Annotated in this window: 104 protein-coding genes (2 of these 104 cut by a window edge); 49 read left to right on the forward strand and 55 right to left on the reverse strand. The window is 65.9% G+C overall.

Going from position 1 to position 112944, the window contains the following annotated elements:
- Positions 1-147, forward strand: partial view of a ribose 1,5-bisphosphokinase gene (gene phnN, locus A5892_RS07735; protein WP_064122318.1) — the 3' end only. 453 nt of this gene lie to the left of the window's left edge; 147 of the gene's 600 nt are visible here — the last part of the coding sequence; its start codon lies beyond the left edge, outside the window; it ends in the stop codon at positions 145-147.
- Positions 131-886, forward strand: a complete 756-nt coding sequence (gene phnP, locus A5892_RS07740; RefSeq protein ID WP_064122319.1) for a phosphonate metabolism protein PhnP — start codon at positions 131-133, stop codon at positions 884-886. Before phnN ends, phnP begins: the two co-directional genes overlap by 17 nt.
- 40 nt (positions 887-926) lie before the next feature.
- On the opposite strand, the gene A5892_RS07745 is transcribed toward phnP, so the two are convergent.
- A complete protein-coding gene (locus A5892_RS07745) occupies positions 927-1712 on the reverse strand; it encodes an aldolase (RefSeq protein WP_064122320.1) in 786 nt (261 codons plus the stop codon).
- A gap of 253 nt (positions 1713-1965) precedes the next feature.
- Here A5892_RS07745 and A5892_RS07750 point away from each other — a divergent pair, with 253 nt between their 5' ends.
- Positions 1966-3156, forward strand: coding sequence for a serine hydrolase (locus A5892_RS07750; RefSeq protein ID WP_064124369.1), 1191 nt, complete (start codon positions 1966-1968; stop codon positions 3154-3156).
- 127 nt (positions 3157-3283) lie between these two features.
- Here A5892_RS07750 and A5892_RS07755 read toward each other — a convergent pair whose 3' ends face one another.
- The 8 genes from A5892_RS07755 to rsgA all read right to left on the reverse strand — a co-directional run bounded on the left by A5892_RS07755 (position 3284) and on the right by rsgA (position 11976).
- Entirely contained in the window at positions 3284-3967 is a 684-nt protein-coding gene (locus A5892_RS07755) for a glycosyltransferase (protein ID WP_064122321.1), read from the reverse strand.
- Positions 3968-3995: 28 nt separating this feature from the next.
- The gene (locus A5892_RS07760; protein WP_064122322.1) at positions 3996-4580 is read right to left on the reverse strand and encodes a class I SAM-dependent methyltransferase; all 585 of its coding nucleotides are present in this window, start codon (positions 4578-4580) and stop codon (positions 3996-3998) included.
- Positions 4577-5335, reverse strand: a complete 759-nt coding sequence (locus A5892_RS07765) for a PIG-L deacetylase family protein (protein WP_064122323.1) — start codon at positions 5333-5335, stop codon at positions 4577-4579. Before A5892_RS07765 ends, A5892_RS07760 begins: the two co-directional genes overlap by 4 nt.
- On the reverse strand, positions 5323-6369 hold the full coding sequence (locus A5892_RS07770; protein WP_064122324.1) for an acyl-CoA dehydrogenase family protein: 1047 nt from the start codon (positions 6367-6369) through the stop codon (positions 5323-5325). The genes A5892_RS07765 and A5892_RS07770 overlap by 13 nt, the downstream gene beginning before the upstream one ends.
- Positions 6370-6622: 253 nt before the next feature.
- On the reverse strand, positions 6623-7951 hold the full coding sequence (locus A5892_RS07775) for an IS110 family transposase (RefSeq protein ID WP_064121411.1): 1329 nt from the start codon (positions 7949-7951) through the stop codon (positions 6623-6625).
- A 517-nt stretch (positions 7952-8468) separates the two neighbouring features.
- Entirely contained in the window at positions 8469-9812 is a 1344-nt protein-coding gene (locus A5892_RS07780; RefSeq protein ID WP_064122325.1) for an MFS transporter, read from the reverse strand.
- 294 nt (positions 9813-10106) lie between these two features.
- Positions 10107-10838 (reverse strand): ABC transporter substrate-binding protein, encoded by a 732-nt coding sequence (locus A5892_RS07785; protein ID WP_064122326.1) that lies wholly within the window; start codon positions 10836-10838, stop codon positions 10107-10109.
- 130 nt (positions 10839-10968) lie between these two features.
- Positions 10969-11976, reverse strand: a complete 1008-nt coding sequence (gene rsgA / locus A5892_RS07790) for a small ribosomal subunit biogenesis GTPase RsgA (protein WP_064122327.1) — start codon at positions 11974-11976, stop codon at positions 10969-10971.
- Positions 11977-12117: 141 nt separating this feature from the next.
- Between rsgA and orn the strand changes: the two genes are divergently transcribed.
- Positions 12118-12684, forward strand: coding sequence for an oligoribonuclease (gene orn, locus A5892_RS07795; RefSeq protein WP_064122328.1), 567 nt, complete (start codon positions 12118-12120; stop codon positions 12682-12684).
- 9 nt (positions 12685-12693) lie between these two features.
- On the opposite strand, the gene A5892_RS07800 is transcribed toward orn, so the two are convergent.
- Complete coding sequence (locus A5892_RS07800; protein WP_064122329.1) at positions 12694-13101, reverse strand: hypothetical protein; 408 nt, start codon at positions 13099-13101, stop codon at positions 12694-12696.
- A complete protein-coding gene (locus A5892_RS07805; protein WP_064124370.1) occupies positions 13098-13925 on the reverse strand; it encodes an inositol monophosphatase family protein in 828 nt (275 codons plus the stop codon). The genes A5892_RS07800 and A5892_RS07805 overlap by 4 nt, the downstream gene beginning before the upstream one ends.
- Before the next feature lie 288 nt (positions 13926-14213).
- On the opposite strand from A5892_RS07805, the gene A5892_RS07810 reads away from it, so the two are divergent.
- The 7 genes from A5892_RS07810 to A5892_RS07840 all read left to right on the forward strand — a co-directional run bounded on the left by A5892_RS07810 (position 14214) and on the right by A5892_RS07840 (position 20184).
- Complete coding sequence (locus A5892_RS07810; protein ID WP_064122330.1) at positions 14214-14897, forward strand: RraA family protein; 684 nt, start codon at positions 14214-14216, stop codon at positions 14895-14897.
- Entirely contained in the window at positions 14897-16102 is a 1206-nt protein-coding gene (locus A5892_RS07815) for an aminotransferase class I/II-fold pyridoxal phosphate-dependent enzyme (RefSeq protein WP_064122331.1), read from the forward strand. The genes A5892_RS07810 and A5892_RS07815 overlap by 1 nt, the downstream gene beginning before the upstream one ends.
- 28 nt (positions 16103-16130) lie before the next feature.
- Positions 16131-16955 (forward strand): ABC transporter substrate-binding protein, encoded by an 825-nt coding sequence (locus A5892_RS07820; RefSeq protein ID WP_064122332.1) that lies wholly within the window; start codon positions 16131-16133, stop codon positions 16953-16955.
- A 97-nt stretch (positions 16956-17052) separates the two neighbouring features.
- Entirely contained in the window at positions 17053-17739 is a 687-nt protein-coding gene (locus A5892_RS07825) for an amino acid ABC transporter permease (RefSeq protein WP_064122333.1), read from the forward strand.
- A complete protein-coding gene (locus A5892_RS07830; RefSeq protein ID WP_064122334.1) occupies positions 17732-18421 on the forward strand; it encodes an amino acid ABC transporter permease in 690 nt (229 codons plus the stop codon). Before A5892_RS07825 ends, A5892_RS07830 begins: the two co-directional genes overlap by 8 nt.
- 19 nt (positions 18422-18440) lie before the next feature.
- Entirely contained in the window at positions 18441-19169 is a 729-nt protein-coding gene (locus A5892_RS07835; RefSeq protein ID WP_064122335.1) for an amino acid ABC transporter ATP-binding protein, read from the forward strand.
- 91 nt (positions 19170-19260) lie between these two features.
- On the forward strand, positions 19261-20184 hold the full coding sequence (locus tag A5892_RS07840; protein WP_223302824.1) for a LysR family transcriptional regulator: 924 nt from the start codon (positions 19261-19263) through the stop codon (positions 20182-20184).
- Between the two features lie 100 nt (positions 20185-20284).
- On the opposite strand, the gene A5892_RS07845 is transcribed toward A5892_RS07840, so the two are convergent.
- The 10 genes from A5892_RS07845 to A5892_RS07890 form a co-directional block, all read right to left on the reverse strand.
- Positions 20285-20629, reverse strand: coding sequence for a RidA family protein (locus tag A5892_RS07845; RefSeq protein WP_064122337.1), 345 nt, complete (start codon positions 20627-20629; stop codon positions 20285-20287).
- 142 nt (positions 20630-20771) lie between these two features.
- A complete protein-coding gene (locus A5892_RS07850) occupies positions 20772-22205 on the reverse strand; it encodes an NAD(P)/FAD-dependent oxidoreductase (RefSeq protein ID WP_064122338.1) in 1434 nt (477 codons plus the stop codon).
- On the reverse strand, positions 22202-22501 hold the full coding sequence (locus A5892_RS07855) for a (2Fe-2S)-binding protein (RefSeq protein WP_064122339.1): 300 nt from the start codon (positions 22499-22501) through the stop codon (positions 22202-22204). The genes A5892_RS07850 and A5892_RS07855 overlap by 4 nt, the downstream gene beginning before the upstream one ends.
- Entirely contained in the window at positions 22476-23597 is a 1122-nt protein-coding gene (locus tag A5892_RS07860) for an NAD(P)/FAD-dependent oxidoreductase (RefSeq protein WP_064122340.1), read from the reverse strand. Before A5892_RS07860 ends, A5892_RS07855 begins: the two co-directional genes overlap by 26 nt.
- Before the next feature lie 3 nt (positions 23598-23600).
- Positions 23601-24407 (reverse strand): ABC transporter permease, encoded by an 807-nt coding sequence (locus A5892_RS07865; protein ID WP_064122341.1) that lies wholly within the window; start codon positions 24405-24407, stop codon positions 23601-23603.
- Between the two features lies 1 nt (position 24408).
- Complete coding sequence (locus A5892_RS07870; RefSeq protein WP_064122342.1) at positions 24409-25314, reverse strand: ABC transporter permease; 906 nt, start codon at positions 25312-25314, stop codon at positions 24409-24411.
- Complete coding sequence (locus A5892_RS07875) at positions 25307-26404, reverse strand: ABC transporter ATP-binding protein (protein ID WP_064122343.1); 1098 nt, start codon at positions 26402-26404, stop codon at positions 25307-25309. Before A5892_RS07875 ends, A5892_RS07870 begins: the two co-directional genes overlap by 8 nt.
- 71 nt (positions 26405-26475) lie before the next feature.
- On the reverse strand, positions 26476-27513 hold the full coding sequence (locus A5892_RS07880; RefSeq protein WP_064122344.1) for an ABC transporter substrate-binding protein: 1038 nt from the start codon (positions 27511-27513) through the stop codon (positions 26476-26478).
- A 184-nt stretch (positions 27514-27697) separates the two neighbouring features.
- Complete coding sequence (locus tag A5892_RS07885) at positions 27698-28621, reverse strand: LysR substrate-binding domain-containing protein (RefSeq protein ID WP_082890330.1); 924 nt, start codon at positions 28619-28621, stop codon at positions 27698-27700.
- Between the two features lie 38 nt (positions 28622-28659).
- Positions 28660-29577: a LysR substrate-binding domain-containing protein gene (locus A5892_RS07890; protein WP_150123510.1), complete on the reverse strand. Its 918-nt coding sequence runs from the start codon at positions 29575-29577 to the stop codon at positions 28660-28662.
- Positions 29578-29680: 103 nt separating this feature from the next.
- Here A5892_RS07890 and A5892_RS07895 point away from each other — a divergent pair, with 103 nt between their 5' ends.
- The 3 genes from A5892_RS07895 (at position 29681) to A5892_RS07905 (ending at position 32879) form a co-directional block, all read left to right on the forward strand.
- Positions 29681-30814 (forward strand): NAD(P)/FAD-dependent oxidoreductase, encoded by a 1134-nt coding sequence (locus tag A5892_RS07895; protein ID WP_064122346.1) that lies wholly within the window; start codon positions 29681-29683, stop codon positions 30812-30814.
- A 119-nt stretch (positions 30815-30933) separates the two neighbouring features.
- Complete coding sequence (locus tag A5892_RS07900; RefSeq protein ID WP_064124372.1) at positions 30934-31704, forward strand: transporter substrate-binding domain-containing protein; 771 nt, start codon at positions 30934-30936, stop codon at positions 31702-31704.
- Between the two features lie 179 nt (positions 31705-31883).
- Positions 31884-32879 (forward strand): aldo/keto reductase, encoded by a 996-nt coding sequence (locus A5892_RS07905; RefSeq protein ID WP_064122347.1) that lies wholly within the window; start codon positions 31884-31886, stop codon positions 32877-32879.
- On the opposite strand, the gene A5892_RS07910 is transcribed toward A5892_RS07905, so the two are convergent.
- The 3 genes from A5892_RS07910 to A5892_RS07920 form a co-directional block, all read right to left on the reverse strand.
- Entirely contained in the window at positions 32880-33893 is a 1014-nt protein-coding gene (locus tag A5892_RS07910) for an NAD(P)H-quinone oxidoreductase (RefSeq protein WP_064122348.1), read from the reverse strand. It lies immediately after the preceding gene.
- 122 nt (positions 33894-34015) lie between these two features.
- The gene (locus A5892_RS07915) at positions 34016-35374 is read right to left on the reverse strand and encodes a PepSY-associated TM helix domain-containing protein (RefSeq protein ID WP_064122349.1); all 1359 of its coding nucleotides are present in this window, start codon (positions 35372-35374) and stop codon (positions 34016-34018) included.
- Between the two features lie 83 nt (positions 35375-35457).
- Positions 35458-35889: a DUF2946 family protein gene (locus A5892_RS07920; protein WP_064122350.1), complete on the reverse strand. Its 432-nt coding sequence runs from the start codon at positions 35887-35889 to the stop codon at positions 35458-35460.
- A 300-nt stretch (positions 35890-36189) separates the two neighbouring features.
- Here A5892_RS07920 and A5892_RS07925 point away from each other — a divergent pair, with 300 nt between their 5' ends.
- The 4 genes from A5892_RS07925 to cobF are packed head-to-tail and all read left to right on the forward strand — an operon-like array spanning position 36190 to position 39810.
- Positions 36190-37236, forward strand: coding sequence for an ABC transporter substrate-binding protein (locus A5892_RS07925; protein WP_064122351.1), 1047 nt, complete (start codon positions 36190-36192; stop codon positions 37234-37236).
- Complete coding sequence (locus A5892_RS07930) at positions 37233-38273, forward strand: FecCD family ABC transporter permease (protein WP_082890332.1); 1041 nt, start codon at positions 37233-37235, stop codon at positions 38271-38273. The genes A5892_RS07925 and A5892_RS07930 overlap by 4 nt, the downstream gene beginning before the upstream one ends.
- Entirely contained in the window at positions 38270-39079 is an 810-nt protein-coding gene (locus A5892_RS07935) for an ABC transporter ATP-binding protein (RefSeq protein WP_064122352.1), read from the forward strand. Before A5892_RS07930 ends, A5892_RS07935 begins: the two co-directional genes overlap by 4 nt.
- On the forward strand, positions 39061-39810 hold the full coding sequence (cobF, locus tag A5892_RS07940) for a precorrin-6A synthase (deacetylating) (RefSeq protein ID WP_064122353.1): 750 nt from the start codon (positions 39061-39063) through the stop codon (positions 39808-39810). Before A5892_RS07935 ends, cobF begins: the two co-directional genes overlap by 19 nt.
- Positions 39811-40369: 559 nt before the next feature.
- Here cobF and queG read toward each other — a convergent pair.
- On the reverse strand, positions 40370-41470 hold the full coding sequence (gene queG / locus A5892_RS07945; protein ID WP_064122354.1) for a tRNA epoxyqueuosine(34) reductase QueG: 1101 nt from the start codon (positions 41468-41470) through the stop codon (positions 40370-40372).
- Between the two features lie 128 nt (positions 41471-41598).
- Here queG and A5892_RS07950 point away from each other — a divergent pair, with 128 nt between their 5' ends.
- The 11 genes from A5892_RS07950 (at position 41599) to A5892_RS08000 (ending at position 55556) form a co-directional block, all read left to right on the forward strand.
- Positions 41599-43128: a bifunctional ADP-dependent NAD(P)H-hydrate dehydratase/NAD(P)H-hydrate epimerase gene (locus A5892_RS07950; RefSeq protein ID WP_064122355.1), complete on the forward strand. Its 1530-nt coding sequence runs from the start codon at positions 41599-41601 to the stop codon at positions 43126-43128.
- Positions 43129-43146: 18 nt separating this feature from the next.
- Entirely contained in the window at positions 43147-43650 is a 504-nt protein-coding gene (tsaE, locus tag A5892_RS07955; RefSeq protein ID WP_064122356.1) for a tRNA (adenosine(37)-N6)-threonylcarbamoyltransferase complex ATPase subunit type 1 TsaE, read from the forward strand.
- Positions 43647-45158: an N-acetylmuramoyl-L-alanine amidase gene (locus A5892_RS07960; RefSeq protein ID WP_223302825.1), complete on the forward strand. Its 1512-nt coding sequence runs from the start codon at positions 43647-43649 to the stop codon at positions 45156-45158. The genes tsaE and A5892_RS07960 overlap by 4 nt, the downstream gene beginning before the upstream one ends.
- Positions 45159-45171: 13 nt before the next feature.
- Positions 45172-47169, forward strand: a complete 1998-nt coding sequence (gene mutL / locus A5892_RS07965; RefSeq protein WP_064122357.1) for a DNA mismatch repair endonuclease MutL — start codon at positions 45172-45174, stop codon at positions 47167-47169.
- A gap of 104 nt (positions 47170-47273) precedes the next feature.
- Positions 47274-48236 carry a tRNA (adenosine(37)-N6)-dimethylallyltransferase MiaA gene (gene miaA, locus A5892_RS07970; RefSeq protein WP_223302826.1) on the forward strand — a complete coding sequence of 321 codons (963 nt, stop codon included), beginning with the start codon at positions 47274-47276 and terminating at the stop codon, positions 48234-48236.
- Positions 48237-48482: 246 nt separating this feature from the next.
- A complete protein-coding gene (gene hfq, locus A5892_RS07975) occupies positions 48483-48734 on the forward strand; it encodes an RNA chaperone Hfq (protein ID WP_064122359.1) in 252 nt (83 codons plus the stop codon).
- Between the two features lie 17 nt (positions 48735-48751).
- Positions 48752-50059, forward strand: coding sequence for a ribosome rescue GTPase HflX (hflX, locus tag A5892_RS07980; protein WP_064122360.1), 1308 nt, complete (start codon positions 48752-48754; stop codon positions 50057-50059).
- 376 nt (positions 50060-50435) lie between these two features.
- Positions 50436-51863, forward strand: a complete 1428-nt coding sequence (hflK, locus tag A5892_RS07985) for an FtsH protease activity modulator HflK (protein ID WP_064122361.1) — start codon at positions 50436-50438, stop codon at positions 51861-51863.
- On the forward strand, positions 51860-52744 hold the full coding sequence (gene hflC, locus A5892_RS07990) for a protease modulator HflC (RefSeq protein ID WP_064122362.1): 885 nt from the start codon (positions 51860-51862) through the stop codon (positions 52742-52744). The genes hflK and hflC overlap by 4 nt, the downstream gene beginning before the upstream one ends.
- A gap of 271 nt (positions 52745-53015) precedes the next feature.
- Positions 53016-54200 (forward strand): ATP phosphoribosyltransferase regulatory subunit, encoded by a 1185-nt coding sequence (locus tag A5892_RS07995; RefSeq protein ID WP_064122363.1) that lies wholly within the window; start codon positions 53016-53018, stop codon positions 54198-54200.
- A 60-nt stretch (positions 54201-54260) separates the two neighbouring features.
- Positions 54261-55556: an adenylosuccinate synthase gene (locus A5892_RS08000; RefSeq protein WP_064122364.1), complete on the forward strand. Its 1296-nt coding sequence runs from the start codon at positions 54261-54263 to the stop codon at positions 55554-55556.
- A 95-nt stretch (positions 55557-55651) separates the two neighbouring features.
- Here the strand turns inward: A5892_RS08000 and A5892_RS08005 are convergent, their stop codons facing one another.
- The 6 genes from A5892_RS08005 to A5892_RS08030 all read right to left on the reverse strand — a co-directional run bounded on the left by A5892_RS08005 (position 55652) and on the right by A5892_RS08030 (position 65188).
- Positions 55652-56467, reverse strand: a complete 816-nt coding sequence (locus A5892_RS08005) for a 2,3-dihydro-2,3-dihydroxybenzoate dehydrogenase (protein ID WP_082890333.1) — start codon at positions 56465-56467, stop codon at positions 55652-55654.
- Positions 56464-57336: an isochorismatase family protein gene (locus tag A5892_RS08010; protein WP_150123511.1), complete on the reverse strand. Its 873-nt coding sequence runs from the start codon at positions 57334-57336 to the stop codon at positions 56464-56466. The genes A5892_RS08005 and A5892_RS08010 overlap by 4 nt, the downstream gene beginning before the upstream one ends.
- Before the next feature lie 64 nt (positions 57337-57400).
- The gene (locus tag A5892_RS08015) at positions 57401-59068 is read right to left on the reverse strand and encodes a (2,3-dihydroxybenzoyl)adenylate synthase (protein ID WP_082890334.1); all 1668 of its coding nucleotides are present in this window, start codon (positions 59066-59068) and stop codon (positions 57401-57403) included.
- On the reverse strand, positions 59065-60303 hold the full coding sequence (locus A5892_RS08020) for an isochorismate synthase (protein WP_223302827.1): 1239 nt from the start codon (positions 60301-60303) through the stop codon (positions 59065-59067). The genes A5892_RS08015 and A5892_RS08020 overlap by 4 nt, the downstream gene beginning before the upstream one ends.
- Positions 60304-60461: 158 nt before the next feature.
- Positions 60462-61250 (reverse strand): hypothetical protein, encoded by a 789-nt coding sequence (locus tag A5892_RS08025; protein WP_064122365.1) that lies wholly within the window; start codon positions 61248-61250, stop codon positions 60462-60464.
- Positions 61235-65188, reverse strand: a complete 3954-nt coding sequence (locus A5892_RS08030) for a non-ribosomal peptide synthetase (RefSeq protein WP_064122366.1) — start codon at positions 65186-65188, stop codon at positions 61235-61237. The genes A5892_RS08025 and A5892_RS08030 overlap by 16 nt, the downstream gene beginning before the upstream one ends.
- Positions 65189-65455: 267 nt before the next feature.
- Here A5892_RS08030 and A5892_RS08035 point away from each other — a divergent pair, with 267 nt between their 5' ends.
- The 6 genes from A5892_RS08035 (at position 65456) to A5892_RS08060 (ending at position 72521) form a co-directional block, all read left to right on the forward strand.
- Positions 65456-65947 (forward strand): sigma-70 family RNA polymerase sigma factor, encoded by a 492-nt coding sequence (locus A5892_RS08035; RefSeq protein ID WP_064122367.1) that lies wholly within the window; start codon positions 65456-65458, stop codon positions 65945-65947.
- Entirely contained in the window at positions 65944-66906 is a 963-nt protein-coding gene (locus tag A5892_RS08040) for a FecR domain-containing protein (RefSeq protein WP_064122368.1), read from the forward strand. The genes A5892_RS08035 and A5892_RS08040 overlap by 4 nt, the downstream gene beginning before the upstream one ends.
- Positions 66907-67058: 152 nt before the next feature.
- Positions 67059-69515 (forward strand): TonB-dependent receptor, encoded by a 2457-nt coding sequence (locus A5892_RS08045; protein WP_064122369.1) that lies wholly within the window; start codon positions 67059-67061, stop codon positions 69513-69515.
- Positions 69516-69584: 69 nt separating this feature from the next.
- Positions 69585-70712 (forward strand): YncE family protein, encoded by a 1128-nt coding sequence (locus A5892_RS08050; protein ID WP_064122370.1) that lies wholly within the window; start codon positions 69585-69587, stop codon positions 70710-70712.
- 90 nt (positions 70713-70802) lie between these two features.
- Positions 70803-71351 (forward strand): cytochrome b, encoded by a 549-nt coding sequence (locus tag A5892_RS08055; protein WP_064122371.1) that lies wholly within the window; start codon positions 70803-70805, stop codon positions 71349-71351.
- A gap of 120 nt (positions 71352-71471) precedes the next feature.
- Complete coding sequence (locus tag A5892_RS08060) at positions 71472-72521, forward strand: hypothetical protein (protein WP_064122372.1); 1050 nt, start codon at positions 71472-71474, stop codon at positions 72519-72521.
- A 37-nt stretch (positions 72522-72558) separates the two neighbouring features.
- Here A5892_RS08060 and A5892_RS08065 read toward each other — a convergent pair whose 3' ends face one another.
- The 4 genes from A5892_RS08065 to A5892_RS08080 are packed head-to-tail and all read right to left on the reverse strand — an operon-like array spanning position 72559 to position 76493.
- Complete coding sequence (locus tag A5892_RS08065; RefSeq protein WP_064122373.1) at positions 72559-73401, reverse strand: glycine betaine ABC transporter substrate-binding protein; 843 nt, start codon at positions 73399-73401, stop codon at positions 72559-72561.
- Positions 73402-73432: 31 nt separating this feature from the next.
- Positions 73433-74383, reverse strand: coding sequence for a choline ABC transporter substrate-binding protein (choX, locus tag A5892_RS08070; protein ID WP_064122374.1), 951 nt, complete (start codon positions 74381-74383; stop codon positions 73433-73435).
- Positions 74383-75288 carry an ABC transporter permease gene (locus tag A5892_RS08075; RefSeq protein WP_064122375.1) on the reverse strand — a complete coding sequence of 302 codons (906 nt, stop codon included), beginning with the start codon at positions 75286-75288 and terminating at the stop codon, positions 74383-74385. Before A5892_RS08075 ends, choX begins: the two co-directional genes overlap by 1 nt.
- Positions 75285-76493 carry a quaternary amine ABC transporter ATP-binding protein gene (locus A5892_RS08080; RefSeq protein ID WP_064122376.1) on the reverse strand — a complete coding sequence of 403 codons (1209 nt, stop codon included), beginning with the start codon at positions 76491-76493 and terminating at the stop codon, positions 75285-75287. The genes A5892_RS08075 and A5892_RS08080 overlap by 4 nt, the downstream gene beginning before the upstream one ends.
- A gap of 489 nt (positions 76494-76982) precedes the next feature.
- Here A5892_RS08080 and A5892_RS08085 point away from each other — a divergent pair, with 489 nt between their 5' ends.
- On the forward strand, positions 76983-78083 hold the full coding sequence (locus A5892_RS08085; protein ID WP_064122377.1) for a GlxA family transcriptional regulator: 1101 nt from the start codon (positions 76983-76985) through the stop codon (positions 78081-78083).
- A 41-nt stretch (positions 78084-78124) separates the two neighbouring features.
- Here the strand turns inward: A5892_RS08085 and A5892_RS08090 are convergent, their stop codons facing one another.
- The 6 genes from A5892_RS08090 to A5892_RS08115 all read right to left on the reverse strand — a co-directional run bounded on the left by A5892_RS08090 (position 78125) and on the right by A5892_RS08115 (position 86836).
- On the reverse strand, positions 78125-78850 hold the full coding sequence (locus A5892_RS08090; protein ID WP_064122378.1) for a GNAT family N-acyltransferase: 726 nt from the start codon (positions 78848-78850) through the stop codon (positions 78125-78127).
- A gap of 182 nt (positions 78851-79032) precedes the next feature.
- Entirely contained in the window at positions 79033-81879 is a 2847-nt protein-coding gene (locus A5892_RS08095; protein WP_064122379.1) for a bifunctional diguanylate cyclase/phosphodiesterase, read from the reverse strand.
- Between the two features lie 68 nt (positions 81880-81947).
- On the reverse strand, positions 81948-83144 hold the full coding sequence (locus A5892_RS08100; RefSeq protein WP_223302828.1) for a hypothetical protein: 1197 nt from the start codon (positions 83142-83144) through the stop codon (positions 81948-81950).
- A complete protein-coding gene (locus A5892_RS08105) occupies positions 83113-83523 on the reverse strand; it encodes a hypothetical protein (protein ID WP_064124380.1) in 411 nt (136 codons plus the stop codon). Before A5892_RS08105 ends, A5892_RS08100 begins: the two co-directional genes overlap by 32 nt.
- A 627-nt stretch (positions 83524-84150) precedes the next feature.
- On the reverse strand, positions 84151-85293 hold the full coding sequence (locus A5892_RS08110) for a porin (protein WP_064122380.1): 1143 nt from the start codon (positions 85291-85293) through the stop codon (positions 84151-84153).
- A 253-nt stretch (positions 85294-85546) separates the two neighbouring features.
- Entirely contained in the window at positions 85547-86836 is a 1290-nt protein-coding gene (locus tag A5892_RS08115; protein ID WP_064122381.1) for an aromatic ring-hydroxylating oxygenase subunit alpha, read from the reverse strand.
- A 272-nt stretch (positions 86837-87108) separates the two neighbouring features.
- On the opposite strand from A5892_RS08115, the gene A5892_RS08120 reads away from it, so the two are divergent.
- Positions 87109-88236: a hybrid-cluster NAD(P)-dependent oxidoreductase gene (locus tag A5892_RS08120; protein ID WP_064122382.1), complete on the forward strand. Its 1128-nt coding sequence runs from the start codon at positions 87109-87111 to the stop codon at positions 88234-88236.
- A 49-nt stretch (positions 88237-88285) separates the two neighbouring features.
- On the opposite strand, the gene arfA is transcribed toward A5892_RS08120, so the two are convergent.
- Positions 88286-88438: an alternative ribosome rescue factor ArfA gene (arfA, locus tag A5892_RS19810; RefSeq protein WP_082890598.1), complete on the reverse strand. Its 153-nt coding sequence runs from the start codon at positions 88436-88438 to the stop codon at positions 88286-88288.
- A gap of 368 nt (positions 88439-88806) precedes the next feature.
- Between arfA and A5892_RS08130 the strand changes: the two genes are divergently transcribed.
- Positions 88807-89673 (forward strand): formyltetrahydrofolate deformylase, encoded by an 867-nt coding sequence (locus A5892_RS08130; protein WP_064122384.1) that lies wholly within the window; start codon positions 88807-88809, stop codon positions 89671-89673.
- Between the two features lie 60 nt (positions 89674-89733).
- Here A5892_RS08130 and A5892_RS08135 read toward each other — a convergent pair whose 3' ends face one another.
- Both A5892_RS08135 and dauA read right to left on the reverse strand, forming a co-directional pair.
- Entirely contained in the window at positions 89734-90903 is a 1170-nt protein-coding gene (locus A5892_RS08135; protein WP_064122385.1) for an iron-containing alcohol dehydrogenase, read from the reverse strand.
- Between the two features lie 84 nt (positions 90904-90987).
- Positions 90988-92712 carry a C4-dicarboxylic acid transporter DauA gene (gene dauA / locus A5892_RS08140; protein ID WP_064122386.1) on the reverse strand — a complete coding sequence of 575 codons (1725 nt, stop codon included), beginning with the start codon at positions 92710-92712 and terminating at the stop codon, positions 90988-90990.
- A 285-nt stretch (positions 92713-92997) separates the two neighbouring features.
- Here dauA and A5892_RS08145 point away from each other — a divergent pair, with 285 nt between their 5' ends.
- From A5892_RS08145 to A5892_RS08175, 7 genes are all read left to right on the forward strand, one after another.
- Complete coding sequence (locus A5892_RS08145) at positions 92998-93501, forward strand: SUF system Fe-S cluster assembly regulator (protein WP_064122387.1); 504 nt, start codon at positions 92998-93000, stop codon at positions 93499-93501.
- A gap of 89 nt (positions 93502-93590) precedes the next feature.
- Positions 93591-95033: a Fe-S cluster assembly protein SufB gene (gene sufB, locus A5892_RS08150; RefSeq protein WP_064122388.1), complete on the forward strand. Its 1443-nt coding sequence runs from the start codon at positions 93591-93593 to the stop codon at positions 95031-95033.
- Between the two features lie 78 nt (positions 95034-95111).
- Entirely contained in the window at positions 95112-95864 is a 753-nt protein-coding gene (sufC, locus tag A5892_RS08155; protein ID WP_064122389.1) for a Fe-S cluster assembly ATPase SufC, read from the forward strand.
- Positions 95861-97216, forward strand: coding sequence for a Fe-S cluster assembly protein SufD (sufD, locus tag A5892_RS08160; protein WP_064122390.1), 1356 nt, complete (start codon positions 95861-95863; stop codon positions 97214-97216). Before sufC ends, sufD begins: the two co-directional genes overlap by 4 nt.
- A gap of 64 nt (positions 97217-97280) precedes the next feature.
- Positions 97281-98540, forward strand: a complete 1260-nt coding sequence (locus tag A5892_RS08165) for an aminotransferase class V-fold PLP-dependent enzyme (RefSeq protein ID WP_064122391.1) — start codon at positions 97281-97283, stop codon at positions 98538-98540.
- A 1-nt stretch (position 98541) separates the two neighbouring features.
- Complete coding sequence (gene sufT, locus A5892_RS08170) at positions 98542-99108, forward strand: putative Fe-S cluster assembly protein SufT (RefSeq protein ID WP_027351223.1); 567 nt, start codon at positions 98542-98544, stop codon at positions 99106-99108.
- A 59-nt stretch (positions 99109-99167) separates the two neighbouring features.
- A complete protein-coding gene (locus tag A5892_RS08175; RefSeq protein WP_223302829.1) occupies positions 99168-99845 on the forward strand; it encodes a SanA/YdcF family protein in 678 nt (225 codons plus the stop codon).
- Positions 99846-99882: 37 nt separating this feature from the next.
- On the opposite strand, the gene A5892_RS08180 is transcribed toward A5892_RS08175, so the two are convergent.
- The 4 genes from A5892_RS08180 to A5892_RS08195 form a co-directional block, all read right to left on the reverse strand.
- Positions 99883-100383: a hypothetical protein gene (locus A5892_RS08180; RefSeq protein ID WP_064122392.1), complete on the reverse strand. Its 501-nt coding sequence runs from the start codon at positions 100381-100383 to the stop codon at positions 99883-99885.
- A 75-nt stretch (positions 100384-100458) separates the two neighbouring features.
- Positions 100459-101367 carry a 30S ribosomal protein S6--L-glutamate ligase gene (gene rimK / locus A5892_RS08185; RefSeq protein ID WP_064122393.1) on the reverse strand — a complete coding sequence of 303 codons (909 nt, stop codon included), beginning with the start codon at positions 101365-101367 and terminating at the stop codon, positions 100459-100461.
- Positions 101368-101449: 82 nt separating this feature from the next.
- Complete coding sequence (locus A5892_RS08190) at positions 101450-101887, reverse strand: ATP-dependent zinc protease family protein (protein WP_027351227.1); 438 nt, start codon at positions 101885-101887, stop codon at positions 101450-101452.
- A gap of 39 nt (positions 101888-101926) precedes the next feature.
- Positions 101927-102928 (reverse strand): DUF3549 family protein, encoded by a 1002-nt coding sequence (locus A5892_RS08195; protein ID WP_064122394.1) that lies wholly within the window; start codon positions 102926-102928, stop codon positions 101927-101929.
- A 311-nt stretch (positions 102929-103239) separates the two neighbouring features.
- Between A5892_RS08195 and A5892_RS08200 the strand changes: the two genes are divergently transcribed.
- Entirely contained in the window at positions 103240-103587 is a 348-nt protein-coding gene (locus A5892_RS08200) for a YqcC family protein (RefSeq protein WP_064122395.1), read from the forward strand.
- A gap of 122 nt (positions 103588-103709) precedes the next feature.
- Here the strand turns inward: A5892_RS08200 and A5892_RS08205 are convergent, their stop codons facing one another.
- The 3 genes from A5892_RS08205 to A5892_RS19815 all read right to left on the reverse strand — a co-directional run bounded on the left by A5892_RS08205 (position 103710) and on the right by A5892_RS19815 (position 105865).
- Positions 103710-104366, reverse strand: coding sequence for an OmpW/AlkL family protein (locus A5892_RS08205; RefSeq protein ID WP_064122396.1), 657 nt, complete (start codon positions 104364-104366; stop codon positions 103710-103712).
- A gap of 541 nt (positions 104367-104907) precedes the next feature.
- The gene (locus tag A5892_RS08210) at positions 104908-105312 is read right to left on the reverse strand and encodes a histone-like nucleoid-structuring protein, MvaT/MvaU family (protein WP_064122397.1); all 405 of its coding nucleotides are present in this window, start codon (positions 105310-105312) and stop codon (positions 104908-104910) included.
- A 349-nt stretch (positions 105313-105661) separates the two neighbouring features.
- Positions 105662-105865 (reverse strand): hypothetical protein, encoded by a 204-nt coding sequence (locus tag A5892_RS19815; RefSeq protein ID WP_317627715.1) that lies wholly within the window; start codon positions 105863-105865, stop codon positions 105662-105664.
- A gap of 279 nt (positions 105866-106144) precedes the next feature.
- Between A5892_RS19815 and A5892_RS20900 the strand changes: the two genes are divergently transcribed.
- Both A5892_RS20900 and A5892_RS08215 read left to right on the forward strand, forming a co-directional pair.
- Positions 106145-106276, forward strand: a complete 132-nt coding sequence (locus A5892_RS20900) for a hypothetical protein (protein WP_263281421.1) — start codon at positions 106145-106147, stop codon at positions 106274-106276.
- A complete protein-coding gene (locus tag A5892_RS08215) occupies positions 106273-109671 on the forward strand; it encodes a pyruvate carboxylase (protein WP_223302830.1) in 3399 nt (1132 codons plus the stop codon). Before A5892_RS20900 ends, A5892_RS08215 begins: the two co-directional genes overlap by 4 nt.
- Before the next feature lie 68 nt (positions 109672-109739).
- Here A5892_RS08215 and A5892_RS08220 read toward each other — a convergent pair whose 3' ends face one another.
- Positions 109740-110828, reverse strand: coding sequence for an NADH:flavin oxidoreductase/NADH oxidase (locus tag A5892_RS08220; RefSeq protein WP_064122398.1), 1089 nt, complete (start codon positions 110826-110828; stop codon positions 109740-109742).
- A 114-nt stretch (positions 110829-110942) separates the two neighbouring features.
- Between A5892_RS08220 and A5892_RS08225 the strand changes: the two genes are divergently transcribed.
- The gene (locus A5892_RS08225) at positions 110943-111251 is read left to right on the forward strand and encodes an ArsR/SmtB family transcription factor (protein WP_064124383.1); all 309 of its coding nucleotides are present in this window, start codon (positions 110943-110945) and stop codon (positions 111249-111251) included.
- A 110-nt stretch (positions 111252-111361) separates the two neighbouring features.
- On the opposite strand, the gene A5892_RS08230 is transcribed toward A5892_RS08225, so the two are convergent.
- From A5892_RS08230 to A5892_RS08240, 3 genes are all read right to left on the reverse strand, one after another.
- The gene (locus A5892_RS08230; RefSeq protein WP_064122399.1) at positions 111362-111610 is read right to left on the reverse strand and encodes a GlsB/YeaQ/YmgE family stress response membrane protein; all 249 of its coding nucleotides are present in this window, start codon (positions 111608-111610) and stop codon (positions 111362-111364) included.
- Between the two features lie 78 nt (positions 111611-111688).
- Complete coding sequence (locus A5892_RS08235) at positions 111689-112561, reverse strand: phosphogluconate dehydrogenase C-terminal domain-containing protein (RefSeq protein ID WP_064122400.1); 873 nt, start codon at positions 112559-112561, stop codon at positions 111689-111691.
- 19 nt (positions 112562-112580) lie between these two features.
- Positions 112581-112944 carry the final stretch of a sugar phosphate isomerase/epimerase family protein gene (locus A5892_RS08240; RefSeq protein WP_064122401.1) on the reverse strand. It continues 446 nt past the right edge of the window, so 364 of the gene's 810 nt are visible here — the last part of the coding sequence; its start codon lies off the right edge, out of view — the gene reads right to left on this strand; it ends in the stop codon at positions 112581-112583.

The raw sequence follows: 112944 nt of genomic DNA on the forward strand, positions 1-112944 counted from the left end.
GACGATGCCATTCAGGTTGGCAACGATGGGAGTCTCGAACAGGGAGTCGACGCGCTCGAACGGGCGCTCGAGCGGCTCGGCGCGCTCGGGCCCGCGCACGGGTTCGAGCGTAGCGGAGGAGGGCCGGGCGATGCTTTTTCGCTGTAGTGGCAGCGGTGACGTCGCCGGCGTGCCTGTATTCGGCTGCAACTGTCCCGCTTGCGCCCGCGCTCGTCGCGACCCGCGCCATTGCCGCGGTCCCGCCAGCGCCGAGATCGATAGCGACCATGGCCGCTATCTGATCGACGCCGGCCGTCACGACCTGATCCAATCCTGCGAGCAGCGTCGCCCCCGCGCGATCCTGCTCACCCACTACCACGCCGATCACGTCCAGGGCCTGCTAACGCTGCGCTGGGGCGTGGGCGAGTCTATCCCGGTATTCGGCCCGCGCGATGAGCGCGGTTTCGATGACCTTTACAAGCACCCCGGCATCCTCGATTTCCGCCCGCCGCTGCGCGCCTTCGAGCCCTGCGATATCGGCGGGCTCACCGTCATGCCGGTGCCCCTGGCGCACAGCCGTCCGACCTTCGGCTACTGTCTGCAAGGTGTCCGGCGGCGGGTCGCCTATCTCACCGATACCGTGGGCCTACCGGCGGAGACCGAGCGCTTCCTGCGTGCCTTCCGCCCCGACCTTGCGCTGATCGATGCCACCTACCTCGATGGCCAGGACGCAGGCTCCAACCACAATCACCTCGGCCAGGCCCTGGCGCTGCTCGCTGCGATCGGCACCAGGCAAGGCGTATTGACCCACCTCGGCCATCGGCTCGATTGCGCCGCGCTCGAGGGCAGGCTCGAGCTGCCACAGGGGCGCTGGCTGGCGGAGGATGGCCAGACGTGGGAAATCTAGCCTGGGGCATATGGCGAAAGATATGTGGCGATGCTGGTATCTACAGGGCGTAGTCCGGCGCCGATCTCGCCAGCCGACGCTTGATGCTCTCGAGATGCAGCCTCGCGCTCTCCGGGTCGCCTTCGCGCATCTGCTCGTAGCAGCGCTGGGCGATCTCGTCCGGCACCCTGATCAGCGCCCGGCCGCTGGTCATCGCCTTCAACTGCACCTCCGCCGCGCGCTCCAGGTAGTAAAGATCGTCCCACGCCTCGGCGATGTTGGGCGCGGTCACCATCACCCCGTGGTTGCGCAGGAACAGCACGTCGGCGTCGCCGAGCGCCCGGGCGATGCGGTCCCCCTCGCTCGAATCCAGCGCCAGGCCGTTGAAGTGATCGTCGACCGCGGTGCGGCCGTAGAACTTCAGCGCGGTCTGGCCGGCCCATTGCAAAGGCTCCCCCTCGGTCATGCACAGCGCGGTCGCGTTCGGCATATGGGTGTGGAAGGCCACCTTGGCCCGCGGGTTGAGCGCATGCAGGCGGGCATGGATGAAGAACGCGGTGGCCTCCGGGCGGCCTTCGCCCGCCACCACCCGGCCATCGAAATCGCAGATCAGCAGGTCCGAGGCGCGAATCTCATCGAACGACATCCCATATGGATTGACCAGGAACAGATCATCGTGGCCCGGCACCACCGCGGAGAAGTGGTTGCAGATACCCTCTTCGAGGCCAAGGTGGGCGGCCATGCGGAAGCAGGCGGCGAGGTCGATGCGGGCCTTGAGGATCTCGGGCGCATCGAGCGCCTGCCTCGGGGAGTGATCGACGGTGGCTGGGGTGAAGGCGTGTGCCATGGCGGTGGCTCCTTGTTATTGGCGGTGTGAGCGATCGGTCGTGCGTCGGGGCACGTGCAGGCCAGCATGCCTGCGTTCCGGCACGTTGTGTAGCGCCGCCGGCGCCTGCCGCGCCCCCAGGTTCGACCCGCGGACCGAGACCGGCGACAAGGGAAATTCAGCCAAGGCCGCTGAGCGCTGCGTTACTCTGGGCGCCCTCTCAATTCGTCCCGGTTCGATGCTGAACTCGGGCTACGGTATGGAAGCCACCTCGATGCGCTCGATTCGCCTGCTCCCCATTCTGGCCTCGCTTTGCGCAGCCTGCCTGCTGGTGCCCGCCCATGCCGAGGTGGCGCCGACCCCCGCCGCCGCGATCGAGGCGCTGTTCAACGGGCGCGCCAGCGAGCCGCAGCGCTATGCCAGTGCCTTTCGCGAGCAGGTTTCACCGCAGCAGGTCGCCGAAATCGTCGCGGGGATGGAGCGCCGGCTTGGCGGACTCAAGAGCATCGATACCCGACGCAGCGGCGCGCTGCTGCACTTCGAGCGCGGCCGCGTACCCGCGCGTATCGCCCTCGACGCCGAAGGCAGGATCAGCCAGCTATGGTTCGGCGTCGCTGAGCTCGATGACGATATCGATACCTTGGCCGGCCTGATCCAGGCGCTGCCCGGCGACACCGCGCTGCTGGTGGTTGCCGATGGCGAGCCTTTGGTGTCCCACAACGCGCAGGCACCGCTGGCGGTCGGCTCCGCCGCCAAGCTCTCGGTGCTGCGCGCCTTGGCGCTCGCGATCGAAGAGCAGCGCCTGGCCTGGGACCAGGTCGTCACCCTCGATCCAGGCTGGCGATCGCTGCCCAGCGGCCAGCTGCAGGAGTGGCCGGCTGGCACCCCGGTGACTGTGGCGACGCTTGCCCATCTGATGATCGCGATCAGCGACAACACCGCCACCGACGCGCTGATCCATCTCGTCGGCCGCGACGCCGTCGAAGCGATCTCCCCGCGCAACGTCCCTTTCCTCACCACCCGCGAGCTGTTCAGCCTCAAGGCCGATGACGCCGCGGGGCTGCGCGAACGGTGGCGCGAGGGCGACATCGACGCACGCCGCGAGATCCTGGCGAGTCTGCGCGATGCGCCGCTGCCCGCGGTCGATTCACTCAGCCCTGATGTCACTCACGAGATCGAGTGGTTCATCAGCGCCGAGGAGCTATGCGAACTGCTCGATGCCACGCACGGCTCGCCGAGCCTATCGATCAACCCCGGCCTCGCCGACCCCGCCCAATGGCAGCAGGTCGCCTACAAAGGCGGGTCGGAGCCGGGCGTGCTGAACCTCTCCACCCGCCTGGTCGCTGCCGATGGCCGAAGCCACTGCGTCATCGCCAGCTGGAACGATGACGCAGCGCTCGATCAGCAGGCGCTGTTCGATCCCTACCGCGGCATCATCGAGCGGTTGAAAGGTGAGTTGAAGTGATCAAGGAGATGCCTGCGGGTGCGGCACACCCAGGCCGATCAGCTGAATGTCGTGCCACCGGCCGCTGTGCGCACGGGGTGATGCGATCGGCTCGTGAGGCTGCGATGAGTCGGCAGGCCGGCACGGGCTAGCTCGCATGCTTGTCGATGGTGCCGATGGCGTGACGCAGGCATCCGGCGAATCCGTCGGCGATGCGCGACTTGAGCCTTGCGCTGGTCGCCACTCGGGGCTGCGCGCTCCAGGCGATCTTGAACTTCTTTGAAGACTGCAGCGCATCGACCAGCGCCTGGTCCTCGCTGCACGTCAGCGCGGAGAACCCGCCCACCGCTGCGTACGCTCGGGCATCGATACCGAAGTTGGCGCCATGGACGTGGCGGTGCCCTTCGCGATCCTGGTAGTTGTGCTCGAAGTCCGCGCGCAGGGCGTCGGCCCACTCGCCACAGATCGACCAATCCTCGATCGAGATGGTGCCGCACACCGCGTCGGCTTTGAGCGATAGCTGGTCGACCAGCCAGCGCTCGGAGACGCGGGTGTCCGCGTCGGTGAAGGCCAGCCAGCGGGCGCCGAGGGCGAGCAGGTGGTTGGCACCCGCGGCGCGCGCGGCGCCGACGTTGCAGGCGTCGATGCTCAGGCATTCGACGGGATGGCGCGCCGCGACCAACGGCGTGCGGTCGCGGCAATGATCGAGGACGACGACGATGGTCACGGGCTCACCTCCGAGCCCTGGGTGGCGCGCGGCGGCAAGCGCCGATAGCAGGCAAGCGTCGAGCCAGTCCTGCTCATCGTTGGCGGGAATGCAGATACCGATCATCGCATACTCCTTATGCGTTTCCGGGCGATCAGAGAGAGGCCGACCTCTGCCACACGCCCAGTTGGAAATCCGTTTCGATATGGTGGATCGTCGCCGACAGCGCCTTGGCTCGATCGAACCTGCGGTACATCGACTCGACGTCGTGACGTCGGTCGTCGAATGGATGGCGCCAATGGCAGAGCACCAGGTCGCCCGCGGGGTTCAGCGAGTCCACGCAGTGCGAGATGAAGCACGCCAGATCGGCATCATCGAGGTAATAGGCCAGCTCGCTGACCAGGATCAGGTCGAACTGTGCCGCTCCCGGCGCCGGCCACTGCTCCGGTAGATGCAGCCGTTCGACCTGGACATGGGGGGATGTCGCCAGGGTCTCGCGTGCGATCGCTACGGCCTCGGCGGAGAAATCGGCCGCGAGCAGGGTGTCGCAGCGCTGTGCCAGCTGCCGGGTCATTGCGCCGTTGCCGCAGCCGGGCTCGAAGGCGTGGCGATAGCGCTCACGGGGCAGCGCGGCGAGCACCAGCGCGCGCTTGCGCCGCTCGTACCAGGAGGCCTCGACCTGCCAGGGGTCGGCGTCATCGCGGTAGAGGCGATCGAAGTGCTCGATTCGCTCGCTCATCTGAACAGCACCTCGAAGTCGCGCAGCAGCCGAGCGAGTACGTTAGGCGGAAGGATCGGCGCTTGCCCGGTCGAGTCGTCGGGCTGCAGCTGGCTGGTAAAGAGGGCGACGGCCTGGCGCTTGCGCTCGAGCTGCTCCTCGCTCAGGTCGATCGCGCATGCCCGCGCCCAGGGCACGCGGGGGTCGTCGACGCTGGCCCAATGCCAGGTCCAGATCGGTACCTCGTAGAGCGTGCAGCCTTGCGCCTCGCAGACCGCCGCAACGGCATCGCCGGTGGCCTCGTGGTCGGGGTGCCCATCCTTGCGCCAGGTGGTGAACACCACGTCGCCAGGTTGCAGGTGAGCGCGCAATCGGTCGCGCAGTTCATCCGCCTGGGCGGTGACCTCGCCGTCGTCGAGCCCCAGGCGGTGCACCTCGGCGTCGACGCCGAGCGCCAGCAGCGCCCGGCGGGTCTCCTCGCGTCGCGCCTCACGCAGCGCGGGCGGCGACCAGCGTGTCGAGCCCGGGTGGCTCGCCCCGCCATCGGTGACAGCGACCAGCGAGATGTCTCGCCCTAGCCGAGCCAGCTGGATCAGCATGCCGGCGAACCCGAGCACCTCGTCGTCCGGGTGTGGCGCGACCACGACCGCACGCTGCCCAGGAGCGACCAGCGAGGAGAGCCGTTCGCGCGGCAGTGCGGCCAGCGCCGGCCATGCCTGCCAGTCGCGCTCTGGCGTGCCGAGCCCGATGATTGCGCGATCGTTCACAGTGTCCATTGTGGCTCCTCTAGCGTGGCGACTCGCTGGCCATGCGCGGCCTGGTCGCGTTCGGCGTGGCTCTGGCGGATGAATACCGGCAGGTCGGCCATCAGTCGGGCGAAACCTGCATCACGGCAAAGCGGCGCGGCGCCGAGCGCTCGTGATGCCCGAACCAGGATCTCCTCGGCAGCGCCCTCCACCGCGAGCCTGGCGCGAGCGACCTCGAGCGCGCAGCCATCGGCGGGCGAGGCGTCTATCGCCTTGGCCGCATCGATGAGCATCGCGCGTGCCTGGCTCAGTGCGACGTCCATGGCGCCCAGGTGCGCAAGCCGGTGAGGGTCTGCCTTGCCTGCAAGCGCGCCGCGGGTGAAGTCGACGATTCTCGCTGTCGCGCCGTACCAGCAGGCAGCGACGCCCGCCGCGCCGTGAAGGAAGCCCGAACGCTCGACGTAGCCGCCGGGGGCGCCGACCAACCGGCCCTCTGCGTGGGAGAAGAGCACGTCGACGCTGGCGGCGCTTTGCATCCCGACCGCCGCCCAGCCACGGTCGGTCACGGTGATGCCGGGCTGGTCGAGTGCTACTGCCACCAGCCAGGAGCGATTGTCCGCAGTGCGTGCACTGACCAGCGCATGAGTGAGGGTCGCGGCGCCGGAGCACCACGCCTTGCTGCCATCGAGCGATACGCAATCGGCGCTGGTACCGGTGGACACCATCAGGTCGTGCCCGGGTGCCTGTGCGCACCACACGCCCCAGCGTGAGTGGCGTGGCAGTTCGTTCGAGCCGAGCTCGGCGTGAATCGCCAGCGCATCCTCATGCGCCTCGAACAGCTTGACCAGCCCCAGATCGCAGGCCGCGACCTGGGCCAGCGCACGCCAGCGCGCCAGGGTCGCGCCGCCGCCGGGCAGCGGCAGGCGATCGAGTCCCTCGCTGACCAGTCGTTGCAGCCAGCGGTTTGGATCAGGCGCGGCCTGCGCTTCGCCGAGCAGTGTGGCGAGTCGCTGCTCGGACGGCGTCGGTATGGGTGGCGTCACTTCCTTGTCGCGGATGTCCATCGATGCCCCTTCCGTAGGAGTGCTGTAAAGAGTCTAGGCGTGGTTTGCCGGGGCTGCGAGGGACATGCGCGGCGCAATCGTGGGGACGGGCCTCGGCGACGCGGCCGTGGTTCGACTCGGGCTTCCACGGCGTCTCGCGAGCTGGCCGGGTCGGCGAAGGCCCGGCTTTCCATGAACCCCCTCCGAGTTCTCCTCGACAGGGGGATGATCAGGGGGGAGATTGGGCGGTCGTCATATCGTTCTTCCTCAACTTTCAGGCAGAAGCATTTTGAGCTTCAGTCTGGATAGGCGTCACGGAGAACCCGAGCTGCTTGGCGAGTCGACGCATGGAACGTTGTTTGGTTTCCAGCGCCTGTGCCTCGTAGTACTGGAGTCCGTGTTCGACATAGTCCAATCCTTTGACCATGACGCGCCAGAACAGCGCCGCGAGTTTGCGCGCCAGGGCGATATTGGCGATCAATCCACCTCGGCGACCCGCCATCCGACGGTAAAAACCGCCCAGCGCAATGTGTTTGCTGCGAGCGAGGCTGCGGGCCATGACGCAAAACAGGCGCCCAGCACGATTACGCCTGCGCTTGGCCGAGCGTTGGCGCTTACCGCTCTGATGACTCCCGGGGGCCAGCCCGGCCCAAGCGGTGAAGTGTTTCTCGGTCGGCCACTGGGTCAGGTCGGTTCCCACTTCACCTATGAGTTGCAGGACGCTGTAGTCCGTATGGGCGGGAAGCACGGTGAGATCATTGCCTCCACACAGAGCCACCAGCATCGGATGCAGGTCATCGATCTGGGGTGCATTGGCACCGCCTCGCTTGTGCGCCTTGGACGGCGGCGACGTCGGAGGATCGACGTCGATCGAACGGAGCACCGCTTCGATCTGTTGGTCGCAAGCCCTGATCAAACGCTGGTAGTGCTCCCAGCTTTCCAGCGCCTGGCGCAACGCGAACAGATGCTCCTCGGCCCAGGTCCCTTGCAGAGAGGCTTTGATCCGTTCGGCCTTCTGCTGGCGGATCTGCACGTCGCACAAAGCCAGCAGTCGCTCAGGATCGCGTTCACCCTCGAGCATCGACCGGATCACCGCCATGCCGCTGCGGCCCACCAGGTTGCTGATGACATCGTGCAATTTGATGTTCATCCGCTCCAAGGCCTTCTGCAGATGCTGCACATGCCCTGCGGCCAGCGTGATGTGGTCCTGACGCAATCGCAGGTAATCCTGCAAGCGCCGGATCTCGGCTGGGGGCACGAAGCCTGCCCGCAAGAGTCCGTGCGCGTGCAACGTCGCTCCCCACTGGCAATCCTTCATATCCGTCTTGCGACCCGGCAGATTGCGGGTGTGCTTACCGTTGACCATCAGCACCTGTAGCTTCGCGGCTTCCAGCACGCTGTACAGAGGCAGCCAGTAGATCCCCGTGGCCTCCATGGCCACCGACTTCACCTTCTGCGACAACAGCCAGTCACGTAGCTCATGCAGCTGTGCCGTGAACGTGCCGAAGACCTTCGGCTCCCCCCCGGCAATCGACACATACATCTGCTCGCTGCCGACATCCACGAAGGCTGCCAATGGATCCAATACCGGTAAGTGGGCCATCTCATAGCTCCTGGGAACGGGTCGATGGAGAAAGGGTTACCGCAAGCCCGGTCGTGTTCTGGGAAGACAAATCTTTCCAACGGGAAGCCAGGCTCACCATAATGCGCAGCAGCCCACGACCAGAGCCATTCTCACCACCGGGCACCCGGCACCAAAAGACATGCGGCCACGCTGCTTGCGGCAACACAGCCATGCTACTCGGGTTCAAGGTCCATGCGCAGTGCCATCGCGATGGCACAGGAGGCTCACCACGAACGGCAGAGGGCGGGCTCGCCCGTATCTCCCAGCCGATCGTTCCGAGTGGATCGAGTGACGTCGAAGGATCGAGCGGCGGCGACGCGGCCGTGGTTCGACTCGGGCTTCCACGGCGTCTCGCGAGCTGGCCGGGTCGGCGAAGGCCCGGCTCACCACGAACGGCAGAGGTGGGCTCGCCCGTATCTCCCAGCCGATCGTTCCGAGTGGATCGAGTGACGTCGAAGGATCGAGCAGTGGAGGCGGTGATCGACGTTCCCCGTGGTCAGGATTTCGATGAGGCGTAGGCCGGTGTCCGGCTGGGCTTGCGCTCACGCAGGCCTTCGCGCTCCGCTGCCAGCGCCGCCCTGGAGCTGCGCTTGAGTTCGCCCTCGTCGAGCTCGATGTAGCAGGTCAGCACCGCGGCGATCAGATAGAGCACGGTATAGGTCCAGATCACCCCGGCTGGGCCGCCGTACGGCAGGACCATTAGTGCGATCGCCGGGCCGAAGAAGTTGGAAAGCCCGGCGGCGAGGTTGTGCGCCGAGATCGCCGCGCCCTTGTGCTCGGGCGCAAGCGACGGGAACAGCGCCGACATCGGCACGAAGGCGGCGATCGAGGTGCCGAGCATGATCGCGGCGACCAGCGCGATGCCGAAGTTGTGGCCGAAGTAGAGCGGCAGGTAGTAGAACGCCAGGCACGAGATCGCGCAGCCGACCGCGCCGAACCAGCGTACCAGCCGCAGCCAGCCGATCTTGTCACCGACCACGCCCCAGAGCACGTTGGTGAAGATGGTGGTGATGAACACCGCGCCCCATATCCGCAGCCATTCGGACATCGAGAAGCCCAGCTGATGGGTGAAGAATACGGGCATGAAGACGACGAAGCCGAACAGCGCCAGTTGGTTGATCGAGCGCACCACGCAGGCGATGGCGACATTGCGGTTCTCGGCGAGGATCGTCACCCCACGGGCGAGCTCGCGAATCTTCTCCTGGCGCGAGCTGACGGCGCGCTTGGTCGAGCTCGCCTTGTCCTTGATCAGGAACAGGCCCATGAAGCCCGCCACCGCGACCCAGGCGGTCGCCATCCACAGCGTACCGGCGAAGCCGAGCACCGGGATGGTGAAGCTCGGCAGGTAGGTGCCGATGAAGCCGACGCCGACCGAGTACATCGCCCAGAACCAGCCCATCGCCGAGGCCAGACGGTGGGAGGGCGCGACCTGGGCGATCCAGACGATGAACGAGTAGATGAACAGCGGATAGCCGATGCCCCTGATCCCGTAGAGCAGGGTGATCATCGCCAGGTTCTCCTGTTCGATGCCGAAAATCATGAACAGTACGTGGAAGGCGAGCCAGATCACCGCGCCCCATTTCATCGCGTTGCGGGGGCCGATCATCTCGGCGAAGACCCCTGAGAACCACGAGGCGATGGCGACGATCAGCCCGTAGACGGTAAAGACCATCGCTGCGTCGCCCTGGCTGAAACCGATTTCAATCAGATACGAAGAAAGAAACGCCTGCTCGATACCGTCGCCGGTCATGAAGATGGCGATGGCGAGGTAGCCCCACATCAGGATGATCGGCAGGCCGAGAAACTGCTTTCCTGACGAAGATGACTGCTTGGTCGTCATGAAACGGATCCTTTTCTTAGGCGCGATTCACAGGCGCGAGAGCGTACGCGAGCGAGAGGGGGCGTCTCGCCCCGGATCTCCCTCGTCGGTGGTTCGCCCCTGGCAGGGCGCGCGCTGGTGAATCGAGAATCAATGGTTATCGTTTTTGTCTTAAATCAGAACTAAAAATTATGGCATAGCGAAATTGAAGACACAAACTCGAACAATCCGCAATCAGGCCAAAGCGCGGGTGTCGATCGCGGGCACCGCGGGGGAGTCATGTTTCCCATCTCACCTTGGGTAGCGAGAATCCGGCTAGGGCGCCACGGTGACTTCGCTTCTGCCGCTGTCGATCAGCGCCTGGCGGACGAAGCCGGTGCGCTTCATCTCCTCGACGAAGGCGTGCACGTACTCGGCGGCCTCGGTGTTCGCCTTGGGGACGCCGACGGCCTGGCGGATCGCGGTGAAGCGGCCGTCGAGCACGCGTAGCCCAGGATGCTTCGAGGCGGCTTTTTCGAGCGGCTGGCGCACGCCCGCGGCTGCATCGCCAAGGCCTTTGACGAAGGCGTCGACCGCGGCCTGGGAGCTGGCCTCGCGCAGCAGTTCGGCATGCTCGAGGGTGCGGGAAAGGTAGAGGTCATAGGCGGCGCCTCGACCGACCACGATGCGGTTGCCGGGGCGATCGAGCTGCTCGACCGCGGTGAAGGGGCCATCGTCGCGGACGAGATAGGTCCCCTCGATCAGCGCGTAGGGTTCGCTGAAGGCGATCTTCTCCGCGCGCACCGGTTCGATGGCGAGGAAGGCGAGGGTCCACTGCTGCTGATCGGTCGCGCCGAATACCTGTCCGGCGGTATCGAACACCCGCGTCACCAGGGCGACGCCCAAGCGCTCGGCGAGCGCGCGGGCGAGGGCGACCGACACGCCCTGGGGAGTACCGTCGTCGGCATGGGGGAAGGCGAGTACCGGGTTGCCGAAGTTGATCGCGGCGACCAGCCTGCCCTCGGGCGCGAGCTGGTCGAGTACGGCGGTCGGGGCGGATGAGGTCATGTCGAACTCCGGCTCGGGGATGAACCCCGATCCTAGGTCGCCGCGGGCATCGCCGACATCATCCGAAAGGCGAAAGAGGCACTTTGGTTGGCAAGTCTGGGTTGGCAGGTCGGGTTTGGCGGGCCCGCGCTCAGGTTTCAAGCTCGGCGACGATACGCCGGAAGCTGTCGAAGCGGCTGGCCTGGATCTCGTCGCGTTCGACCGCTTCGAGCAGCGCGCAGCCGGGTTCGGACAGATGGCGGCAGTTGCGGAAGCGGCAGCGGCCGAGAAAGGGGTGGAACTCGATGAAGCCTTCGGCGATCGCCTGTTCGTCGAGATGGCCGAGGCCGAACTCGCGGATGCCGGGGGAGTCGATCAGTTCGCCACCGGCGGGAAAGTGATAGAGCCGCGCGGTGGTGGTGGTGTGGGTACCCTTGCGCGACTCCTCGGAGAGCGCTCCGACCTTGAGCGCTTCATTGGGCAACAGGGTCTGGATCAGCGACGACTTGCCGACCCCGGACTGGCCGACGAACACCGAGGTGTGGTCGGTCAGCGCCGTGCGCAGCGCCTCGAGGCCGTGGTGATCATTCACCGAGGCTTCGACCACTTCGTAGCCGAGACGCTGGTAGCGGGTGAGCAACTCGCGCAGCGGCCCGCCCTCGCTGGGCAGCAGGTCGACCTTGTTGAGTACCAGCGCAGGGGTGATCCCGGTGGTCTCGGCGGCGACCAGGTAACGGTCGATCAGGTTGGGGTGCGGCTCGGGCTCGGCGGCGAACACGATCATGATCCGGTCGAGGTTGGCCGCCACCGGCTTGAGCTGCCCCTGGGCGTTGGGTCGCTCGAGGGTCGAGTCGCGCGGCAGCCGCGCGACCACCACACCGCTTGCATCGCTCGCCTCGCGCCAGCTGACCCGATCGCCGGTGACCAGGCTCTCGAGGTTGGCGCGCAGATGACAGCGATGGGAGACGCCGTCCTCGCCTTCGACCTCGAGGGTGCGCCCGAAGTGGGCGATCACCCGGCCCGGCTGCTCGGGGCCGTACTCGCCGGCCTCGAGCAGCTTGGCGTCGTGCACGTCGCGGGCACTGGCGCGCTGGTTGCGCTCCGCCTGGATCTTGTCGATGCGCCAGCGCTGCTGTCGTGAGAGTTTGCGTCCGCTCATCGTTCCTCGAGGGCTTGATCAGTGCACCGGGAAAGCCGGCTTGACGTGCCATTCTACAGGTTTAGTCTTGATCGGTTGCCGCCCAGTCGGGCCTTTTACAATTCTTTTTCCAGTTCATCATTTCAGTGGAGCAAACCGCTCATGACCCAAACAGTGGGCAGTATCGACCCGGCCAGCGACCGGCTCGTATGGATCGATCTCGAGATGACCGGGCTCGATCCGAGCTACGAGCGCATCATCGAGGTGGCGACCATCGTCACCGATGGCAACCTCAATGTGATCGAGGAGGGGCCGGTGATCGCGGTCCACCAGGATGATGCGGTGCTCGACGCTATGGACGAGTGGAACACCCGCACCCACGGCAAGTCCGGGCTGATCGCTCGGGTGCGCGAGAGCCGTATCGATACCTTGGAAGCCGAGCGGCTGACGCTCGAGTTTCTCTCCCGCCACGTCGCGCCGGGCGTTTCGCCGATGTGTGGCAACAGCGTCCACCAGGACCGCCGCTTCCTGGTCAGCGAGATGCCGGGCCTCGCCGGGTTCTTCCACTATCGCAACCTCGATGTCTCGACCCTCAAGGAACTCGCACGGCGCTGGAAGCCGTCGATCCTCGCCGGACTGACCAAGCGCGGCAGCCACCAGGCGCTCGACGATATCCGTGAGTCGATCGAGGAAATGGCCTATTACCGCGAGCACCTGCTCGCGCTGTGAAGCGATCGCTCAGCGTCGGTAGTCGTCCAGCAGCGCGGGTTGATCGGGCGGGTAGGGGTAAGGCGGTGGGCGATAGGGCGAGATCACGGCGGGGCCGTCGCCGCGATAGCTGCCGACCCCGAGCGACAGCCTGCTGCTGCCGCGATCGACGTCCACTCGTGTGCTTCCGAACTGCCCGCTGCCGCCGCGCGATCCCGAACTGACACCGGCGGCCACGCTGCCGTGCACCCGCACACTCGAGCGTGGCGCGGAGCTTACCATCGGTGCATCGTCCGTCACCGCTGGCGAGGCGCCGGCGGAGCGCGCCTCGTCGGCGAAGTTCGGTCCGGGCACGCTGAGGTCGAGCGGGGCGGCGAGCACGCCGAGCGGCGTCAGCGAGAGCCAGGCCACCAGCGCGGCGCGAAGGGCCGGATTCATGGCTCGAGCAGCGCTTCTCGCAGCGCGTTCCAGCTTGCCTCGTCCGGGGCGCAGATCAGCCCGCCGCCGGTCGCGCTGGGCAGGTAGGGCGTGCCATCGAACTGGGCGGAGTAGCCACCGGCCTCGCGGTGCAAGAGCCAGCCCGCCGCATGGTCCCAAGGCATCAGCTTGTTGTAGAACAGCGCGTGGCTATGGCCTTCGGCGACCAGCCGGTAGTCGTGGGCCGCACAGCGCAGCATGCTGACCGCGCCGAGGCGCGAAAGGCGGGAATTGACCCGGCTGCGCAGCGGCTCCTCCAGGTACCCGCTGGAGACGTGCGCCTCCATCTCGCTGAGCCCTACCGGCGCCGCCACCCGCAGCGGATGGCGCTGGCCGTCGCCTCCCTCCCGCCAGGCGCCGCCGTCGCGCAGCGCGCAGTAGCGTTGCTCGGTGATCGGATCGAGGATCACCCCAGCGACCACCTCACCGCGCGCGATCACCGCCGCCATCACCCCGAAAAGCGGTGTGCCAGAGGCATAGTTGCGGGTGCCGTCGATCGGGTCGAGAACGATGGCAAGCTCGGCGCTCCCGAGCGCCTCCAGCCCGGTATGGCCTTGCGCCACCGCCTCCTCGCCGATCACCTTCGCACTGGGGAAGGCCTGCGCCAGCGCGCTGGTGATCCAGCGCTCGGCGGCCTCGTCCGCCTCGGTGACCAGGTCGAAAGGCCCGCTCTTTTGCTGGACCTGCGCCGCCGACAGGCGGCCGAAGCGAGGCAAGATCTCCAAACGCGCGGCCTGGAGGAGAATTTCGCCCAGGTGTCCAAGCTTTTGATCGTCGAACGACATGACGGCCTCCATCGAGAGTGTCAGCGCCAGCATAGCACTCTCGCTGACATGCTCTTGAGCGATGGACCGGGCCGATTCGTTTTCGCTCGCCTTACCACATTGAGATGAGCCGGCTAATGCACAAAGTTGATGCATGAAGCGGAAAAAAAAGCCCGTTTCGGGCTTTCCGTGCGCTGACTTGGTGCTAGGAATTTTTTTCCTGGTAATCGTCGAATTTATATCGTTTTGAGCGAATCGGAGCTGCATCTCTAATAGCGATTATTCCACTTCAACAAAAGACCGCCTCCTATGGGAAAAATCGGTTTCCGCATTCAACAGCATCCTGGCCGATCCATCGATGCCGAGACGCTGGTGCAGTACAGCACTGTGGGCAGTGCGCAGATCAGTGACTGCATGGGGCGCCTCTATGGTGCGGTCGGTCTCAAGCCGTTCCACCGCCCCGGCAGTGCGCGTCTGGTGGGAACAGCCGTCACCGTCAAAGTGCGTCCTGGAGACAACTTGATGATTCACAAAGCGATCGCTCTGGCAGGGGCGGGCGACGTCATCGTGGTGGACGGTGGGGGGGAGCAGACCAACGCATTGGTCGGGGAGCTGATGTACATGCAGGCGCTCGGTCGCGGCATTGCCGGTTTCGTGATCGATGGCGCCATCCGCGACGCCGACACCTTCTTCCAGAACGACTTTCCTTGCTTTGGCCGCGGTATCTCGCATCGTGGGCCCTACAAGGAGGGGCCTGGAGAAATAAATGTGCCCGTGTGCATAGGCGGTCAGGTCGTCAACGCTGGCGATGTCGTCGTGGGCGATGCCGATGGCGTCGTGTTCATCGCTGCCGCCGATGCGCAGCATGTGCTAGCGCAGGCTCTGAAGAAAGAGTCCGTCGAAGTCGAGACCAAGAAGAAGATCCTCAGCGGTGGCAGCAACGACAAACCCTGGATCGACGCGGTCATCGCGCAAAAAGGGGAAGCGCTCTAATGGATGTCATCGCTGACCGGATCAAACGCATCAAACCCTCGCCCAGCGGCGCTGCTCGCACGATCATTGCGAAATTGCGCGAGGAGGGGCGCGTCGTCATCGACCTGACCGTGGGTGAGCCCGATTTCCCTACGCCATCCCACATTCTCCAGGCGGCAGCGGCCGCTGCGAATCGCGGCGAGACTCGTTATACCCACGTGCAGGGTATGCCCACCTTGCGGGAGGCCATCCGCGAGCAGTTCCTCAACGACTTCGGCCTGGACTATCCGGTGGCCGATATCATCGTTTCCACCGGTGCCAAGCAGGTGATCTTCAATGGCTTGGCCGCCACTGTGAACGATGGCGATGAGGTCATCATCCCAGCCCCCTATTGGGTGTCGTATCCGGACATGGTGTTGCTCAACGGAGGCAAACCGGTACCCGTGTCAGCCTATCCGGAAACGCACTACAAGTTGACGCCTGGAGCGCTCGAACGGGCCATTACATCGCGCACGAAATGGCTCTTGCTCAATTCGCCGTGCAACCCGACCGGTGCCTTGTATAGCCGGGCCGAACTGGCTGCATTGATGAATGTGCTCAGACGCCATCCCCATGTATGGCTGATGACAGATGATATCTATGCCCATCTGAATTTCACCGCTGAGCGCACCGTTCATCCATTGGAAGTTGCGCCGGATTTGAAAACGCGCACGTTGATCGTCAATGGCGTATCCAAGGCGTATGCCATGACCGGCTGGCGTATTGGCTATGGGGCGGGGCCTGTTGCGCTCATCAAGGCGATGGCGACACTTCAGTCCCAATCCACCTCGGGCACCTCCTCGGTCAGCCAGGCTGCTGCGCTCGAAGCCTTGTCTGGCCCGCAGGAATGCGTGGCGGCGTTTCGCGATATTTTCAAAGCGCGACGCGATGCCGCGGTAGCAGGCTTGTCGAGGGTGCCAGGGCTGGAAGTCGTCCAGCCCGAAGGGGCGTTCTACGTGTATCCCAGCTGTACGCAGTTGTTGGGCAGGAGAACACCGGAAGGAAAACTCATTGATACCGACGCTGATTTGGTCGCGTACTTCTTACGTCATGCCGGTGTGGCGTTGATCGATGGTACTGCCTATGGCGTACCCGGGACCTTTCGAGTGTCGTACGCAAATTCGTTGGACAATATCGAACGGGCTTGCGTCAACATGCAGCTGGCGGCAAAACGGCTGCTTGCTTAATCTTTCCTACTCAGAGGTGAAAATAATAATGTCATATACCTTCGTATGCCGCTTCTCGATGGCGCTGTTCCTGCTTGGATCGATTCCGGCCGTCCATGCCGACCAGCTCGATGATGTGAAGTCTTCTGGTATGCTGAACTGCGGCACGTTGGGTACGTCTCAGCCTTTCAGCTTCCAGGATAACGATACTCGTCAGCTCGTCGGCTTCGATGTCGATATATGCAAGCTGGTGGCCGATAAGCTGGGTGTCGACGTTCGATTCAAGATGATGTCGGTGGCGGCCCGCGTGCCTGAATTGAACGAAAAGCGAGTCGATATCATCGCCGCTAATTTGGGCTATACCCCGGCGCGGGCCGAGCAAATCGCGTTCAGTCACCAATACTTTGCCAGTCGGCAGATGCTGATGGTCCGCCAGGAATCGAACATCGAGTCGATCGAGCAGCTCGATGGGCGGCGCGTTGGCGCGGTGAAAGGCTCCAGTTCCGAGCGTGACATCAAAAATCGCCTGCCCAATTCCACCGTCACCGGCTATGCCGATGGTTCGGCCACTTATCTTGCTCTGCAGCAGAAGAAGATCGATGCCCAATATGGATCGGAAGCTGGTCTGATGCGGTTCGTTCAACAGGCGCCTGCCAATAGTCCGCTGATGCTGATCGAGACCGCGGTCTTCGTCGAACCTTGGGGCCTGGGCATTCGCAAGAATGAACCTGAATTTCTGGCGGCGGTGAATCAGATTCTGGTCGAGGCCGATGCGTCCGGAGAGATGACCGAGATTTTCAACAAGTGGTTTGGGGCAGACACTCCCTACGCTATGCAGCGTGCCTACGAGGTCGAACCGATTACCAGCCTGTAAGTGCCAGCGTTTCGTCTGCGAGAGCGAGCAAGTCAAGGCCTCGCAGACGCGCTGGAAGGTAGAGGGTATTTCAGTCGACCAAGGGAATCGAAGGCATATGTACTTACTGGAAGCGCAATACCTGTACCAGATGCTGGGCGGTATGGTGACTACCATCCAGCTTTTTATCGTGTCATGGGTGCTGGCCTTTTCGGTCGCATTGACATTGGTGGTTATCCGCGCAACCGAGTTATCGGTCGCGCGCTGGATAGTTGACGCCTATGTGGAATATCACCGTAACGTGCCTCTTTTGGTGCATGTCTTGTTCTGGTACTTCGGAATGCCAGAGCTGCTACCTGAAAGTGTTCGTAGTTGGCTCTATCAGCACAATGCGGAGATGTCTTTGGCGGCGATCGCGCTGGGTTTGGGGGCTGCTGCTTACATTGCCGAAGATATTCGCAGTGGGCTGCGTGCCATTCCTGAAACGCAGTTCGAAGCGGCCCGGGCGATGGGCGCGAACTACTTGCAGGGTATGCGCTATGTCATCATTCCACAGGCGCTACGCCATGCTGTGCCAGCGTTGATCGGTCGTGCGCTACTGTTGTTCAAGAACACCAGTGTGACGATGGCCATCGGCGTAGCCGAGCTCACTTACCAGGCGCGTGAAATCGAGAACGATACCTACCGTACCTTTGCCACTTATGGTGCTGCAACGGCGATGTATCTAGCCGGCGCCTTCCTGATCATGTTCATTGGTGCGCGCATCCACGCGTATTATGCGATAAGCGGAGGGCGCAATGCTTGAGATCGTCCGTGAGTACTGGCCAATGCTCTTGGTTGGGCAATACCCGAATGGCCCGCTGGGCGGGCTGGCGCTGACATTGATCGTCGCTGTCCTGGGGCTGGCATTTTCTCTTCCGCTTTCGCTTCTGATTGCACTGGCTCGAATCAGTCCGGTGAAATGGTTGTCGTTCGTGACCGCTCAGTTCGTGAGGGTCATACGCGGCATCCCGCTTCTGATGCTGATCTTCTGGGCGTATTTCGTGGTGCCCAAGTTGATTGGCAGCTCGGTCAGCGGGTTCACTACGTTGGTGTGCGCATTAGTGGTCTATCAGGCCGCCTATCTGGCTGAGGTCATCCGCGCTGGCATTGAGGCCATTCCATCCGGGCAGATCGAAGCATCACGCTCGATGGGGTCGAGCTATATATTGACGATGCGAAAGGTCATTCTTCCCCAGGCCTTGCTCAACGTGCTGCCGAGTATGACCAACCAGTTCGTTTCGACCATCAAGGAAACCTCGCTGGGGTATGTCATCAGTGTCAATGAGCTCACTTTTTCCGCCAATCAGGTGAATAATTTGGTGCTCACGCAACCTCTGCAGGTCTTCGGTGTGTTGGCGGTGGTGTATTTCATTGTGTGCTTTAGCCTCAGTCGTAGCTTGAGGTGGCTGGATATACGCATACGCCGCTCTCGTGCCATGGCCTGAATGGAAAAGGGAAACGATAATGATAAAGATGAAAAAAGTGAGTAAATGGTTCGGCCAACACCAGGTGCTGAATGATATCGACCTGTCCTTGAGCAAGGGAGAGGTGGTGGTGATATGTGGGCCATCAGGCTCGGGTAAATCGACGCTGATACGTACGATAAATCGTTTGGAAAGTATCCAGGGTGGAAGGATAGAAGTTGATGGAGACGATATCTATGCCAGCCATCTGAATGTGAATTCGTTACGCCAAAAGATAGGCTTCGTTTTTCAGCAGTTCAATTTGTTTCCACACATGACCGTGTTGGACAATGTAATGTTTGGGTTGGTAAACATACAAAAACGTTCGAAAAAAGAGTCTATGGAAAGAGCTAGGTCATTGTTGGATAGGGTGGGGTTGCTTGAAAAAATAAATGCATACCCTGGCGCACTTTCTGGTGGTCAACAACAGCGTGTGGCGATTGCGCGTGCACTGGCACAGCAGCCACCGGTCATGCTCTTCGATGAGCCCACCAGTGCGCTGGACCCTGAAATGGTGGGCGAAGTACTTCAAGTCATGAAAGGTTTGGCGAAGGAAGGGATGACGATGGTATGCGTGACCCACGAGATGGGATTTGCCCGTGAGGTGGCCGATCGGGTGGTGTTCATGGATGCCGGGCAGATTCAGGAAATCGCCGATCCTGAAACTTTCTTCACCTCGCCGCAGCACCCGCGCGCGCAGCGCTTCCTGAGCGACGTGCACATACGGTGACTCTACTGGGCCGGAGGCTGGCTCACTGGCGAGCCCGACAGTGGATGCGGTATCGTCATGCTTTGGGCGAAATCCCGCGCCGACCCGGAAGATGATGTATACGCTCAAGCAAATCGAGGCTTTCTACTGGAGCTGCCTGCTGGGCAGTTTCAGTGCATCTTCCAAGAAGTTGCATGCTACCCAATCCGCGGTCGCCAAGCGTGTGGCCGAGTTGGAGTCCTTTGTCGGCAGACCACTTCTTGAGCGCTCGACTCCCTTCACGTTGACGCCTGCTGGGCAGCAACTGTTTTCCTTCGCCCAGGAAATGCTGGAACTGAATAGTCGAATCATAGACCGCATGGCCGACCCGAGCGGTCTCGAGGGGATAGTGCAGCTTGGGGCGACCGAGTTGATTGGTCTGACCTGGTTGGCGACATTGATTCATGAGGTGCGCAGCCGCTATCCCAAGCTGCAACTGCTGCCTGAGTTGGATGGTGGCATTACGCTTTACGAGCGGCTGCGGCGCAATGAGATCGATGTTGCCATTCTTCCTGGCCCGTTCTGGAGCTATGAGTTCGACTCGATCTACCTCGGGGCGGTGCAGAAGGCCTGGATGGTAAGTCCTTCACTGGGGATCGATGCTGCCGCGACGTTGTCGCCGAGTGATCTCACCCACTATCCGATCATCTCTCAACCCGCCTCATCCGCTGCGGCACACATGTATGACGCCTGGTATGCCAAGGCTGGCTTGGCTTTCGAGCGGGTGATCACTTGCAATAATCTGGGCATGATCGCCAAGTTGACCATGATGGGGCTGGGTATCAGCCATCTTCAACAGACGTACTTCCAACCATTGGTGGAGGCCGGACTGCTGCAGCAGCTCGACGTGCGACCACCCCTGCCAGAAGTCTGCTATTACGCGGTGTTCCGAAAGCGTTCGATCAACCCGGTCACTACCAAGTTGATCGAACTGATGCAGGAGGTCTGCGACTTCGAGGTTGCCGGCTCATTTCTGCCGCAGGTAGTCACGCGCTAGCATTGAGCATCTTCAACGGCAATTCGTGCACTGCCCGCTGACGAGCTGACCGGGCCCTTCCGAGCGCCGGTGGAGGAAAGCCGCCTAGCCGTATGCTGGGCTAGGCCTCTGCCGTGGCTACCAGCTCGAGCAGCGTGCCTTCGCCGAGATCGCTCACGCCCAGGGTGGCGCGCGCCGGGAGGAACTCGGCGCCGAACCACTGGGTCCAGACTTCGTTCATCGCCTTCTTCTGGCCAAGATCAGTGACGTAGAGCGTGGCCGCTACCACCTTGCTCTTGTCGCTGCCGAGCTCGGCGAGGTAGCGCTCGAGCTTGGCGAGCACCTGCTGGGTTTGGCCGGCCATGTCGGCGCTCGAGTCGTCGGCGGTGATGCCGCCGAAGAAGATCAGCCCGTTGGCGCGTACCGCGCGATGCATGATGGGGGTGGGAATGTGACGTTCGATCATCGTACTTCCTTGGTTTGGTGGGTGGCGTGGTCAGGCGGCGGCCCGGACGTCGAGATCGGCGCCGGGTGCCGCGGTTGCTCGGTGACGCGGGTGATCGCGAGAGGTGCGATCGGCAGTCGTGGCTGGGGTTCGCCGAGCCACTTCAATCGACTTCGGTCTTCGATGCGCGGGGCTCGGGGATTTCGAGCTCCGCCAGCTGGCCGAGGGTGATCGGCTTGATCGGCGAGCGCAGCCGGTAGTAGCCCACCTCGGCGGTCGGTCGGCCCTGGGTTTCGCCGATCAGCTCGGCAACGGTGAGCCCGCACATCCGCCCCTGGCAGGGCCCCATGCCGCAGCGCAGGAATGCCTTGAGCTGGTTGGGGCCGCTGCAGCCCGCGCGGACCGCGGCGCGTACCTGGCCTGCGTCGATCTCTTCGCAGCGGCACACCACGGTCTCGTCGCTGGGCCGGCGCCAGGCTTCATTGGGGCGGTAGAGGGCGTCGAGGAATGGTCGTATACGCAGCTCGCGAGCGAGCGCGCGGCGCAGCGGGCGGGCGATCTCGTCTCGCCGGGCTGCGGTGATCGCGCCGAGTCGGGCCGCGACCTGGAGCGCGCTGAGCCTGCCCTGCAGCTTCGACGCCTCGGCGCCGACGATGCCGCCGCCGTCGCCGGCGAAGAAGATGTCCTGCGCATCGCTTTCGCCCCAAGGGTCGAGCTCCGGCACCCAGCAGAGCTGGTCTTCGCGCCAGCGGTGGCGGCAGCTCAGCGCGCGGCTGAGCTGCACGTTGGGTACCACCCCCTGATGCAGCAGCAGGGTCTTGGCGATGATCTCTTGCCATTGGCCCTGGCGCTTGAAACCGACCCGCTCGAGCTGGCCGTCGCCCTCGGCGCGCAGCGCCTCGACCCCGCGCACGATGTTCACCCCGTGGCGTCGCAGCTCACGGATCAGCTTGATCCCCTTGAGCAGGTAGTCCGGTGCGCCAAGCGCCGTAGCCAAATACGGCGCGGCGCGGCGCAAGGCGTCTTTCGGCGAGGTGTCGAGCAGCGCGGCCACGGGTACGCCGGCGCGCAGGTACTGGGCCGCCACCAGCAGCAGCAGCGGCCCGCAGCCCGCCAGTACCAGCGGTTGATCCAGCGCCACCCCTGAGCTCTTCAGCAGCACCTGGGCGGCGCCCGCGCCCATTACGCCCGGCAGGGTCCAGCCGGGAACCGGGAACGGCCGCTCCTGGGCGCCGCTGGCGACGATCACCTGGCTTGCCTGGGCCAAGGCGGCCCGGCCGCGGGCGAGGGTGCCCAGCTCCCGCTCGCGGTTGAGCTGCCAAAGCGTATGTTCGGGACGATAGTCGATCAGCCCCGCCTCGATGCCGTGGCGCAGTGATTCGATCAGCTCGCCGCCGCGCCAATAGTCCGCACCGAGCAGGCTACGCTCGCGCAGCGGCGTGGATTCTAGCGCGCGATAGATCTGCCCGCCGGGAGCGCCCTGCTCATCGAACAGCCGGCATGGCACTCCGTGGCTTGCCGCCTCGACCGCGGCCGAGAGCCCGGCCGGCCCGGCGCCGATGATCGCAAGTCCGGGGGGTTGATGGTCGGCGCTCATGGGGTGATCTCCGCCGCGCCGAGCTGACGCTCGATGCGCATGCCGTCGCGGACCTGCACCTGGCAGCCCTGCTGGTTGGGCACGCCGTCCACCACCAGCAGGCAGTCGAAGCATACCCCCATCATGCAGTAGGGCCCCCGCGGCGTAGCGCTGACCGGGGTGGTCCTGAAGCGCTTGATTCCCGCCGCGAGCAGTGCGCTGGCGACGCTGTCGCCCTGGCGTGCACTGATCTCGCGCTGCTCGAAGTGCAGGGTGAGGGTGGGTCGTGAATCAGGCGACGACAGTCGTGTGGGCATCGAATCTCTCCGCGGACATTGAGGCGATCTGGTCGGGAACGGGGCCACCTGCGATCCAGTCGGCCAACGGGCCTGCGTGCATCGCGGCCAGCGTCACGCCGCTGTGGCAGCAGGCGATGAAGGCCCCGGGATGGGAGCGCGAGGCTTGGTAGATCGGCAGCCCATCGGGCGGCATCACCCGAAGCGCCCCCCAGGCACGCACCATGCGTACGCTCGCCAGGCGTGGAAACAGGCGCAGGTTGCGCCGCACGATGGCCTTCAGCACGTCGACCCGGGTGCCATCGTCGAAGCCGACGTCCTCATGGGAGTCACCGAGCTGCAGGGTGCCGTCCCCGGTCTGGCGCAGGTTGTGGGTCGGTATGTCGAGCAGCGGCGCCACCCGCTCGGTGATGATCACCTCGCCGCGATTGGGCTTGAGCGGCGCATGCAGCCCAAGCTGGGGCGCAAGCTGGACGTTACCGAGGCCGGCGGCGAGGACGATGCGCGCCGCGAGGTGGATTTCACCGTCGGCGCGCTCGATCCGGTAGCCGTCGCCGTTGCGACCCACCCGTACCACCTTGGCGCCGGGCAGGTAGCGTCCCCCTTGGCGTTTCAGGCCGAGATGCAGCGCCCTGAGCAGATAGAGCGGATTGGCATGGCCATCGTGGTCGCTCCAGGAGGCGCCCGCGACCTCCGGGCCGATCGCCGGGACCCGTTCGGCCAGCGCCTGGTGATCGAGCATCTTGAACTCGAAGTGGCCGCCGCTCTGTGTCCGCAGTCGCTCGAGCAGCGCGCGGCGCTGCTCGAACTCCTGCTGGTCGGCGCAGATGTACACGCCACCGGGCTGGCGCAGCTCGACGTCGATGTCGGTCAGCGCGTGGAGCTCCGCGGCGAGGGACGACCAGCGCTCGGAGGAGCGCAGGCTCCATTCGATGTAGTTGGGATGGTTCAGGCCCTTGCCCTGCACCCAGACCAGCCCGAAGTTGCCGCGCGAGGCGCGATAGGCGATGTCGCCTTCATCGAGCACGGCGACGTCGAGGCCTTGATTCGTGAGACCGAAAGCGATCGCGGCGCCTACCAGGCCGCCACCGATCACGGCGATATCGTGAGTTGCCATTCTTCAGCCTTTACCGGTAAGCACCTTGTCGAGCCCGAACAGCCGGTCGATGAGGAGCATGAAAGCGATGGTGATCAGGATGATCACAGCCGATACCGATGCGATCAGCGGATCCACCGACTGGTCGATGTAGTTGTACATCTGCACCGGCAGGGTGGTGTTGCCGGGCGAGGCGACGAACACGGTCATGGTCAGTTCGTCGAAGCTCATGATCAGCGCGAGCATCCATCCGCCGGTGACGCCGGGCAGGATCATCGGCAGGGTGACGCGGCGAAAGCTGGTCCACGGAGAGGCGCCGAGCGAAATCGCCGCGCGTTCGGCCTCACGGTCGAGCCCTACCACCGACGCCAGCACCAGGCGCAGGGTGTAGGGCACCACCACCACCACGTGCGCGGCGACCAGCGAGGCGAAGGTGCCGGAGACGCCGAGCTGGGTGAAAAAGCGCAGGAAAGCCACCCCGAGCACGATCTGGGGAATCATCAGCGGCGACAGGAACAGGGTGGTCAGCGCATCGCGCCCTTTGAAGCGATAGCGAGCGACGGCCAGGGCGGCGGGTACCGCGATCAGCGTCGCCAGGCTCGCCGAGAGCACCGCGAGCACCGCGCTGTTGTAGAAGGCGTCGATGAACTGGGGATTGTCGAGGATCGCCCGGAACCAGCGCAGCGAAACGCCGTTGGTGGGGTAGGAGAGATATCCCTCCGGGGTCAGCGAGACCAGGATCACCACCACCAGCGGGGCGAGCAGGAAGAGCAGGAACAGGGCGTTGAAGACCAGCGCCAGCGGACCGTTGCGGTCGAGGTTGCGATACATCTCAGGCCTCCCCCAGCGTCTTGCGGTAGCGGCGTTCCACCAGCCGGTTGTAGGCGAAGATCACCAGGGCGTTGAGCACCAGCAGGATCATCGCCAGGGCTGCGCCGAGCGGCCAGTTCGAGGTGCTCAGGTACTCGTCGTAGATCGCTGTGGCGGCCACTTTCAGCCGTCGTTCGCCGATGATCGCGGGGGTGGCGAAGGCGCTGGCGGTGAGCGCGAAGACGATCAGGCTGCCGGAGAGAATCCCGGGCAGCACCTGGGGCAGCACCACCCGGCGCAGCATGGTGAACTTCGACGCACCGAGCGACAGCGCCGCCTGCTCGGTGGCGGGGTCGACCTTTTTCAGCGCCGCCCAGACCGAGATCACCATGAAGGGAACGAAGACGTGGACCAGCGCGATCACCATCCCGGTATGGGTGTACATCAGGCTGCGATCGGTCAATCCGACGAACCGCAGCGCCTCGGTGACCAGGCCGTGGTTGCCGAGCAGCAGCACCCAGCCGAGCGTGCGCACGATCACCGAGACCAGCAGAGGCCCGAGCGCGGCGAGCAGGCAGATCGTCCGCCAGGGTGGGCGCAGCTTGGAGATCACATAGGCCTCCGGCGCGCCGAGCACTACGCAGATCAGCGTGACCCCGACGCCCAGGGCATAGGTACGCAGGAAGATCTCGTGAAAGTAGGGATCGACCAGCGCCTCACGGTAGCTGGCCAGCGTCCGGGTCTCGATCAGCCCCTCGGTGTAGCTGAAACCGTAGAGGCTGAGCACCACGGTCATCACCAGCGGAACGCCCAGCATCACCAGGAAGAACACCCCACCAGGGCCGCAGAGCAGCCACGGACGAGCGTCCCAGCGCAGCCGTGGAGCGTGGTTCACCGAGGGCTTGTGGAGCGAGCTCACTTCAGCCATGGTCGGGCGCCCCCACTGCGTTCGCTGGACCGAGCGGGCGTGGTTCGGTGTCGAGCAGATGCATCGCCGCAAGCGGCCAGTCGACGTCGACCCGCTCACCGCTGGCGTGGCTGGGCGTACCGAGGTTGGGTGCGTTCACCATCAGCTCGCCCAGCCCGGTTTCGACCCGATAGTGCCAAGTGGCGCCGGCGAACTGGCGGCCCACCACGCGCGCCGACAGGCGCCCTTGGCCGGTCGGCACCAGGCGCAGCTTCTCCGGGCGCAGCGAGACCGAGACCGGCTCGGTGCGCGAAGCCGCATCGATCTCGAGCCGCAGCTCGCCGAGGTGAAGCATCGTCCGGCCCTCTTGGTCCGCGACCAGCCGGCCTTCGAGCAGGTTGGTCTTGCCGACGAAGCCCGAGACGAAAGCGTCGGCCGGGGACTCGTAGGTTTTTAGTGGATCGGCGACCTGGACCATCCGCCCATCGCGCATCACCACCACGCGGTCGCTCATCGACAGGGCCTCGCTCTGGTCGTGGGTGACCATGATCGTGGTGGTGCCGACCCGCTGCTGGATCTGGCGCAGCTCCGACTGCATCTCCTCGCGCAGCTTGGCATCGAGGTTGGAAAGCGGTTCGTCGAGCAGCAGCAGCGGTGGCCGGATCACCAGCGCCCTGGCCAGCGCCACACGCTGGCGCTGGCCACCGGAGAGCTCGCGTGGATAGCGCTTGGCGAAGCCGCCCATGCGCACCAGTTCAAGCGCATCGACCACGCGCTGGGTGCATTCGGCGCCCTTGACCCGGCGCATATCGAGACCGAAGCGGACGTTCTCGCTCACGGTCATGTGGGGAAACAGCGCATAGCTCTGGAACACGATGCCGATGCCGCGCTTGTTCGCGGGGACCCGGCTGAGCTCGGTTCCCGCCATCTCGATCCGACCGCTGGTCGGGGTGGTGAAGCCCGCGATCATCGAAAGCGTGGTGGTCTTGCCGCAGCCCGAGGGGCCGAGCAGCGAGACGAACTCGCCCTGTTCGATGTCGAGGGTGAAATCCTCCACTGCGGTGAAATCACCGTAGCGCTTGCTCAGGCCGGCCAGTCTCAGGTAACTCATGGCGCTCTCCTCTCGTTCACCGGTCGTTGACGCTGGATCGGAGCCGAAGATCGGCTCCGTGCGGCTGAAAACTAGCGTTCCACTTGCCGGTTCCAGCGCTGGGTCCACTCCATGCGCTGCTGGTTGACCTGGTTCCAGTCGAGGGTGACGAGATGGTCGACCTTGTCGCCGTAGGGCACTTCTTCGGCCGTCTCGGCGTCGAGCTCGACATTCTTGTTGGCCGGGCCCTGAGCGCGCTCCTGGGCCATCAGTACCTGGATCTCGGGGCGCAGCATCCAGTCGATGAAGGCGCGTGCGAGCTCGGCGCGGGGGGAGCCTTCACTCACGCAGGTTCCTTGCACCAGCGCGACCGCGCCTTCCTTGGGATAGGCGAAGGCGATCGGGAAGCCCGAGTCGGCGAGCGCCTTCACGCGTCCGCTGCCCCATACCGACATCACGATCTCTCTGCTCTGGTAGAGCTCGGAGGCCTGCCCCGGAGAAGGGGTGAAGGAGAGCACGCTGTCGCTGATCCCACCGGTCATTGCGTCGAAGCCTGGCTCGATGTCGCTCTCGTCGCCGCCGTTCGCTCGCGCCAGCATCACCAGTGCATAGACGCCGTAGCTGTTGCTGATCGAGGGGATGTTGAGCAGGCCCTTGTAGCGGGGGTCGGCGAGGTCGGTCCAAGATTCCGGTGGCGCCCAGCCCTGCTCCTCGAAGTAGGCCTGGTTATAGGCAAGGCCTCCGGCGACGATCGAGGTGCCGATCGCCTTGTCATCGGGGAAGCGGGCGAAATCGTAGACCTGGTCGAGCGCTGGCATGCCCTCCAGCGACTGGCACAGCCCATAGTTGATCGCTTGGTAGGTCGGGCCGTCGTCCATGATCGAGACATCGATCTGGGGGCTATTGCGGCTCGCCAGCAGCTTGGCCAGGGTGTCGGTCGAGTTGCCGGCGACGTAGACCACGTCGGCGCCGGTCTCCTCACTGAATCCAGGAATCACCTTCTGCTGCATGATGTCCTGGAAGTCGCCGCCGTAGCCCGCGACGTAGAGCGTTTCCGCCCGTGCTTCGAGGTGGTAGGCGAAGAGCAATGGGCATAACGATAGCGCAAGGGTTCGCTGCGTGATTCTCATGGCATTCACCGTTGTTCGTTATTGTAGGAATGATTCAGGCAATCGAGATGCGGATGGGGCCGCTCGCGCCTTGCCAGTCAGCGCAGCGTTGGCCCCAGGGCCGTGTTAGACGCTAAACGAAATGAAAAAGCGCGCCCAATGCCGCTTTTTGGCAATGTCATCCGCAAATGTTATGGCCTGGGTCTCAAGGCTTGGGCAGAGCCTGAGTCGGTGACTGTTCGATCAGCGCGGTGAGGGTCTGGCGCAGATCGTCGATCAGCTCCAGGGCGAGCCGCGAGGTGGGGCGCAGGCTCGGCAGCAGCAGGTGGTAGGTGTAGGGGAAGCCCGGTGACAGCGGTCGAATGACCAGCCCGCGATGCTGGTAGAACCTCGCGCTGGCCGGATCGATCAAGGTGATCCCGGCGCCGCACAGCACCAGTTCGCAAGCCGCCGAAGAGAGCTGGGTCTCGATCCGTGTCTGGCAGTCGATGCCGTGCTCGCGCAGGTAGCGGTCGATCCCCGGTCGCGCGCCGCCGAGCTGGCCGACCGAGATCAGCTGCTGGCCCGCGAGCTCTTCGATCGCCACTCGGGGACGGGCGGCGAAAGGATGATCCGGCGGCATCACCAGCATCATGTCGGCGCTTGCCAGTACGCTGCTCTCGGTGCCCGGCTCGTCGAGCGCAATCCCGGTCAGCCCTATGTCGCACTGCTGGGTGGCGACCCATCTACTGATCCGCTGGGAGCTGTGCACCTGGAGCGAGATGCTGATGCCCGGGTGCTTGTCGAGGAACCGGCGCAGTACCGGGGGCAGCACCGAGAGCGCCATCGCCGGCATCGCTGAGATCAGCAGCTTGCCGGTGCGGAACTGGCGGATCTCCTTGGCCGCTTCGGCCATGTTCTCGAGCCCGACGTAGGAACGCTCGACCTCTTCGAAGAAGGCCTGGGCCTCGGGGGTCGGCACCAGCCTGCCGCGGCCGCGGACGAACAGCTGGAAGCCGACCTGGTCCTCGAGGTCACTGATCAGCCGGCTCACCGCGGGTTGGGAGACGAACATCATCTCCGCCGCCCGGGTGACGGTCTTGTACATCATCACATGGCGAAAGGCGTTGATCTGTCTCAGGTTGAGCACGGGGAAACTCCGTTGGAAGTGTCGCGACACCGCAGGTCTCAGCCGGCGTGGCCGATCACGGTGGCGTAGCGTTGCTCGAACATCGCCACGAAATCCCGGGCGAGCCGGGACATCGGTTGGTCACGGGAGCTGAGCAGGGCGAATTCCAAGCCTAGATCCTCGGCCAATGGGCGTGTGATCACTTCGGGATGGGGGGAGAGCGCTGCGTTGATCGGATCGACCAGGGCGATGCCGTGGCCTTGGCTCACCAGGCGGATCGCCTGCAGCGTCAGCGACACCTCCAGCCGCGCTGGGGGGCTGGGTTCGGCCGCGTCCCGCAGGCGATCGAGGCGCCTTTGCAGGGGATCGTTGCGCTCGAAGGTGATCAGGTTCTCCTCCGCCAGCGCCGCGAGCGGCACTTCGGCCAGCGCCGCCAGGCGGTGTCCGGCGGGCATCATGCACAGGCAGGGCAGCGTGAAGCGACGCAGCTCGCAGCGTTCCTCCCGCTGCTCGAGGATCGCGAAGCCGAGATCGCAGCGCTGGGTGAGCACTTCCTCGATGACCTGGGCGGAGCGGTAGTTGCCGAGCTGCAGGCTGGCGCGCGGATGGAGATCGAGAAACGCGCCGGCCAGATCGGGCAGGAAGGTCAGGCCGAGCATCGGCATGGCGCAGATCCTCAGTGCGCCCAGCTCGCGGTCGCGGATCCTGGTCGCGGTGGTGCGCAGCTGCTCGAGCCCGATCCAGGCACGCTCCACCTCCCGGTGGAAGATGCGCGCCTCCGGCGTAGGGTGCAGCCTCCCGCGCACTCGTTCGAACAGCTCGAAGCCTAGATCCTCCTCGAGCTGGCGCAGCAACCGGGTCACCCCGGGCTGCACCGTATTCATGCGCTGCGCCGCCTTGGAGACGGTGCCGCACTCCATCACATGCTTGAAGGCGAGGATCTGCCGATCGCTCAGCCTGGGGGAACGTGTCGTCACGGTTATCACTTGTTGTTATCGATTAGGCGACAACCATTATTCGTTTCGCTGATCGGTCGATGCAATCCTGGCTTTCGAATCACCATACGGCGCTTCTCTCACCATGAGTCACTCAAGCCCCTGCCCATGGCTGATCGTCGGCGCCGGACTGGTCGGGCTTTCGCTCGCCTACGGCCTCGCCCGGCGAGGCGCTCGCGTCACCCTGCTCGACGCAGGCGAAGGCGAGCCGCGCGCCGCCCAGGGCAACTTCGGGCTGGTTTGGGGGCAGGGCAAGGGGCTTGGGATGTCGGCCTATGCCGATCTGAGCCTCGATGCCTGCGCCGACTGGCGCCCGTTCGCCGAGGAGCTTTGCGCGCGCAGCGGCGTCGACGTGGGCTATCGGGGCGGGGGAGGGGTCGATCTCTGCCTCGATCACGCCGAGGCCGAGACCCGGCGCGAGGAGTATGCAGTCGCCACGCGGGCCAGGCCCGACTATGCCGCCCGGCTCGGGGTCGAGTTTCTCGATAACCGCCAGCTGGCCGAGTGCCTGCCCGGCATCGGCGGCGAGATCCCGCTGGGCAGCTGGTCGCCCCATGATGGCGCTTGCGATCCGCTGGCGCTGGTCCAGGCGCTGCATCTCGCCTGCCTGTCGCTCGGCGTCGAGTACCGCCCGGGGTGGCGTGCCTCGCGGATCGATGCGCTGGCGAGCGGTTTCGAGGCACGCAGTGTGGAGGGGTGGCGCGCCCGCGGCGAGCGGCTGCTGCTCGCCGCCGGACTCGACACCGCGAGGCTCGGCGCGCCGCTGGGGCTAGGTGCACCGCTGAGCGCGGTCCGCGGTCAGCTGATGGTCACCGAGCGGATCGCGCTCGCTCCGCGCTTGCCCACGCCCCAGGTCCGGCAGACCCGGCACGGCGGGTTCCTGTGCGGTGAAACCCACGAGCGGGTCGGGCGCAATCTCGACACCACGCCGTCGATGCTCACCGCGATCGCTCGCGACAGCCTCAGGATCTATCCGTTCCTGAGCGCGGCGAGGGTGGTGCGCGCCTGGGCGGCTTTGAGGGTGATGACCCCGGACGGTTGCCCGGTCTATCACGCCTCGGCTCGGTATCCCGGCGCCTACGCGGTCAGCTGCCACAGCGGGGTGACGCTCGCCTCGGTACATGCCGGGCGCCTCGCTGGGGCGCTGCTGGATGACCGCCTGGAGACCGACTTCGCTGCCTTTTCCGCTACGCGCTTCGCGCTTGCGGTGACGGCCTGATTGACCCGCTGCCGGCCTGGCCTGCCGGTGAGGCGAGTTCCACGGCCCGGCTCGCGATCGCGAGCCGTCGATGACGACATGCAATCGATGACAACGTACAACCCATGGAGATGTCGATCGTGAAACGCCCGCTTTGCCTCATCACCTTCTCATTGGCCGCGCTGCTTTCCGCTCGGGCCCTTGCCGAACCACCGCTCAAGATCGCCGTCGACGTGCCCTACGCGCCGTTCCAGCTGCAGCATGCCGATGGCAGCTTCGATGGTTTCGAGGTCGAGCTGGTGAATGCCATCTGTACCGAGATGCAGCGCCGCTGCGAATGGGTCAAGCAGCCGTGGGACGGGATCATCCCAGGTCTGCTCTCGCGCAAGTACGACATCATCGCCTCGGCGCTCAGCGTGACCGAGGAGCGCGCCCGGCAGGTACGCTTCGCCGAAGCCTACTACGTGGTGCCGTCGAGCTGGGTCGCGCCCGCCGACCGCATGCTCGATCCCAACGACGACCTGAGCGGGCGGACCATCGGCGTGCAGCGTTCGACGATTCAGGACGACTACGTCACTCGCACCCATCCGCAGGCCGACATCCGCCGCTACCCGGACGCCAGCGCCCTGGCCGCGGACATGAGCGCGGGGCGGTTGGATCTCGCTTTCATCACCACGCCGCTGGCCCAGGAGGTGTTCGTCGACCAGGGCGGCTACCGGCTGGTCGGGGAGCCGATCCGTGAGCCCCGCGAGATATTCGGCGATGGCATCGCCGCGGCCTTCCGGCCCCGTGATGAAGCGCTGGTCGAGCGCTTCGACCGCGCGCTTCACCAGGTCGTCGCCAATGGCACCTACGAGGAGCTGATGGAGCGCTATTTCGACTACGACGTGCGTCCCGACGGGCTGCGCTGAGCCGGCTTCACCGCCCAAACCACGCGCTCGTACGGCGCGGCGAAGGTATCGGGGTCGCCCGGGTTGGTCGTCGGCGCTGTGCGGATATCCGAACGGGCTGTCCGGTGTGGGCGGATTATCGCTCGCATCCAGCTCCTCCATACTGAGGAAGTTTCTCTGTCCCTCATGGAGCCTTCGCGATGGAACTTCATCAGTTGGGCGCGGGCGGTCCGCGTGTCTTTGCGCTTGGGCTCGGCTGCATGGGCATGTCGGGGATGTATGGAGCGTCCGATCGCGCGCAGTGCATCGCGACCATCCGCGCCGCACTCGACGCCGGCGTCGATCTGCTCGACACCGGCGATTTCTACGGTATGGGCCACAACGAGCTGCTGATCCAGGAAGCGCTGCGCGAGCGACCGCGCGACGAGGTGTCGATCAGCGTCAAGTTCGGCGCGCTGCGTGACCCGGCCGGCGGCTGGGGGGGATACGATGCCCGTCCCGAGGCGATCAAGAACTTCGTCGCCTATTCGCTGACCCGGCTCGGGGTCGACTACATCGACATCTACCGCCCGGCGCGCCTCGACCCGCAGGTGCCGATCGAGGAGACCGTGGGCGCGATCGCACGGCTGGTCGAGGAGGGCTACGTGCGCCACATCGGGCTTTCCGAAGTCGGCGTCGAGACCCTGCGCCGCGCCGCCTCGGTGCATCCGATCAGCGACCTGCAGATCGAGTACTCGCTGATCTCGCGCGGCATCGAGACCCGGATCCTGCCCGCCTGCCGCGCGCTGGGTATCGGCATCAGTGCCTATGGGGTGCTCTCGCGTGGACTGATCAGCGGCCACTGGCGCGCCGGTGCGGCCGATGGCGGAGACTTCCGCGCCCATAGCCCGCGCTTCCAGGGCGAGGCGCTCGAACACAATCTTGCCCTGGTCGAGACGCTGCGCCAGCTGGCCGAGGGCTGTGGGCTGACACCGGCCCAGCTGGCGATCGCTTGGGTCGCGGCCCAGGGCTCGGACATCGTTGCGCTGGTCGGCGCGCGCAGGCTCGACCGGTTGAGCGAAGCGCTCGGCGCGCTCGATGCCCGACTCGATCACGCCACGCTCGAGGCCCTGGATAACGCTTTTCCTCCCGGCATCGCGGTGGGCGATCGATATGCGCCGGCGCAAATGGCAATGCTGGACAGCGAACGAGGCTGATCAGCCCTCACCGACCACCAGTACGATCTTGCCGATGTGGTGGCCCGCATCCATCAGCGCATGGGCATCCGCGGCGCGGGCGAGGGGGAAGGTGGCGTCGATCAGCGGCTTGATCTCGCCGCGTTCGATCAGCGGCCAGACCTCGCGCTCGAGCTCGCGGGCGACCTCGGCTTTCTCCGCTACGCTGCGCGCGCGCAGGGTTGAGCCAGTATGGGTGAGGCGCTTCTTCATCAGCTCGAAAAGCTCGACGTCGTGGCCATGGCCGCGCTGGGTGGCGATCTGGATGATCCGCCCGAACTTGGCCGCGGCGCGGTAGTTCCTGGTCACGTAGTCGCCGCCGATCATATCGAGGATCAAGTCGACCCCATGGCCGTCGGTGAGCCGTGAGACCTCCTCGACGAAGTCCTGTTCGCGATAGTTGATCGCGGCGCTGGCGCCGAGTTTCAGGCACGCCTCGGCCTTGGCTTGCGAGCCGACGGTGACGATCACCTGCTCGGCGGCGAAGGCGCGGGCGAGCATGATCGCGGTAGTGCCTATGCCGGACGAGCCGCCGTGGATCAAGACCCGGTCGCCGGCCTTCAGCCGGCCGTCCTGGAACAGGTTGGTCCACACCGTCATGAAGGTTTCCGGCAGCGCCGCCGCCTCGACCATGCCAATGCCGGTCGGTATGTGCAGCGCATTGTCCTCGTGGATCACGCAGTATTCGGCGTAGCCGCCGCCGGCGACCAGGCCGCAGACCCGTTCGCCCTCATCGAAGCGGGTGGCTCCCGCGCCCAGCCCGATGACTCGGCCGGCGATCTCGAGGCCAGGGATGTGTGACGCGCCGGGCGGCGGTGGGTACTTGCCCTGGCGCTGCATCACGTCCGGCCGGTTGACCCCGGCCGCGGCGACCTTGACCAGTATCTCCCCCGGCCCTGGCGTGGGCAGCGCGTGCTCGCGGATGACGACTACCTCGGGGCCACCGGCGCCGTCGAACTCGATCACGTTCATGTGGCTCGGTAGTGACTGATTCATGCAGCTCTCCTTGAAGCGGTTCGCTCGCCCCTGTTCGCTGATCCTCGGTAAAGACGAGGATAGAGGGCGGGTGGGGCGAGCAATGACGAGTGGTTCTAGCGTAGGTCAGTGCGTCCTCGGCGTCACCCGATCTGGCGGCGGGTCCCGACGCGCCGCAGCGCCAGCCGTAGTCCGTCGATCGCCAGCAGTAGGGCGAGGCTTGCGCCGAGCACCGGCAGCGCCCAGCCGAGCAGCGCCGTGGCGAGCGCGAGCGCAGGCCAGGCCCGGCGAGGCAGTCGGGCGATGGCGTACCACAGTGGCTCGAGCCGGCGCGGACGCCGCCGCCACCACAGTCGATAGCCCCAAATGATCAGTACCGTGAGCCCCAGCGCCGTCGCCGCCAGCAGCAGTTGGTTGGGCAGGCCGAAGAGCATACCGATGTGGGCATCCACTCCCCAGCGGGTCAGCTTGGCGGCGAGTGGGAAGTCGGCGAAGCGCAGCAGGTCGACCACTCGTCCGTCGCGTGGGTCGATCGCCGCGCTGTCTGCCTGGGTCGGCCATTGGTAGTCGATCTCGCGCACCGTCCAGGCACGGGCCTGGTCGTTCGACGGGCGCAGCTCGATGCGTTGCGCGCCGAGCCCGGCGCTGCGGGCCGCGGCGAGCACCAGATCGGCCTGGGCGGGATCGAACGCCGTGGTCGCCGGCTCGTCCATCGCGCCATGATGCGCCGCGTGGGGATCATGGCGCGGTTCGATTCGGCCGGGGTCGAGCTGGGTCGAGACGCTCGGGGTACCCCAGTCCAGCGCGCTGCGCAGCTCGGAGATTCGCTCTCCCGCCCATTTCGACCAGGTCAATCCGGTGGCGGAGAAAAACGAAAGCCCGACCAGCAGTACCAGCCCAAGGGTGGCATGGCCACGCGCGGTGCCGCGACGCTGGCCGCCACGACCGAGCCACCATAGCGCGGCGCCGCCAAGTGCCAAGAGCCACAGCCAGGAGGCGGCCAGCTCGCTGTAGGCGCGACCGAACTCGCCCAGGTGCAGGCTGCGGTGGAAGTGATCGATCCAGGTACGCAGCGGCAGCAGGCCGCTGGTGCCGTAGACGGGCAGCGTCCCACGCAGCTCGAGGCTGACCGGGTCGACGAACACCGCGAGGTGCATCGAGCCACCGAGCTTCGGGTCGGCGAACATCACGCGCGTCGTCGTGCCCGGTTGGGGCGCGGGGCGAATCGCGGTGGGGGCGGGGCGGCCATCGATCGCCGCGCGTGCGGCTTCGAGCTGGGCGGAGAGCGGCTGTGGTTCGCCGCTGGTTGGCGCGCGCAGCGCGTCGGCGTAGAGCCAGGCCTCGAGCGAGGGCGTCAGCGCATAGAGTGCGCCGCTCAGTGCGGCGGTGAGGATGAACGGGGCGACCAGCAGGCCGATGTAGAAGTGCAGGCGGTGGATCAGTGCGATCCAAACGCCACGCGCCTTTGCATCGGCGCGCGGAGGGGCAGCGGAGGCGGGCATGGCCGGTTCCTCGAGCGTGGACGCAATCCTGGGCACGGATTGCGAGGCGCCGACATCCTCGGGGGATGCGGCGGGTGACGGATTCAAGCGGCTCGAGCTGCGGCGGGGGGCGCGCGGGGTGGGGCGTGGATCGAGCGCGCGCTGCCTGGATAGCCACGGTCGGGGCGCGCGGTGAGCAGCTGCCGGTCGAGACTCCCCAATTTGTTAAGGCTTGGGGGACTCGGGGGCAGGCTGGGTAGCTGAAGCAGGTGGCAATAGCCGCACTTGGCATGGTCCTGCGCGGCGTGGGGCGCCTGTGCCGGAGGGGCCGGGTTATCGCGATGCTGCGCTTCGGCGTAGTGCGGGGGCGATGAGCGATGCGCGGGCGGGTGGTCGTGCGCCATCGCCGCTGGTTCGAAGCGCCCAGGCATCTGCTGCGCCAGCGCCACCGTCTGGGAGACCAGTGGCGCGATGGAGATCAGCAGCATGGCGCAGAGCGCGATCCAGGCGGTGAGGCGGCGACGATCGAGACGCATCGAAGGACAGGGTGCAGGAATGGGAACGCAAGGGTGCGGCGAATCCGCCTTCGGGTCAATCCTATGTGTTACACGTAATTGTTATTTAGTAACGTTTTTGGCATCCTGAGCGGCGCTTGGGCGTATCGATTGCGCCGGACCCCGCACTGCCTTAAGGTCGATGCCGATATCGTGCCTAGCGGGAAGCCGGTGAGATCCCGGCGCGGTCGCGCCACTGTATTCGATGCCTGTCGAGAGCCAGACCTCGCGAGTCACGCCCCTCCATCATTGCCAATGGGACGCGTCATCCCAGGAGAACCCATGCCCTACGTTTCAGCGGCGCTCGTTTCGCGACGCCTGCTTCTACCGCTGTGCTTGAGCGTGGCGAGTCTCGCCCCCTCGCTGGGGCAGGCCGCCACCGACTATCCGCTGCGTATCGACAACTGCGGCCGCACCCTGGTCTTCGAGCAGGCGCCCGAGCGGGTGGTGAGCATCGGCCAGGCGAGCACCGAGATACTGCTCGGCCTCGGGCTCGGCGCGCGAATCGTCGGCACCGGGGTGTGGTTCGGGCCGCTGCCGCCTGCGCTCGCCGCTGAGGGCGCCGCGGTGCCGCGGCTTGCCGACAATGCGCCGAGCTTCGAGGCGGTGGCTGGCACGCGCCCCGACATCGTCACCGCCCAGTATACCTATCACCTCGGTGCCAACGGCGAAGTCGCCACGCCCGAGCAGTTCGAAAGCCTCGGCATTCCTTCCTACGTCTCGCCGTCGGACTGCGAGAACAAAGGAGTGACCGCGGACTCCAACGCCGACGGCAGCCGTTCGCAGCCATTCGAGATGGCGCTGGTCGAGCGCGAGGTCAGTGAACTGGCCGAGATCTTCGACGTCGGGCCGCACGGCGAGGCGCTCAACGCAGCGCTTAAGGCACGCATCGCGCAGGCGCGCGAGCGCCTCGACGGCGCCGCGCCCGAGCCGCTCAAGGTGGTGTTCTGGTTCTCCAGTCCCAGGCTCGAGGGCGACCCCTGGGTGGCGGGCAGCAACGGCGTGCCGGGTTACATCTCCCGCACCCTCGGGCTCGATAACGTGATCGAAACCGAAGAGGAGTGGCCGGCGGTGAGCTGGGAGCGGATCGCCTCGCTCGACCCTGACGTCATCGTGGTAGCGCGGATGGACCGCAGGCTTTATCCCGCAGACGACGCTGAGATCAAGCGCGGTTTTCTTCAGCGGGATCCGGTGACCCGTGAGCTGCGTGCGGTGCGCGATGGCCGCGTGCTGGTGGTGGATGCCCAGGCGCTCAATCCTTCCATCCGGGTGGTCGACGGTATCGAGATGCTCGCCGATCAGCTCGGCGGCGCTGGAGTGGCGCGGTGATCGAGCGGTTCGCCGCCGACGCTGGCTGGGCCTGGCGCTATGGGCTGGCCCTGGTCGCGGTGCTGGGGCTGGGGGTTGCCGTGGTGCTCGCCGCCTCGATCGGTGAGATGCGCATCCCGTTCACGGTGTCGTTGAAGGCGATCCTCAACGGGCTCGGTCTCACCGACTATCCGCTCGATCGGATCCAGCAGGGCATCGTCTGGGAGTACCGGGTCAGCCGCGCGCTGGTCGCGGCCTGCTGCGGCGCGGGGCTTTCGGTGTGCGGGGCGATCCTCCAGGCGCTGCTGCGCAACGCCCTGGCCGAGCCTTACGTGCTTGGAATCTCGGCCGGAGCCTCGACCGGCGCCGTGCTGGTCATGCTGCTCGGCATCGGCGGTGGCGCGATCGGGGTCTCGCTCGGCGCTTTCCTTGGCGCGGCGCTTGCCTTCTCGCTGGTGCTGCTGCTCGCCGCCGGCGGTCGCGCTGGGGTGACGCGGGTGATTCTCGCCGGGGTCGCCGGCGCCCAGCTGTTCAACGCCTTGACCGCCTATATCGTCTCCACCTCGGCCAACGCCGAGCAGGCGCGCAGCGTGATGTTCTGGCTGCTCGGCAGCCTCGGTGGAGTGCGCTGGCCCGACGTTTGGCTCGCCGCGCTGGTGGTCGGGGTGGCGCTCGCGGCCTGCCTGCTGTTCGCCCGCTCCCTCGACGCTTTCGCCTTCGGCGAGGATCTCGCCGCGACCCTTGGCATATCGGTAGCCGGCGTGCGGCTGGTGCTGTTCGCGATCACCGCGCTGGTCACCGCGACCCTGGTCAGCATCGTCGGCGCGGTAGGGTTCGTCGGCCTGGTGATCCCCCACGCCGCGCGCTTTCTGGTCGGCCCCGGGCACTCCAGGCTGCTGCCGGCTTCGGCGCTGATCGGCGCCAACTTCATGGTGCTCGCCGACATCGTCTCGAGGATCATCGTGCCCCAGCAGGTACTGCCGATCGGCGTGGTCACCGCGCTGGTCGGTGCGCCGGCCTTCGCCTTGATCCTCTATCGATCGAGGCTGAGCCAATGAGTCTCGAAGCGCATGGGCTGGACTGGCGGGCCGGAGGCCGATTGATCCTGGACCAGGTATCGCTGCAGGTGCCGCCCGGCGAGCTGATGGGACTGCTCGGCCCCAATGGCTCGGGCAAATCCTCGCTGCTGCGGCTGTTCGCCGGACTGGTCCGGCCCGCCCGGGGCGAAGTGCTGCTCGACGGTGCACCGCTCGCGCGGCGCTCCCGCCGCGACGTCGCTCGGCGCATCGCCCTGGTCGAGCAGCATGCCACCACCGACACGGACATCTCGGTGCTCGAATCGGTACGGCTCGGGCGGACCCCGCATCGCTCGGCGATCTCTGGCTGGAGCGTGAATGATCAGCGCGCGGTCGACAGCGCACTCGACCAGGTCGGCTTGGCCGACAAGAGCGCAAGGCGCTGGCACACCCTGTCGGGCGGCGAGCGCCAGCGAGTGCAGATCGCCCGCGCGCTGGCCCAGCAGCCGAGCGAGCTGCTGCTCGACGAACCGACCAATCACCTCGATATCCAGCACCAGCTCGAGCTGCTCGAACTGGTGCGCCGACTCCCGCTGACCTGCGTGATGGCGATCCATGATCTCAACCTGGCCGCGATGTTCTGCGATACCCTGGCAGTGCTCGACAGCGGACGGTTGGTCGCCTTCGGCGCTCCCGAGGAGGTGCTGACGCCCGCACTGATCGAACGCGTCTACGGCGTGCGCGCGCTGGTGTCTCGCTCCACCCGGCACCGTCGCCCACACGTCCAGTATCTGCCGCTGACACCCTCGAGCCTTGACCAGGAGCCGCCATGCGAGCCCTCGACCTGATCGGCATCGGCGCCGGCGACCCGCGCCATCTCACCCTACAGGCGGTGGAAGCGCTGGGTCGGCTCGATCTCGTCGTGCTGATCGACAAACGTGCCGAAACCGCCGAACTGACCCGGATGCGCGAAGCGATTCTCGACCGCTTCGCCTCGCCCAGGCTCAAACGCCTCCACCTCGACGACCCACCGCGTCGCCGAGAAGGCGACTACGCCGCCAACGTCGAGGCATGGCATACCGCCCGGGCCGAGCTGCTCGAGGACGCACTACGCCGCCATCTCCAAGACGGACAGCGCGCGGCACTGCTGGCCTGGGGCGAGCCGACCCTGTTCGACAGCGCGCTGCGGCTGATCAAAACGATCGAAGCGCGCGCAGGCATGCAGCTCGAGGTCGAGGTGATCCCCGGCATCTCCAGCATCCAAACGCTCGCAGCGCGCCACCGCATCCCCCTCAACCGGATCAACGAACCGGTCCACATCACCACCGGGCGCAAGCTCGCCGAAGGATTTCCCCCCGGACTCGACGCGGTGCTGGTGATGCTCGACGGCGACTGCACCTTCCTGCAAGTGGCGGAGCCGGGAATGGAGATATTCTGGGGCGCCTACCTCGGCACCGAGGATGAGATCCTCATCGAAGGCCTGGTCGAAGAGGTCGGCGAACGCATCGTCGAGCTGCGTAGCGCAGCGCGTGCCCGCAAAGGGTGGGTGATGGACACCTACCTGCTACGGCGGCGATAGCCGCTGATTTTTCGTATACCGTTATCTCGATAGTAGTGATCTTCGGATCACTTAGAGGAGAGTCGAACCGCGGCCCATTCGCCGAGGCTTGGTCCCTCGATTCCGCTTCGCTCCACTCGGGACGAACGGGTGGGGGTGTAGCGCCACGGCTTGGCAATCCACCCCCCGTTCGTGGTGAGCCGGCGAGGAACGAGCCGCGTCGAACCACCGCCCATTCGCCGAGGCTGGGTTCCGCATCCGCTCGTGGTGAGCCGGGCCTTCGCCGACCCGAGCCAGTTCGCGCAAGTTCGTGGTGAGCCGGCGAGGAACGAGCCGCGTCGAACCACCGCCCATTCGCCGAGGCTGGGTTCCGCATCCGTTCGTGGTGAGCCGGGCCTTCGCCGACCTGGGCTCGGCCGCGCAAGGCAGTGGAGGCCCGAGTCGAACCACCGCCCATTCGCCGAGGCTGGGTTCCGCACCGTTCGTGGTGAGCCGGGCCTTCGCCGACCTGGGCCAGTTCGCGCAAGGCGGTGGAGGCCCGAGTCGAATCACCGCCCACTCGCTGCCGGCGGGTTCCGCTTCAGCCGTGGGCGAGCAGGGTGGGGGCGCGGCGTCGCTGCTCGGCGAGCGCCCATTCGACATGCTCTCGAACCAGCGCGCTTGGATCGTTGCGGCGGGCTTCGAGCGCGTCGACCACTCGCGGTGACCAGGGCGCGTTGCCCAGCCCTACCGCGATGTTGCGCAGCCAGCGCTGGTGGCCGATGCGGCGGATCGCGCTGCCTTCGGTGCGCTCGAGGAACTCCTCCTCGCTCCAGGCGAACAGCTCGATCAGCTCGGCGCGATCGAGGGCGTGGCGGGGGGCGAAGTCGGGTTCGGGGCTTGCGCGGGTGAAGCGGGTGAACGGGCAGACCAGTTGGCAGTCGTCGCAGCCATAGACCCGGTTGCCGATCGCGCGGCGAAATTCGAGCGGGATCGCGCCTTTGAGTTCGATGGTGAGATAGGAAATGCAGCGCCGCGCGTCGATCACCTTGTCGTCGACGATCGCGCCGGTGGGGCAGGCGCTCTTGCAGCGCTCGCAGCTGCCGCAGTGCTCGCGTTCGAACGGCGGGTCGACCGGCAGCGGCAGGTCGGTGTAGAGCTCGCCGAGAAAGAACAGCGAACCCGCCTTGGGGCTGAGCAGCATCGAGTTCTTGCCGAACCAGCCGAGGCCGCTGCGCTGGGCCAGCGCGCGCTCGAGCACGGGAGCTGAGTCGACGAAGGCGCGATAGCCGAAAGGGCCGATTTCGGCCTCGAGCCATTTCGCCAGCGTCGTCAGCCGTTTGCGTATCAGCTTGTGATAGTCGCGCCCGAGCGCGTAGCGGGAGATATAAGCCTTGTCCGGCTGGCCGAGCAGTTTGGTGGTTTCGACCTCGGGTGGCAGGTAGTCCATCCGCGCGGTGATCACCCGGCGGGTGCCGGGTACCAGTTGGTCGGGGCGCCAGCGCTTGTCGCCGTGCTCCGCCATGTAGCCCATCTCGCCGTGCATGCCGGCATCGAGCCAGCGGGCGAGGTGCTCGCGGTGCTCGCCGAGCTCGACATCGGCGACGCCCAGCTGCTGGAAGCCGAGCTCGCGGCCCCAGACCAACAGCTTGGCCTTGAGCGCAGTGAGATCGGGTTCCTGGCGCAGAGCATCATCCGTCATGGCGGTGCGGTGTCTTGGGGTGACCGCTTATTATGCATCAGTGACGACGCACCGGCGAATTAGCCAGGCCGCTCGCTGCGGCCTAAGCTGTGCGACGAAGCCTGTCCGCGAAGTTCCAAGGAGCGAACATGAGTACTCCCCTGCATACCCGCCGCCGTACTGCCGCAGTCGAGGTGCCGGCGCGCCTGCATGACGCGGCCCAGACCCGGGCGCTGGATCGTGAGGCGATCGCGGCGGGGATCTCGGGGTTCGAGCTGATGCGGCGCGCGGGCGCCGCCGCTTTCGCGCTGATCCGGCAGCGCTGGCCCAAGGCGCGGCGGATCAGGGTGTTCTGCGGCGGCGGCAACAACGGTGGGGATGGATATGTCGTCGCCGCGTTGGCCAGCCGGGCAGGACTGATGGTCGAGGTGCTGGCGTTCAAGTCGCCCGAGACGCTGGCGGGCGAGGCCGCCGAGGCGGTCGCGATGGCCCGCGAGGCAGGGGTTGCGATCGTCGATGGCGAGGCCGGGCTCGATCAGCCGTTCGATGCCGACCTGCTGGTCGACGCGCTGCTCGGCACCGGTGCCAAAGGCGCGCCGCGCGGCGCCTATCTGCGTGCGGTCGAGGCGATCAACCAGGACCCCGCGCCAGTACTGGCGATCGATCTGCCGAGCGGGGTCGACGCCGATACCGGGATGGCCGAGCAGGCAGTGTCGGCAACGCTGACGCTGAGCTTCATCGCGCGCAAGTTCGGGCTCTATACCGGCCTCGCCGCCGACTACGTCGGAGAGCGCTTTTTCGACGACCTGGGCCTGGACCCACGGCTGCTCGCCTCCGGCGAGGCGCTGGGCCGGCTGCTCGAGCCGGCGATGCTCGCCGGCTACCTGCCGCCGCGGCTGCCGAGCAGCCACAAGGGGCATACCGGGCACCTGCTGGTGGTCGGCGGGCGCCCTGGGTACGGTGGTTCGACGATCATGGTCAGCGAGGCGGCGGCGCGGGTTGGCGCCGGGCTGATCAGCCTCGCCACCGATGCCTGCCACCTCGCCGCCGCTTTGGCGCGGCGACCCGAACTGATGGTGCGCGGGGTGCGCAGCGGGCTCGAGATCGGCGATCTGCTCGAGGCTGCGGATGCGGTGGCGATCGGGCCGGGGCTCGGCCAGGGTGCCTGGGGCCAGGGGCTTTTCGATAAGGTGCTGGAGCGCCCTGGGCCGCGGGTGATCGATGCCGATGCGCTGCACCTGCTCGAATCGCGCTATGCCGGGCTCAGGCGCGACGATTGGGTGCTGACCCCGCATCCCGGCGAGGCGGCGATGATGCTCGGCTGCAAGGCGTCCCAGGTGCAGGCCGACCGGCTCGCCGCCGCGCGTGAGCTGTGGCGCCGTCGCGGCGGGGTGATCGTGCTCAAGGGCAACGGTACCCTGGTGGTGGCGGGAGAGAACGAAACCGACGTCGCGCTCTGCCCCTATGGCAACCCCGGGATGGCGAGCGGTGGCATGGGCGACGTCCTCGGTGGGATGATCGCGGGACTCTTGGTGCAGGGCCTTGCGCCCTTCGATGCCGCCTGCGTCGGCGTGCTGGTGCATGCCCTGGCGGCCGACGAGGCCGCGCGTGTTGGCGGGGAACGTGGTCTCCTCGCCGGTGATCTGGCATCCTTTGCGCGACGTAGGGTCAACCCTTGAATCTTCACGAGAGTCAGCATGCCGCGCCGTTCTTGCCCCACCATTCGCCAGCGAGTCGAGCTGCTCGCCGACGAGGCCGCCCAGGTCGAGCTCGGCGTCCGGCTCGGCCGCTGTCTCGACCATCGGGGCTGCGTGTTCCTGATCGGCGAGCTCGGTGCCGGCAAGACCACGCTTGCGCGCGGCGTGCTGCGCGGCCTCGGTCACCGCGGTGCGGTGAAAAGCCCGACCTATACCTTGATCGAGCCTTATGTGATCGGTGAGGCACGGGTCAATCATTTCGATCTCTATCGTCTCGGCGACCCCGAGGAGCTCGAATTCATCGGCGCCCGGGAGCTGTTCGAAGCCGATGCCTTGAACCTGATCGAGTGGCCTTCGCGCGGTGCGGGCTGGTTACCGCCGGCCGATCTGGTGGTGGAACTGAAAGTGATCGCCAGCGGACGCGAGGCTACCCTCACCGCTGCCAGCGATCATGGAGAAGCCGCCTTGGGTAGATTAGAGCGCAGTTCTTCGGAGGCAGAGTGAAGTCATTGGTGTTTTCTCATCCGAGCCTGCATCGCGGGTTCATGCTGCTCGCTCTGCTGTTTTGCGTGCTGGTCCAGTGCTTCCAACCGGCCCAGGCGGCCGAGCTCGGCAATATCCGCACCTGGAGCCAGGATGGCACCACCCGGGTGGTGTTCGATCTCGACGACGACGTCGACTATCAGGTCTTCACGCTCGATGACCCAATGCGCCTGGTGGTCGATTTCAAGAACACCAGGGTGGTTGGCGACATCGCCTCCGCCGCGGGCAACGAGCCATTGTTCGAATCGGTGCGCTGGGGCGTGCGCGAGGGCCACGACCTGCGCGTGGTGATCGATCTCGCCCGGCCGGTGGTCTACAGCCAGTTTCCGCTCGGTCCCGCGGCCGGGGCCACCGGCAGCCGGCTGGTGGTCGATCTCCAGCAGGGCCAGGGCAACAACGGTGACGATGCCGTGCTCGCCGCGGCGCGCCAGCAGATCGGGGTCACCGATGCCGACGAGGCACAGCGCGATCCGATCGCGGCGATCATCAGCCAGCAGGAAGCCAATGCGCGCCGCCAGGCGGCGAGCCCGCCGCCTTCGCCGCAGATCGCCGAAGCCACCAGCCCTACCGCCAACCAAGGGCGTGGGCGCGATATCGTGGTGGTGATCGATCCAGGTCACGGCGGCAAGGATCCAGGGGCGATCGGTGCCAATGGCACCCGTGAGAAGGATGTGGTGCTGGCGATCGCCCGCCGGCTGAAGGCGCGCTTCGACGCCGCGCCCGGCTTCACCGCCAAGCTGACCCGTGACGGCGATGAGTTCATCCCCCTGCGCGGACGCACCGAGATCGCTCGACGCAACCACGCGGACTTCTTCGTCTCGATCCACGCCGATGCGGCCAAGTCGCGCACGCCGCGGGGCTCTTCGGTCTACGCGCTCTCCCAGCACGGGGCGACCTCCGAGGCGGCCCGCTGGCTGGCCCAGTCGGAGAACAGCGCCGATCTGATCGGTGGGGTCGACGGTGATCTCAGCCTCAATGACAAAGACGAGATGCTGCGAGGGGTGCTGCTCGACCTGAGCATGACGGCGACGGTCAACGCCTCGCTCAGCGCCGGAACCCACCTGCTCAGTCAGCTCGGACGTTTCAACCGGCTGCACAAATCGCAGGTCGAGCAGGCTGGCTTCGTGGTGCTGAAATCGCCCGACATCCCTTCGCTGCTGGTCGAGACCGGCTTCATTTCGACCCCGGCCGAGGAGGCGCTGCTGGGCACCGGCGCGCACCAGGACCAGCTCGCCGGGGCGATCTTCGGCGGCATCAATACCTATTTCCAGCAGCATCCGCCGCCCTCCACCTATCTCGCCCAGCAGATACGCGGTGGCGGGCTCGCCAGCGGCCAGTACCGGGTGCGCAGCGGCGATACGCTGTCCTCGATCGCCCAGCGACAGGGCGTGACGATGGTCGAGCTCAAGCGCGCCAACGCGCTCGAGACGGACGTCGTCCGCGCAGGACAAGTGCTGCACATACCTTGAATCGGAGGCCCGCATGAGCGACGCGACATCGAGCGAGCGAACGGCGGCCGAGACTCGCCGGCGCATCCAGGTCCTGTCGCCGCGGCTGGCGAACCAGATCGCCGCCGGCGAAGTGGTCGAGCGTCCCGCTTCCGTGCTCAAGGAGCTGGTCGAGAATGCGATCGACGCGGGCTCCCGGCGGATCGAGATCGAGCTCGAGGCGGGGGGCGCCAAGCTGATCCGGGTGCGTGACGACGGCAGCGGGATCGACGCCGAGGACCTGCCGCTCGCGCTCTCGCGCCATGCGACCAGCAAGATCGCGACCCTCGATGAGCTCGAAGGGGTGGCGAGCCTTGGCTTTCGCGGCGAGGCGCTGGCGTCGATTGGCTCGGTCGCGCGGCTGGAGCTGTTCTCCAACGTCACCGATGAACCGGCGAACGGCTGGCGGGTGGTCGCCGAAGGGCGCGACATGGCGTCGAGGGTCAGTCCCGCGCCGCATCCGCGCGGTACCTCGGTGGCGGTGCGCGATCTGTTTTTCAACACGCCTGCGCGGCGCAAGTTTCTGCGTACCGAGAAGACCGAGTATGGCCATCTCGAGGAGGCCTTCCGACGCCTGGCGCTATCGCGCTACGACATCGGCTGGGTCCTGCGCCACAACCAGAAGGGCATCCACCAGCTGCGTCCCGCCGCGAGCCTCACCGAGCGCCGTGCCCGGGTCGCCGCGCTGCTCGGCCAGGAGTTCGTCGCCAATGCGCTGGATGTCGAAGTCGAGGCCACCGGACTCAGGCTGTGGGGATGGGTGGGGCTGCCGACCCACACCCGCGCCCAGGCCGACCAGCAGTACTTCTTTGTCAATGGCCGGGTGATCCGCGACCGGCTGGTCGCCCACGCGGTGCGCCAGGCCTACCGTGACGTGCTGTTTCACGGGCGTCAGCCAGTGTTCGTGCTCTATCTCGAGCTCGACCCCAAGGTGGTCGACGTCAACGTCCACCCGACCAAGCACGAAGTGCGTTTTCGTGATTCCCGGCTGGTCCACGACTTTCTTTTCTCCAGCCTGCACCGTGCGCTGGCCGATACCCGTGCGGGCGCGGCGGCCGGGGCGGCAGCTGAGCAGGGGGAAGAGGCAGGGCAGGAAGCGCGGATCGACCCGCTGACCGGCGAGCTGCTCGACGCTGCGGCCGGTAAGGCTGATGAGCCGCCGGCCTGGCGCCAGCAGTCGATCTCGCTCGGCGAGCGTCGCCCCGACTATCCGGGCGGCGGCGGGGCGAGGGAGGGGGGGCTCGAGCGGCCCAGCGGCGATCGGGTGCGCGCCTTCCTCGACGGCTACCGGGCGCTTCACCCGCGCGATCAGGAAGCCGCGCTGCTCGCATCCCATGGGCGCGATGATCAAACCTCCGCGCCGAGCCTCGATCGAGCCGAGGGCGAGGCGCCCGAGGTGCCACCGCTGGGCTACGCCGTCGCGCAGCTCCATGGTGTCTACATCCTGGCCCAGAGCGCCCGGGGCATGGTGGTGGTCGATATGCACGCGGCCCATGAGCGGATCACCTACGAGCGTTTGAAGCGCCAGTTCGAGGCCGGCCGGGTCGAGGCCCAGCCGCTACTGGTGCCGGTCTCGATCGCCCTCTCCGAGGCCGAGGTCGAGCTGGCGCTGGCGGAGGCCGAAGGTTTCGCCCGGCTCGGCGTCGAGCTCGACGCCGCCGGCCCCGAGACCCTGTTGGTACGCCAGATCCCGACGCTTTTGATCAAGCGCCAGGGGCAGGAGAACGTCGAGCCTTTGATTCGCGAAATGCTCGCCGAGCTGTCGCGCTATGGGCGCAGCGACCTGCTGCGCGGTCGGATCGACGAGATCCTCTCGACCATGGCCTGCCACGGCAGCGTGCGCGCCAATCGCAGGCTGACCCTCGAGGAGATGAATGCGCTGCTGCGCGACATGGAGATCACCGAGCGCAGCGGTCAGTGCAACCACGGTCGCCCGACCTGGACCGAGCTCGGCATGCGCGACCTGGATCGGTTGTTCCTGCGCGGGCAGTAGCCGCGCCCTTCGAGGTGTCAACCCACGCTGGCTTCGGCTAGACTGCCGGGCCCTGACGCCGCGCCCGCCATCCGCGGGTGCGGTCGCGTTTCGACAGAGCTTCGATGGACGACCGGATGCCTTGCCACCGCCAAGACCCGCGACCGTTGGCGATCTTCCTCATGGGCCCGACCGCCGCAGGCAAGACCGACGCCGCGATCGCGCTGCACGAACGGCTCGGCTGCGAGCTGATCAGCGTCGACTCGGCGATGATCTATCGCCAGATGGACATCGGTACCGCCAAGCCGAGCGCGCAGGAGCTCGCCCGAGCGCCTCATCGGCTGATCGACATCCTCGACCCGGCGCAAACCTACTCGGCGGCCGATTTTCGCCGCGACGCGCTGGTGGAGATGGCGGCGATCACCGCCCGTGGCCGGATACCGCTGCTGGTCGGTGGCACCATGCTCTACTTCAAGACCCTGCTGGAGGGCAACGGCGGGCTGCCGCCCAGCGATCCAGCGCTTCGCGCCGCGCTCGAGGCCGAAGCCCAGAGCCGCGGCCTCGCCGAGCTGCACCGCGAACTCGCTGCGCTCGATCCGCAGTCGGCTGCGCGCATCCATCCCAATGATCCTCAGCGACTGCTGCGTGCGCTCGAAGTGCAGCGCCAGACCGGGCGCTCGCTCACCGAGCACTGGCGGGCGCAGCGCTTCGAGCCGCTGCCGTGGCGGGTGCTTCAACTCGCCCTGGTACCCGGCGAGCGTGCCGCCTTGCACGCTCGGATCGAGGCGCGTTTCGATGCGATGCTCGCCGCCGGGCTGGTCGAGGAGGTGGCGGCGCTGCGCGCGCGCGGCGATCTTTCCGCGGCGATGCCATCGATGAGGAGCGTCGGCTATCGCCAGCTCTGGCGGTACCTGGATGGGAAGTGCGATTGGGCGACGATGCGTGCCCAGGGGATCATTGCGACCCGCCAGTTGGCCAAGCGCCAGCTGACCTGGTTGCGCAGCTGGCCTGAGCTTCACACGGTCGAGGTCCCGCGCGACGACATCGTTGCGGCGCTCTTGAAAATTGTGCGAGGTGACGGCACTTAGCGTAGACTGGTCGTCCGCGAACGAAGCCGACATTTAGCGTTCAAACGTTCGAGTACGGGTGGTTTCTACCCGTACCCAGGGCACCGGCTTCGGGCCGAATTGGGGCTCGGCGAGCGTCCCGGTGACGTACCCCTGTGTGGCCCATCCATGGTGTTGGTGGGCGCGCGGGTACGGAGGGTGGCGCGTCGTGCCGTGAGATCGACCACAAGACCCCAAAAACGCGGCATCTTTTTTTCGGAGAGCAACATGTCCAAAGGACAGTCACTACAAGATCCCTACCTGAACATCCTCCGCAAGGAGCGGATTCCGGTTTCCATCTTCCTGGTCAACGGTATCAAGCTGCAGGGCCAGATCGAATCCTTCGATCAGTTCGTGATCCTGCTGCGCAACACGGTCAGCCAGATGGTGTACAAACATGCCATCTCCACCGTGGTGCCGTCCCGCAACGTGCGCCTGCCGGCCCCGGACGCAAGCGTTCCCTCCGGTCAGGACCAATGATGACGACGAGGCGCTGATTGTTCTTCGAACGTCCCGATTCGGGTGAAACGGCCATCCTGGTGCATATCGAGTTCCAGGATGGCCGAGAGCCCGAGGACCCCATGGAACTGCTCGAGCTGGCGCGCTCCGCAGGCGCTATTCCCGCCGCGCTGATCGAAGGTAGCCGTCGCTACCCGGAAGCCCGCATGTTCATCGGCGAGGGCAAGCTCGAAGAGGTGCGCGAAGCCCTCCGGGCCCACGAGGCTGAGCTGGTGATCTTCAACCACGCCTTGAAGCCCTCCCAGGAGCGCAATCTCGAGAAGGAACTCAAGTGCCGGGTGCTCGATCGCACCGGGCTGATTCTCGACATCTTCGCCCAGCGCGCGCGGACCCACGAGGGCAAGCTGCAGGTCGAGCTCGCCCAGCTCGAGTACATGTCCACCCGCCTGGTGCGTGGCTGGACCCACCTCGAGCGCCAGAAGGGCGGTATCGGCCTGCGCGGCCCTGGCGAGACCCAGCTCGAGACCGACCGGCGCCTTTTGCGCGCGCGGATCCGCCAGATCAACAAGCGCCTCGAGAAGGTGCGCAGCCAGCGTAGCCAGAACCGGCGCGCCCGCGACCGGGCCGAGATCCCCTCGACCTCGCTGGTGGGGTACACCAACGCCGGCAAGTCGACGCTATTCAACGCCCTGACCTCCTCCGACGTCTACGCCGCCGACCAGCTCTTCGCCACCCTCGACCCGACCCTGCGCCGGCTCGAAGTCGCCGATGTGGGTCCGGTGGTGCTGGCCGATACCGTAGGCTTCATCCGCCATCTGCCGCACAAGCTGGTGCAGGCGTTCAAGGCGACGCTCGAGGAGGCCGCCGAGGCCGATCTGCTGATCCACGTGATCGATGCGGCAGACCCCGATCGCGAGGCCAACATCGCCCAGGTCGATGCGGTATTGGAGGAGATCGGTGCGCAGGACGTGCCGCGATTGCTGGTGATGAACAAGATCGACCTGCTTGGCAGCCAGCCCAGGCTCGAACGCGATGCCCAGGGCCGGCCGCATACGGTCTGGCTCTCGGCGCGTGACGCCCAGGGGTTCGAACTGTTTCACCAGGCGCTCTCCGAGCTGCTCGCGGTGGATCTGGTCGAGCTTTCGCTCAGACTGGCGCCGCACAAGGGCTGGCTGCGTGCGCAGCTGCACGAACTCGGGGCGGTGCGTGAGGAGCACTACGACGAGCAGGGGTATGCCTGTCTCGATATTCGCCTGCCGCAGCGCGACTTCCTCCAGCTGCTCTCGCGCGGTGAGGAGAATCCCCGGGACTACCTGCCGGCCGAGGCCTTCGCCTCCGATTATTGAGGCGAAGATTTCGGTCACACTCTTCACGCTTGGCCATTTTGGCCCTAGTGTGGAGCCGAGGCGGCGTCGCTCGGTCAGCTCAGCTAACGTTAAGCTCGAGTCTGATGCGGGTGGCGCCGCTTTGGTGTTAGCTTGTCGGCACCGACATTAGGCTTTGCGATTCATATGGTTGATAATGTGCACAGCCGATGGAACGGGGGTTGATACTGTTTTCGCCGCTTCATGCGGACTTGGCGGCTAGCATATCGAAGATGCGTTTCTTGCGGCTTCGGCGCTTGCCTTGCGCGCGGCGGCAGCGATGACCACAGCGCGATGATCGAAGCCGGGCCACGTTGACGAGCGTGGGCGGGTGGCGACGAACTCTTGGAGAGGATGTATGGCTTGGAACGAGCCAGGTAATGGTGGCAACGACAAGCGCCACGACCCCTGGGGCAGCGGCAATCGCAAAGACGAGGGCAGTGACCAGGGGGGCCGAGACGATGACAAGCGGCCGAACGATCCCTGGGGTGGTGGCAACCGTGGCAACAAGGGTAGTGGCCGTCCACCGGATCTCGACGAAGCATTGAAGAAACTGCAAAACGGGCTGGCTGGTCTGTTCGGCGGTAAAAAGCGCTCCAACGGTGGTGGCGATGGCGGCAATGGTGGGCGCAAGCACAGCGCGCTGATCCTGCCGGCGGTGCTGGTGGTGGTCGCCTTGGGCGTCTGGGCCGGCTCCGGTTTCTATTTGGTCGATCAGTCCGAACGCGGCGTAGTCCTGCGTTTCGGCAAGTATCACGACACCGTCAACCCCGGTCTGCACTGGAACCCGCCGCTGGTCGACAGGGTCAGTCTGGTCAACGTCACCGAGGTGCGTTCGTTCCAGCAGAATTCCTCGATGCTCACCAGCGACACCAACATCGTTACCGTGCGGATCTCGGTGCAGTATCAGGTCGCCAATCCCCGCGACTTCGTGCTCAACGTACGCGAGCCGGAGCAGAGCCTGCGCAATGCGCTGGACTCGACCCTGCGCCATGTGGTCGGCGCCAGCGGGATGCAGAACGTGCTGACCAGCACCAGCGAAGTGCAGGAAGTCCAGCAGGCTGACGACACTGCCCCGTCGCAGATCGAGGATGAGAGTGCCGGTCCGGATGCGGTGCCTTTGATCAGCATGACGCCGCCGGTGCAGGATTCGCTGCTCAGCGGTCGCGAGGAGCTCGGGCCCGCCGTCGCCGAGCGGCTCCAGCAGGCGCTCGACGCCTACCGGGTCGGCTTGAGACTGCAGACCGTCAACCTCGAGAGCACCCAGGCACCCGACCAGGTCCAGGATGCGGTCGATGACGTGATTCGCTCGCGCGAGGATCGTCAGCGCTCGATCAACGAGGCCCGCGCCTACGAGAACGCCCTGCAGCCGCAGACCGAAGGGGAAGCGCAGCGCCTGATCGAGGAAGCGACCGGGTATCGCAACTCGGTGGTCTCCGACGCTCGCGGTCAGACCAGCCGCTTCCTCGCGGTGCTCGGCGAATATCGCCAGGCCCCTGAAGTGACTCGCGAACGCCTTTACCTGGATGCGCTGAGCTCGATCTACTCTCGCAGTCCGAAAGCCCTGGTCGATCTCGACCAGAACAACAACTCGATGATCTATCTGCCTCTCGATCAGCTGCGTGGTCGCGGCCAGGACGGGCAGGGGACTCAGGTCGACCCCGATGAGGTGCGCCGGCTCGAATCGGTCTCCCGGCAGACGGTCGATCAGGTCATCAACCGCCCCGGCCGTACCGAGGCCCAGAGCGGTAGCAACACCAGCGGTCTGCGGGAGGGACGGCAATGATCAACAACCGCGCATTGGTCATCATCGCGCTGCTAGCGGTCATCGCCTGGATCGCCAACGCCAGCTTCTACGTGGTCGACGAGACCCAGAGGGCGATCAAGCTGCGCTTCGGTGAAGTGGTCGAGGCGGACATTGCGCCGGGCCTGCATCTGAAATGGCCTTTGATCAACACCGTGCGGACGTTCGACGCCCGCGTGCAGACGGTGGAGAGCAGCGAGAGCCGCTTCCTTACCGCCGGGCGTAACGCACTGATCGTCGACTCCTACGTCAAGTGGCAGGTGACCGACCCGAACCTGTTCTACGAGTCGACCCGTGGCGACATGACACGTGCCGAGAGCCTGATCGCACCGCGCGTCGACGAAAGCCTGCGTAACGCTTTCGGTAGCCGCGACGTCAGCACCATCATCAGCGAGGACCGTGATGAAATGCTGCTCCAGCCGATGGCGAACCTCGATCGTGCGATGCGTCAGGAAGTCGGCGTGGCGATCCTCGACATTCGCTTGAAGCGTGTCGAGCTGCCCCGTGAAGTGACCCAGGCGGTGTTCGAGCGGATGCGCACCGAGCGCCATGCCGAGGCACGCCAGTATCGCGCCCAGGGTCTCGAGCAGAGCGAGCGTATTCGCGCCCGCGCCGATCGTGAGCGCCAGGTCGCCCTGGCCACCGCGCGTCAGGAGGCCGAGACGCTGCGCGGGCAAGGGGATGCCGAGGCTTCGCAGATCTATGCCAACGCCTATCAGCAGGACAGCGAGTTCTTCCGCTTCTACCGCTCGCTCGACGCCTATCGCACGAGTTTCAGCGGCGATGGGGATATGCTGATACTGAGTCCCGACAGCGAGTTCTTCCGCTACTTCAGCAATCCGCAGGGCGAGGCTCAGAACTAGGCTTCGAATCCCTCGGCCCACTGCGGCATCCGGCGCTCCTGGCGCCGGATGCCGTACGGGATGGCACGCCGCTGCAAGCGTGGTAGAATCCACAAAACCGGGCGCGCCCCGGTTTTTTTGTGGCCGAGTCGCGACGCGCTCCCGCCGTTTCCGACCAAGGGAAACGATCGCCCGGCCGCTTCACCGCAGTCCGACGTCTCGCCAGCGCCATCCGGCGCCTCTTTGGCCGCGCGAGAACGTCCGAGCAGTCAAACTTCTAGGGCATCCAGACATGACCATGGCCGATCGCTGGCTTCTTCCCGACGGCATCGACGAGGTGCTCCCGCCCCTGGCGCTGCGCATGGAGTCGCTGCGTCGCGCGCTTCTCGATCTTTACCACCGCTGGGGTTACGACCTGGTCGTGCCGCCGCCGGTCGAGTTTCTCGATTCACTGCTGACCGGCACCGGCAGCGATCTCGAGCTGCAGACTTTCAAGCTCACCGATCAGGCCAGTGGGCGGATGATGGGGCTTTCCGCCGACGTCACCCCGCAGGTCGCGCGGATGGACGCACACTCCCTGCGCCGTCCCGGGCCTTCGCGGCTTTGCTACTGCGCCAATGCGCTGCGCGCCACGGCGGACCAGTACCAGGGGGGGCGCAATCCGGTGCAGCTCGGTCTCGAGCTGTTCGGCCATTCAGGCATCGACGCGGATCTCGAGATCGTTCGCCTGGCGCTGGAGAGCCTCTATCTCGCCGGTGCCACCGATGTCCACCTCGCCTTCGGTCATATCGGCATCTATCGCGTGCTCACCGAGGCCGCGGGGCTCGACGCCGCGCTCGAGCGCGACCTGTTCGAGGCGATCGAACGCAAGGCCTATACCGAGATCGATGCTCTGCTCGAAGAGGCCGAGATCGACGCTTCCCTGCGCCACATGCTGGCCCGCCTGCCGAGACTGCATGGCGGCCTGGAGGTGATCACCGAGGCGCGCGAGTCCTTCCTCGACATGCCCGAGGAGATCTCGGCCCAGCTCGAGCAGTTCGAGCACCTGGCCCGACGCATCGGCGCGGAGCACCCCGAGGTCGAGCTCTACTTCGATCTCGCCGAGCTTCGCGGCTATCAGTATCACACCGGCGTGGTGTTTGCCGCTTACGTGCCCGGCTATGGCCAGGCGCTGGTCAAGGGGGGACGCTACGACGACACCGGGCGCGCTTTCGGGCGCTCGCGACCGGCGACCGGCTGCTCGATGGAGCTCAAGCTGCTCGCGGGGCTTCGCGAGCAGCTGCCGCCGTGCGACGGCATCTGGGCGCCCGCCGGCGAGAATGGCGAACTGGAGGCCATCGTCGCCAAACTGCGCGCGGCCGGTGAGCGAGTGGTCCAGGCGCTGCCTGGGCAGGTCACCGGCGCGTTGGATCATCGCTGCAATCGCCGTCTCGAGCGAATCGACGGCGAATGGCGCTGTGTGCCGCTCGACGCATGAGCACCCCGCGCCGCCAGACCAGGACAATTCCGGCATCACACGTTACAGAGGCAAACCGCCATGGGTAAGAATGTCGTCGTGCTCGGCACGCAATGGGGCGATGAAGGGAAGGGCAAGGTCGTCGACCTGCTGACCGAATCCGCTTCGGCCGTCGTGCGTTTCCAAGGGGGCCACAACGCTGGCCATACGCTGGTGATCGATGGCAAGAAGACGATCCTGCGCCTGATCCCCTCGGGGATCCTGCGCCCGGGCGTTACTTGCGTGATCGGCAACGGAGTGGTGCTCTCTCCCGATGCGCTGCTCAGCGAGATCGCCGAGCTCGAGGCAGGCGGCGTACCGGTGCGTGAGCGCCTGCGCTTGTCGCCCGCCTGCCCGTTGATCCTGCCCTATCACGTCGCCCTCGACGTCGCCCGCGAGAAAGCGCGCGGCATCGCCAAGATCGGCACCACTGGCCGTGGCATCGGGCCGGCCTACGAGGACAAGGTCGCTCGCCGCGGCCTGCGGCTCGGCGACATGCTCCACCGCGAGCGCTTCGCCAGCAAACTCGGCGAGGTGCTCGATTATCACAACTTCGTACTGACCCGTTACCACAACGAGCCGGCGATAGATTTCCAGCGGGTGCTCGACCAGGCGATGGAGATGGCCGAGGAGCTGCGCCCGATGGTCTGCGACACCGTGGGCTTCGTCCACGACCTTCGCAAGGCGGGTGAGAACATCATGTTCGAGGGGGCCCAGGGATCGTTGCTCGATATCGACCACGGCACCTATCCCTACGTGACCAGCTCGAACACCACCGCCGGTGGCACTGCCACAGGCTCCGGCGTAGGCCCTTTGTATCTCGACTACGTTCTCGGGATCACCAAGGCCTACACCACCCGTGTCGGCTCGGGCCCGTTCCCGACCGAGCTGTTCGACGAGTTCGGCCGCCATCTTGCCGAGCGCGGTCATGAGTTCGGCTCCAACACCGGCCGTGCCCGCCGCTGCGGCTGGTTCGACGCCGTCGCGCTGCGCCACGCGGTGATGATCAACTCGATCTCCGGTATTTGCCTGACCAAGCTCGACGTGCTCGATGGGCTGGAGAACATCCGTGTCTGCGTCGGCTACCGCGCCAAGGACGGTGGACTGATCGACAGCCCGATCGATACCGAAGGGTACGAGGCGATCGAGCCGGTCTATCACGACCTGCCGGGCTGGAGCGAATCGACCGTCGGGGTCAAGCGGGTCGAGGACCTGCCCGCCAATGCGCGCGGCTACATCAACTTCCTCGAGAAGGAAGTGGGCACCCCGATCGCGATCATCTCGACCGGTCCGGATCGCGCCGAGACCATCGTGCTGCACAACCCGTTCGACGACTGAGCCTCATCGTCTCTGAGTGCAAACGCTCCGCCAATCCCATGGCGGAGCGTTTTTCGTTTCGGCAGGCGCCTTCCGCCATCGCCTAGGCGTGGCATTCAGCCAAGGTCGAAGGTGGCGCCGCCGTCGATGCGCAGGTCGTGCAGGGTGATGTGCCCGGCACGGGGGGAGAGCAAAAACAGGATCGCGTCGCTGACGTCGTCGGGGGTGGCGATCTTGCCCAGCGGGATGCCGGCCTTGAAGCTTGCGAGCGAGCCTTCGATCACCTTGGCCCGGCCGCTCTCGTCCGCCCACATGCCGCGCTGCATGCCGGTGTCGGTGGAGCCGGGAGAGACGACGTTGCAACGGATGCCGTATTCGGCGAGCTCGAGACCGAGGCAGCGGGTCAGCTGGGTCGCCGCGGCCTTGGAGGCGGCGTAGGCGCCCATCTCCATCCGCGGGGTACCGGCGGCGTTGGAGCTGACCACCACGATCGCGCCGCGACGGCGCGGGATCATCCGGCGTGCCACCGCGCGGGCGAGGCGGAAGGGGCCGCCTGCGTTGATCGAAAGCGCCCGCTCCCATTCGTGGTCCTCTAGATCGACCACCCGGCCCATCTGCAGCACGCCTGCGACGCTTGCGAGGTGATCGATCGGCCCGTGGATGGCCTCGGCCGCGGCGACGGCCTGGTCGACGGCCTGGGTGTCGGCGACGTCGAGCGGATGCAGCGAAAGCCGCTCGCCTGCGTCGAGCGTGGCGGCGAGCCGCTCGAGTCCCGCTTGCTTGAGATCGAGCGCGGCAACCCTTGCGCCCTGCTCGAGCAGGCGTCGCACCAAGCACTCACCGATGCCCTGGGCGGCGCCGCTGACCACCACTACCTGGCCTTCGAACTCTTGGTCCCGAGGCTTTGGCGAGAGGGTCGTTTCACCGCTCATTTCATTCCACCGGCGCGGAAGATCTCGCGCCATTCGTCAAGCGTCGCATGCTCGACCAGATCGGCGAAGCCGACCTCGATGCCCTCCCGGCGCAGCCGCTCGGCGAGGCTCATCAGACGAATCGAGTCCATCCCTGCGAGCATCAGGTTCTCGTCGCCGGGAATCTCCTCCAGCGGGGTCTCGAGCAGCCGCTCGATCTCCGCCTCGAAGGCGGCCAGATCGAAGCCGCGGGCGCTGTCCAGCGCGGCGATGGTGTCGGCGGTGGTCAGGCTCACGCCGCAGTTGCGCGCGACGTAGTCGGTGGCCATGCGGTGCTCCGACGCAGAGAAGTCCGCCACCGCGTCGTAGACGAAGAACGGCTGGACATCCTGCATGAAGGCCTCGAGCGCGGTCGCCATGCAGCCGATGTGGCCATAGATGCCGGTGATGATCAGCTGGTCGCGACCCAGCTCGCGCAGTTGGGCGCGCAGGTCGGAGCGCTGGAAGGCGCTGTAGCGCCACTTGGTCAGTACCACCTCGTCCGCGGTGGGGGCGAGGCGGGCGACGATCGGGTAGAGCTCGGGATGGGCGGGCAGGCCCGGGCCCCAGAAGTCGTTGAGCAGGGCGCGGTCGCTATCGGGCTGTTCGGTCGGCTGCGCGGTGTAGAACACCGGGATTCCATTCGCGCGCGCATGGTCGAGCAGCTGGCGAGTGTGGTCGAGCAGCATCGGAATCGGTGCCTGGTCGCGGTAGTACTTGTCGAGGAAGTACTCCTGCATGTCATGGATCAGCAGCGCCGCACGGCCTGCTTCCGGCCGCCAGTCGACCCGGTTGTCGGGACGAGCCTCGGCGCCGGGCATCGGATAGGGCGTGATCGCGGGGATGGTCATGGTGATGCAACCTCTACGGCAGATAGGCGAAAGCCGCCCGGCGCGCGGTCGGGCGGCATGGGGTTCAGGCGAAGCGCTCCTTGAGCAGTTCGCGTAGCACTTTGCGGCTCACCTTGCCGACCCCGCTCTGGGGGAAGGCGTCGATGAATTCGAAGCGATCGGGCACCTTGTAGGCGGCGAGGCGTCCGCGTACGAAGCGGGCGAGATCACGCTTGTCGAGCGCCTGGCCATCGCGGGCGACGACGAATGCGCAGCTGCGCTCCCCGAGGTAGGCGTCCGGCATGCCGACCACCGCGACGTCATGGACGCCGGGATGGGCGAGCAGCACGTTCTCGACCTCGTCCATCGCGATCTTCTCGCCGCCGCGGTTGATCTGGTCCTTCTCGCGGCCCTCGACGATCAGATCGCCCTGCTCGGTGCGCACGGCGATGTCGCCGGTGCGGTAGAAGCCGTCCGCGGTGAACGAGGCCGAGTTGACCTCGGGCGCGTTGAAGTAGCCGCGAATGGTGTAGGGACCGCGGGTGATCAGATGGCCGGCCTGGCCGGGGGGAAGGTCACGGTCCTGGTCATCGACGATACGCACCTCGTCGAGCGGCGAGATCGGTCGTCCCTGGGTGTGGATGATCAGCTCCTCGGGATCGTCAAGGCGGGTGTAGTTGACCAGCCCCTCGGCCATCCCGAACACCTGCTGGAGCGTGCAGCCGAGCGTCGGACGCACTCGCCGCGCCGCCTCGCTGACCAGTTTGGCGCCGCCGACCTGGAGCACTTCGAGGCTCGCCAGCTGCTCGACGCCTCGGCTCGCCGCCTCCAGCCAGATCAGCGCCAGCGGTGGCACCAGCGCGGTGATGGTGACCCGCTCGCGCTCGATCAGCGGGAAGCAGACATCCGGGCTGGGGCGCGGTGCCAGCACCACTTGGCCACCGGCGTAGAGTACGCCGAGGAAACCGGGCGAGCTCATCGGAAAGTTATGGGCGATCGGCAGGCTGACCAGGTAGACGCTGTCGGCATCGATGCCGCAGAGCTCGTTGCTGCCGCGCAGGCTATAGATGTAGTCGTCGTGGCGCCGGGGAATCAGCTTGGAGAGCCCGGTGGTGCCGCCGGAGAGCTGGAAGAAGGCGAGCTCGCGCGAGTGCGGTGGGGCTGGCAGCTCGTCCGCCGCGGGGGCGGTGGCGAGCAGGTCGTCGAAGGCGACCAACTCCTGCGCCTCGCCGCAGATCACCAGATGCTCGAGCGTGGGCACCGCGGCCTGGGTCTCGCGTGCGAGCGTGCGGTGGTCGAAGCCTTCGAAACGGTCGACGGTGATCAGCGCGCGTGCGCCGCTGAAGCGGCAGAAGTGCTCGAGCTCGTTGCGGCGATGGGCGGGCAGCGCGAACACCGGCAGCGCGCCGAGGCGGAACAGCGCGAAGCAGGCAACGATGAACTCGGCCCGATTGGGCAGCTGCAGTACCACCCGGTCGCCCTTGTCGATCCCTAGTCGGTACAGGCCGAGAGCGCAGCGCTCGACCCGCGCGTCCAGCTCGCGATAGCTCAATCGAGCCTCGCCATCGACCACGGCGATTCGCTCGCCTTGGTCCGCGGCGCGTTGACGCAGGAAGCCACTGAAGGTCTCGCCTCGCCAATAGCCGGCGGCGACGTAGCGTTCGACGAACTCCGCCGGCCAGTCCGGGCAGAGGGCGGCGACGTCGTCGTCGGGTGCCACCTGGATCGGGTGGGCGTTGGCTGCGTGGTTCATGCATCTGTCCCTGGAGTGGATGAGGTGGTGGACGCCTGGCCGAGCGAGTCATCGAGGCCCAGCGCCGCCAGCATGGTACCGAGCTTGGTGCCGGTCTCGGCGAACTCGCTGGCGGGTGTCGAGCCCTCGACCAGCCCGGCGCCCGCGTAGAGAGTGAGGTGTTCGCCACGCAGCTCGGCGCAGCGCAGCGAGAGCGCCCATTCACCGTCGCCCGAGGCGTCGCACCAGCCGACCAGGCCGCTGAACAGCTCGCGCTCGAACGGTTCGAGCCGGCGGATCGCAGCGAAGGCGGCGGCGTTGGGGTGACCACATACCGCCGGCGTCGGGTGCAGCGCGCGAGCGATGGCGAGCGACGAGGGCGCGGGCTCGATCAGCTCGCCGCTGAGCTCGGTCGACAGGTGCCAGAGCTTGCCGGTGCTCAGAAGCGTCGGGCCCTCAGGCACCTCGAGCTGCGAGCAGAACGGGCGCAGCGCCGCGACCACCGCGTCGATCACCAGCGCGTGCTCACGCAGGTCCTTTTCGGAGTGCAGCAGGGCCGCTGCGGCCAGGCGATCCTCCTCGGGGTCTCGGCGGCGAGCGGCCGAGCCCGCCAGTGGGTTGACCATCACCCGTCGGCCGATTCGCCGCACCATCAACTCGGGGCTGGCGCCGAGGAACACCGCCGGCGACTGGCGCGCCTCCAGCGGAGTGGCGAACACATAGGCTTCGGGATTGCGATGCAGCAGCCGGCGCAGCAGCAGGGTGGGGTCGAGCGCGCCGTCGGTCTCGACCTCGAGGGTTCGGGCCAGCACCACCTTGTCGAGGCGCCCGGCGCGGAACTCGGCCAGCGCCGCCTCGACCCCGGCGCAGTAGCCGGCGCGGTCCGGATGCGGTGTGACGCGGCGCGCCTTGGCGTCGAGGGCCGGCTCGGTCTGCTGGGCCGCCCAGTGGGTCAGCGCGGAGCGCTCCGTGCAGCGTCGCGGCAGCAGCAGCCGGCCGTGGCGATCATCGGCGAACGGCAGCGCGCCGACCACCCGCGGATTCGCAATCCCCGCGCGCCGGCCTTGTTCGAGCAGCTCGGCGAGGGCTTGTTCGCCTTGATCACCGCGCGGAGAGCGCGTGTCCAGCCAGTCGCCGGCGAGCAGGGCGCGGGTCGGCGAGCTGAACAGGAAGTCTTCCGCGCGATAGGCCGAGACCAGTGCCTCGGCGGTGGTCTCGTCGCCGGTGGGATGGGGGATGACCATCTCGTCGTTCACGGTTCGCTCCTGACCGCCATCACAGGGGGCGGTGTAAGGCTCAGGGTGGGCATGTTAAATCCAAACGGAGGCTGAATCATTCGCATTTGTCGATGCGTCGTCGCCGCACTACTGCGGCGTATTCCATTCATCCGCAAGGTTTGGCTCGATACGCGGGACTAGGCGGTATCCGGGCCCCGGCATCTGGTCTCGCGTCGTGCCCCGGGCACCCGCAGCACCGCGTCGCAGAGCTCGCTGAGCGGCTGCGTTTCACCGCCCCAGGGATTGACCCGGCGTGCGGCGAGATCGCCCTCGACGTCGATCAGCTCAAGATCGCGGCAGGCGCTATCGAAAGGCATCAAGCGCGGTGGCAGTTCCGGCCACAGCGTACGCAGTGCGATGCCCTCGTCGAGCAGCTGGCTGGCGAGGGTGACACGCCCATCGACCGGTGAGCGGGCCAGGTGGCGCATGCCGAAGAGCAAAAGCCCTGGGCGACCGCTCGCGAGCAGGCGCTGCTCGATGCAGCCGAGGAAGGCCTTGCGGCGGTGCCTGTCGCGCTCGGCGCACGGCCACTCGCCGGCCGGCTCGGCCAGCCACATCCTCATCCGCCGCTGCGCGGGCCGCTTGCGATTGACCGCCCGCAGGCGGCGCAGCAAAGCGGCATAGACCGGGTGGCGCCAGAGCGTGGCATGGGGGCCATCGTTCCAGATCGGCTTCAGCGCGCCGGCGCCGAGGCGGCTGCCGGCCAGGTAGGCGTCGAGCAGTGCCTGGTGGCGCTGGCAGCCGAACTCGACCACCAGGTCCTGGCAGCGCGACGCGATCGCCTCGCTGAGTATCAGCTCGGTCAGCGCACGCATCACCTTGGGCGTCAGATGGGCTTCACCGAGGCCGACCAGCCCGGCTTGGTCGAACCATCCAGCGAGCGCGGAGGCGACGTCAGCGAAGCCTTTGGTCACGGTGCGAGCCATTGATCGATCCGGGTGGCGATCCGCGCCAGCATCTCGGGGCGGATCATGCCGGGATGGTCGCAGTCGAGATCGATGCCGACGATCTCGCCTTCGACGTAGGGTGCCCAGGCGGAGCGTTCGAGCCAGTGCTGCTCGCGCGGCGCGGCGGCGGTGAAGAACAGCATCCCACCGCGGTAGCGCAGGTGGTGCGAGGCGCGCACCAGACGGCTCGAGTTGATCACCACGTCCACCAGCCGGTCGAGGGTCGCGGTATCGAGGCTCGCCATCGCGTGCTGTTCGTGCTCGAGCAGTGCGACCACGGTGGCGCGCTCGACTGGCGCCCCGGGCGGCGCCTCGACGCCGGCGAGACGCAGCAGCGCGACCAGCGCCTCGTGCTCATCGGGTGGCATCATGTGACGCCACAGGTCGCTCGGGTAGGCGTCGAGCAGGGCGAGTAGCTCGACTTCCTCCCCATCCTCCTGCAGTAGCGCGGCCACGGTATGGGCGACCATGCCGCCCAGCGACCAGCCGAGCAGCCTGTAGGGGCCATGTGGCTGGCGGGTACGCAGCGCGGCCAGATAGTCGCGCGCCATCGCCTCGAGGCTCTCAGGCGGTGTCTCGCCTTCCCGCAGCCCTTCGGCCTGGACGCCGATCACCGCGCCGTCGCCGCCCAGTACCCGCGCAAGCCCCGCGTAGCACCAGGCCAGCCCGCCGGCCGGGTGGAAGCAGAACAGCGTGGGCGTCCGGCTGCCAGGCGCGGCGCGGCGCAGGGTGAGGAGGCGATCGAGCGCGCCCTCGCGCTGCGCCTGGTCGAGCTCGCGCGCCATCCGCGCAGGGGTAGGGGCGGTGAACACGGTGGCGATCGAGACCTCCTCGCCGGTCGCCTCGCGGATCCTCAGTGCCAGTTGCACCGCCGCCAGCGAGTGCCCGCCGAGGTCGAAGAAGTCGTCATCGGCGCCGAATTCGTCGAGCGCCAAGGTGGCGGCGAATAGCGCGCAGAGTTCGCGCTCGCGCGGCGATGACGGCGCGCGACGCGCAGGCGTAGCCGCCTCGGGAGGCGGCGGCAGGGCGCGTCGATCGAGCTTGCCGTTGGGGCTCAGCGGCAGTCGCTCGATCGGCACCAGTGCACTCGGCACCATGTAGTCGGGCAGCCAGTGGTGAAGGTGATCGTCGAGCTCGGCTCGCCAGTCGATGGCGCTATCCTCGGCCAGCACCAGGTAGCCGATCAGCCGTTCGGCATGGAGATTGACCGCGGCGGCCTCGACCGCCGGGTGGCGCTCGAGCACCGCCTCGATCTCGTCGAGCTCCAGGCGCTGGCCGCGCAGCTTGACCTGATGGTCGATGCGGCCGTGGTACTCGAGCTCGCCGGCCGGGTTCCAGCGCGCCAGATCGCCGCTTTTATATAGTCGCTGGCCGTCGAGGCCGGTGACGAAGCGCTCCGTGGTGAGCTCAGGGCGGCCGATGTAGCCGCGCGCCAGGTTGCGCCCGCCGATGTGGAGTTCGCCGATCACCCCGACCGGCAGGCGCAGGCCCTGCGGGTCGAGGATCTCGATCCGGGTATTCCAGATCGGGTGGCCTATCGGTACCGAGGCCCGATCCTTCAATCGCTCGCAGGGCCAGTAGGTGACGTCGACCGCGGCCTCGGTGGGGCCGTAGAGGTTGTGCAGTCGTGCGCTGCCTTCGAAGGCACGCTGGAAGCGCTCGACCAGACCGCGCTTGAGCGCCTCGCCGCTGGCGAACACCTGTCGCAGGCTCGGCAGCCTGCGCGGGGCATGCTCGAGCTCGTCGAGGAAGGCCGCGAGCATCGAGGGCACGAAGTGCAGCGTGGTGATCGACTCGGCGGCGATGATCTCGGCCAGGTAGCGCGGGTCGCGGTGGCCTTCGGGGCGCGCCATCACCAGGGTGGCGCCGTGGAGCAGCGGCCAGAACAGCTCCCACACCGAAACGTCGAAGCCGACCGGGGTCTTTTGCAGTACCCGGTCGCGGGCACTCAGGCGGTATTCGTGCTGCATCCACTCCAGCCGGTTGACGATCGCACGGTGCTCGATCACCACCCCCTTGGGCTCGCCGGTCGAGCCGGAGGTGAACAGCACGTAGGCCGGATCGGTCGGCGAGCGCGCGGGGAGCCGGCGCTGGTCGAGTGCGGAAGGTGCGGTCAGACGCTCGTCCCGGGCGTCGAATTCGAGCCACTCGACTCCCTCGGGCAGCGCTTGGGCGTGGTCCGCGTCACAGATCACCAAGAGCGGTGCCGCGCGTTCGATCATCCGCTGCCAGCGCCCCGGCGGCTGGTCCAGCGGCAGCGGCATGTAGGCCGCGGCGCACTTGTGGATCGCCAGCAGGGCGATTTCGAGTTCCAGCGAGCGCGGCAGCGCTACGCCGATCACCCGGGGCGTCTGCGGCGCGGGCGCGGCGAGCGTGTCGAGGCGCGCGAGAATCAGCGCGGCGAGACGCCGGGCACGGGTATCGAGGGTGCGGTAGTCGAGCCGCTCGCCCTCGAAGGCCAGTGCCTCGGCGTCCGGGGTGCGTGCCACCTGACGCTCGAACAGCGTCGCCAGGTCGGTTTCCTCCACCGGATGGTCGGTGTCGTTCCAGCGCTCGATGCGCTCGAGCTCCTCCGCGGTGGCGATCGGCAGCTCGCCGACCGGCTGGCGCGGATGGGTGGCCAGCGTCTCGCACCACTGCACCAACCGGGTCAGATGATCAAGGGCATCGGGCGCCGAGTAGAGCTTCGGGTTGCTCTCCAGGGTCAGATGCAGTGCGTCATCGTCGTTGCCGAGGTAAAGGCTTAGGGTCATGTCGTCGACCGGCCCGGGAGCGAGGTGGTGCGTCTCGGTGGCGCAGCCGTCGAACAGCCGCGGCTGGGCGAACGGCAGGATGTTGACCTGCGGTCCGGACAGCGGCGCCTCGCCGGGCAGCCGGTCGAGCTCGCGGGCGAGCCATTCATGGCGATAGCGCTGGTGGCGGCGGGCGCCGCTCAGCGCCTTGCGCAGCTGGGCGAGCCAGTCGACCAGCCCAGTCTCCAGGCCGGCTTCGATCCGCAGCGGTAGTACGTTGACCACGGATACCGGCGTGCGCAGCGCGCTGGCATCGAGCCGACCCATCATCGGCAGGCCGAGCACCGGCGATGCGCTGGCGGTCATCCGGGCGAGATAGCTCGCGATCATCGCGAGCAGCAGTTCGGGCAGGGTGGCATCGAGCGAGTCGGCCAATCGCGCGAGTGCGGCCCGACGCTGTGCATCGAGCGTAACGCGATGGCGCTGAGGGCGAGGGGCGGCGAGCGAGAAACGCCCCGCCAGCGAGACGGCTTCGCCGGCCTCGGCCAGCTGGCCGTGCCAATAGTCGCGATCCTTCAGGCAGGCCGGACTCTCGCGATAGGCGCGCTCGGCCTCGAGCCGGGCCTCGAGCCTGCCGAACCAGGCCTCGCGCGGCGCCACTCCGGTGCCGAGCGCCTGATAATGCTCAGCGGCACGCTGCTGCAGCAGTCCATAGGCATAGGCGTCGAACTGCAGGTGATGAATGCTCGAGAACCATATCCAGTGCCGCTCGGCGATGCGCAGCAGCGCCTGCTCCACCAGCGGATCGCTGGCCGGGTCCAGCACACGCTCGAGCCGTCCCAGCATCCATTCCCAGGCAGCCTCCCGCGGGGTGGGGTGGGCGGAGAGATCGATGCGCGCGAGCGGGATCGGTGGATGGGCCTCGAGCTGTTGGAAGGGGCCTTCGGTGTCCACATCGAACCGCGCCCGCAGCACTTCGACCTCGGCCAGGCTCGATTCGATCGCGCAAGCGAGCCGGTCGGCGTCGAGCGCACCGCGAATTTCCAGCGCCTGGCCGGTGAGGTAGGCCTGGGCCGAGGCGCCCAGCTGCTGGGCATACCAGACGCCGCTCTGGCTGCCGGTCAATGGGTATCGCTGCACATCGATCAGATTGGCAGCGGTGGGATGGGAAGTGTAGTGGGACACTCGCCTGCGACTCCTGGAACGCCATCTGTCGGTCGAAAAGTGTGACTTAAATTAAAGCTTAAGGTCAACCAAATGAGAATAATTTTTGTTCATTTTTGGGCCGCATCGCTGCCGTGCGCACCAACCTGGTGCTTCTCGGCGTGCCAGGCGCGCATCGCGTCGTCATGACGAATCGGCTACCATGCCGTCTGATCAATTCAAATGATAATGATTCGGCTTATGCCGTCTGGCGGGCTACCCCCATCGTAGTGGAGATTTCCTCAGGTCATGGTCCATGACGTGCATTCGCTCTACAGCCATCACCGTGCCTGGCTGGCCCGCTGGCTGACGGGCCGTCTCGACGATCCAGGCGCAGCTTCGGACCTGGTCCAAGATACCTTCCTGCGCTTGCTCGGCGTCGATGCCCGGCAGCTCGAGCGACTGCATGAGCCGCGCGCCTATCTGGTCACCGTCGCCCGGCATTTACTGATCGACCACCAGCGCCGCCGTGCGCTCGAGCGCGCCCTGCTCGAGGCCCTCGCTGCCTGTCCGGCCTCCTCGGTGCCCTCCAGCGAAGAGCAGATGATCATGCTCGAAACCTTGCTCGAGATCGAACGTCTGCTCGACGGCCTGGCACCCAAGGTGCGCAGCGCCTTTCTGATGGCGCGTCTCGAGGGACTCGACCAGGCCGAGATCGCCCGCCGCCTCGGTGTCTCCACGCGCAGTGTCAGGCGCTATCTGGTCGAGGCGCTGAGCCACTGTCTGCAGGCCAGCGGATGAGCGACGCCGAGCCGCCGCTGTCGTCGCGAGTGGCTCGGGAAGCGGCGCGCTGGTGGCTGAAGCTCGAGGAGCGCTCGTCGAATCCCAGCGTCCACGCCGCCTTCGAGCGCTGGCTGTCGCGAGACCCCCAGCATCTCGAGGCCTGGCAGCGGCTGGCCGCGCTGGACCAACGGATCAGCGCGCTGCCGCCTGGGATCGGCGAAAAGACCTTGGACGGCGCCCGGCGCCAACGGCGTATGTTACTCAAGACCACGGCGATGGTCGCGATCGGTTTGCCGCTGGCAGCGGAGGGAACGCGCCGGCTGCCCTGGAGCAACTGGCTCGCCGACCAGCGTACCGCGGTGGGGGAGCGGCGCGAGATCACGCTGGCCGACGGCGGGCGACTATGGCTCAACACCGCAAGCGCCGCCGACATCGAGTATGACCGGCGCGGCCGCCGGCTGCGTTTGATCGCAGGCGAGCTGGTGGTTCGAACCGCCGCCGACGTCGAGCGACCCGCGCGCCCCTTTTTCGTCGATACCCCGAGCGGGCGCGTCGAGGCGTTGGGGACTTACTTCGGGGTGCGCCTGGAGGGCGCGACGGTCGATCTCCTGGTGTTGGAGGGGCGGGTACGGGTGGATACGCGAGGCGGCGCCTCCCGAACGATCGATGCGGGCCAGTCGACGCGCTTCAATCGCGATGAGATCGCGCTACCGACGGCGGGCGATACCACCTCGATCGGTTGGACCCAGGGGCTTCTCTATGCCGAAGACTGGCGGTTGGACCGGGTCGTCGAAGAGCTCGCCCGCTATCGCAGTGGCTGGCTTTCATGCGACCCGGCGGTGGCGGCGCTGCGGATCTCGGCGGTGCTGCGCCTCGACGACGTCGATGCCGCACTGGCGACGATCGCGGCCAGCCTGCCGGTGCGGGTGCGCTACCGCACCCGTTACTGGGCCACGCTCGGCACGCTGGAAGGCTGATCACTCCCGGGCTGAGCGACCCGGTCACGGAGCGGATGAATGAACGACCCGGCGATGGAAAAAATTATCTTTTCGATGTCCGCTTTTATTCATTGGTTCGTCATCCCTGTCATCACCGATCGACAACTTCTCCTGTCAGGGAAACCACAACCATGTCATTCGATTCTCGCCGTCCCTCCACCGTTTGCTGGCGTCGTCTCGCGGCGCGGGGAGGCCTGGCGGCGGCGCTGGGTTGCGCCCTCGGCGTATCGTTGCCCGCCTTCGCTCAGCAGCCAGCGGCTCAGCCGGGTGCCGCGCGCAGCTATACGATCCCTGCCGGCCCCTTGGGTCCGGCGCTGATGCGTTTCGCCAGTGAGGCCGGAGTCAACCTGGTGCTCGACCCGCAGCTGGTCGACGGGCGCACCAGCCCAGGCGTGCAGGGCAGTCTCTCGGTGGCGCAAGGATTCTCCCTGCTGCTCCAGGGCAGCGGCCTGGAGAGTGTGCCGAGCGGTAATGGAGGCTACGTGCTGGTCGAGCGCAGCGCGCAGAGCGGCTCTTTGGATACGCTGACGGTGATCGGCACCCGGTTCGTCGCCGGCAATGATCGGTTGGTGCCGGAGTACGCCGGCGGCCAGGTGGCCAGCGGCGGACGGTTGGGGGTGCTTGGCCAGCAGCAGGCGTTCGACGTGCCGTTCAACATCACCTCCTATACCGCCAAGAGAGTGGAGGACCGCCAGGCGAAGACGCTTGGCGATGTGCTGAAGAGCGATGCCTCGGTACAGGTCGGCTCGGGCTATGGCAACTACGCCGAAAGCTTTCGTATTCGCGGCTTCACGCTCTCCGGCGATGACGTTTCGTTCGGCGGCCTCTACGGCGTGCTGCCGCGGCAGGTGGTGGTACCCAACGCGATCGAGCGGGTCGAGGTGCTCAAGGGGGCGAGCGCGTTTCTGAACGGCGTACCGCCGGGCGGGTCGGGCGTCGGCGGCTCGATCAACCTCGAGCCCAAGCGTGCCGGCGACGAGCCGCTGCTGCGCACCACCCTGGGCTACGCCACTGACGGCTACGGCGAGGCCGCGGTCGACGCTGGGCGCCGCTTCGGCGACGACAATCAGTTCGGTGCACGGATCAACCTGCTTCGTGGCAGCGGCGGTTCGCCCGTCAGCGGTGACGATGACGAGCGCTCGAGCTCCTTTGCGCTGGCGCTGGACTATCGCGGTGAGCGGCTGCGCAGTTCGCTCGACGTCGGTTACCAGAAGCAGGTCTACCAGGGCACTCGGCGCGGTATCTATCTCGGCGGCGAGCTGACCCAGATGCCGCAGGCGCCTTCGCCGCGAACCAACTACACCCCCTCCTGGGCTTACTCGGAGGTCGAGACCACCTACGGCATGTGGCGCGGCGAGTACGACTTCGCGCCCAACTGGACCGGCTACCTGGCGCTGGGCGGCAATGACACCGAGGAGTACGGCGTCTATAGCTCTCCGACGGTGAACAACCTTGCCGGCGATGCCACCGTCGGGCGCATGGATGTCCCCTTCGAGGCCAAGAGCTTCGCCTCCCAGGCGGGCGTGCGTGGCAGCTTCGACACCGGTGCGGTTTCCCACTCGGTCAACCTCGGCTATTCCGGGGTGCTGCGCAGGTCCTACAGCGCCTACCGGATGACCTCGAACTCGGATACCAACATCTTTGATCCGGTGGACGTGCCGGCCCCTACCGACTACTACGACTTCCCCGGCGGGGACATGGACGACCCTAACCTGCGCAACCGCGTGCGTGCCAACGGCGTCTCTCTCTCCGACACCTTGTCGATGTTCGACGACAAGCTGCGCCTGCTCGCGGGTGTTCGCTACCAGGAACTCACCGTGCGCAACTACAGCTATGAAGGCGCGCCGGAAAACGCCTTCGACGAGTCGGCCTACACTCCGGTCTACGGCATCGTCTATCAGCCGTGGGAGACGGTTTCGTTCTACGCCAACTATGTCCAGGCCTTGCAGCAGGGGCCGACGGTGCCCTCCAGCGAAGGCTATCCCAACGCAGGCCAGGTGCTGGGCACGGTGCGTTCGAAGCAGCACGAGGCCGGGGTCAAGTTCGACTATGGCCGCATCGGCGGCGGTATCAGCCTGTTCCAGATCGAACAGCCCAACGCCTCGGGCGACGGTGAGGTCTATGCGCTCAACGGCGAGCAGAAAAATCGCGGGCTCGAGCTCAGCGTCTTCGGCGAACCGCTGGTCGGCTGGCGCGTGCTGGGGGGCGTGACCTTCCTCGATACCGAGCTCAGCGGCACCACCGATGGCGCCAACGATGGCAACGACGCCATCGGCGTGCCGAAGTACCAGGCCAATCTGGGCAGCGAGTGGGACCTGTCCGGCGTCGAGGGACTGACCTTGACCGGCGATGTGGTACGCACCGGTTCGCAGTACGCCGACGACGGTAACCAGTATCGCCTCGAGCCTTGGACCCGCCTGGATCTTGGCGTGCGCTATGCCACCCGGCTCGCCGGCAGCCCGGTGACCTGGCGCGCTGGAATCGAGAACGTGACCAACAACGGCTACTGGGAGAGCGTCGGCGAGAGCGGCTACGTCACCCAGGGCATGCCGAGGCTGTTCAAGCTTTCGATGTCGGTCGATCTCTGAGTCCGACGCTTTCATCGGGCTGGCTGATGCCGGCCCTCGACCATTCTTTTTCACTCAAGGAAACGCTAGATGATCCAGTTTCGCACTTCCCGTCTTGCTCGTGCCGTCGCCCTTGGCCTGGGGCTCGGGTTCGGCCTCACCGCGCTGCCGGCGCTGGCCGACACCGGCGCCAGCGCACCGGCGGCTGCCGGCGCATCCGTAGCGCAGCAGGGCGAGGACTCGCGGGTGCTGAGGCGCGAGCTCTCCCACGGCGTCTACGAAGTGGCCTACAGCCCCAGTCGCGACTCCCTCTACGTGGCCGCGGCCCAGCGCTTCAACGACGGCGAGGGCGGGGTGCTGTTCGAGCTCGACCCGCGCACCCTCGAGGAGAAAAGGCGCATCGAGTTGCCCTACAAGGCTTTCGCCCTGGCCCTCGACGATGCCCGCGGCCGGCTCTACGTTGGCGACACCATGGACGCTTCGGTGAGCGCGGTCGATCTCGACAGCGGGACGCTGGTCGGCTCGCTGCGCTTCGCCGAGAAGGCGCCGGGCGAGCAGTACTATCCGGTGCATCCACGCATGCTGCGCCTCGATGCGAACGCCCAGCGGCTCTACGTCACCGCGGTAGCCGATCCGGGCAAGCTCTATGTGGTCGACACCACCGACATGAGCCTCGCCGGCACCGTCGAGGGGCTCGGCAAGTGGACCGCGGGGCTGACGCTCGACCCGAGCCGCCAGCGCGCTTACGTGAGCAACTTCGATGGGCAGATCGTGGTGATCGACACCGCAACGCTCGAGGTCGACGCCCGCTACGCCGCCGGTGGCACCCAGCCGACCAATCTGGCCCTGGATGAAAGTGGCCAGCGGCTCTACATCACCGACCAGGAAAGCGGCGACGTGGTGGTGCTGAACGCAGCCGACGGTGCGCCGGTGACCCGGATCGCGAGCGGTGCGGGTGCGCTGTCGCTGACCTTCGATGGCGCTCACCGTTGGTTGTTCGTCACCAATCGCGAGGCTGCCACGGTCAAGGTGTTCGATGCCGAGAGCTACACCTTGCTGGAGACCTTCGAGCTACCGACGCATCCGAACAGCCTCGCGGTCGACGACGCCAGCGGTAGCCTGTTCGTCACCATCAAGGAGCCGCTCAGTCAGCCCGAGGACGAAGACGGCGACTGGGAGGGCGACTCGCATGACTCGGTAGCACGGATCACGCCCTGAGCTTGGACCAAGCTTGCTCTCCAGGCCGCCCGCCGTCGACCATCGTCTATCCTGCTGTCGACCGCGTCAGCAGTGACAGGAGAGACTTTGATGACCCAATGTCGAGACAGCGAGCGGCGTTTCGGGGCGATCAGTCGCGGGCTGCACTGGGCAGTGGCGCTGCTGCTGCTCTGGCAGTTCGCTGGGATGCTTTGCAAGGTGCTGATCGGTCCCAGTGCGATCACCGGGTTCCTGGTCGGCACCCATAAGCCGCTCGGTGCGCTTTTGCTGGCGTTGATCGCGCTGCGCGCTCTCTGGGCGCTCGGGCAGCTCAAGCACCGCCCGTCCCAGCCGGATACCCTGTTGGGATGGTGCGCCCGGCTGGGGCACTTGTGCCTCTACGCGCTGATGCTCTTGGTACCCGCGCTGGCATTGCTGCGCCAGTACGGCTCCGGGCAGGCCTTCGCGCCGTTTGGCATCCCGCTGTTCGCCGGGGGATTCGAGCCGATCGGCTGGATGACCGCACCGGCCAATGCGCTGCATGGCTGGCTCGGCTGGGTACTGCTCGCGCTGGTGGCAGGGCACGTGCTGATGGTGGTGGTGCACCGTCGGCTGCTCGGCGATGACGTCCTGCCGAGGATGGTGGGACGCGGTGATTGAACGCACCGCGGGACAGTAGAGGATCAGTTTTCGAAAAAAATATTAGCATGCTATTTTTATCGCCAAGGTTTAATGTTTCCATAATAAACCGTTCGAAGTCATGGCTTGGCGAGTACCTTGATGAGCATGCAATCTCTTCCTCGATCGTCGGCGGATGTCGCCGCCGACGGTCTGCTCGGCCCGGGGGCCGATCCGCTGTTTCGCGACCTGGTTTCTTCTTCGATGCGCTGGCAGGCGGGTCTGGCGCACCTTGAACATCGCATCAGGAGTTTGTCCCAGCGCTGGGTCTCCGGGCCGATGGAACGGCTGCTGTTGCGCCACTGGCGTGACCGCGGCCGCTGGACCCCCGCGATCGAGCGCATGGGGCTGCCGCGTCGAGCGATGCAGGCCGCGCTGGGGGAGGCTGCGCTGACGCTTTACGTCGATCCGCGCAAGCTGATCCGCATCGTCAAGCATGCACCCAGGGAACAGGAGCCCCGGCCTTCGTCCAAGGTCTTCATCTGGGACGGCAACTGGGACCTGGGACGGGAGGATCTGCGCGAGGGATCTCGCTACCGCTTCATCAGCGATCTCGAGCTGCATCGCGACGAGCTGCGCGAAAGCGAGAGCTATCGGAGGCTCTACGCGGATCTCGCCCAGGGCGAGCCCAGGCGGTTTCGCCAGCTCGGGATATGCCTCGACAGCGAGGAGAGGATCGAAGGCTACCTACGCGTTTATCTCGCGTTCCTCGACGGCATGGCGGCGGGGGGCTTCGATGCGAGCCGCGGCAAGGACCGCCTGGGCGTGGCGGTATCGCGCGAGGGCAAGCTTTTGAAGATCAACCGCGGCCTGCACCGGCTAGCGATGGCGCAAAGCATTGGGCTGCCGCTGGTCCCCGTCTTCGTCCAGAGCGTTCATCGCCAATGGTGGCAGCAAGTGGTCGGCCAACGCCATGGCGAGCAGGCCCTCGCTGCGCTGCGCTCGGCGCTCCAGTCTTGCGTACCGGAGGAGGCGCCGGGCCCGCTCGATCGCGGCCCCTCGGGGGCATTCGACGATCGCCTCTTGCCTTCGTCGCGTAGCGAGGAGGCGCTGATTGCACCGCCCCCGGTGCCGGATGGCAAAGTGGCTGAGAAGTGCCCCGGTGGAAACCGGACCGGGGCGGCGCGTAGCGAGGAGTGTTCGCTTCTCTAAGCCGCGCAGTCGCCGGCAGCCCCGTGGACGCAGGGGTTCAGTCGAGCCACTCGGCGACGCGATCTTCGTGGTTGGCGACCCAGTCCTTGGCGGCCTGGTCGGGCGTGGCGCCTTCGCTGATCGCGAGCATCACCGCGCCTACGTCGTCCGGGCCCCAGCTGAAGCGCTTGAGGAAGGCGCTGGCCTCGGGGGCCTTTTCGTCGATACCGGGATGCGCCACGGTGTCGATGCGCTCGGCCTCGCCGAACACCGACTTGGGATCATCGAGGAAGCGCAGCTGCCACTTGGCGAACATCCAGTGAGGGATCCAGCTGGTCACCACGATCGGCTGCTCGGCGTTGATCGCGCGGCCCAGCGCCACGGTCATCGCCGGTCCCGAGCTCGGCATCAGGGTGTAGTCGAGCCCGTACTCACGGATCGCATCCTCGGTGCGGCGCATCACCCCGGCGCCGGCATCGATCCCGGTGATCCTGCCGTCGAAAGCGGCGCGTTCGCCCTCGAGGTCCTCGATGCTCCTGGCCTGCACGTAGTCCGGCACCACCAGCCCAATCTTTGCATCCTCGTAGTTGGTGCCGAGTATCTCGATATCGTCCTTGAGCCGCTCGTAGTACTCGCCGTGGGTCGCCGGCAGCCAGGCCGAGAGGGTGAGGTCGAGATCACCTCGGGCCACGCCCTGCCACATGATCGCGGGTTCCACCGCCCTGAGTTCCACCGGATAGCCGAGTTTCTCCTCGAGGATCGCCGCGGCGACATGGGTGGTGGCGACGCTGTCGTCCCAGCCGTTGACGTAGCCGATCGAGAGACTCGGCTTGTCGGCGGCGAGCGCGGCGGATGAGAGCGCTAAGGTAGCAACGAACGCAAGGGGGAGGTGCAGTTTCATTGGATGTCGCTCCAGGTGCTGAGGGGTGGGGTCACTGTGGCAGGCTTGCGAGCACCGCGGCCCGGGCATCGCCACCTTCACGGGTGGTGACGCCTTCGAGCCACGCGTCGAGGCGCTCGGGATGGGCCTTGATCCACTGCCGGGCGATCTCTTCTGGGGTGCCTTCCCTGGCCTCGAGCGAGGCCATCAATTCGCCTTCCATCGGCACGTCGAAGCGCAGATTGTCGAGCAGGCGGGCGGCGTTGGGGCAGCGCTGCGGGTAGTCGGGGGCGGTCACGGTGAACACCTGCGCCGCACCCTGGTCGGGGCCGAATACCTCATCGCCGCCGTCGAGATAGCGCATGTCGAAGCTCTGGTTCATCGGGTGCGGCGCCCAGCCGAGGAACACCAACCACTGCTCGCTGCGCACCGCGCGACGCACCTGGGTGAGCATTCCCGCCTCGCTCGATTCGATCATCTGGAAGTCGCCCAGGCCGAACTGGTCCTGCTTGATCATCTCGTCGATCAGCAGGTTGCCGTCGTTGCCTGGTTCGATCCCGTAGATCCGCCCGCCGAGCTGGTCTTTGAAGCGAGCGATGTCCTGGAAGGTCCTGAGCCCGGCGTCATAGGCGTAGGCCGGTACCGCGAGGGTGTACTTGGCGCCTTCGAGGTTGGCGGTTTCGGCTATGCGCAGCGAGCCTTCGGCGCGAAATGGCGCGACCAGCGAATCCATCGACGGCGACCAGTAGCCGAGGAAGGCGTCGAGGCTGCCGGTCTTGACCCCGGTGAAGGCGATCGGCACCGAGACCAGCTGGGTGGTCGGAGCGTAGCCGAGCGCTTCACCGAGCGCTGAGGCGACCCCTGTGGTCGCGGTGATATCGCTCCAGCCGATCTCGGCGAAGCGCAGTGCGGTGCACTCCGGTGGGTCTCCCGCGGCGAGCGCGGCGCCGCTGGTCAGGGTGAGGGTAAGGCCGAGGCCGTATAGGTAGGGTCGAGCGTTCATCAGTGGCTTTCTCCGTTGACCGGCGCGCGCTGGCCGGAAATGCGGCCGAACAATCGGCTTAGATATCCCGAGCGGCGCGCTCGGCGGCTGTCGCCGAAGCTCTCGGTGATCCGATCGAGCACGATCGCCAGCAGCACCACCGACATTCCGCTTTCGAAGCCGAGACCGATGTCGAGGCGCTGGATGCTGGCGAGTACTTCGTTACCGAGCCCGCCGGCGCCCACCATCGAGGCGATGATCACCATCGACAGCGCCATCATGATGGTCTGGTTGACTCCGGCCATGATCGACGGCAGCGCGTTGGGTAGCTGGACCTTGAACAGCAGCTGGCTCGAGGTGCAGCCGAACGACTGGCCCGCCTCGATGATCTCCTTGTTGACCTGGCGAATGCCGAGGGTGGTGAGGCGCACCGCCGGCGGCATCGCGAAGATCACCGTGGCGATGATTCCCGGCACACGGCCGAGGCCGAACAGCATCGCCGCCGGGATCAGGTAGACGAAGGCGGGCATGGTCTGCATGAAGTCGAGCAGCGGCCGGATCAGCATGTTGACCCGGTCGCTGGTCGCGGCCCAGATTCCCAGCGGTATGCCGATCAGCAGGCTGATCATCGTCGCCGAGAGGGTCAGGCCCAGGGTCACCACGGTCTGTGGCCAGAAGCCGCTGAGCAGGATCAGTCCTAGTGCCGCGAGGGTGAAGATGGCGAAGCGCAGTCCCAGGCGCCAGGCACCGAGCAGCGCGAAGAGCAGGATCATCACCTCTGCCGGCATCACCTGCAGCAGGGCCTCGATGGTGGAGGCGAATTCGTCCACCACCATACCGATGGCGTCGAATACACCGCTGTAGTTGTCGAGCAGGTAGTCGACGCCGTCGTTGACCCAGTCGCCGATGTGGAGCTGGAAGTTCATGGCTGTGCTCCTTGCAGGCGGCTGAGCAGCCGGCCTTTGGTGATTGCGCCGGTGTAGCGGCCGTCATCGTCGACCACCGGAATCGGGCCTTCGTTGCTGATCAGCCGATCGATGACGTCGGACAGCGGCAGATTGGGCGCGACCGGTGCGACCGGCTTGAGCAGCGATTGCTCGAGGCTCAGCGGGCGATCGTCGGCGGTCAGCAGGGCGAGCTTCTCCAGGCTGATCGAGCCGCGGAAGCTGCGCTGCTCGTCGACCACGAAGGCATAGTGCTTGTCCTGCGCCTCGAGATCTCGGCGCACCTGGCAGCCTTCCGGGGCGCGGCCGTTGTGCACGTAGACCGGGACGCTGTCGGCCTTGAGCTGGTCGGCGACGAGGAATCGGCTGGTGTCGACGGTCGAGAAGAAGTGGCGCACGTAGTCGTCGGCGGGGGCGGCGACCAACTCCTCCGGGGTGCCGACCTGGACCATCCGGCCGCCCTCCATGATCGCGATGCGGCTGCCGATCCGCAGTGCCTCCTCGATATCGTGGGAGACGAACAGCACGGTGCGGCGATGCTCGCGCTGCAGGCCGAGCAAAATCTCCTGCATTTCGCGGCGGATCAGGGGGTCGAGGGCCGAGAACGCCTCGTCCATGATGATCAGCGAAGGATCGACCGCGAGCGCCCGGGCGAGGCCGACGCGCTGTTGCATCCCGCCGGAGAGTTCGTCGACCCGTTTGGTAGCGAAACCCTGCAGCCCGACTTGCTCGAGCACCTCCGTGGCGCGCCGCTCGCGCGCCGCACGGCCGACCCCGGCAACCTCGAGGCCAAAGGCTGCGTTGTCGAGCACGTTACGGGTCGGCATCAGCGCGAAGGATTGGAACACCATGCTCATTTCGCGCCGGCGCAGTTCGATCAGCTCGCGGCGGTTCATGCTCGAGACGTCGCGGCCATCGATCAGCACCTGGCCGGAAGTGGGCTCGATCAGCCGGTTGACCAGTCGGATCAGCGTCGACTTACCGGAGCCGGAGAGCCCCATCAAAACGAAGATTTCACCTTCCGCGACTTCGAAGGAAACGTCGTTGACACCGACTATCACGCCGCTTTCCCGGTTGAGCCGCTGCTTGTCCCAGCCCTCGTTGAGCCGCTGCATCGCCTGGCGCGGATGGGAGCCGAACAGCTTGTAGAGATTGCGTACCACGATCTTGCCATGGGGGGGCGACATGCGGGGGAGCTCTCCTCGGAGCGCCGCTCGCGAGCGCGTGCCTCGGTCTAGGAGGGGGCGGGTCGCGAAGCGGACGTTGTTCTTGTAGTCGACCGCGGCGGCCGCTGCTCGATGATGGTGCTGGATCGCGGCGGCCGTTCTCGTATGGGTCACAATAGCCCCTTGCCGTGGGCGTCCTTGTCGGCAAGCGACATCGGGATTGCGTTCAACGACACGCAGGCATTGGGCGGTCCATGCAAAGGATGCGGCGTGGGGCGCTGGTTTGCTAGGGTGAAATCGACCTATCGGACAATTTATCGAGGCGGCGACAGCGCCTTGGTGCGCGAATCTTGCATGGAGGATTGCAAGGGGACCGCATGGCGATGCCGCCCCCTTCGGAAGCCGGGGAGAGCCCCAGCGTCCATTGGCCTGCAACCCAGACTCCAGGCGCCTCTGGCAGCCCTTGCGGGGGTTGGCGCCGTCGGATCGTGTTTCAACGAGGAGTACTCCATGTCCCAGTCAAGCGAAGGCTCCGATTCCTCCATTTGTCGAGCCCGCAGCGTTGGCTTCCTGTTGCTCGACAATTTCACCCTGATCTCCATGGCATCGGCGATCGAGCCGCTGCGGATGGCCAACCAGCTCTCCGGGCGTGAGCTCTATCGCTGGGTCACTCTGAGTCCCGATGGTGCGCCGGTCTGCGCCAGCGACGGTGTGCGGGTGGCGCCGGATCTATCCTTCGACGCCGCGCCCGCGCTCGACATGGTGATCGTCTGCGGCGGGGTTGACATTCGCGCCAGCGTCGGGCGCGAACACATCGGCTGGCTGCAGAGTCTGGCGCGCCAGGGCAGGATGCTCGGCGCGGTGTGTACGGGCAGTTGGGCACTGGCGCGGGCAGGGCTGCTCGATGGCTACGATTGCAGCGTGCACTGGGAGTTCCTCGCCGCGATGCAGGAGGCCTTTCCGCGCGTAGCGATGACCACCCGGTTGTTCTCGCTCGATCGCGACCGCTGTACTTCCTCTGGCGGCACCGCGCCGATGGACATGATGCTGCGGCTGATCCAGCAGTCCCACGGGCGCGAGCTCGCCGCGGCGATCTCCGAGATGTTCATCTACGAGCGCATTCGCAACGAGCAGGACCACCAGCGAGTGCCGCTCAAGCACATGCTCGGCACCCACCAGCCTAAGCTGCAGGAGATCGTCGCGCTGATGGAGGCCAACCTCGAAGAGCCGATCGACCTCGACGAACTGGCGCACTACGTCGATGTCTCCCGGCGTCAGCTCGAGCGGCTGTTCCAGAAGTACCTGCACTGCTCTCCGTCGCGTTACTACCTCAAGCTGCGTTTGATCCGCGCGCGCCAGCTGCTCAAGCAGACCTCGATGTCGATCATCGAGGTCGCCTCGGTGTGCGGCTTCGTCTCCACGCCTCATTTCTCGAAGTGCTATCGCGAGTATTTCGGCATCCCACCGCGGGAGGAGCGGGTCGGCACCACTTCGGTGCGCGTGCTGACGCTGCCGGTCAATCTCGATTCGGCCAACCGCGACGAGTCGCTTTCGACCACCGCGCTGAGCCGGGCTCGCAACGAGTCGACCTTCGCAAGCGTAAGGGTCTGAATGCGCACCGGTATCGCCCCCACGGGCGATGCCGCGGGCCTTCAGCTCAGCGGGCAAGCCACCGATGCGGTGGCTCGAAGCTGCGCCTGCGATGACAGCGCCATCATCTGCAGCAAGTGGCGATAGAGGTCCGCTGCATCGCTGCGCAGTCCGTCGACGGTGCTCTCTTCGGTCTTGTTGAGGTAGAACCCGCGCCGGCCGTAGAGTTCGATGACCTCGCCGGCGGGCGCGAAGTGCAGGCCGAAGCGCTTGAGCAGGCGTGGCAGGGAAGGCTCCATCACTGCATAGGCGCAGGGGCGGCGCGAGTTCTTGATCATCACGCCCGCGGCCAGATACAGCAGCAAGCCGATCGACATCGGCAGGGCGGCGCTCTTGTCGCCGTTCAGGCGGTAGTCGCGCACTACTGCCAGGCGGGAAATCTCGCACACCTGCCAAGGCTCGAAACGGGATGGATGCAGTGGGCCGCAGGCCGGCGTCGCTGGCCAGTGAGCCTCGAGCGGCAGCCGGTGCGTGTGGTTTTCCGGCATCACCACCCTGACACAGCCCACCGCCATGCCGTTGGCGCGATCGCGCAGCAGGCAGTGGAGGGAATAGTCGTCATGTTCGTCCTGCTCGAGTCCCACCTGCGACTGGGTAGTGGTGAAGTAGCCCAGCTCCTCTCGGAATATCCGGTGACGCAGTGCGAAAACCTGATCGCGCTCTCGCTCGTCGCCGGCGACGCTGAGTTCGAAGTGCTCGAGCAAACCGTCGATAGCAATCGCGATCATGGGAGGATCTCTCGTTGGTCGGGCTTCGCTTTCGTGCGGTGGGGACGAAAAGAGCGGCCCGAGAGGGTGGGTAAACCTGAGTGAAGACCAGAATACGACCAACGTCTTGCAGCTGGGATGTTCGATGGTTCATTCGATTCGCCCTGGCGGGTATCGTACGCGACACCGCTTGCACAAATGTCTCACACCTGCGGTTCCAGGCGCGCGAGTAGCTGGCTCACCTGTGTCGGTCGGCCGAGATAGAAGCCTTGGGCATGGGTGACGCCGATCTTTTCCAGCAGTTTCAGGGTTTCTTCATCCTCGACGCACTCAGCGACCACCTGCTTGCCGAATGCCAGTGCGGTCTCTGTGATCGCCTTGGTGATCAGCCAATCCTCGTGGCTGGTCGCCAGCTGGCGGATGAAACTGCCGTCGATCTTGACCACGTCGGTGGGCAGGTGGCGCAGGTGGTGGAAGCTGCTGAAACCGACACCGAAGTCGTCGAGCGCGGTTTTGCAGCCCAATGCGCGGATGCCGTTCATTATCCGGCTCGCCTGGGCGATATCGGTCACCGCCACGGTTTCGGTGATTTCGATGGTCAGCCGCTCGGCGGGCGCGCCGCTCGTCGCGAGCATTCTGTCGAGCCTGTCGAGCAGGCGGTTGTCGAGCAGCGAAGCGGCCGAGAGATTGATCGCCAGATGGACGCCGTAGGGCTCCAGCCGCCTGAGCAGCGCCAGCCCCTCTCTCATCACCCATTGGTCGATCTCGGTGATCAACCCGCAGCGCTCGGCGATCGGGATGAAGCCTCCGGGCTGGATCAGCCTGCCCTGCTCATCGACCATCCGTACCAGCGCCTCGTAATGATTTACCGAGCCGCCGCGCAGGCTGACGATCGGCTGCAGCTCGAGTACGAAGCGCTCCTCGCGCAGCGCCTGGCGCAGCCGCTCTATCCCATCTACCCGCTGCTGCAGCGCAAGTCTCGGTGCCTGTAGCGCGCTGAGCAGGTGCCAGCGCTGGTGCACGCTCTCCTTGGCCTGGTACATCGCCATGTCGGCGCTGGCCAGGAGCTCCACCGGGGTGGCGCCATGCTGGGGATAGAGCGCGATGCCGATGCTGCCTATCGCGCGATGGCGGCGACCGTTGGCGTAGTACTCGATCGCTCCCAGCGCCTGCTCGATGCGACGAGCGACCTGAACCGCCTTGGCTTCGTCGGCGCCCTCGACCAATAGTACGAATTCATCACCGCCCTGGCGGGCGATCACCGCTTGTCCTTCCAACTCGTGGCGCAGTGCCGCGGCGACCCGCTTGAGCAATTCGTCTCCCGAGCTGTGTCCACTCAGCTCGTTGACCTCCTTGAACTGGTCGAGGTCGAGGAACAGCACCGCCCCTTTGCCGTCCTGGTCGATCATGCGATCGAGGGCCTGTTCCAGATAGCGGCGGTTGTAGAGCTGGGTCAAAGGATCGCGATTGGCCAGCCAGGCCAATCGGCGCTCGGCGTGCTTGCGCTCGGTGACGTCGATGCCGACCGAGATCTGGCCCTGTGGCCGGTTGCTATCGTCGAGCAGCGGCGCGTGGTACCAGGCGATCACTCTGGGCGGCAGGTCCGGCTGCTCGAGCAGCGCTTCCTGGGGATGAGCATCGATCTCTTCGCCGCCCTCGGGGCTGCGCAGGAACACTTGGGCGAAATCGCGCCCGAGCAAAGCGGCGGCTTCGATCCCGGTGACCTGCTCGGCCTGTCGGTTGACCCGAGTGATCCGACCATTGGCGTTTTGCAAAAGGATCAGCACCTCAGCGGTATCGAGCAGCCGATTGACGAAATCCCGTTCGCGACCGAGCTCCTTGATGCGCTCGGCGAGTTCGGCGCTGTGCGCCTCGACGTCGAGCTCGAGCTTGGCGAGACGATTGGTGATCAGGAGCGCTGTGTGGTTGAGCACATCGATCTCATCCGGCCAGCGGGCATGGGGCAGGGCGATCTCGCGGCGCACCCGGGCGAAGTCGCGCGTGGCCAGCGCCGGCAGCGCCTGGGTGAGCCGCCTGAGCCTTTGCATCGGGCGCCACAGCAGGGCCAGCAGCAGCGCCTCGGCGACCAGCCAGCCGCTGATCATCACGATCACCAGCCGGTTGGTATCGGCCGCGATCGAGCGCACCTCCGCGGTGATGTCGGAGAGCACCAGCAGATGCCCGACCGCTTGTTCGCTGTCGCCCTCGTTCAGCGGCATGGCGAAGAGCTCGTAGCTGCGACTCCCATCGTTGAACCGTTTGGAGCCCACGCTCAGCTCCCTGATGCTGACTTGGCTGGAGGCGACCTCCAGCACCGGCAGCGTCTGCTCGAGATTGGTGATCGTCAGCAGGTGGCCATTCCAGGATGGGATGTAGCGAAGCTCTTCCTGCCGCACCGGGATGCCGCCGTCGATCATCAGCGAGACGTTGTCGCTGGTGGCGCGCTGGGCGCTCAGGGTCAGATCGGCCAGCGAGCGGTTGATCATCAGCACGCCGGCGCTTTCACCGCCGATCAGGATCGGCGTGAAGGCATATTGCAGGCAGCTCGAGGAACACTGGATCGAGGTGATCACTTCGTCCTCCTCCAGCACTCGGGAGAGGGTGGCCTGCAGCCAGTCGGGGCTGTAGTTCTGTGGCTCCTGGCCCCAATAGGCATAGCGGCGCCCACTTGCATCGAACAGCGCCAAGCGGTGGGCGTCGAGGGTCAGCTGAATGGTCGGCCACTGCGCCTCGAGATTGCGTTGCAGGCCGTCGAGGGTGCTGTCGCCCTCTTCGTCGCGCGGAGAGAGCGCGGCGAGCAGGCTGGCTTGCCGGCCGAGTTCGATCGAGGAGCGCCTGAGCGCGAGTTCGATCTCGCTGCGCTGATGGTCGTACCAGTCGAGACGGCGCTCCTCGAACTGACGCGTGAAGCTCGAGTGGCTCAGGTAAGTGAGCACTACCGCGAGACACAGCAGGATCAGGCTGGTGAGTGCGATGGCGCGCCACTTCAGGCTGACCAGTGGGCGGGTCGGCGAATGCCTGGGGGGATGGTGCTGCGTCGGTTTTTGCATCAATCGGTATGCCTGAAACAGGGCCTGCGGAGGGAGGAGGGCAACTGACGGCTACCCTCCATATTGGTTCAAAATCGCAGCGTCATCTGCATCAGCAACAGGTTCCATCGCTTGCTGGCGTCGTCTCTGTCGGTGAGCCAGAAGGTGCCGGTCACGTAGTGATATTCAGCGGCCAGCAAAAGCCTCGGGGTCACCGACCATTGCAGACCGGTGGTCCAGTCCCGTGCATAGGCGGAGTAGGCGGGTGAGCCGGATACTTCGGATTGCCGGTATCCCCAACGGTCGTCTCTATCGGAGATCGCTAGATCGTAGCGTAGCAACCATCGCCAATCTTCACTGAGCAAGCGCGTGTACTGGAGATAAGCGCTCTCCCCGGTCACTTGCGAATTGAGCGCCGGGTTGGACAAACCGGAGAACTCTCGCTTGCGCAGTGCGTACTCCATGGTCAGGTTCCAGTGCTCGGCATTGTACTGGGCGGAGAATATGATCGGTTGGAAGTAGAACTCGCCATCGAGTCGTCTGCCCCCTATTTCTTCGATATCGGCCTTCACCCGCGCGGTGCTGATCGCGGCGACTACCCTGCCGCCATCATGCTCATACTGTAGCTGGCTGATCATCGATGCCTTGGGATCTATCCGCGTCGGATGACCCTGGAAACCCAGCGCGCGCTCGACATCATCGTCCTTGAGCGGTACCCCGACGCCGAAGTTGAACCTCAAGGTGCCGTTGCTCAGCCGCCTTTCGACGTAGGTCATCACTCCGTCGGCGGCAAGCCCCAGGTTGCGGGTGCGGTCGAAGTAGATCGATTGCGGCAGCAGGATACCGGGGCGAGTGAAGGCGACATCACGGGTCTGATTGTAGATTCCCAGCGGCAGCTTGCCCCGGCCGATCTGGAAGCCTGCGTTGGCGCTGGCGCTGGTATAGGGCTGGTAGTCGACCACCCCGTAGTCGAGCTGGGGGGAGCCATCGCTCGCGCTATCGCCAACCCGACGCGCCATTACCTGAGCGGCGACCAGCACCCGGGAGCTGGGACGCAGCGAGGCGTTCAAGCCAAGCTCAGTATAATCGGCGCTGAGATTACCGTCGGCACCGAAGAAGTGGTTGCGGTCGGTATAGAGCAGGGTCTGGCTGAGAAAACCGTGGATCTGCAGGTTGTTCACCGCGGCCAGCGATGAATCCGCCTGATAGCACAGCAGCGGTAGCAGGCACGATAGGCGGCGGGGCCAGCGGCGCTTATCGTAGCGGTATTGCGCGGACGCGTTCATCGACCCACTCCCTTTCGACGTAGCCTACCCCGTTGGTGGTATTCGCGATGCGATCCAGCATCTGCGCTTGATTGGTGACCTGGTTGGGCGCTTGGCCTGTACCTGAATAGACGCCTCGATCCCAGGCCAGTCTAAGTTGGCTGGGGTAGATGCCCAAAACCTGCTTGGCGAATCGCGAATGCACGGGGCTTGCATCCGGCAGCACGAAGACCTCGATCGCGGCACCGCTGTCGTCGAGCGATCTCTGGCGCATGGCGAAGATCGCGCGCGCGGTCTCCCGCGAAATCGACATCGGAGTACGGGAGTCAGGATTGGCGATGAGCACCAAGTCATGCGGGGAGGTCGAGTTCTCGGCATAGGCGTGGATGCAGAACAGCATGAGGCTCAGCCAGTGCCAGCGCCACCGGGGCTTGGTGCTTCTGCGACGCGGGCTGGGCAGCAACGAATCGCGATGGGTCGTTCGGCCGAACGGCCTCGTGCTAATAGCGCTTGCCATGGATATCCGCGCGCGAGTGGAACGTAAACTTCATCGTAGTCCCGCAATCATCCTCTGCGCCGTCGAGTCACGATTTTTGCATCGAAATTTGGTGCGATCGTGTGGAGACGGTGAGCGATGGGGCCGAATGCGAAGCCGAGCGAAGCAACGCCCGGACACAGCGGATGTGGGAGAGCCCGAATCAGAATAATCGGCACCGCTGAGGATTGCATCCGCTGCGTGTAAGTAAAAGAGATGAAGGTGCCCGCAAGGTGGGTGTCGCAGAGGCTGCGTGTGGCGAGAGTCTCCAGGTATTTCGCAACGATGTCGCCGTCTCCGGGAGCGGATCGGCCGACGATGGCTCAGCCTGGAGGTGCACTGTGATGTGTCGAGAACACGCTCGAATATCGCGAAAAACCGCGCCTGGATTTTTTGCGCTTGTGTCATCTACCAGTGAGGCAAATGAGGGGGATTCTTGATTGACTGAAGCGGTGGCCACGAAGAGCCACCGCTTGGTTTGCCGGACCGCGATCAGAAGTCGTAGCGCAGGCGCACCCAGTTTTCATCCGGTTGGTTATCGGAAGTGTTGGTGAAGGTGCGCTCCAGGTCGACCCGGAACCCATAGGCCAGCTGGGTGGCGAGACCGACGTACTGATGGTTGGTCTGGTAGTTGTCCCAGCGCATGCCGTCTCCGGCGACGTAGGGTTGGGTGCTCTTCAACAGCGGCATGTCGAGCGGGAATTTGTAGCCGGCGAAGTACTCCCACCCCTGTGCGGTGCCCTCGAAGTAGTCGGTCGGGACTCGATTGTCGTGCAGCGGCACGAAGTCTTCGTAGACGCCCACCATCGCAGACAGGGTCCAGTTATCAGGCTTCCACTGTACGGCGGTGCCGCTCATCTGCTGGTCGTATCCGGTGGGATCGCCACTGCCTTGGCGGATCTCGGCGCGAGTGTAGCTGTAGGCCGCGCTCAGGGTCAGGTCCGGGGTGACGCGGTAATCGGCACCGATCGCACCGCCGGATTTGCGCTTGTAGCGCAAAAGGTTCGCCTCGTCGCCACCGAGATAGTAGTCGTTGGTCGGCAGCGTCCAGCCCAGGGTGAGCTTGACCGGTCCAATGTCCTTGACGTACTTGATCAGGTCGCGCGCCCGGTAGGAGCCGTCGTAGTCGCCATTGACCCCGTTGCCCGGCCCCTGGCCATGCATGTCGTTGTCCCATACGTCGGTCTTCTCGCCGATCACGCTGTAGAAGACGCTGTTTTGCTTGCCATAGGTCAGCGTGCCGTAGGTATTGCTCGCCACGCCCACGTAGAGCTGGCGCCTGGTGGTGTTGTCCCTGTCGTGATCGTAGTGGCGATTCCAGTCGAGGGTATTGAAGATGTCCACACCGGGCTCGTAGTAGCCGAGCAGGCGTAGATCGTCGCTGAGGAAGTACTCCGCGGTGATCCGCAGCCGGGTGCCGCCGTCGTAGCCGCGATGCATGTACGAGCCATCGTCGCTGCCGCCCATCTTGTTGCGATACTGAGAACGAATGCTGCCCCCGACCTGGAGCTTGAGGTTGTTGAGCACGGGTGAACCATTGTCGCGCTCGAGCAGAGTGATTTCGGCGCTGGCGCTGGCGGCGTAAAGGAGCGCCCCGGCCGCGGTGACGGCGAGCACTCCCTGGTTGATCTTCATTGTATTGTCTCTTTCCCTTGTCGTTTGGATGAGTCGCCTGGGCGTCGAGTGGGGTTACCCACCGCCGTCCGGCGTATCGATCGCTGCCCGGTGAGAGGTAGGGACCGAAAAAAAAGCGATTAAGTTTTAAATCAGTTTTGGTTGGGGGGAAAGAGCCTGGGGACTTTTTTCTCGAGCGGTGCGCGAATGGATGCGCCCCGCACGGCGATGGTCACCGTGCGGGGCGGGGAGGGGAAGGAGACTGGGGCGGGATTCAGACCGCGGCGGCGGTGCGCTGCGGCGAAAGCTCGTCGATGCCGAGGTGGGCGAGCATCCGTTCGCTGTACCAGTCGAGGAAGTCGATCACGCCGAATTCGTAGGTCTTCGAGTAGGGGCCCGGCTGGTAGGCGAGCGAGTTGATCCCACGCTGGTTCTCCTCGGCCAGCCGCCGGTCCTGGTCATTGGTGGCGTCCCATACCTGGCGCAGCCGGGCGACGTCGTAGTCGACGCCCTCGACCGCGTCCTTGTGCACGATCCACTTGGTGATCACCTTGGTGCGCTGGGCCGAGAGCGGCCAGACGGTGAAGTTGATCAGATGGTCGCCCATGCAGTGGTTCCACGAGTGCGGCAGATGAAGGATGCGCATGCTGCCGAGGTCGGGGTCGGTGATCCGTCCCATCAGCTTGTTGCAGCCCTGCTTGCCATCGAAGGTCATCGAGACCGCGCCTTCGGTCAGCGGCATCCTGACGATCCGGTTGCGCAGCCCGAACGAGGCGTGGGCATGGGGAATGCCTTGGGTATCCCAACGCATGGCGCAGGCGGCGACGTGCTGCTTGAACGCCTCGCTGGCGCGCGGGTCGGTGACGTCGTCCCATTCGAGCAGGGTGTTCAAAAGCTCCGGATGCGAGCCGTTGCAGTGGTAGCATTCGCGGTTGTTCTCGATCACCAGCTTCCAGTTGGCCTGTTCGATGATCTCGCTTTTCACCGCCACCTTGGTGTTGGCCATGTCGTAGGGGGCCATGTAGTGCTCGAGGGTGGCGAAGAAGTCGTCGATCGACACCGGGTTCTCGGCGAGCGAAACGAACACGAAGCCGCCGGCCTCGCGCACGTGCACCGGCTTGAGCCCATAGTCGGCCATCGAGAAGTCGGTGCCCATCTCGGTGCCCGCGAACAGCAGCCGGCCGTCGAGTTCATAGGTCCACTGGTGGTAGGGGCAGACCAGCTTGGCGACCTTGCCGCGCTCGTGCAGGCAAAGCCTTGAACCGCGATGCCGGCAGACATTGTGGAAGGCGTGGATCGCGCCGTCAGCGCCGCGCACCACCAACACCGGGTTGTCGCCGATCTCGATGGTGAGATAGTTGCCCTTGGATGGAATCTCGCAGCCCATCCCGGCGATCAGCCACTCCTGGGCGAAGATTCGCTCGATGTCCAGCTGGTGTACGCGCTCATCGTTGTAAAGCGGCTGCGGCAGCGAGAAATAGGGGTTGCGCTCGGCAAGCATCCTGCCCACCGCCTGGCGCACGGTAGCGAGGGGATCGTCGAGGATAGGGAGGGGCTGGATCATGGTCTGCTCCTGATGCGAGCGCGCGAGTTATTGTTGGGGCCACTTGGCGGTGGGAGTCGATGATCCGAGTGTGGGCCGCTGCACCGGGCGATCCTTGTCCATGGACGACATGCTTGGATGCATCCCCGACGCGGCCGAGCCTGTGCGACGCGGGCGGTCGCGATGAGCAAGACGATGTCGCCGACGGATAAGTGGGCCTTAAGGGCATGGCGCACAATCGCGCCATGGACGCAACCGTCCCTGCCGTTCGATGCCGTGCCAGGAGTTCCTTGATGACCAATACCGCCGCGTCTTCGTCAAATCCGCCGCTGAGCGTCAATCCAGTCAACACCCAGACCTGGGTCAACGGCCGGCACCTGGTGCGCTGCGTCAAGGTCATCCAGGAAACCTGGGACGTGCGCACCTTCTGCTTCATGGCCGACCAGCCGATCATGTTCTTCTTCAAGCCGGGGCAGTTCGTCACCCTCGAGCTCTCGATCGACGACGAGCAGGTGATGCGTTCCTACACCATCTCGAGCTCCCCGTCGGTGCCCTACAGCTTCTCGATCAGCGTCAAACGGGTGCCGGGTGGGCGGGCCTCCAACTGGCTCCATGACCATCTGCGCCAGGGCGACCGGATCGCCGTGCACGGGCCGGTCGGGCAGTTCAACGCCATCGACTTTCCCGCCGACAAGGTGCTGTTCCTCTCTGGCGGCGTGGGGATCACGCCGGTGATGTCGATGTCACGCTGGTTCTTCGATACCAATGCCGCCGTGGACATGGTCTTCGTCCACAGCGCTCGCTCGCCGCGCGACGTGATCTTCCAGCGCGAGCTCGAGCACATGGCCTCCCGAATCGACAACTTCGCCCTGCATCTGATCTGCGAGCGCCACGGGCTCGGCGAGCCCTGGGCCGGCTATCGCGGCTTTCTCGGGCTCGAGATGCTCAGGCTGATCGCCGCGGATTTCCTCGAACGCGAGATCTTCTGCTGCGGCCCTGCCCCCTATATGGCGGCGGTGCGCGCGCTGCTGGTCGAGCAGGGCTTTAATATGAATCGCTACCACGAGGAGTCGTTCGGGGCGACGCCGGTCGATGCGCGGATCGATGCGGTGGAGCAGGCCGAACAGGCCGAGCAGGCACCAGAGCCCGATCGCTCGCTGATGCATCTGGTCGAGTTCGCCGGGGCCGGCAAGAGCGTGCGGGTTTCGCCGGAAGAGACGGTTCACGCCGCCGCCGCCAAGCTCGGGCTGCACATTCCCAAGGCCTGCGGGATGGGGATCTGCGGCACCTGCAAGGTGATGAAGCAGTCGGGCGAGGTGGTGATGGAGCACAACGGCGGGATCACCGAGGAGGACGAGGCCGAGGGCTACATCCTCTCCTGCTGCTCGCGCCCGTGTGGCGATGTGCTGATCGATTTCTGAACCCGCCGGCGGCGCGTCGCACCGGGAGGAAGTATCGCGAAGCTGCCGATCAGGCGGCTTGGCGATACTCCCGCGCTTGGGGTGAACGCTTGCGGGAGTAGCTGCCCTTGCCCTTCTTGGGTTTCTCCTGGCGCATCCGGTAGAGCGGGCTGCGCAGCTGCGCTTTGAGCGCATTGTCTCGGATACCGCGGTCTTTCTTCATCTTCTGCTCTCCTTTCCAGGTCGCGCTGCAATCGTGCGCGGTCGAGCTGATCGCATTGGGTCGCGTCAGCGCGGGTGGAGGATAGCCTGGTTCGCCACGCCACGCCACGCCACGCCACGCCACGCCACGCCACGCCACGCCACGCCACGCCACGCCACGCCACGCCATCCGGCACACCTCGTCTCGATCCAAGCGTCGCGCCTCGTGGCGGGTGGTTTGAGCATTTCGACGTCGCACACAGGCAAACGCCGCAGGATGCCTCGAGCAAGTATGGGCTTGTCATCGATAGCTGATTTTCCCCTGTCGCCGGGTCGTTCCTGCGCCCGGTGTTCTTTTCTGGATACCTGCCCGCGTACGAGCACATGCCCATGACCACCGCCTTTGATGGTTGGATTCTCGCCGCCCAGGGGCCGAGCCGCCTCGGCACCATTGATGTCGTCACCCGCTTTCTGTTCGAGCGTGGCTGCTACGTCACCGAGCATCACAGCTTCGACGATCGCCTTGAGCGGCGCTTCTTCATCCGCGTCGAGTTCTGCGACCTGCCGGTCGAGGCGCAGGAGGAGTTTCGCGCCGCGCTCGCCGAACGCTTGGCGCCTTTTTCGATGGAGTTCGAGCTGGTGCCGCCGGGTCACAAGCCCAAGGTGGTGATCATGGTCTCGAAGGCCGACCACTGCCTGAACGATCTGCTCTATCGTCAGCGCACCGGCGCGCTCAACATGGACATTCGCGCGGTGGTCTCCAACCATCCGGACCTCGAACCGCTGGTCCGCGCCCACGGTATCGACTGGCACCACTTCCCACTCAGCGCCGACCACCCCGAGCGCAAGCCGGTCCAGGAGCGCAGGGTGATCGAGGTGATCGAGGGCAGCGGTGCCGAGCTGACCATCCTGGCCCGCTACATGCAGGTGCTCTCCGCCGAACTCTGCCAGCGCCTCGACGGCCGGGCGATCAACATCCATCACTCGCTGCTGCCCGGTTTCAAGGGCGCGCGCCCCTATCACCAGGCCTACGCCAAAGGGGTCAAGCTGGTCGGTGCCACTGCCCACTACATCAATGACGACCTCGATGAGGGGCCGATCATCGCCCAAGGGGTGGAGGCGGTGGATCACGCCCACTATCCGGAGGAGCTGGTCAGCAAGGGGCGCGATATCGAGTGCCTGACGCTGGCCCGCGCGGTGAAGCAGCACCTCGAGCGCCGGGTATTCCTCAGCGGGCGGCGCACGGTGGTGTTCTAGCCTGGGTCGACGCCGCCCGGGCGTCGTCGATTTGGTGATGGATTTGGCGACGAGACGTGCTTAGCCGAAGTCGTCGGCATAGCAGTGCCGGTAGAGCGTTATGATCTCGGCGTGGCTCGGTATCCGGGGATTGTTGCCGGGGCTGCCGCTCGCCAGCGCGTCTTCGGCCATTTTATCGAGCCGTGGCGCGAGCGCTTCCCACTCGATCCCATAGCGCTGCATGTTGGGAATCTCGAGACTCAGGCATAGACGCTTGACCCAGGCGACCACGGCGTCCGCCGCGGCATCGATGTCCCGAGGGCACTCACCGGGGAGTAGCACCGCGGCCAGTTCGGCCAGGCGAGGCGCGCAGTCGCGACGGCTGAATTCGAGTACGCCGGGCAGCAGCATGGCGTTGGAGATGCCGTGGGGGACGTGGAACAGCGCACCGAGCGGGCGCGACATGCCGTGCACCAGCCCCACCGAGGCGTTGGAGAATGCCTGGCCGGCCTGGGTCGCGCCGAGCGATAGCTCGCTCCAGGCGTCGAGGTCCTCACGGTCGCGCCAGGCGCGTTCGAGATGGCGTCCGATTCGTGCGCAGGCGGCCAGTGCCAGGGTGTCGGTATAGGGGTGGGCGCGTCGCGACAGATAGGCTTCGATCGCGTGGGTCAAAGCGTCGACCCCGGTGGCGGCGACCACTGGACCGGGTGCCGAGCGGGCGAGCTCGGGATCGACGATCGCCACCGCGGGCATCAGTGCGGCGCGCTTGATCATCATCTTGATCCCGCGCTCGGTGTCGGTGATCACGGTGACGTCGGTGCCCTCCGAGCCCGTGCCCGCGGTGGTCGGTACCGCGATCAGCGGCAGCGCCACCGCCCCCGGGTGCTGGCGCGGGTCGAGGTAGTCGGCGATATCGCCACCGCTCGCGGCGAGCAGCGCCACCGCCTTCGCCGCATCGATGCAGCTACCACCGCCGAGGCCGACCAGCATCCGGCAGTCGTATTCGCGGGCGATCGCCAGCGCCGCCTTCACGTGGCGATCCTCCGGTTCCCCGTCGACGTCGATGAAGCTCGAACACTCCACCCCCGCATCCTCGAGCAGGATGCGGGCACGGTTGATCAGGCCGAGCATTTCCATCGTCCGGTCGCCGACCAGCAGCGCTCGACTGCCGAACCTCGCGGCTTCCTCGCCGAGTCTTTCGAAGGCGCCCGCGCCATAGTGGAGCGTATCGGGGGAGAAAATGCTCGGCATCGTCGGTTTCCTATCCTCGCTGGGCTCGCCCAAGCCTAACCAGACGGCCCTGGCTTCGCGCTCCCGACTTTGGTGGCATGAAGGCTAGCACTCGGCGCTGTCCAGCCACTCCTTCGCTTGGCGTCGCGCGCGGGCAAGACCCGCGACGTAGGCCAGCCGATGCTTGACGCTCCTCACTCCCGCGCGGCGAAGCTTGAGCCGCAGCCGGGGACGCACGCCCACCAGCACCAGGCCGATGTGCTGGCGGCGATAGTCGTCGATCACGTTCTCGAGCGCGACCAGCGCGGTCATGTCGAGCAGCGGTACGTCGCGCATGTCGACGATCACCACCCGCACCTCGGGGTCGAAGCGCCGCAGCGCGCCGAGCGCCTTTTCCGCCGCACCGAAGAACAGCGGTCCGCTGATCGAGTAGCCACGCACACCCGCTGGCAGCGCCTCGAGCAGATCGGCGTCGCTCTGGATCAGCGATGCCGTGGCGGTCTCCTCGCTCATCCGCTTGATGAAAAGCCCAGCGGCGAGCAGCAGCCCGACGCCCACCGCCAGCACCATATCGAACAACACGGTGAGCACCAGGCAGGTCAGCAGTACCAATTGATCGTGGCGTGGGGCGACGCGCAGTGCGTGGACCACGTGGCGCGGTTCGCTCATGTTCCAGGCGACCATCAGCAGCAGCGCCGCCAGTGCCGCCATCGGCAGGGTGGCGAACAGCGGGGCGAGCAGCAGGATCGCCAGCAGCACCACCGCGGCGTGGATCACCGCGGCCAACGGAGAGTAGGCGCCCGCGCGTACGCTGGCCGCGGTGCGGGCGATCGCGGCGGTCGCCGGGATGCCACCGAACAGCGGCGCGACCAGGTTGCCGATGCCCTGGCCGACCAGCTCGGCATCGGGGTCGTGACGGGAGCCCGCCATGCCGTCGGCGACTACCGCGCAGAGCAGCGACTCGATCGCGCCGAGCATCGCGATCGCCAGCGCCGACGGCAGCAGCGCCCGGAGTAGCTCGAAGGAGAGCCCGAGCGGCGCTCCGTCCGCGCCGGCCAGCTCCCATGGCCAGGCGAAGTCCGGCAGCATCGGCGGGATGCCGGGGAGGGTCAGGCCGTCTTGCTGGTAGTGGAAGCGTTCGCCGAGCGTCTCGGGACCCTGGCCGAAATGGACCATCGCCAGACCGGCCAGGGTGCCCACCGCCAGAGCGGCGAGATGGCCAGGTATCTTCGGCACCAGGCGTGGCCAGAGGATCAGCGTGGCGAGCGTCAGCGCGCCGATCAGCGCATCCGCGAAACGCAGGCTCGGCAGCGCTTGGCCCAGGGCTGCGAGCTGGGCGAGATAGTCATGGCCGGCGGCGGCGGGGCTCAAGCCGAGGAAGTCCTTGAGCTGAAGTGTGGCGATCACCACACCGATACCGGCGGTGAAGCCCAGCGTCACCGGATAGGGAATGAACTGGATCAGCCGGCCGACCCGCAGCATGCCCATCGTCACCAGGATCAGCCCGGCGAGCAGGGTGCAGGAGAGCAGGCCGCCGAGGCCGAAGCGCTCGGTGATCGGCAGCAGTACCACGACGAAGGCCGCGGTCGGACCGCTGATGTTGTAGCGCGAGCCGCCGCAGAGGGCGATCAGCGGGGCCGCCACCATCACGGTGTAGAGGCCATGCTGGGGCGGCACGCCGATTGCGATCGCCAGCGCCATCGCCAGAGGAATGGCGATCACGCCGACGGTGAGGCCGGCGACGATGTCGCGGCGTAAATGGGCGAGGGAATAGCCACTGCCAAGGGTCTGACGGGCAGCGGAAAACAGCGGGATGGAACGGTTGGACATGAATGGCCGGGCCTCTCGGGAATACGGAGGTGGTCGTCGTGGGCGCGGTGCCGCGCGGCGGCCGTCGAGGCATTGAACACCCTGGCGCACTGGCGCGCATCCGGGGAGGGAAAAAAACTGCGCCGGAGGTGACGAAGCGAAAGTGATAATTTGTCGCATTTGCGCGTGATTGTCGGGCAACGTGTATGCAACGCGCACGATATGCCGAATCAATCCGGGCCATAGCTTCACAGCAATGGCTAAACAGGACTAAAATAGTCCGCAATCACTCAACGGGGTGGAAGCGTGCTCAAACTGTCGAAACTCAGCGATTACGCCGGTGTGGTGATGGCGCAGATCGCTCGCCATCCGGAGAGCGCTCACGCCGCGCCGGAACTGGCGGCGAGCGTCGGCCTGCCGCGTCCGACGGTGAGCAAGACACTCAAGCTTTTGCAAAAGGCTGGGCTTTTGATTTCGCGACGCGGTGTGCAGGGCGGCTATCTGCTCGCCCGCCCGGCCCGCTCGATCCGGGTCAGCGACATTATCGAGGCGATCGAGGGGCCGGTGGCGATGACCGCTTGCAGTCACGGTGGCAGCGACTGCGACCTGGCGGCGACTTGCGGCGTAGCCGACAACTGGCAGCGGGTGTCGGTCGCGATTCGCCAGCTGCTCGATAGCGTCACCCTCGAGCATCTCGCCCAGCGCGAGCCGCTCAAGCTGACCCCGCCGCGCGCCGAGACCGCCGTTCGCCGCATCAGCGAGTCGCTCTTGGTCAGTGACGCGCGGGTCACCGATGCGACAGCGCGCTGAGCGCGGCAGGACATTTCCGCGCAAGCCGCGGACTAGACACATACATGAAGGGCCGAGCGACCGTCACTACGCTCGCAGGGGAGAGGAATATGGCAACCGAAGAGATGGAAAAGCTCGTCCAGCGCGAGTACAAGCAGGGGTTCTTCACCGACATCGAGAGCGACACCCTGCCCCCCGGGCTCGACGAGCGAGTGATCGCCTTCATCTCGAACAAGAAGGGCGAGCCTGAATGGATGCTCGAATGGCGCCTCGACGCCTTCCGCCAGTGGCAGACCATGCGCGAGCCTTCCTGGGCGCACCTTGACTATCCGCCGATCGACTACCAGTCGATCTCCTACTTCAGCGCGCCGAAATCCAAAGACGACGCGCCGAAGAGCCTCGACGAGGTCGATCCCAAACTGCTCGAGACCTACGAGAAGCTCGGGATCCCGCTGCACGAGCGTGCCGCGCTCGCCGGCGTCGCGGTCGACGCGGTGTTCGACTCGGTCTCGGTGGCGACCACCTTCAAGGCCAAGCTCTCCGAGGCGGGGGTGATCTTCTGCTCGATCTCGGAGGCGATCCGCGAATACCCCGAGCTGGTCAAGCGCTACCTCGGCACCGTGGTGCCGACGGGCGACAATTTCTTCGCCGCGCTCAATTCGGCGGTGTTCACCGATGGCTCCTTCGTCTTCGTGCCCGAGGGTGTCAAGTGCCCGATGGAGCTTTCCACCTATTTCCGCATCAACGCCGCCAACACCGGCCAGTTCGAGCGCACCCTGATCATCTGCGAGAAGGGCGCCCAGGTCTCCTATCTCGAGGGCTGTACCGCGCCGATGCGTGACGAGAACCAGCTCCATGCCGCGGTGGTCGAGCTGGTCGCGCTGGACGATGCCTACATCAAGTACTCGACGGTGCAGAACTGGTATCCCGGCGATGAAGACGGCAAGGGCGGGATCTACAACTTCGTCACCAAGCGCGGCGATTGCCGGGGGGCGCGCTCGCGGATCAGCTGGACCCAGGTCGAGACCGGTTCGGCGATCACCTGGAAGTACCCCTCCTGCCTGCTCACCGGCGACTACTCCCGGGGCGAGTTCTATTCGGTGGCGGTGACCAACGGCCGCCAGCAGGCCGACACCGGCACCAAGATGATCCACATCGGCAAGCACACCCGCTCGACGATCATCTCCAAGGGCATCGCCGCCGGGCGCTCCGACCAGTCCTATCGCGGCCTGGTCAAGATCGCGCCCCGCGCCGAGGGCGCGCGCAACTACACCCAGTGCGATTCGCTTTTGATCGGTGACCGCTGCGGCGCCCACACCTTCCCCTACCAGGAGATCGGCAACGCCCGCGCCACCGTCGAGCACGAGGCCACTACCTCGAAGATCGCCGACGACCAGCTGTTCTACTGCCGCGCGCGCGGGATCAGCGAAGAGGATGCGGTGAGCATGATCGTCAACGGCTTCTGCAAGGACGTTTTCCAGGAGCTGCCGATGGAGTTCGCGGTCGAGGCCGAAGCGCTGCTCAGCGTCACCCTCGAAGGCTCGGTCGGCTGAGGCCGGCGCGAATATCGACATTATCCCCGGCGCCGCCAGGTCGCCGGCACCACGCTAGATATGAAAGGTTCAGACATCATGCTCGAGATCAAGGATCTACACGCCAAGGTCGAAGACAAGGCCATCCTCAAGGGGGTCGACCTGACCATCGCGCCGGGCGAAGTTCACGCGATCATGGGCCCCAACGGCGCCGGCAAGTCGACCCTCTCGGCGGTGATCGCCGGCAAGGAGGGCTATGAGGTCACCGGCGGGTCGATCACCTTCGAAGGCCGTGACCTGCTCGAGATGGAAGTCGAGGAGCGCGCTCAGGCGGGGGTGTTGATGGGTTTTCAGTACCCGGTCGAGATTCCGGGCGTGAAGAACGTCTACCTGCTGCGCGCGGCGCTCAACGCCAAACGCAAGGCCCAGGGGCTCGACGAGATCCCCGCTCCAGAGTTCATGCGGCTGATCAAGGACAAGCTCGCGTTCATGAAGATGGACGGTGCTTTCCTCCAGCGTGCGGTCAACGAAGGCTTCTCCGGCGGCGAGAAGAAGCGTAACGAGATCCTCCAGATGCTGGTGCTCGAGCCCAAGCTCGCACTGCTCGACGAGATCGACTCCGGTCTCGACATCGACGCGATGAAGGTGGTCGCCGAGGGAGTCAATTCGCTGCGTACGGAGGATCGGTCGATCCTGATCGTCACCCACTACCAGCGGCTGCTCGACTATATCGTGCCGGACTACGTCCATGTGCTGATCGACGGGCGCATCGCCCGCTCCGGCGACAAGGGGCTTGCCCTCGAGCTCGAGTCGCGCGGCTACGACTGGATCCTCGAAGGGGAGCACGCATGACCGTTACCGCCATTCGTCCCGATGCGCCGGTGCCGGATCAGGCGCTGGGGCATTTCTCCGCGGGCTTCAACGCGCAGGCGCCGGCCGCCTTCGCTGGGCTCGAGCGGCTTCGCCAGCGCGGACGCGCGGCGTTCGAGGCGGTCGGACTGCCGACCCGCCGCGTCGAGGCTTGGAAGTACACCGACGTGCGCGCGATCGCGCGCACCGACTTCGCTCTCTCCGATCAGGGCGGGCATGCGACTCCTCGCGGTGCCGAGCTCGCCTTGGAGCTCGACGCCTACCGGATGGTGTTCGTCGATGGCGTGTTCGACGCCGAGCGCTCGGCGCTGTCCGGGCTGCCGGCCGGGGTCGGGGTGGCACCGCTGTCGCGCTATCTCTCCCGTGGCGAACTGCCGTCGGGATTGGCCAGCATGGTCGATGAGCGGGCCAGCGCCTTCACCGCGCTGAATCTCGCCTTCACTGGCGAAGGGGCGGTGATCGAGGTGGGTCGAGGCGTCGAGCTCGACAGGCCGGTCTATCTGCTGTTCGTCTCCACCGCCGCCGAGCGCGCGGTGATGAGCCACCCGCGGGTGATCCTGCGCCTCGACGACAACGCCCGGGCTACCGTGCTCGAGCATTTCGTTGGCGAGAGCGGCGCGGCCAACCTGACCAATCTGGTCGGCGAGGCGTTTCTCGCCCCGGGCTCCAGGCTCGATCACTACAAGCTCAACGAGGCGTCCGAGCGCGAGTTCCACTTCGCCAATTTCAAGATCGATCAGGCGCGCGACAGCCATTTCTCCTCGCACAGCCTCAACCTCGGCGGGGCGCTGACCCGCAACGACCTCGACGCCGAGCTCAATGGCGAAGGCGCGCAGACCGATTTCTGGGGGCTGTTCTTCGCCCAGGGCCGCCAGCATGTCGACAACCACACCGTGGTCAACCACAACGTGGTGCGCACCTACTCGAATGAGAACTACAAGGGCATTCTCAACGACCGTGCGCGCGGTGTGTTCAACGGCCGGGTCTACATCAAGCGTGACGCTCAGCAGGTGCGTGGTTACCAGAACAACGCCAATCTGCTGCTCTCCGATCGCGCCGAGATCGATACCAAGCCGGAGCTCGAGATCTACGCCGACGACGTGCTCTGCTCGCACGGCGCGACCACCGGCCAGCTCGATGAGAACGCGGTATTCGCGCTTCGCGCCCGTGGCATCGACCAGCACACCGCGCGAGCGCTGCTGACGTTGGCTTTCGCCGGCGAGATCCTCGAATCGACCAAGCTCCCCGAGATTGCCCATCGGGTCGAGCGGCGCGTGGCGGGCATGCTGCCCGAGCGCTTCAACCTCGAGGGTTTGATCGAGCTGGGCGAGTAATGCGACGCGACGCGCCCGCACGGGCGTCGCGTCATTCCCTAGAGTGCAGACGCAAGGTGCGGCAATGAAGATTCACGACAATACAGAGGCCGAGCTGCTGCTCAATGTCGATGTCATCCGTGCCGAGTTCCCGATCCTCGCTCGCCGAGTCCATGGTGATCGACCGCTGGTCTACTTGGACAACGCCGCGACCAGCCAGACGCCGCAGGCGGTGATCGACGTCCTCGATGACTACTTCCACCGCTACAACGCCAATATCCATCGCGGCTTGCACTGCCTGGCCGATGAGGCGACCGCCGCTTTCGAAGGCAGCCGGGAGACCGTGCGCGGCTTTCTGAATGCCGCGGACAAGCGCGAGATCGTTTTCACCCGCGGCACCACCGAGGCGATCAATCTGGTCGCGCAGAGCTACGGGCGCGCCTTCCTCCAGCCCGGCGACGAGATCCTGGTCTCGATGATGGAGCACCACTCGAACATCGTGCCGTGGCAGCTGCTTGCCGCCGAGCGGGGGCTCTCGATCAAGACCATCCCGGTGGACACGCGCGGGGTGCTCGATCTCGCGGCTTACGCTGCGCTTTTCACTCCGCGCACCAAGCTGGTCGCAGTGACCCACGTCTCCAACGCCCTTGGCACCGTCAACCCGGTCGATGAGCTGGTCCGCGTCGCTCACGCCCACGGCGCCAGGATCCTGGTCGACGGCGCCCAGGCGGCGCCGCACCAGGCCATCGACGTCCAGGCGCTGGGGGTCGACTTCTATGCGTTCTCCTCGCACAAGGTCTATGGTCCGACCGGGGTCGGCGCACTCTATGGCCGGCTCGAGCTGCTCGAGGCGATGCCGCCCTGGCAGGGGGGCGGCGAGATGATCAAGCTGGTGCGGCTCGACGGCGAAACCACCTTCGCCGAGCCGCCGCACAAGTTCGAGGCCGGTACTCCGGCGATCGCCGAGGTGATTGCTTTCGGTGCCGCGCTGCGCTGGTTCACCCGCTTCCCGGTCGATCTGGTCGACGAATGGGAGCGTCGGCTGCTGCTCGCCGCGACCGAAGGGGTCAAGCGGATCGAGGGGGCGCGGGTGATCGGCGAGGCGCCGGGCAAGGCAGGGGTGCTGTCGTTCGTGATCGACGGCGTGCACGCCCAGGACATCGGCCTTTTGATCGACCAGTTCGGGGTTGCGATCCGCACCGGGCACCACTGTGCCCAGCCGCTGCTGCACAGCTTCGGGCTCGACGCGACCTGCCGTGCCTCTTTCGCGATCTACAATACCCTCGGGGAGGTCGAGACGTTCCTCGATGCACTCGAGCGGGTGGTGAAAATGGTGAGAGGCTGAGATGAGTGAGACCGGGGAGCGCCTCTACAAAGGGCAGGTGTTGCCGCTGACTCGCGATGTGACGGCGATTTCGGTGCCCTTCGGCAAGCCGGTCGAACTGGCCGAGGACGCCGAGGTGCAGATCATGCAGGCACGCGGCGATTCGGTCAGCATCGCTCTGGAGGGGCGGCTTTACCTGATCGAGGGTGACCAGCTCGATGCCCTCGGGCTCGAGCCGCTGCCCCGTGCCCGGCTTGCCGCGGGCGCCAGCGATGCCGAGCTCGAGGCCTTCGTCTGGGATCGGCTGCGCACCTGTTTCGACCCGGAAATCCCGGTCAATATCGTCGAGCTGGGGCTGGTCTATGGCTGCCGGATCGACACCCTGATCTCCGGTGAGAAGATGGTCAACGTCAAGATGACCCTCACCGCGCCGGGCTGTGGCATGGGTGAGGTGATCGCCGCCGACGCGCGGCACAAGATCCTCGGCGCCGAGCAGGTCAAGAAAGTGCACGTCGAAATCGTCTTCGATCCCCCTTGGTCGCGTGAGATGATGAGCGAAGAGGCGCGTCTCGAGCTCGGTATGTTCTGAAGCCGGGTGTTGAACCCGGGACGCCGGCGAGCGCGAAATCAGCGGGTGAAGAGGATGCGATGGCCGCAGGGATGAAACGGCGGTGGCGGCGCGCGGCGGGCTGGCTCACCGCGCTGGTGCTCGGGCTGATACTGCTCACGCTGGTACTGTTCGGCGCGGCGAACCTGTGGGTCTGGGCGGCGACGCGCGACCGGCTGGTCGCCGATGCTACCCTCTGCCCGCGTCTCGAAGTGGGCATCGTCTTCGGCACCTCGAGCCGGATGCGCAGCGGCGTGCCTAACCCTTACTATCATGCGCGGCTCGACACCGCCGCCGAACTCTGGCGGCTCGGCCGAATCGAGCATCTGCTGCTTTCCGGTGACAACCGAAGCCTCTATTACAACGAGCCGGTGACCATGTGGCGCGACCTGCTGGCCCGCCACGTGCCGCGCTCGGCGATGACCCTCGACTACGCAGGCCTGAGCACCTTCGATACGCTGGTTCGCGCACGCGAGGTATTCGGCGTCGAGCAGGCCGCTTTGGTCACCCAGCCCTGGCATCTGCCCCGGGCGCTGTTCATCGCCCAGGCCGAAGGGATCGACGCCTACGGCTGCGCGGCAATGCCGGAGCAGGCCGGGGTCGATCGCTACGTAAGTCTACGGGAATGGTTCGCTCGCGCGATGACGGTGGGCGATCTCTACCTCTGGCATCGCGAGCCGCGTTTTCTCGGCCCCAAGGAGCCCTTGCTGCTCGATTAGCGCTGCCCATCCTCCACTGCTCGTTGGCGCTTCTCGCTCAGCGCTGTCTCGTGCGCTTGCCGCGCCCGCGCCCGCGCCCGCGTCGGCTGCGCTTGGCCTGGCCCGCCTGCTGCTGGGCGTCGTAGAGCTGGCGAATCAGGTTGCGGCAGCCGCGGAATATCCGCTCCATCACCGGCTCGATCTCGTCGGGCAGCGGATGGGTCAGGGCCCTGGCGAGCGCCTGCATGATCACCTTCTCCTGCTCGAGCATGTCGTGCAGCAGCACCTGGTCATTGTCGCCGACGAAGCTCTTGAGCCGGCTCCATAGCCACAGGTAGTCGTCGCGCTCGACGTCGGCGTCGCGCGGTAGCAGCTTGAGCAGCTCGCGCGACAGACGGCGCAGCTCGATCACGTCGCTGCGGCGCGCTTCGAAATGGGGCGTGAGCACGCTGCGCACGCTGTCGTCGAGGCGGCTGGTATTGTCGTAGAAGTAGTCGAGGCTCTCCGCGAGGGCCTCCAGCGCACTGTCCATCGCCGCCTGGCGATTGTCGAGGAACATTAGGGCCACCTCCGGTGACGCCGATGAGAGTTGAATGGTCCGGGCCGCTTCCTGGCGCAAGGCGCAGGTAGCGGCTCAGCCGCGCGGACGAGGCGGAGCCTTGCTGACCGGTGCGGCGTGTTTCTCGAGATGCTCGACGATCATACCGGCGACGTCCTTGCCGGTGGCGTTCTCGATGCCCTCGAGGCCAGGAGAGGAGTTCACCTCCATCACCACCGGGCCATGGTTGGAACGTAGCAGATCGACGCCCGCCACCCGCAGCCCCATCGCCTTGGCTGCGCGTACCGCGGTCGAGCGTTCCTCCGGAGTGATCCGAATCGCACTGGCGGTGCCGCCGCGGTGCAGGTTGGAGCGAAATTCTCCCTCCACCGCCTGTCGCTTCATCGTCGCCACCACCTTGTCACCGATCACGAAGCAGCGCAGATCGGCGCCCTGCGCCTCCTTGATGTACTCCTGCACCATGATGTTGGCCTTGAGCCCGAGAAACGCCTGGATCACGCTCTCCGCGGCCTGCTGGGTCTCGGCGAGCACCACGCCGATGCCCTGGGTACCTTCGAGCAGTTTGATCACCAGCGGCGCGCCGCCGACCATCTTGATCAGGTCGTGAATGTCGTCGGGGGAGTGGGCGAAACCGGTGATCGGCAGTCCGATCCCTTTGCGCGAGAGCAGCTGCAGCGAACGCAGTTTATCGCGTGAGCGGGTGATTCCCACCGAGTCGTTGAGCACGTAGGTGCCCATCATCTCGAATTGGCGCAGCACCGCGCAGCCGTAGAAGGTCACCGAAGCGCCGATTCGCGGCACCACGGCATCGAAGTGCTCGAGCTCCTCGCCTTTGTAGTGGATCGACGGGCGGTGCGAGGCGATGTTCATGTAGCAGCGCAGGGTGTCGATCACGCGTACGGAATGTCCGCGGTTCTCGGCGGCTTCGACCAGCCTGCGGGTGGAATAAAGGCGCGCATTGCGTGAAAGCAGGGCGATGTGCATGGACGATCCTTGGACGGTGACGATTGCCTCGCCGGCGCCTGGCGTCGAGCGAGTACGCGCGGTGTGCGGGAGTGTACACGCCCTAGGGCGCGCCTTGGAGGAAAGAGGCCCCTGGGGCCACCAGCAGGCGGCGCATCGCGCGTCGGCCGAGCAGCATCGAATGGCGCATTTGCTGGCGGTCGACCAGGGTAAGGTCGATCTCGTCGCTGATCGAGCCGATCTCCATTTGCGTACGGATCACGAAGCGTCGCTCGGCGATGCCGTTGGAACTGCGCACCTCTCGCTCGTCGGAGAGCGGCCACTCGAAGTGGCGCAGGCTGTTCTCGTCATCGCCCGACCAGGTGTCGAAGCGCACCCAGCGCTCGCCATCGCGCAGGAATGCCTCGACTCGCTCGGCGTGCAGCGCCGAGGTGTGGGCACCGGTGTCGACCTTGCAGACCAGCTTGAGCCCGAGCTCAGGCAGGGTGACGATCTCGCGGCGACCGATGATCGCGCGCGGTTCAAAGGGCAGTGAATTCATCGACGATGTCCGTGGAGGATGGGCCTCGGCGCGCGAGTTTCAGCGGCGAGGGAGCTCGTTCAGTCTGCGCCGCACTGCCGAACCGTCGGCGGCGTTGCGAAGCGCCATGATCACCGGCAGACGCAGGCGAGGCAACTGGGCCAGGTCGCGTACGCAGTTGGTGAAGTCGAGTGCCGGTGCCTGAGCGATCGCCTCGAGATAGCGCGCAAGGCGCTGCTCGTGCTCGAGATGGTGCCAGCCGCGAGCGCTGATGATGGCGAGTTCCTCGACGCTGGTTCGATGATCGAGCAGCCGTACGAGCTGCGCCGCGGCCGCATCGATGGGGCTGGCGAGCAGCGCGCGCAGGCAGGCGTCGCGCAGCCCGGGGTCGCGCTCGGCGCGGGCGCGCAGCGCCTCGATCAGTTCCGGCTCCTCGCTCGGCAGATGTTCGAGCATCCGGCAGAGCGCGGTCAGCGGCTCGCCGGGTAGCGCGTCGACCCGCCCAGCCAGCCGCCGCGCCTGGGCGGCGTCCATGCGCACGCACCAGTCGGCGACGCTCTGGTAATCGAGGCTGGCCCAGTCGTGCGCATCCGGCTCGCCGGTATAGTAGGCCTGGGCCTCGGCGAACTTGGCGCTCGGCGGCAGCCCTAGGATCTTGAACGCTTGGGCGTGGAGCAGTGCCAGGGTCAGCGGTTCGGGCGCGAAGGCAAGTGGATTGTCCTTGAGCGGGTCGAGCAGCGCCTCGCCGCTGGGCCGCTCGCCCTGGCGTTCGTGCAGGCGACGCAGGAAGGCGTCGCGCGGTGCCGGCTGCAGCTGGCCGAGTTCGTCGAGGGGAAACGCCAGGCACCAGACCACCGCCTGCTGCGCCGGCGTGCCCTCGGCATGCAGGACGATCGCGACCCGTGCCGTCCCGCGCAGTGGTGACTCCCAGGCTGTCCGCTCCTCCTCGAAGGCGCGAAAATGCCCGGCGTCGCAGGGGTGGACGCGTCGGCCGAGGTGGAACACCTGGGCGCTCAGCCGAGCTTGGTCGAAGAAATCGCTGAGGGTCGACGGGGAAGACATGCGGGCTCTCTGGAGTGACGAAGCGGGTGAGTGTGCGAAAAAGGGCAGTGTGCCCGGCGGGCGTGTCGAGGGCAATCGCCGGGCGGACGAAGGAAGCCCAGGAGTGGTCAATTTTTGATCTCCTGGCGCGATCGCGCATGGGCTCGGCGGTCCCGGTACTTTTCCCAGGTTTGTCCACAGCTGCGTCCAGGCGTTCTGTGAATTCTTGATGACCCGTGGATGACCGTTGGGTTTGCTCCCAGAGGCCGCATCTAGTCTACTTCGACTCGGGTGAGCGCCTTTCCCCGACATTTGGCAATGGACGAAGAGAGATGAACCAGCGTACCCGACTCAGTGACGCTTTGACCCGGCTCGAAGCGGCGATGCGCGCCGCCGACATCTGGGGTCAACCGACCCCGAGCCCGCAAGCGTTCGCAAGCCTCGAGCCCTTCGCGCTCGATAGCATGGAGATGGCTCAGTGGCTGCGGTTCGTCTTCGTCGCTCGGCTGAGGACGATGCTGGCGAGCGCCCAGCCGCTTCCCCAGGGCTCGAGCGTTGCCGCCGCGGCCGAAGTCTATCTGCCGCAGATGAGCATGGGCGCACGCTTGCCGGTGATCGAGGTGCTGCGCGAGATCGACTTGATCCTCAATGACGAGGACGGGACGCCCGCCCTGCATTGATCGGCCACAGATGAAAGCGCCCCGCCGGGGCGGGGCGAAACCTTCCATGGTGGCTTATGCGACTGGCGCTTGGAGGCCAGTGCGCCCTCCATGCCTGGAGACGCCCCTCCCCGGACCCTGGCTCAGAAACGCAGGCTGATACCGCTCATCACCACGATCGGATTGATGTCGATATCGGCGCGCGACACTTCCTGGCCACCCTGGTGCACTATTGCGGTGGAGTCGATGTCGAGGTACCAGACTGCGAGGTTGAGCGCGAGATTGCTGGTGAGCTGGTAGTCGACCCCGACCTGGGCGGCGGCATTCCAGCCATCTTCGAGTTTCAGCGAGGTGTCCTCCAATGAGAGGTGCTCGCTGGAGAACCGGGTGTAGTTGACCCCTGCGCCGATGTAGGGCTGCACTTGGGCATCGGTACCGCCGAGCGGGTAGTATTGCAGGGTCAAGGTCGGCGGCAGATGGCGGACACTGCCGCGGGTGATGGTGTCGCCGCCGGCGCGCACGTTGATATCGTGCTTGAAGCTCTGCGGTGCGGCGAGCAGTTCCACGCCGAACTTGTCGGTGAAACGATAGCCGAGAGTAAATGCCGCGCCTCTCTCAGTCTCGACGTCCACCGTCGCGCCCTGCAGCGCGCCGCCGAGATGGGCACTGCCGCCGGTGGGTTCGATCCGCACCATGCCCAGTCGGGCGAAGAAGTCGCCCTCGCCGTAGGCGAAAGCGCTGGTTGAGCTCGCCAGGCAGGCGAGGGCGGCGAAGGTGGCACCGAGTTTCTTTGCATTCATGGCTTTGTCTTCCGCTGTCTTGCACCCTTGAATCGAATGGCCTCTGGAGGGCCGCGCAGCGGTGCGCTCCAAGTCATCGCACTACGCTGTCAAAACCTTACCCTTAATATGGTTTTATGGAATGCGACCGGCTGTCGCATGTGCTTCGTCTCGCGGTGATTGCCTCGCTCGATCACGCAGGGGGAAGGCCGCGTGTAAAGCCCGAATGTTTCCCGGCGGTCGAATGGCACTTGTGGCAACGACTACTTCCCGATGGTAATCGGGATGGAGAAGAGGCGATGTTCGAGCTTATCCAGCCAACTGGCATCGGGAGACAAGCGCAAGCCGCCGTCCGGGCTTTTTTCTAGAGCATGTTGCCAAGAACGAGGTGGGTATTTTCCCGTAGCCGGGTTCGATGCTCGCGCCGGGGTGATCTCGGCATGATCGGCGGCGCGCAAACAAAAGCGAAGGCGCCGATGTATGAGCATCGACGCCTTCGGGATAGCAAAGATGGCGCCAGGGTAATTTCCCGGACGCCGCCGGTATTACCGGCGAGCGGGTTTCAACCCGCTTCTTGCGTTTCGGTCAGCCAGCCTTCGACGGTGTCGGCGCCGTATTCTTCTTTCCATTCCTTGAGTTCTTTGTGATTGCCCCCTCGGGTTTCGATCACGCCGCCGGTATGGGGGTTCTTGTAGATCTTGAGTTTGCGCTTGCGCCGCGTGCCGCCGGAGGGAGCACCGCTCTTGCTGGCCTTGGGCGCCGTTTGGGCGCCACGCAGATCACCCTGCGGGTCGAGGATGTCGATGACGTCGGTGGAAGTCTTGTCGAACTGCTCGAGTAGCGCCTCGAGTTTGCGTTTGAATTCGAGCTCGCGCTGGAAAGTTTCATTGGATGCCATCGCCTGCAGGCGGGCTTGGAGCTCTTCGAGCTCTTTTTCCATTTTCAGGTAATCGCTAAGAACGGCCATATCTACTCCATACAGAAATTTAGTTTCTTGCCTTCACTGTCGCCGAATCTTATCAGAAAGCAAAAATAAATGGGAAGTAAAGAGATCGCCACATTAGCGCTACCGTTGGTATTGACCTATTGGTCAATGTCGGTGAGCGACTATCTCGCATCCTCGAGATACATGGGTGAAAGACTATTGAGGATTACCAGTAACAATAACAGGGTTTGTATTCACCGCCCCGGCAAGGGCGCTACCGTGCTGGCGAATTCGTCGGCGACGTGGTCAGAGCGGGAGTTCACCGCAGTGCCGGATACGGCAACGCCGTCGCTCAATTGGGCAACGGCGTCGTATCGGTGGGACAACGGGATCACTTACCGCAGGCGCAGTGACCGCACTCCTTCTCGCCCTGGGCATGGTTCGAGGCGCATATGTCGCTGCAATATGCCTTTCCATCGACCTCTATGGCACTTTCTCCCACCTCGCAGACACATTTAGGACAAGCACAGACGGTTTCTTCGGACATCGTGTTCTCCTTAAGTGACATATGCCTTTCGCATATCCACTCAAGCATGAACCTTGCACTCGCTTCAGGGTCAAGGGGGGCTTTTGTTCGAGTCGATTCAGCGTCCCGAGCTTTCACCGCGCCATTGTCCACGAGTGCGCCACGGGTGATTCCATGCACTGATGGAATCAATCATCCTAGGGCTACACTGTGGATGTTCATTTCGATACCCGCTGCTGTCCTTCGATTCGTCGTACGTGTCCCTCGACAGGTTCGGGACGGGCTCGAGTTCGTAGAACCGCGTTTCACTTGGGGTGAACGGGTCGTGAAATATGGAGGGGGAGTTCGATGTCGGTCTTCATCGACGCGGTGAACGGCAACATCGCCCTGGCCCGCTTCGTGGCCGTTTCTCGGCGAGGGCGCACCGAGGGCGTGGGGACGGGGGTTCCAGCAGGCTCAGCAGCGGAGAGCGATCGATGATGTTCAAGAAAATACTGGTTGCCAACCGTGGCGAGATCGCGGTACGTGCCTTTCGCGCCGCGGTCGAGCTCGGTGCGCGCACGGTGGCGGTGTTCGCGCACGAGGACCGTCACTCGGAGCATTGCCTGAAGGCGGATGAAGCCTATCCGATCGGTGAGCAGGGCCATCCGGTGCGGGCCTATCTGTCGATCGATGAGATCATCCGCGTGGCGAAGATGAGCGGTGCCGATGCGGTCTACCCGGGCTATGGCTTTCTCTCCGAGAATGCCGGTCTCGCCCGCGCTTGCCGCGACGCTGGCATCGTCTTCATCGGCCCGCCCGCGGAAGTGCTGGAGGTGGCCGGCGACAAGGTGCGAGCGCTGGCCAAGGCGCGCGAGCAGGGTATCCCGGTGCTTGCCTCGAGCGCGCCATCGAGTGACCTGGACGCGCTGCTCGAGGCAGCCGGGCCGATGACCTATCCGCTGTTCGTCAAGGCGGTCGCCGGTGGCGGTGGCCGTGGCATGCGCCGGGTCGCCGAACAGGGTGAGCTGCAAGGAGCACTCGAGGCGGCGATGCGTGAGGCCGAGGGTGCCTTCGGCGATCCGACCGTATTCATCGAGCAGGCGGTGCAGCGTCCCCGGCACGTCGAGGTGCAGATCCTCGGTGACAGCCAGGGTGGGGTGATTCACCTGTTCGAGCGTGACTGCTCGGTACAGCGCCGTCACCAGAAGGTGGTCGAGATCGCCCCGGCGCCGAATCTCGACCCCACTGTGCGTGAGGCCCTGCATCGCGACGCGGTTTCGTTTGCGCGCGCGCTCGGCTATCGCAACGCTGGAACCGTCGAGTTCCTGCTCGAGACCGCCGGGCCGAACGCTGGCCAGCACGTGTTCATCGAGATGAATCCGCGCATCCAGGTCGAGCATACGGTCACCGAGGAGATCACCGACGTCGACCTGGTCCAGGCGCAGATTCGCATCGCCTGCGGAGAATCCCTCGCCGAGCTGGGGCTGAGTCAGGAGGCCCTGCGGGTCAACGGCGCGGCGCTGCAATGCCGGATCACCACTGAGGATCCGGCCAATGGATTTCGTCCCGATACCGGCATGATCACGGCCTATCGCGCGGCGGGTGGTGCCGGCGTGCGACTCGATGGCGGTACCGCCTATGCCGGCGCCGAGGTGAGCCCGCACTTCGATTCGATGCTGGTCAAGCTCACCTGCCGTGGGCGCGACTTTCCCCTTGCGGTGGCGCGTGCGCGTCGCGCGCTGGCGGAGTTCCGCATCCGCGGGGTGAGCTCCAACATCGCTTTCCTTCAGGGCGTGCTGGACGAGGAGGCGTTTCTTAAAGGGGATCTCTCCACCGCCTTCATCGAGGAGCGTCCCAGGCTGCTCCAGGCGCTGCCGAGCCAGGACCGCGGGACCAAGCTGCTGAGCTGGCTCGCCGAGGTCACCGTCAATCGTCCCTTCGGTCCGCCGCCGGGCGGCGTTGAGCCGGCGAGCAAGCTGCCGCCATTGCCCGAAGCCGAGCCTTCGCCGGGTAGCCGCCAGCGTCTGCTCGCCGTTGGCGCCGAGGCGTTCGCGCGCGAGCTGCGCCAGTCGCCGCGCGTGTGGATCACCGACACCACCTTCCGCGACGCCCACCAGTCGCTGCTCGCCACCCGGGTACGCAGCTACGATCTGCTCGCAGTCGCCCCCTATGTCGCCCGGCTGACTCCTGAACTGCTCAGTGTCGAATGCTGGGGCGGGGCGACGTACGACGTCGCGCTGCGCTTTCTCGGCGAGGACCCTTGGGAGCGTCTGGCCCGGCTGCGCCAGGCGCTGCCCAACGTCGCGCTGCAGATGCTGCTGCGCGGACGCAACACCGTCGGCTACACCCCCTATCCGACGGCGGTGAGCGACGCCTTCATCGAGGCGGCGGCGGCGCAAGGGGTGGATATCTTCCGCATCTTTGACTCGCTCAACGATGTCGAGCAGATGCGCCCGGCGATCGAAGCGGTACGTCGCACCCACGCGGTCGCCGAGGTGGCGCTTTGCTATACCGGCGATCTCAGTGACCCGGCCGAGACGCTCTACACCCTCGACTACTATCTCGGTCTCGCCGAGCGGATCGTCGCCGCCGGCGCCCATATCCTCGCGATCAAGGACATGGCCGGACTGCTGCGCCCGCAAGCGGCGCGAATCCTGGTCGAGGCGCTGCGCAGCCGCTTCGAGCTGCCGATTCACTTGCATACCCATGACACCGCCGGCGGCCAGCTGGCGACCCTGATGGCAGCGGTCGAGGCCGGCGCCGACGCGGTCGACGCGGCCTGCGCTGCGATGTCCGGCACTACCAGCCAGCCATCGCTCGCGAGCCTGGTCGCGGCCTACGCCCACACCCCGCGTGACACCGGGCTTTCACTGGCGGCGGTCAATTCGCTCGAACCCTACTGGGAGGCGGTGCGCAAGCTCTATCTGCCGTTCGAGGCCGGGCTCCCGGCGCCGACCGGGCGGGTCTACCACCACGAGATCCCCGGAGGCCAGCTCTCCAATCTGCGCCAGCAGGCGGTGGCGCTGGGGCTGGGCGACCGGTTCGAGGCGATCGAGGAGATGTACGCGCGCGCCGATCGCCTGCTCGGCCGGCTGGTCAAGGTGACACCCTCGTCGAAGGTGGTCGGCGACCTGGCGCTGCAGCTGGTCGCGGTGGGAGCCGACATCGAACAGTTCGCCGCTGATCCGCAGCGCTTCGATATCCCCGACTCGGTGATCGGCTTTCTCGCCGGTGACCTCGGCACGCCTCCCGGCGGCTGGCCCGAGCCGTTTCGCAGCCGGGCGCTGGCCGGGCGGAGCAGGAAGCCGGCGATCGCTGAGCTAGACGACGAAAGCCGTGCCGCGCTTGCGCTGCCAGGGCCCGCGCGTCGCCAGCTGCTCAACCGGTTGCTGTTCGCCGCGCCGGCGAAGGCGTTCGAGCAGGTGCGCGCTCGCTATGGTGATCTCTCGGTGCTCTCCAGCGCTGACTACTTCTATGGCCTGAGCCCGGGCGAGGAGCATGCGGTGATGCTCGAGGAGGGGGTGCGCCTGCTGGTCGCAATCCGCGCGATCGGGGCCAGCGACGAGCGCGGCATGCGCCAGGTGATGTGCAGTCTCAACGGCCAGCTGCGTCCGCTTTCGGTGCGCGATCACTCGGTCACTGCCGAGCAGCATGAAACGGAAAAAGCCGATCCGACCGAGCCTGGACAGGTCGCGGTGCCTTACGCCGGCGTGGTCACGGTCACCGCCAGGGCGGGCGAGCCGATCGAGGCCGGTGCGCCACTGGCGACGCTCGAGGCGATGAAGATGGAGGCGACGATCACCGCGCCGATAGCTGGAGCGCTCGATCGCGTCATTCCGTCTGGGCCGCGGGCGATGGAGGCAGGGGACCTGATCGCGGTGATCAGGCCCTGAATCGAAGGGGAGAAGAGGGCGTCAGCGACGAGAAGCCCCCATGTCGGGGGCTTCTCGTCGGCGTTGGCTCAGTAGCGTTCGAGCCAGTGGGCGTAGGGCGCGGGCAGCGTCCACGACGGGCGCTCGATCCCAAGCGCCTTGGCCGCGGCATAGGGCCAGTGCGGGTCGGCGAGGTGGGCGCGGGCGACCATCACCAGGTCGAGTTCTCCGCTGGTGATCGCCTTCTGGGACAGCTCCGGCGTGCCGAAGCCCCATGCCGAGGCGACCGGCAGCCCGCTCTCGCGACCAACCCGCTGTGCGATCGGGCCCATGAAACCGGGGCCCCAGGGGATGTTGGCCTCAGGTGTCGAGAAGCCAATGCTGACGCTGAGCAGATCGAGACCGCCGGCCTTGAACTCGCGAACCAGCTCGATCGACTCGGTCATCGTCCTTTCGTCGTCACCGTCGAACTCGATCACCCCGAAGCGAGCGGTCAACGGCAGGTGCTCCGGCCATACCTCACGTACCGCGGCGAGCGTTTCGAGCAGGAAACGGCTGCGATTCTCGCGGCTGCCACCATAGGCATCGGTGCGCTGGTTGGAGTGAGGGGAGAAGAAGCTCTGGCCGAGGTAGCCATGGGCGAAGTGCAGCTCCAGCCACTCGAAACCAGCCTCGAGCGCGCGCCGCGCGGCGGCGACGAAGTCCTCGCGGACCCTGGTGATCTCCTCGAGGCTCATCTCCCTCGGTACTTTCGGCAGATTGGCGCCGAACGCCAGCGCGGAGGGAGCGATGGTCTGCCAGCCGCGTGGGTCGCCCTCGGCGAGGTGGTCATCGCCCTCCCATGGGCGGTTTGCGCTCGCTTTGCGTCCCGCATGGCCGAGCTGGATTCCCGGCACCGCCCCCGCGGCCTTGATCGAGGCCGCGATCGGGACGAAGGCGTCGCGTTGGGCATCGTTCCAGAGACCCGTGCAGTGCGGCGTGATCCGGCCCTCGGGGGAGACCCCGGTGGCCTCGACGATCACAAGGCCTGCACCGCCGCGTGCGATACTGGCGTAGTGCACTCCATGCCAGTCGTTGGGCATGCCATCCTCGGCCATGTACTGGCACATCGGCGGTACCGCGATGCGGTTGCGAAGATGAACATCCTTGAGCTTGAACGGTTCGAACAGCGTGGGCATACGAGTTTTCCTAACCATGAAAGGCTTTAGTGGTTTGGTTGCGTAGTTCGATATTGATCGAACTAGCATAGTCGTACTGAAGTTCGCACGCAAAGCTCGTGTATCATGGCGTTCATGCGACCTTTCAAGCACCCGCCCAGCCAGGACTTCAGTCTCGAGCGCCTACTCCATGCCTTGAGCGATCCGGTGCGCCTCGGCATCGTGCGCCATCTCGCCCGAGTCGGGGAGGCCACCTGTGGTGAGCTGGACGGTGGCCGGCCGAAATCGAGCATGTCCCATCATTTTCGTGTCCTTCGCGAAGCGGGCCTGGTGCATACCCGCCACGCCGGCACCACCCATATGAACAGCCTGCGCCGAGCCGATCTCGACGCGCGCTTCCCCGGCCTGCTCGACGCCATCCTGCGTCAGCCCCTCTCCGATTGACCATGCCGCCGAACCACTGAGCCCGAAAACGCGATGCCCCGCCTCTCTCGAGACGGGGCATCCGGTTGCGATCCGCACGATGCGCTTTGCATCGTGACGGCCCGATGGGGCTACTTGGCGATCTTGCGATAGATGAACAGCACCACCAGGGCACCGATCACCGCGACCGCGAAACTGCCGAGGTTGAAGCCGTCGACGGTGCCGTAGCCGAGCGCGGTGCTGATCCAGCCGCCCACTACTGCGCCGACGATACCGAGCACGATGGTCAGGATGAAGCCTCCACCGTCCCTGCCCGGCATCAGGAACTTAGCGACGATGCCTGCGATGAGGCCGAACACGATCCACGAGATGATTCCCATTGCACCCTCCTTAGTCTAGAGAACGTGTTGATTGTAGTAGCTTTTCAACCAAGGGAAAGGAATCGTGCCGGATCGTGCTCAGACCGTCTCGGTGGGCCGCTCGATTTTGTCCACTTTCAGCATCCGGGCGATCACCTTGTCCAGCTCGCGCTGGTCGAAGATCTTCTTCCAGTCGGGCTTGATGATCGTCTCCTTGCCGTAGTCGATCGCGATCATGCAGGCGTCGGAGAACGGGTTGGTGCTGCGGAAGGCGACCGCCAGGGCGATCTGGATGTGTCCGTAGAGCATCGCCTCGGCGGCTTCACGGGGTACGCCGACTGCCTTGACCGTTTCGTCGAGCGCTTCCTTCATGAAGGTGCCGACCATGCAGGCCACGGTCTCGACCAGGGTCGGTTCGAGGTAGGCGAGCTGAGTGACCGTCACCCAGTGAACCTGCTCGACCGGCGCATACATCACCCGGATGACCTCGGTCAGCGCGGCACGCTGGGCGTCGCTGCCGCGTTCGAACGCTGCGGCCACGTGCTGGGGCGCGGCGACACCGCCGAACGCATCGGCATGCTCCTCCTTGGTGTAGCGCTCGAGGAATACCGAAGGATGGCACGGGTGGGCGACGGCGTAGTGGATGTCCTCGCGCTTGGCCAGCAGGTTGGCGTAGGCCGCTGCCGGGTCGAGAGTCAGCAGCACCGCACCGCTTTTCATCATTGGTACGACCGCGCCCGAGACCGCGCCGAGGGCGATGTCCGGGACTGCGAGAATCACCACGTCGGCGTCTGGCACCGCCGCATCGCTGTCGCAGAGCTCACGGCCCGCCGCGGTCACCTGCGCCTGTGCGGATGGAGAGTTTTCGCAGTAGCGGACGTCGAACGAGCTGCGCTGCAGGTTGGCGGAGATCCGCATTCCCATTTTGCCGCCGGCGCCGATCAATGCTATGGATTGGGTCTGGAGAGTCATCATCGGGCTCCTTGGAGCGTTAGTGAGCAACACTGGGGTAGGTCTTGAGGTAATCGAGACAATGGCGGGTCCATTCGGCCTCGAGACGGCAGGTGGTCGCCTCGTCCGTCTGCCAGGGCAGCCAATGCTCTACGATCTGGTTGATCCCGCGGGCTTGTGGACGTATCCGTTGATGCAGGTAGGCGTAATCCAGCAGCCCCTCGCCGAGCGGGCAGCCAGCGAAGGTGAAGCCAACCCAGCCGTCACGGCGAGAGAAGGCGAAATCCTTGACGTGCAGGTTGAAGACCCTCGCGGCACAGGCATCGATCACATCGACGGGTCGCTCCAGCGCGGCAACGCAGTTGCCGGGATCGAGACAGATGCCAAGGAAGGGGCTGTCGATC

Source organism: Halotalea alkalilenta (assembly GCF_001648175.1).
Taxonomy (GTDB): Bacteria; Pseudomonadota; Gammaproteobacteria; order Pseudomonadales; family Halomonadaceae; genus Halotalea; species Halotalea alkalilenta_A.

Excerpts from the sequence above, each read along its gene's own strand:
- phnP (WP_064122319.1), top strand. The coding sequence starts at position 131 with ATGCTTTTTCGCTGTAGTGGCAGCGGTGACGTCGCCGGCGTGCCTGTA.
- A5892_RS07745 (WP_064122320.1), bottom strand. The coding sequence starts at position 1,712 with ATGGCACACGCCTTCACCCCAGCCACCGTCGATCACTCCCCGAGGCAG.
- A5892_RS07750 (WP_064124369.1), top strand. The coding sequence starts at position 1,966 with ATGCGCTCGATTCGCCTGCTCCCCATTCTGGCCTCGCTTTGCGCAGCC.
- A5892_RS07755 (WP_064122321.1), bottom strand. The coding sequence starts at position 3,967 with ATGATCGGTATCTGCATTCCCGCCAACGATGAGCAGGACTGGCTCGAC.
- A5892_RS07760 (WP_064122322.1), bottom strand. The coding sequence starts at position 4,580 with ATGAGCGAGCGAATCGAGCACTTCGATCGCCTCTACCGCGATGACGCC.
- A5892_RS07765 (WP_064122323.1), bottom strand. The coding sequence starts at position 5,335 with ATGGACACTGTGAACGATCGCGCAATCATCGGGCTCGGCACGCCAGAG.
- A5892_RS07770 (WP_064122324.1), bottom strand. The coding sequence starts at position 6,369 with ATGGACATCCGCGACAAGGAAGTGACGCCACCCATACCGACGCCGTCC.
- A5892_RS07775 (WP_064121411.1), bottom strand. The coding sequence starts at position 7,951 with ATGGCCCACTTACCGGTATTGGATCCATTGGCAGCCTTCGTGGATGTC.
- A5892_RS07780 (WP_064122325.1), bottom strand. The coding sequence starts at position 9,812 with ATGACGACCAAGCAGTCATCTTCGTCAGGAAAGCAGTTTCTCGGCCTG.
- A5892_RS07785 (WP_064122326.1), bottom strand. The coding sequence starts at position 10,838 with ATGACCTCATCCGCCCCGACCGCCGTACTCGACCAGCTCGCGCCCGAG.
- rsgA (WP_064122327.1), bottom strand. The coding sequence starts at position 11,976 with ATGAGCGGACGCAAACTCTCACGACAGCAGCGCTGGCGCATCGACAAG.
- orn (WP_064122328.1), top strand. The coding sequence starts at position 12,118 with ATGACCCAAACAGTGGGCAGTATCGACCCGGCCAGCGACCGGCTCGTA.
- A5892_RS07800 (WP_064122329.1), bottom strand. The coding sequence starts at position 13,101 with ATGAATCCGGCCCTTCGCGCCGCGCTGGTGGCCTGGCTCTCGCTGACG.
- A5892_RS07805 (WP_064124370.1), bottom strand. The coding sequence starts at position 13,925 with ATGTCGTTCGACGATCAAAAGCTTGGACACCTGGGCGAAATTCTCCTC.
- A5892_RS07810 (WP_064122330.1), top strand. The coding sequence starts at position 14,214 with ATGGGAAAAATCGGTTTCCGCATTCAACAGCATCCTGGCCGATCCATC.
- A5892_RS07815 (WP_064122331.1), top strand. The coding sequence starts at position 14,897 with ATGGATGTCATCGCTGACCGGATCAAACGCATCAAACCCTCGCCCAGC.
- A5892_RS07820 (WP_064122332.1), top strand. The coding sequence starts at position 16,131 with ATGTCATATACCTTCGTATGCCGCTTCTCGATGGCGCTGTTCCTGCTT.
- A5892_RS07825 (WP_064122333.1), top strand. The coding sequence starts at position 17,053 with ATGTACTTACTGGAAGCGCAATACCTGTACCAGATGCTGGGCGGTATG.
- A5892_RS07830 (WP_064122334.1), top strand. The coding sequence starts at position 17,732 with ATGCTTGAGATCGTCCGTGAGTACTGGCCAATGCTCTTGGTTGGGCAA.
- A5892_RS07835 (WP_064122335.1), top strand. The coding sequence starts at position 18,441 with ATGATAAAGATGAAAAAAGTGAGTAAATGGTTCGGCCAACACCAGGTG.
- A5892_RS07840 (WP_223302824.1), top strand. The coding sequence starts at position 19,261 with ATGATGTATACGCTCAAGCAAATCGAGGCTTTCTACTGGAGCTGCCTG.
- A5892_RS07845 (WP_064122337.1), bottom strand. The coding sequence starts at position 20,629 with ATGATCGAACGTCACATTCCCACCCCCATCATGCATCGCGCGGTACGC.
- A5892_RS07850 (WP_064122338.1), bottom strand. The coding sequence starts at position 22,205 with ATGAGCGCCGACCATCAACCCCCCGGACTTGCGATCATCGGCGCCGGG.
- A5892_RS07855 (WP_064122339.1), bottom strand. The coding sequence starts at position 22,501 with ATGCCCACACGACTGTCGTCGCCTGATTCACGACCCACCCTCACCCTG.
- A5892_RS07860 (WP_064122340.1), bottom strand. The coding sequence starts at position 23,597 with ATGGCAACTCACGATATCGCCGTGATCGGTGGCGGCCTGGTAGGCGCC.
- A5892_RS07865 (WP_064122341.1), bottom strand. The coding sequence starts at position 24,407 with ATGTATCGCAACCTCGACCGCAACGGTCCGCTGGCGCTGGTCTTCAAC.
- A5892_RS07870 (WP_064122342.1), bottom strand. The coding sequence starts at position 25,314 with ATGGCTGAAGTGAGCTCGCTCCACAAGCCCTCGGTGAACCACGCTCCA.
- A5892_RS07875 (WP_064122343.1), bottom strand. The coding sequence starts at position 26,404 with ATGAGTTACCTGAGACTGGCCGGCCTGAGCAAGCGCTACGGTGATTTC.
- A5892_RS07880 (WP_064122344.1), bottom strand. The coding sequence starts at position 27,513 with ATGAGAATCACGCAGCGAACCCTTGCGCTATCGTTATGCCCATTGCTC.
- A5892_RS07895 (WP_064122346.1), top strand. The coding sequence starts at position 29,681 with ATGAGTCACTCAAGCCCCTGCCCATGGCTGATCGTCGGCGCCGGACTG.
- A5892_RS07905 (WP_064122347.1), top strand. The coding sequence starts at position 31,884 with ATGGAACTTCATCAGTTGGGCGCGGGCGGTCCGCGTGTCTTTGCGCTT.
- A5892_RS07910 (WP_064122348.1), bottom strand. The coding sequence starts at position 33,893 with ATGAATCAGTCACTACCGAGCCACATGAACGTGATCGAGTTCGACGGC.
- A5892_RS07915 (WP_064122349.1), bottom strand. The coding sequence starts at position 35,374 with ATGCCCGCCTCCGCTGCCCCTCCGCGCGCCGATGCAAAGGCGCGTGGC.
- A5892_RS07920 (WP_064122350.1), bottom strand. The coding sequence starts at position 35,889 with ATGCGTCTCGATCGTCGCCGCCTCACCGCCTGGATCGCGCTCTGCGCC.
- A5892_RS07925 (WP_064122351.1), top strand. The coding sequence starts at position 36,190 with ATGCCCTACGTTTCAGCGGCGCTCGTTTCGCGACGCCTGCTTCTACCG.
- A5892_RS07935 (WP_064122352.1), top strand. The coding sequence starts at position 38,270 with ATGAGTCTCGAAGCGCATGGGCTGGACTGGCGGGCCGGAGGCCGATTG.
- cobF (WP_064122353.1), top strand. The coding sequence starts at position 39,061 with ATGCGAGCCCTCGACCTGATCGGCATCGGCGCCGGCGACCCGCGCCAT.
- queG (WP_064122354.1), bottom strand. The coding sequence starts at position 41,470 with ATGACGGATGATGCTCTGCGCCAGGAACCCGATCTCACTGCGCTCAAG.
- A5892_RS07950 (WP_064122355.1), top strand. The coding sequence starts at position 41,599 with ATGAGTACTCCCCTGCATACCCGCCGCCGTACTGCCGCAGTCGAGGTG.
- tsaE (WP_064122356.1), top strand. The coding sequence starts at position 43,147 with ATGCCGCGCCGTTCTTGCCCCACCATTCGCCAGCGAGTCGAGCTGCTC.
- mutL (WP_064122357.1), top strand. The coding sequence starts at position 45,172 with ATGAGCGACGCGACATCGAGCGAGCGAACGGCGGCCGAGACTCGCCGG.
- miaA (WP_223302826.1), top strand. The coding sequence starts at position 47,274 with ATGGACGACCGGATGCCTTGCCACCGCCAAGACCCGCGACCGTTGGCG.
- hfq (WP_064122359.1), top strand. The coding sequence starts at position 48,483 with ATGTCCAAAGGACAGTCACTACAAGATCCCTACCTGAACATCCTCCGC.
- hflK (WP_064122361.1), top strand. The coding sequence starts at position 50,436 with ATGGCTTGGAACGAGCCAGGTAATGGTGGCAACGACAAGCGCCACGAC.
- hflC (WP_064122362.1), top strand. The coding sequence starts at position 51,860 with ATGATCAACAACCGCGCATTGGTCATCATCGCGCTGCTAGCGGTCATC.
- A5892_RS07995 (WP_064122363.1), top strand. The coding sequence starts at position 53,016 with ATGACCATGGCCGATCGCTGGCTTCTTCCCGACGGCATCGACGAGGTG.
- A5892_RS08000 (WP_064122364.1), top strand. The coding sequence starts at position 54,261 with ATGGGTAAGAATGTCGTCGTGCTCGGCACGCAATGGGGCGATGAAGGG.
- A5892_RS08005 (WP_082890333.1), bottom strand. The coding sequence starts at position 56,467 with ATGAGCGGTGAAACGACCCTCTCGCCAAAGCCTCGGGACCAAGAGTTC.
- A5892_RS08010 (WP_150123511.1), bottom strand. The coding sequence starts at position 57,336 with ATGACCATCCCCGCGATCACGCCCTATCCGATGCCCGGCGCCGAGGCT.
- A5892_RS08015 (WP_082890334.1), bottom strand. The coding sequence starts at position 59,068 with ATGAACCACGCAGCCAACGCCCACCCGATCCAGGTGGCACCCGACGAC.
- A5892_RS08025 (WP_064122365.1), bottom strand. The coding sequence starts at position 61,250 with ATGGCTCGCACCGTGACCAAAGGCTTCGCTGACGTCGCCTCCGCGCTC.
- A5892_RS08035 (WP_064122367.1), top strand. The coding sequence starts at position 65,456 with ATGGTCCATGACGTGCATTCGCTCTACAGCCATCACCGTGCCTGGCTG.
- A5892_RS08040 (WP_064122368.1), top strand. The coding sequence starts at position 65,944 with ATGAGCGACGCCGAGCCGCCGCTGTCGTCGCGAGTGGCTCGGGAAGCG.
- A5892_RS08045 (WP_064122369.1), top strand. The coding sequence starts at position 67,059 with ATGTCATTCGATTCTCGCCGTCCCTCCACCGTTTGCTGGCGTCGTCTC.
- A5892_RS08050 (WP_064122370.1), top strand. The coding sequence starts at position 69,585 with ATGATCCAGTTTCGCACTTCCCGTCTTGCTCGTGCCGTCGCCCTTGGC.
- A5892_RS08055 (WP_064122371.1), top strand. The coding sequence starts at position 70,803 with ATGACCCAATGTCGAGACAGCGAGCGGCGTTTCGGGGCGATCAGTCGC.
- A5892_RS08060 (WP_064122372.1), top strand. The coding sequence starts at position 71,472 with ATGAGCATGCAATCTCTTCCTCGATCGTCGGCGGATGTCGCCGCCGAC.
- A5892_RS08065 (WP_064122373.1), bottom strand. The coding sequence starts at position 73,401 with ATGAAACTGCACCTCCCCCTTGCGTTCGTTGCTACCTTAGCGCTCTCA.
- choX (WP_064122374.1), bottom strand. The coding sequence starts at position 74,383 with ATGAACGCTCGACCCTACCTATACGGCCTCGGCCTTACCCTCACCCTG.
- A5892_RS08075 (WP_064122375.1), bottom strand. The coding sequence starts at position 75,288 with ATGAACTTCCAGCTCCACATCGGCGACTGGGTCAACGACGGCGTCGAC.
- A5892_RS08080 (WP_064122376.1), bottom strand. The coding sequence starts at position 76,493 with ATGTCGCCCCCCCATGGCAAGATCGTGGTACGCAATCTCTACAAGCTG.
- A5892_RS08085 (WP_064122377.1), top strand. The coding sequence starts at position 76,983 with ATGTCCCAGTCAAGCGAAGGCTCCGATTCCTCCATTTGTCGAGCCCGC.
- A5892_RS08090 (WP_064122378.1), bottom strand. The coding sequence starts at position 78,850 with ATGATCGCGATTGCTATCGACGGTTTGCTCGAGCACTTCGAACTCAGC.
- A5892_RS08095 (WP_064122379.1), bottom strand. The coding sequence starts at position 81,879 with ATGCAAAAACCGACGCAGCACCATCCCCCCAGGCATTCGCCGACCCGC.
- A5892_RS08100 (WP_223302828.1), bottom strand. The coding sequence starts at position 83,144 with ATGAACGCGTCCGCGCAATACCGCTACGATAAGCGCCGCTGGCCCCGC.
- A5892_RS08105 (WP_064124380.1), bottom strand. The coding sequence starts at position 83,523 with ATGCTGTTCTGCATCCACGCCTATGCCGAGAACTCGACCTCCCCGCAT.
- A5892_RS08110 (WP_064122380.1), bottom strand. The coding sequence starts at position 85,293 with ATGAAGATCAACCAGGGAGTGCTCGCCGTCACCGCGGCCGGGGCGCTC.
- A5892_RS08115 (WP_064122381.1), bottom strand. The coding sequence starts at position 86,836 with ATGATCCAGCCCCTCCCTATCCTCGACGATCCCCTCGCTACCGTGCGC.
- A5892_RS08120 (WP_064122382.1), top strand. The coding sequence starts at position 87,109 with ATGACCAATACCGCCGCGTCTTCGTCAAATCCGCCGCTGAGCGTCAAT.
- arfA (WP_082890598.1), bottom strand. The coding sequence starts at position 88,438 with ATGAAGAAAGACCGCGGTATCCGAGACAATGCGCTCAAAGCGCAGCTG.
- A5892_RS08130 (WP_064122384.1), top strand. The coding sequence starts at position 88,807 with ATGACCACCGCCTTTGATGGTTGGATTCTCGCCGCCCAGGGGCCGAGC.
- A5892_RS08135 (WP_064122385.1), bottom strand. The coding sequence starts at position 90,903 with ATGCCGAGCATTTTCTCCCCCGATACGCTCCACTATGGCGCGGGCGCC.
- dauA (WP_064122386.1), bottom strand. The coding sequence starts at position 92,712 with ATGTCCAACCGTTCCATCCCGCTGTTTTCCGCTGCCCGTCAGACCCTT.
- sufB (WP_064122388.1), top strand. The coding sequence starts at position 93,591 with ATGGCAACCGAAGAGATGGAAAAGCTCGTCCAGCGCGAGTACAAGCAG.
- sufC (WP_064122389.1), top strand. The coding sequence starts at position 95,112 with ATGCTCGAGATCAAGGATCTACACGCCAAGGTCGAAGACAAGGCCATC.
- sufD (WP_064122390.1), top strand. The coding sequence starts at position 95,861 with ATGACCGTTACCGCCATTCGTCCCGATGCGCCGGTGCCGGATCAGGCG.
- A5892_RS08165 (WP_064122391.1), top strand. The coding sequence starts at position 97,281 with ATGAAGATTCACGACAATACAGAGGCCGAGCTGCTGCTCAATGTCGAT.
- sufT (WP_027351223.1), top strand. The coding sequence starts at position 98,542 with ATGAGTGAGACCGGGGAGCGCCTCTACAAAGGGCAGGTGTTGCCGCTG.
- A5892_RS08175 (WP_223302829.1), top strand. The coding sequence starts at position 99,168 with ATGGCCGCAGGGATGAAACGGCGGTGGCGGCGCGCGGCGGGCTGGCTC.
- A5892_RS08180 (WP_064122392.1), bottom strand. The coding sequence starts at position 100,383 with ATGTTCCTCGACAATCGCCAGGCGGCGATGGACAGTGCGCTGGAGGCC.
- rimK (WP_064122393.1), bottom strand. The coding sequence starts at position 101,367 with ATGCACATCGCCCTGCTTTCACGCAATGCGCGCCTTTATTCCACCCGC.
- A5892_RS08190 (WP_027351227.1), bottom strand. The coding sequence starts at position 101,887 with ATGAATTCACTGCCCTTTGAACCGCGCGCGATCATCGGTCGCCGCGAG.
- A5892_RS08195 (WP_064122394.1), bottom strand. The coding sequence starts at position 102,928 with ATGTCTTCCCCGTCGACCCTCAGCGATTTCTTCGACCAAGCTCGGCTG.
- A5892_RS08200 (WP_064122395.1), top strand. The coding sequence starts at position 103,240 with ATGAACCAGCGTACCCGACTCAGTGACGCTTTGACCCGGCTCGAAGCG.
- A5892_RS08205 (WP_064122396.1), bottom strand. The coding sequence starts at position 104,366 with ATGAATGCAAAGAAACTCGGTGCCACCTTCGCCGCCCTCGCCTGCCTG.
- A5892_RS08210 (WP_064122397.1), bottom strand. The coding sequence starts at position 105,312 with ATGGCCGTTCTTAGCGATTACCTGAAAATGGAAAAAGAGCTCGAAGAG.
- A5892_RS19815 (WP_317627715.1), bottom strand. The coding sequence starts at position 105,865 with ATGCTTGAGTGGATATGCGAAAGGCATATGTCACTTAAGGAGAACACG.
- A5892_RS20900 (WP_263281421.1), top strand. The coding sequence starts at position 106,145 with ATGTCGGTCTTCATCGACGCGGTGAACGGCAACATCGCCCTGGCCCGC.
- A5892_RS08215 (WP_223302830.1), top strand. The coding sequence starts at position 106,273 with ATGATGTTCAAGAAAATACTGGTTGCCAACCGTGGCGAGATCGCGGTA.
- A5892_RS08220 (WP_064122398.1), bottom strand. The coding sequence starts at position 110,828 with ATGCCCACGCTGTTCGAACCGTTCAAGCTCAAGGATGTTCATCTTCGC.
- A5892_RS08225 (WP_064124383.1), top strand. The coding sequence starts at position 110,943 with ATGCGACCTTTCAAGCACCCGCCCAGCCAGGACTTCAGTCTCGAGCGC.
- A5892_RS08230 (WP_064122399.1), bottom strand. The coding sequence starts at position 111,610 with ATGGGAATCATCTCGTGGATCGTGTTCGGCCTCATCGCAGGCATCGTC.
- A5892_RS08235 (WP_064122400.1), bottom strand. The coding sequence starts at position 112,561 with ATGACTCTCCAGACCCAATCCATAGCATTGATCGGCGCCGGCGGCAAA.